At 59.5% G+C, this 114,636-nt stretch carries 109 protein-coding genes, 5 tRNA genes, 3 pseudogenes and 2 riboswitches (2 of these 119 running past the window's edge); of the genes and pseudogenes, 37 read left to right on the top strand and 80 right to left on the bottom strand.

Translation table 11 applies throughout. The features are described 5' to 3' along the window. On the top strand, positions 1-555 hold the 3' portion of the coding sequence (locus tag UM93_RS03690) for an ABC transporter permease (RefSeq protein ID WP_157874089.1). 201 nt of this gene lie to the left of the window's left edge; the window shows 555 of its 756 coding nt (coding positions 202-756); its start codon lies beyond the left edge, outside the window; it ends in the stop codon at positions 553-555. Positions 556-588: 33 nt separating this feature from the next. Beyond that, the gene (locus tag UM93_RS03685) at positions 589-1,560 is read left to right on the top strand and encodes an SDR family NAD(P)-dependent oxidoreductase (RefSeq protein WP_045073722.1); all 972 of its coding nucleotides are present in this window, start codon (positions 589-591) and stop codon (positions 1,558-1,560) included. A gap of 161 nt (positions 1,561-1,721) precedes the next feature. On the opposite strand, the gene polA is transcribed toward UM93_RS03685, so the two are convergent. The 3 genes from polA to UM93_RS03670 form a co-directional block, all read right to left on the bottom strand. Then, positions 1,722-4,466 (bottom strand): DNA polymerase I, encoded by a 2,745-nt coding sequence (polA, locus tag UM93_RS03680; protein ID WP_082057007.1) that lies wholly within the window; start codon positions 4,464-4,466, stop codon positions 1,722-1,724. A 99-nt stretch (positions 4,467-4,565) separates the two neighbouring features. Next, the gene (locus tag UM93_RS03675; RefSeq protein ID WP_045073721.1) at positions 4,566-4,796 is read right to left on the bottom strand and encodes a hypothetical protein; all 231 of its coding nucleotides are present in this window, start codon (positions 4,794-4,796) and stop codon (positions 4,566-4,568) included. After that, positions 4,793-5,980, bottom strand: a complete 1,188-nt coding sequence (locus UM93_RS03670; protein WP_045073720.1) for an inorganic phosphate transporter — start codon at positions 5,978-5,980, stop codon at positions 4,793-4,795. Before UM93_RS03670 ends, UM93_RS03675 begins: the two co-directional genes overlap by 4 nt. 184 nt (positions 5,981-6,164) lie before the next feature. Here UM93_RS03670 and UM93_RS03665 point away from each other — a divergent pair, with 184 nt between their 5' ends. Together UM93_RS03665 and UM93_RS03660 are read left to right on the top strand one after the other, a co-directional pair. Then, positions 6,165-6,617, top strand: a complete 453-nt coding sequence (locus tag UM93_RS03665) for a hotdog fold thioesterase (RefSeq protein ID WP_045073719.1) — start codon at positions 6,165-6,167, stop codon at positions 6,615-6,617. 38 nt (positions 6,618-6,655) lie between these two features. Further along, positions 6,656-7,198, top strand: a complete 543-nt coding sequence (locus UM93_RS03660; protein WP_045076818.1) for a P-loop NTPase family protein — start codon at positions 6,656-6,658, stop codon at positions 7,196-7,198. Here the strand turns inward: UM93_RS03660 and UM93_RS03655 are convergent. The 7 genes from UM93_RS03655 to UM93_RS03625 all read right to left on the bottom strand — a co-directional run bounded on the left by UM93_RS03655 (position 7,162) and on the right by UM93_RS03625 (position 13,938). Then, a complete protein-coding gene (locus tag UM93_RS03655) occupies positions 7,162-7,722 on the bottom strand; it encodes a dihydrofolate reductase family protein (protein WP_045073718.1) in 561 nt (186 codons plus the stop codon). The two genes, UM93_RS03660 and UM93_RS03655, sit on opposite strands and share 37 nt — an antisense overlap. Positions 7,723-7,731: 9 nt before the next feature. Beyond that, positions 7,732-9,240: a DHA2 family efflux MFS transporter permease subunit gene (locus tag UM93_RS03650; protein ID WP_045073717.1), complete on the bottom strand. Its 1,509-nt coding sequence runs from the start codon at positions 9,238-9,240 to the stop codon at positions 7,732-7,734. 20 nt (positions 9,241-9,260) lie between these two features. Continuing rightward, complete coding sequence (locus UM93_RS03645; RefSeq protein WP_045073715.1) at positions 9,261-9,875, bottom strand: PadR family transcriptional regulator; 615 nt, start codon at positions 9,873-9,875, stop codon at positions 9,261-9,263. A gap of 257 nt (positions 9,876-10,132) precedes the next feature. Continuing rightward, positions 10,133-11,470, bottom strand: coding sequence for a UDP-glucose dehydrogenase family protein (locus UM93_RS03640; protein WP_045073713.1), 1,338 nt, complete (start codon positions 11,468-11,470; stop codon positions 10,133-10,135). Continuing rightward, entirely contained in the window at positions 11,467-12,612 is a 1,146-nt protein-coding gene (locus UM93_RS03635) for a glycosyltransferase family 4 protein (RefSeq protein ID WP_045073710.1), read from the bottom strand. The genes UM93_RS03640 and UM93_RS03635 overlap by 4 nt, the downstream gene beginning before the upstream one ends. 103 nt (positions 12,613-12,715) lie before the next feature. Continuing rightward, positions 12,716-13,453: a hypothetical protein gene (locus tag UM93_RS17015; protein ID WP_157874088.1), complete on the bottom strand. Its 738-nt coding sequence runs from the start codon at positions 13,451-13,453 to the stop codon at positions 12,716-12,718. 335 nt (positions 13,454-13,788) lie between these two features. Further along, positions 13,789-13,938 (bottom strand): hypothetical protein, encoded by a 150-nt coding sequence (locus tag UM93_RS03625; protein ID WP_157874087.1) that lies wholly within the window; start codon positions 13,936-13,938, stop codon positions 13,789-13,791. Between the two features lie 161 nt (positions 13,939-14,099). On the opposite strand from UM93_RS03625, the gene UM93_RS03620 reads away from it, so the two are divergent. Further along, on the top strand, positions 14,100-14,963 hold the full coding sequence (locus tag UM93_RS03620; protein ID WP_045073707.1) for a hypothetical protein: 864 nt from the start codon (positions 14,100-14,102) through the stop codon (positions 14,961-14,963). Between the two features lie 12 nt (positions 14,964-14,975). Beyond that, a complete protein-coding gene (locus UM93_RS03615; protein ID WP_045073705.1) occupies positions 14,976-15,179 on the top strand; it encodes a hypothetical protein in 204 nt (67 codons plus the stop codon). Positions 15,180-15,440: 261 nt separating this feature from the next. On the opposite strand, the gene UM93_RS03610 is transcribed toward UM93_RS03615, so the two are convergent. Next, a tRNA-Leu gene (locus tag UM93_RS03610) sits at positions 15,441-15,522 on the bottom strand. Between the two features lie 53 nt (positions 15,523-15,575). Between UM93_RS03610 and UM93_RS03605 the strand changes: the two genes are divergently transcribed. Next, positions 15,576-16,250: an ANTAR domain-containing response regulator gene (locus UM93_RS03605; protein ID WP_422784947.1), complete on the top strand. Its 675-nt coding sequence runs from the start codon at positions 15,576-15,578 to the stop codon at positions 16,248-16,250. A 125-nt stretch (positions 16,251-16,375) separates the two neighbouring features. On the opposite strand, the gene pyk is transcribed toward UM93_RS03605, so the two are convergent. The 11 genes from pyk to hisI all read right to left on the bottom strand — a co-directional run bounded on the left by pyk (position 16,376) and on the right by hisI (position 31,320). Then, positions 16,376-17,851, bottom strand: a complete 1,476-nt coding sequence (pyk, locus tag UM93_RS03600; RefSeq protein ID WP_045073703.1) for a pyruvate kinase — start codon at positions 17,849-17,851, stop codon at positions 16,376-16,378. A gap of 77 nt (positions 17,852-17,928) precedes the next feature. Further along, positions 17,929-19,386: a glutamate synthase subunit beta gene (locus UM93_RS03595; protein ID WP_045073701.1), complete on the bottom strand. Its 1,458-nt coding sequence runs from the start codon at positions 19,384-19,386 to the stop codon at positions 17,929-17,931. Further along, a complete protein-coding gene (gene gltB, locus UM93_RS03590; protein ID WP_082057006.1) occupies positions 19,379-24,046 on the bottom strand; it encodes a glutamate synthase large subunit in 4,668 nt (1,555 codons plus the stop codon). The genes UM93_RS03595 and gltB overlap by 8 nt, the downstream gene beginning before the upstream one ends. A 130-nt stretch (positions 24,047-24,176) precedes the next feature. Next, positions 24,177-25,481 (bottom strand): prolipoprotein diacylglyceryl transferase, encoded by a 1,305-nt coding sequence (gene lgt, locus UM93_RS03585; RefSeq protein WP_052663593.1) that lies wholly within the window; start codon positions 25,479-25,481, stop codon positions 24,177-24,179. Continuing rightward, positions 25,478-26,338 (bottom strand): tryptophan synthase subunit alpha, encoded by an 861-nt coding sequence (gene trpA / locus UM93_RS03580; RefSeq protein WP_045073698.1) that lies wholly within the window; start codon positions 26,336-26,338, stop codon positions 25,478-25,480. Before trpA ends, lgt begins: the two co-directional genes overlap by 4 nt. After that, positions 26,335-27,588, bottom strand: a complete 1,254-nt coding sequence (gene trpB, locus UM93_RS03575) for a tryptophan synthase subunit beta (RefSeq protein ID WP_045073696.1) — start codon at positions 27,586-27,588, stop codon at positions 26,335-26,337. Before trpB ends, trpA begins: the two co-directional genes overlap by 4 nt. Positions 27,589-27,610: 22 nt before the next feature. Beyond that, complete coding sequence (gene trpC / locus UM93_RS03570) at positions 27,611-28,408, bottom strand: indole-3-glycerol phosphate synthase TrpC (RefSeq protein ID WP_045076814.1); 798 nt, start codon at positions 28,406-28,408, stop codon at positions 27,611-27,613. Between the two features lie 15 nt (positions 28,409-28,423). Then, positions 28,424-28,696: an HGxxPAAW family protein gene (locus UM93_RS03565; RefSeq protein ID WP_045073695.1), complete on the bottom strand. Its 273-nt coding sequence runs from the start codon at positions 28,694-28,696 to the stop codon at positions 28,424-28,426. Further along, entirely contained in the window at positions 28,693-29,343 is a 651-nt protein-coding gene (locus UM93_RS03560) for a Trp biosynthesis-associated membrane protein (RefSeq protein ID WP_045073693.1), read from the bottom strand. The genes UM93_RS03565 and UM93_RS03560 overlap by 4 nt, the downstream gene beginning before the upstream one ends. After that, positions 29,330-30,931, bottom strand: coding sequence for an anthranilate synthase component I (locus UM93_RS03555; protein WP_045073691.1), 1,602 nt, complete (start codon positions 30,929-30,931; stop codon positions 29,330-29,332). The genes UM93_RS03560 and UM93_RS03555 overlap by 14 nt, the downstream gene beginning before the upstream one ends. Then, positions 30,931-31,320: a phosphoribosyl-AMP cyclohydrolase gene (gene hisI / locus UM93_RS03550; RefSeq protein WP_045073689.1), complete on the bottom strand. Its 390-nt coding sequence runs from the start codon at positions 31,318-31,320 to the stop codon at positions 30,931-30,933. The genes UM93_RS03555 and hisI overlap by 1 nt, the downstream gene beginning before the upstream one ends. Positions 31,321-31,463: 143 nt before the next feature. On the opposite strand from hisI, the gene UM93_RS03545 reads away from it, so the two are divergent. Next, entirely contained in the window at positions 31,464-32,108 is a 645-nt protein-coding gene (locus UM93_RS03545; RefSeq protein ID WP_045073688.1) for a TIGR03085 family metal-binding protein, read from the top strand. Positions 32,109-32,178: 70 nt separating this feature from the next. Here UM93_RS03545 and hisF read toward each other — a convergent pair whose 3' ends face one another. The 16 genes from hisF to UM93_RS03465 all read right to left on the bottom strand — a co-directional run bounded on the left by hisF (position 32,179) and on the right by UM93_RS03465 (position 45,119). After that, entirely contained in the window at positions 32,179-32,958 is a 780-nt protein-coding gene (hisF, locus tag UM93_RS03540; RefSeq protein WP_045073686.1) for an imidazole glycerol phosphate synthase subunit HisF, read from the bottom strand. A gap of 12 nt (positions 32,959-32,970) precedes the next feature. Further along, a complete protein-coding gene (gene hisG / locus UM93_RS03535; protein WP_045073685.1) occupies positions 32,971-33,813 on the bottom strand; it encodes an ATP phosphoribosyltransferase in 843 nt (280 codons plus the stop codon). A 61-nt stretch (positions 33,814-33,874) separates the two neighbouring features. Next, the gene (locus UM93_RS03530) at positions 33,875-34,138 is read right to left on the bottom strand and encodes a phosphoribosyl-ATP diphosphatase (RefSeq protein ID WP_045073683.1); all 264 of its coding nucleotides are present in this window, start codon (positions 34,136-34,138) and stop codon (positions 33,875-33,877) included. A gap of 112 nt (positions 34,139-34,250) precedes the next feature. Continuing rightward, the gene (ribH, locus tag UM93_RS03525) at positions 34,251-34,712 is read right to left on the bottom strand and encodes a 6,7-dimethyl-8-ribityllumazine synthase (protein WP_045073682.1); all 462 of its coding nucleotides are present in this window, start codon (positions 34,710-34,712) and stop codon (positions 34,251-34,253) included. Further along, on the bottom strand, positions 34,709-35,365 hold the full coding sequence (locus UM93_RS03520; RefSeq protein WP_045073680.1) for a GTP cyclohydrolase II: 657 nt from the start codon (positions 35,363-35,365) through the stop codon (positions 34,709-34,711). Before UM93_RS03520 ends, ribH begins: the two co-directional genes overlap by 4 nt. After that, the gene (ribB, locus tag UM93_RS03515; protein ID WP_045073679.1) at positions 35,362-36,003 is read right to left on the bottom strand and encodes a 3,4-dihydroxy-2-butanone-4-phosphate synthase; all 642 of its coding nucleotides are present in this window, start codon (positions 36,001-36,003) and stop codon (positions 35,362-35,364) included. The genes UM93_RS03520 and ribB overlap by 4 nt, the downstream gene beginning before the upstream one ends. A gap of 2 nt (positions 36,004-36,005) precedes the next feature. Then, positions 36,006-36,731: a riboflavin synthase gene (locus tag UM93_RS03510; protein ID WP_045073677.1), complete on the bottom strand. Its 726-nt coding sequence runs from the start codon at positions 36,729-36,731 to the stop codon at positions 36,006-36,008. 1 nt (position 36,732) lies between these two features. After that, positions 36,733-37,782, bottom strand: coding sequence for a bifunctional diaminohydroxyphosphoribosylaminopyrimidine deaminase/5-amino-6-(5-phosphoribosylamino)uracil reductase RibD (ribD, locus tag UM93_RS03505; RefSeq protein WP_234399374.1), 1,050 nt, complete (start codon positions 37,780-37,782; stop codon positions 36,733-36,735). Further along, positions 37,779-38,495 (bottom strand): nicotinamide riboside transporter PnuC, encoded by a 717-nt coding sequence (gene pnuC, locus UM93_RS03500; protein WP_045073676.1) that lies wholly within the window; start codon positions 38,493-38,495, stop codon positions 37,779-37,781. The genes ribD and pnuC overlap by 4 nt, the downstream gene beginning before the upstream one ends. A 92-nt stretch (positions 38,496-38,587) precedes the next feature. Next, positions 38,588-38,735, bottom strand: a riboswitch (FMN riboswitch). 94 nt (positions 38,736-38,829) lie between these two features. Next, positions 38,830-39,513, bottom strand: a complete 684-nt coding sequence (rpe, locus tag UM93_RS03495; RefSeq protein ID WP_045073674.1) for a ribulose-phosphate 3-epimerase — start codon at positions 39,511-39,513, stop codon at positions 38,830-38,832. Positions 39,514-39,536: 23 nt separating this feature from the next. Next, on the bottom strand, positions 39,537-41,027 hold the full coding sequence (locus UM93_RS03490) for an RsmB/NOP family class I SAM-dependent RNA methyltransferase (protein ID WP_045073673.1): 1,491 nt from the start codon (positions 41,025-41,027) through the stop codon (positions 39,537-39,539). 31 nt (positions 41,028-41,058) lie between these two features. Continuing rightward, positions 41,059-41,982, bottom strand: coding sequence for a methionyl-tRNA formyltransferase (fmt, locus tag UM93_RS03485; protein WP_045073672.1), 924 nt, complete (start codon positions 41,980-41,982; stop codon positions 41,059-41,061). After that, positions 41,979-42,566, bottom strand: a complete 588-nt coding sequence (gene def, locus UM93_RS03480; RefSeq protein WP_045073671.1) for a peptide deformylase — start codon at positions 42,564-42,566, stop codon at positions 41,979-41,981. Before def ends, fmt begins: the two co-directional genes overlap by 4 nt. Positions 42,567-42,696: 130 nt before the next feature. Then, a complete protein-coding gene (locus UM93_RS03475) occupies positions 42,697-43,545 on the bottom strand; it encodes a PD-(D/E)XK nuclease family protein (RefSeq protein ID WP_045073669.1) in 849 nt (282 codons plus the stop codon). Next, on the bottom strand, positions 43,542-44,903 hold the full coding sequence (locus UM93_RS03470; protein WP_052663587.1) for a hypothetical protein: 1,362 nt from the start codon (positions 44,901-44,903) through the stop codon (positions 43,542-43,544). Before UM93_RS03470 ends, UM93_RS03475 begins: the two co-directional genes overlap by 4 nt. Before the next feature lie 141 nt (positions 44,904-45,044). After that, positions 45,045-45,119: transfer RNA gene (locus tag UM93_RS03465), tRNA-Val, on the bottom strand. A gap of 301 nt (positions 45,120-45,420) precedes the next feature. Here UM93_RS03465 and UM93_RS03460 point away from each other — a divergent pair. The 3 genes from UM93_RS03460 to UM93_RS03450 all read left to right on the top strand — a co-directional run bounded on the left by UM93_RS03460 (position 45,421) and on the right by UM93_RS03450 (position 45,720). Continuing rightward, a tRNA-Gly gene (locus UM93_RS03460) sits at positions 45,421-45,492 on the top strand. A 63-nt stretch (positions 45,493-45,555) separates the two neighbouring features. Further along, positions 45,556-45,626: transfer RNA gene (locus UM93_RS03455), tRNA-Cys, on the top strand. 19 nt (positions 45,627-45,645) lie between these two features. Next, a tRNA-Val gene (locus UM93_RS03450) sits at positions 45,646-45,720 on the top strand. 174 nt (positions 45,721-45,894) lie between these two features. Here UM93_RS03450 and UM93_RS03445 read toward each other — a convergent pair. Further along, positions 45,895-46,221 carry a DMT family transporter gene (locus UM93_RS03445; RefSeq protein ID WP_045073667.1) on the bottom strand — a complete coding sequence of 109 codons (327 nt, stop codon included), beginning with the start codon at positions 46,219-46,221 and terminating at the stop codon, positions 45,895-45,897. Between the two features lie 9 nt (positions 46,222-46,230). After that, positions 46,231-46,294: riboswitch (guanidine-III (ykkC-III) riboswitch) on the bottom strand. Positions 46,295-46,410: 116 nt separating this feature from the next. Here UM93_RS03445 and UM93_RS03440 point away from each other — a divergent pair. Both UM93_RS03440 and UM93_RS03435 read left to right on the top strand, forming a co-directional pair. Continuing rightward, a complete protein-coding gene (locus UM93_RS03440; protein ID WP_052663585.1) occupies positions 46,411-46,626 on the top strand; it encodes an antitoxin in 216 nt (71 codons plus the stop codon). Positions 46,627-46,795: 169 nt separating this feature from the next. Further along, positions 46,796-47,992, top strand: a complete 1,197-nt coding sequence (locus tag UM93_RS03435) for a benzoate/H(+) symporter BenE family transporter (protein WP_045073664.1) — start codon at positions 46,796-46,798, stop codon at positions 47,990-47,992. 120 nt (positions 47,993-48,112) lie between these two features. Here UM93_RS03435 and zapE read toward each other — a convergent pair whose 3' ends face one another. Then, positions 48,113-49,156, bottom strand: a complete 1,044-nt coding sequence (gene zapE / locus UM93_RS03430; protein ID WP_045073663.1) for a cell division protein ZapE — start codon at positions 49,154-49,156, stop codon at positions 48,113-48,115. A 198-nt stretch (positions 49,157-49,354) separates the two neighbouring features. Between zapE and UM93_RS03425 the strand changes: the two genes are divergently transcribed. From UM93_RS03425 to ybaK, 3 genes are all read left to right on the top strand, one after another. After that, positions 49,355-50,263 carry a sulfurtransferase gene (locus UM93_RS03425; RefSeq protein WP_045073662.1) on the top strand — a complete coding sequence of 303 codons (909 nt, stop codon included), beginning with the start codon at positions 49,355-49,357 and terminating at the stop codon, positions 50,261-50,263. Positions 50,264-50,408: 145 nt separating this feature from the next. Next, positions 50,409-50,834, top strand: a complete 426-nt coding sequence (locus tag UM93_RS03420) for a SufE family protein (RefSeq protein WP_045076809.1) — start codon at positions 50,409-50,411, stop codon at positions 50,832-50,834. 36 nt (positions 50,835-50,870) lie between these two features. Continuing rightward, complete coding sequence (gene ybaK, locus UM93_RS03415) at positions 50,871-51,389, top strand: Cys-tRNA(Pro) deacylase (protein WP_045073661.1); 519 nt, start codon at positions 50,871-50,873, stop codon at positions 51,387-51,389. Here ybaK and UM93_RS03410 read toward each other — a convergent pair. Next, a complete protein-coding gene (locus UM93_RS03410) occupies positions 51,386-52,636 on the bottom strand; it encodes an alpha/beta hydrolase family protein (protein ID WP_045073659.1) in 1,251 nt (416 codons plus the stop codon). The two genes, ybaK and UM93_RS03410, sit on opposite strands and share 4 nt — an antisense overlap. Before the next feature lie 126 nt (positions 52,637-52,762). On the opposite strand from UM93_RS03410, the gene UM93_RS03405 reads away from it, so the two are divergent. Beyond that, positions 52,763-53,254 carry a hypothetical protein gene (locus UM93_RS03405; RefSeq protein WP_045073657.1) on the top strand — a complete coding sequence of 164 codons (492 nt, stop codon included), beginning with the start codon at positions 52,763-52,765 and terminating at the stop codon, positions 53,252-53,254. A gap of 14 nt (positions 53,255-53,268) precedes the next feature. Further along, positions 53,269-53,715 (top strand): peptide-methionine (R)-S-oxide reductase MsrB, encoded by a 447-nt coding sequence (msrB, locus tag UM93_RS03400; protein ID WP_045073656.1) that lies wholly within the window; start codon positions 53,269-53,271, stop codon positions 53,713-53,715. 30 nt (positions 53,716-53,745) lie between these two features. Here the strand turns inward: msrB and UM93_RS03395 are convergent, their stop codons facing one another. Then, positions 53,746-54,297: a putative glycolipid-binding domain-containing protein gene (locus UM93_RS03395; RefSeq protein WP_052663582.1), complete on the bottom strand. Its 552-nt coding sequence runs from the start codon at positions 54,295-54,297 to the stop codon at positions 53,746-53,748. 255 nt (positions 54,298-54,552) lie between these two features. Here UM93_RS03395 and UM93_RS03390 point away from each other — a divergent pair, with 255 nt between their 5' ends. The 6 genes from UM93_RS03390 to UM93_RS03365 all read left to right on the top strand — a co-directional run bounded on the left by UM93_RS03390 (position 54,553) and on the right by UM93_RS03365 (position 62,449). After that, positions 54,553-55,977 (top strand): DUF6421 family protein, encoded by a 1,425-nt coding sequence (locus tag UM93_RS03390; protein ID WP_157874086.1) that lies wholly within the window; start codon positions 54,553-54,555, stop codon positions 55,975-55,977. After that, on the top strand, positions 55,974-56,696 hold the full coding sequence (locus UM93_RS03385) for an SDR family NAD(P)-dependent oxidoreductase (protein ID WP_045073655.1): 723 nt from the start codon (positions 55,974-55,976) through the stop codon (positions 56,694-56,696). The genes UM93_RS03390 and UM93_RS03385 overlap by 4 nt, the downstream gene beginning before the upstream one ends. Before the next feature lie 158 nt (positions 56,697-56,854). After that, positions 56,855-57,442: a DUF3000 domain-containing protein gene (locus UM93_RS03380; protein ID WP_045073654.1), complete on the top strand. Its 588-nt coding sequence runs from the start codon at positions 56,855-56,857 to the stop codon at positions 57,440-57,442. A 65-nt stretch (positions 57,443-57,507) separates the two neighbouring features. Next, complete coding sequence (locus UM93_RS03375; protein WP_045073653.1) at positions 57,508-58,815, top strand: HRDC domain-containing protein; 1,308 nt, start codon at positions 57,508-57,510, stop codon at positions 58,813-58,815. 146 nt (positions 58,816-58,961) lie between these two features. Further along, positions 58,962-60,293 (top strand): thiolase family protein, encoded by a 1,332-nt coding sequence (locus tag UM93_RS03370; RefSeq protein WP_199921805.1) that lies wholly within the window; start codon positions 58,962-58,964, stop codon positions 60,291-60,293. After that, the gene (locus UM93_RS03365; protein ID WP_045073650.1) at positions 60,290-62,449 is read left to right on the top strand and encodes a 3-hydroxyacyl-CoA dehydrogenase NAD-binding domain-containing protein; all 2,160 of its coding nucleotides are present in this window, start codon (positions 60,290-60,292) and stop codon (positions 62,447-62,449) included. The genes UM93_RS03370 and UM93_RS03365 overlap by 4 nt, the downstream gene beginning before the upstream one ends. A gap of 102 nt (positions 62,450-62,551) precedes the next feature. On the opposite strand, the gene UM93_RS03360 is transcribed toward UM93_RS03365, so the two are convergent. The 13 genes from UM93_RS03360 to UM93_RS17655 form a co-directional block, all read right to left on the bottom strand. After that, complete coding sequence (locus UM93_RS03360; protein ID WP_045073649.1) at positions 62,552-63,205, bottom strand: response regulator; 654 nt, start codon at positions 63,203-63,205, stop codon at positions 62,552-62,554. Continuing rightward, positions 63,195-64,886, bottom strand: a complete 1,692-nt coding sequence (locus UM93_RS03355) for a sensor histidine kinase (protein WP_045073648.1) — start codon at positions 64,884-64,886, stop codon at positions 63,195-63,197. The genes UM93_RS03360 and UM93_RS03355 overlap by 11 nt, the downstream gene beginning before the upstream one ends. 108 nt (positions 64,887-64,994) lie before the next feature. Continuing rightward, the gene (locus UM93_RS03350; RefSeq protein ID WP_045073647.1) at positions 64,995-65,972 is read right to left on the bottom strand and encodes an aldo/keto reductase; all 978 of its coding nucleotides are present in this window, start codon (positions 65,970-65,972) and stop codon (positions 64,995-64,997) included. A gap of 270 nt (positions 65,973-66,242) precedes the next feature. Further along, positions 66,243-66,836: a DUF402 domain-containing protein gene (locus UM93_RS03345; protein WP_052663580.1), complete on the bottom strand. Its 594-nt coding sequence runs from the start codon at positions 66,834-66,836 to the stop codon at positions 66,243-66,245. Positions 66,837-66,906: 70 nt separating this feature from the next. After that, positions 66,907-67,551, bottom strand: a complete 645-nt coding sequence (locus tag UM93_RS03340; RefSeq protein ID WP_234399373.1) for a DUF402 domain-containing protein — start codon at positions 67,549-67,551, stop codon at positions 66,907-66,909. Continuing rightward, entirely contained in the window at positions 67,548-69,533 is a 1,986-nt protein-coding gene (gene dxs, locus UM93_RS03335; RefSeq protein WP_045073644.1) for a 1-deoxy-D-xylulose-5-phosphate synthase, read from the bottom strand. Before dxs ends, UM93_RS03340 begins: the two co-directional genes overlap by 4 nt. 115 nt (positions 69,534-69,648) lie before the next feature. Continuing rightward, a complete protein-coding gene (locus UM93_RS03330; protein ID WP_045073642.1) occupies positions 69,649-69,939 on the bottom strand; it encodes a GyrI-like domain-containing protein in 291 nt (96 codons plus the stop codon). Positions 69,940-70,107: 168 nt separating this feature from the next. Continuing rightward, positions 70,108-72,978 carry an aconitate hydratase gene (locus tag UM93_RS03325; protein WP_045073641.1) on the bottom strand — a complete coding sequence of 957 codons (2,871 nt, stop codon included), beginning with the start codon at positions 72,976-72,978 and terminating at the stop codon, positions 70,108-70,110. Positions 72,979-73,064: 86 nt separating this feature from the next. After that, positions 73,065-75,584 (bottom strand): HAD-IC family P-type ATPase, encoded by a 2,520-nt coding sequence (locus UM93_RS03320; RefSeq protein ID WP_199921804.1) that lies wholly within the window; start codon positions 75,582-75,584, stop codon positions 73,065-73,067. Positions 75,585-75,682: 98 nt separating this feature from the next. Beyond that, a complete protein-coding gene (locus tag UM93_RS03315; protein WP_045073639.1) occupies positions 75,683-76,252 on the bottom strand; it encodes an NUDIX domain-containing protein in 570 nt (189 codons plus the stop codon). Further along, positions 76,252-76,698 (bottom strand): DUF3806 domain-containing protein, encoded by a 447-nt coding sequence (locus UM93_RS03310; protein WP_045073638.1) that lies wholly within the window; start codon positions 76,696-76,698, stop codon positions 76,252-76,254. The genes UM93_RS03315 and UM93_RS03310 overlap by 1 nt, the downstream gene beginning before the upstream one ends. A gap of 28 nt (positions 76,699-76,726) precedes the next feature. Beyond that, positions 76,727-77,575 (bottom strand): polysaccharide deacetylase family protein, encoded by an 849-nt coding sequence (locus UM93_RS03305; RefSeq protein ID WP_234399372.1) that lies wholly within the window; start codon positions 77,573-77,575, stop codon positions 76,727-76,729. A gap of 98 nt (positions 77,576-77,673) precedes the next feature. Continuing rightward, positions 77,674-78,387, bottom strand: a complete 714-nt coding sequence (locus UM93_RS17655; protein WP_162183374.1) for an IclR family transcriptional regulator — start codon at positions 78,385-78,387, stop codon at positions 77,674-77,676. A gap of 108 nt (positions 78,388-78,495) precedes the next feature. On the opposite strand from UM93_RS17655, the gene UM93_RS03295 reads away from it, so the two are divergent. Then, positions 78,496-79,926, top strand: coding sequence for a CoA transferase (locus UM93_RS03295; RefSeq protein ID WP_052663576.1), 1,431 nt, complete (start codon positions 78,496-78,498; stop codon positions 79,924-79,926). 69 nt (positions 79,927-79,995) lie between these two features. Here the strand turns inward: UM93_RS03295 and UM93_RS03290 are convergent, their stop codons facing one another. Continuing rightward, positions 79,996-80,601, bottom strand: coding sequence for a DUF998 domain-containing protein (locus tag UM93_RS03290; protein ID WP_045073637.1), 606 nt, complete (start codon positions 80,599-80,601; stop codon positions 79,996-79,998). Beyond that, positions 80,601-81,026 carry a MarR family winged helix-turn-helix transcriptional regulator gene (locus tag UM93_RS03285; protein ID WP_157874084.1) on the bottom strand — a complete coding sequence of 142 codons (426 nt, stop codon included), beginning with the start codon at positions 81,024-81,026 and terminating at the stop codon, positions 80,601-80,603. The genes UM93_RS03290 and UM93_RS03285 overlap by 1 nt, the downstream gene beginning before the upstream one ends. Before the next feature lie 82 nt (positions 81,027-81,108). Between UM93_RS03285 and UM93_RS03280 the strand changes: the two genes are divergently transcribed. The 3 genes from UM93_RS03280 to UM93_RS03270 all read left to right on the top strand — a co-directional run bounded on the left by UM93_RS03280 (position 81,109) and on the right by UM93_RS03270 (position 83,357). Beyond that, on the top strand, positions 81,109-81,762 hold the full coding sequence (locus tag UM93_RS03280) for a DJ-1/PfpI family protein (protein WP_045073634.1): 654 nt from the start codon (positions 81,109-81,111) through the stop codon (positions 81,760-81,762). Positions 81,763-82,105: 343 nt separating this feature from the next. Then, on the top strand, positions 82,106-82,804 hold the full coding sequence (locus tag UM93_RS18115; RefSeq protein ID WP_052663574.1) for an MOSC domain-containing protein: 699 nt from the start codon (positions 82,106-82,108) through the stop codon (positions 82,802-82,804). Positions 82,805-82,988: 184 nt separating this feature from the next. Continuing rightward, entirely contained in the window at positions 82,989-83,357 is a 369-nt protein-coding gene (locus tag UM93_RS03270; protein WP_045076794.1) for a VOC family protein, read from the top strand. A gap of 122 nt (positions 83,358-83,479) precedes the next feature. Here UM93_RS03270 and UM93_RS18170 read toward each other — a convergent pair. The 5 genes and pseudogenes from UM93_RS18170 to UM93_RS03255 form a co-directional block, all read right to left on the bottom strand. Next, positions 83,480-83,605 (bottom strand): annotated as a pseudogene (locus tag UM93_RS18170) (IS1595 family transposase); the annotation flags it as partial. Positions 83,606-83,636: 31 nt separating this feature from the next. After that, positions 83,637-84,035 (bottom strand): annotated as a pseudogene (locus UM93_RS18165) (IS1595 family transposase); the annotation flags it as partial. 12 nt (positions 84,036-84,047) lie between these two features. After that, positions 84,048-84,194, bottom strand: a pseudogene (locus UM93_RS18160) (transposase); the annotation flags it as partial. Positions 84,195-84,381: 187 nt separating this feature from the next. Next, the gene (locus UM93_RS03260) at positions 84,382-84,792 is read right to left on the bottom strand and encodes a YkvA family protein (protein WP_045073632.1); all 411 of its coding nucleotides are present in this window, start codon (positions 84,790-84,792) and stop codon (positions 84,382-84,384) included. Positions 84,793-84,808: 16 nt separating this feature from the next. Next, positions 84,809-85,771 carry an IS1595 family transposase gene (locus UM93_RS03255; protein WP_082057002.1) on the bottom strand — a complete coding sequence of 321 codons (963 nt, stop codon included), beginning with the start codon at positions 85,769-85,771 and terminating at the stop codon, positions 84,809-84,811. 102 nt (positions 85,772-85,873) lie between these two features. Between UM93_RS03255 and UM93_RS03250 the strand changes: the two genes are divergently transcribed. Next, on the top strand, positions 85,874-87,241 hold the full coding sequence (locus UM93_RS03250) for an HNH endonuclease signature motif containing protein (RefSeq protein ID WP_052663572.1): 1,368 nt from the start codon (positions 85,874-85,876) through the stop codon (positions 87,239-87,241). Between the two features lie 92 nt (positions 87,242-87,333). Here UM93_RS03250 and UM93_RS03245 read toward each other — a convergent pair whose 3' ends face one another. Both UM93_RS03245 and UM93_RS03240 read right to left on the bottom strand, forming a co-directional pair. Continuing rightward, entirely contained in the window at positions 87,334-88,644 is a 1,311-nt protein-coding gene (locus tag UM93_RS03245) for a class I SAM-dependent RNA methyltransferase (RefSeq protein ID WP_045073631.1), read from the bottom strand. Continuing rightward, the gene (locus UM93_RS03240; protein ID WP_045073630.1) at positions 88,645-90,621 is read right to left on the bottom strand and encodes an APC family permease; all 1,977 of its coding nucleotides are present in this window, start codon (positions 90,619-90,621) and stop codon (positions 88,645-88,647) included. Positions 90,622-90,730: 109 nt separating this feature from the next. Here UM93_RS03240 and UM93_RS03235 point away from each other — a divergent pair, with 109 nt between their 5' ends. Beyond that, complete coding sequence (locus UM93_RS03235) at positions 90,731-91,405, top strand: potassium channel family protein (protein WP_045073629.1); 675 nt, start codon at positions 90,731-90,733, stop codon at positions 91,403-91,405. Continuing rightward, positions 91,402-92,076, top strand: a complete 675-nt coding sequence (locus UM93_RS03230; RefSeq protein ID WP_045073628.1) for a potassium channel family protein — start codon at positions 91,402-91,404, stop codon at positions 92,074-92,076. The genes UM93_RS03235 and UM93_RS03230 overlap by 4 nt, the downstream gene beginning before the upstream one ends. Here UM93_RS03230 and UM93_RS03225 read toward each other — a convergent pair. Genes UM93_RS03225 through dut form a run of 4 tightly spaced genes read right to left on the bottom strand, consistent with a single transcriptional unit; the run spans position 92,036 to position 94,510 of the window. Then, positions 92,036-92,821, bottom strand: a complete 786-nt coding sequence (locus UM93_RS03225) for a DUF3159 domain-containing protein (RefSeq protein WP_045073627.1) — start codon at positions 92,819-92,821, stop codon at positions 92,036-92,038. The two genes, UM93_RS03230 and UM93_RS03225, sit on opposite strands and share 41 nt — an antisense overlap. Further along, positions 92,818-93,219, bottom strand: coding sequence for a single stranded DNA-binding domain-containing protein (locus UM93_RS03220; RefSeq protein ID WP_045073626.1), 402 nt, complete (start codon positions 93,217-93,219; stop codon positions 92,818-92,820). The genes UM93_RS03225 and UM93_RS03220 overlap by 4 nt, the downstream gene beginning before the upstream one ends. Further along, positions 93,212-94,021, bottom strand: a complete 810-nt coding sequence (locus tag UM93_RS03215; protein ID WP_045073625.1) for a DUF3710 domain-containing protein — start codon at positions 94,019-94,021, stop codon at positions 93,212-93,214. Before UM93_RS03215 ends, UM93_RS03220 begins: the two co-directional genes overlap by 8 nt. Before the next feature lie 3 nt (positions 94,022-94,024). Continuing rightward, positions 94,025-94,510: a dUTP diphosphatase gene (gene dut, locus UM93_RS03210; RefSeq protein WP_234399371.1), complete on the bottom strand. Its 486-nt coding sequence runs from the start codon at positions 94,508-94,510 to the stop codon at positions 94,025-94,027. A 162-nt stretch (positions 94,511-94,672) separates the two neighbouring features. On the opposite strand from dut, the gene UM93_RS03205 reads away from it, so the two are divergent. Next, positions 94,673-95,146 (top strand): DUF3093 domain-containing protein, encoded by a 474-nt coding sequence (locus UM93_RS03205; protein WP_045073622.1) that lies wholly within the window; start codon positions 94,673-94,675, stop codon positions 95,144-95,146. Between the two features lies 1 nt (position 95,147). Here the strand turns inward: UM93_RS03205 and UM93_RS03200 are convergent, their stop codons facing one another. After that, a complete protein-coding gene (locus UM93_RS03200; protein ID WP_045073621.1) occupies positions 95,148-95,447 on the bottom strand; it encodes a DUF4193 domain-containing protein in 300 nt (99 codons plus the stop codon). Positions 95,448-95,852: 405 nt separating this feature from the next. Between UM93_RS03200 and sepH the strand changes: the two genes are divergently transcribed. Then, positions 95,853-97,097, top strand: a complete 1,245-nt coding sequence (gene sepH / locus UM93_RS03195) for a septation protein SepH (protein ID WP_045073619.1) — start codon at positions 95,853-95,855, stop codon at positions 97,095-97,097. A gap of 48 nt (positions 97,098-97,145) precedes the next feature. Here sepH and UM93_RS03190 read toward each other — a convergent pair whose 3' ends face one another. From UM93_RS03190 to UM93_RS03175, 4 genes are read right to left on the bottom strand one after another with little or no spacing between them, the layout of a single operon-like run. Further along, complete coding sequence (locus UM93_RS03190) at positions 97,146-97,835, bottom strand: thymidine kinase (protein ID WP_045073617.1); 690 nt, start codon at positions 97,833-97,835, stop codon at positions 97,146-97,148. 9 nt (positions 97,836-97,844) lie between these two features. Further along, entirely contained in the window at positions 97,845-99,023 is a 1,179-nt protein-coding gene (locus UM93_RS03185) for an alkaline phosphatase family protein (protein WP_234399370.1), read from the bottom strand. Positions 99,024-99,027: 4 nt separating this feature from the next. Next, positions 99,028-99,714: a DUF5998 family protein gene (locus tag UM93_RS03180; RefSeq protein ID WP_045076789.1), complete on the bottom strand. Its 687-nt coding sequence runs from the start codon at positions 99,712-99,714 to the stop codon at positions 99,028-99,030. A 45-nt stretch (positions 99,715-99,759) separates the two neighbouring features. Beyond that, a complete protein-coding gene (locus UM93_RS03175; protein ID WP_045073614.1) occupies positions 99,760-102,384 on the bottom strand; it encodes a bifunctional acetate--CoA ligase family protein/GNAT family N-acetyltransferase in 2,625 nt (874 codons plus the stop codon). Positions 102,385-102,457: 73 nt separating this feature from the next. On the opposite strand from UM93_RS03175, the gene UM93_RS03170 reads away from it, so the two are divergent. After that, the gene (locus UM93_RS03170) at positions 102,458-105,058 is read left to right on the top strand and encodes a DNA gyrase/topoisomerase IV subunit A (protein WP_082057001.1); all 2,601 of its coding nucleotides are present in this window, start codon (positions 102,458-102,460) and stop codon (positions 105,056-105,058) included. Between the two features lie 39 nt (positions 105,059-105,097). On the opposite strand, the gene UM93_RS03165 is transcribed toward UM93_RS03170, so the two are convergent. Next, positions 105,098-105,970: a VanW family protein gene (locus UM93_RS03165; RefSeq protein WP_045073613.1), complete on the bottom strand. Its 873-nt coding sequence runs from the start codon at positions 105,968-105,970 to the stop codon at positions 105,098-105,100. Positions 105,971-106,076: 106 nt separating this feature from the next. Then, positions 106,077-106,397: a DMT family transporter gene (locus UM93_RS03160; protein WP_045073611.1), complete on the bottom strand. Its 321-nt coding sequence runs from the start codon at positions 106,395-106,397 to the stop codon at positions 106,077-106,079. A 43-nt stretch (positions 106,398-106,440) separates the two neighbouring features. Here UM93_RS03160 and UM93_RS03155 point away from each other — a divergent pair, with 43 nt between their 5' ends. Further along, positions 106,441-106,959, top strand: a complete 519-nt coding sequence (locus UM93_RS03155; protein WP_045073610.1) for a hypothetical protein — start codon at positions 106,441-106,443, stop codon at positions 106,957-106,959. On the opposite strand, the gene UM93_RS03150 is transcribed toward UM93_RS03155, so the two are convergent. The 5 genes from UM93_RS03150 to UM93_RS03135 all read right to left on the bottom strand — a co-directional run bounded on the left by UM93_RS03150 (position 106,960) and on the right by UM93_RS03135 (position 113,942). After that, positions 106,960-107,946 carry a GNAT family N-acetyltransferase gene (locus tag UM93_RS03150; RefSeq protein WP_045073608.1) on the bottom strand — a complete coding sequence of 329 codons (987 nt, stop codon included), beginning with the start codon at positions 107,944-107,946 and terminating at the stop codon, positions 106,960-106,962. 43 nt (positions 107,947-107,989) lie between these two features. Then, on the bottom strand, positions 107,990-109,624 hold the full coding sequence (cydC, locus tag UM93_RS17645; protein WP_052663570.1) for a thiol reductant ABC exporter subunit CydC: 1,635 nt from the start codon (positions 109,622-109,624) through the stop codon (positions 107,990-107,992). Beyond that, the gene (gene cydD, locus UM93_RS17640) at positions 109,621-111,297 is read right to left on the bottom strand and encodes a thiol reductant ABC exporter subunit CydD (protein ID WP_052663568.1); all 1,677 of its coding nucleotides are present in this window, start codon (positions 111,295-111,297) and stop codon (positions 109,621-109,623) included. Before cydD ends, cydC begins: the two co-directional genes overlap by 4 nt. Continuing rightward, positions 111,294-112,292 (bottom strand): cytochrome d ubiquinol oxidase subunit II, encoded by a 999-nt coding sequence (gene cydB / locus UM93_RS03140; RefSeq protein ID WP_045073607.1) that lies wholly within the window; start codon positions 112,290-112,292, stop codon positions 111,294-111,296. The genes cydD and cydB overlap by 4 nt, the downstream gene beginning before the upstream one ends. 78 nt (positions 112,293-112,370) lie before the next feature. Continuing rightward, complete coding sequence (locus UM93_RS03135; protein ID WP_045076786.1) at positions 112,371-113,942, bottom strand: cytochrome ubiquinol oxidase subunit I; 1,572 nt, start codon at positions 113,940-113,942, stop codon at positions 112,371-112,373. 134 nt (positions 113,943-114,076) lie between these two features. Between UM93_RS03135 and UM93_RS03130 the strand changes: the two genes are divergently transcribed. Next, entirely contained in the window at positions 114,077-114,448 is a 372-nt protein-coding gene (locus UM93_RS03130) for a BlaI/MecI/CopY family transcriptional regulator (protein ID WP_045073605.1), read from the top strand. 11 nt (positions 114,449-114,459) lie between these two features. Beyond that, positions 114,460-114,636, top strand: partial view of a M56 family metallopeptidase gene (locus UM93_RS03125; protein ID WP_045073604.1) — the 5' portion only. Its footprint extends 816 nt past the window's final position; 177 of the gene's 993 nt are visible here — the first part of the coding sequence; its start codon is at positions 114,460-114,462; its stop codon lies off the right edge, out of view.

Raw genomic sequence — 114,636 nt, 5'->3', positions numbered from 1 at the left:
CTGGCTTTTGTGCTGTTGATGTTCGTCACGGCGGTCTGGACCGCCGGTCGGCGGATCGCAGCGACCGGTCGCTGGTGGCTTGCCAGCCTACCCATTGCGGCCGGGGTGCTCCCCGTCACACTGTTGATGTTCGCCAGTGGTGTGCTGCCCTTCAATTCGCTGGCGGTCATTGCCGTGATTGGCCAGCAAATTGGTGGCGCAATGTCGACCACGACAGTTGCCGGTCGTCGAATTGAGGCCGAGCTGCAACTCCGCTCGGGTGAGGTGGAAGCCGCGGTCGCGCTCGGCTTCACCTGGTCGCAGGCGCGCAGGCTGATTGCCAAACCGGTCTCCGGCGAGGCGGTGCTGCCCAGCATTGATCAAGCCCGAACAGCTGGCACAGTGACCTTGCCTGGAGCTTTTGTCGGTTTGATTCTCGGCGGCGCCAGCCCGATCGCGGCGGGGCAGGTCCAGCTCCTGGTGCTTATTTCGCTTTTACTGGTGAACAGTTTGGCGGCTTGGATGTGTCTGTTGCTCGCCGAAACCTCTGGCTGGCGAAATCAGCCGCGACCTTGACCTGGAGCGCACTCCAGGACCTAGCCTGAAGGCATGACATCAAATTTGGAGAATCAACGGAAACTGAATTCGGGTTTCGGCGCTCACAGCACCGCTGACGAGGTCCTGCACGGCATTGACCTGAGTGGTCAGACCGCCCTGGTCACCGGCGGCTATTCCGGTCTGGGCTATGAAACCACCGCGGCGCTGAGCAAGGCTGGCGCCCATGTGGTGGTGCCGGCCCGGCGTCCGGAAGCCGCTGCCGAGGCTGTCAAGGACCTCGATAATGTCAGCGTTGGCAGCCTAGATCTCGCCGACCTGGAGAGCGTTAAGAAGTTTGCCGAGGACTTTCTCGATAGCGGCACCAAACTCGACTTGGTGATCAATAACGCGGGCATTATGGCCTGCCCGGAGACCAGAGTAGGACCAGGCTGGGAGGCTCAGTTCGCCACTAATCATCTGGGGCATTTCGCTTTGGTAAATCGGCTGCGCCCTGCCTTGGCCGCAAAGAGCCGAGTCGTGGCGCTGTCCTCTACCGGGCATTTCCGCTCGCCGATCCGCTGGGATGATGTGCAGTTCAGCAACGGTTATGACCGTTGGCAAGCCTATGGTCAGGCTAAGACCGCTAACGCCCTGTTCGCCCTGCACCTTGATTCACTAGGCGCAGAAAGCGGCCTACACGCTTTCTCCCTGCACCCGGGTGGGATCTTCACGCCCTTGCAACGTCATCTCTCGCAAGAAGATCAAATCGCGCTCGGCTGGCTGGCCGAGGACGGCACCCCGAGCCCCTTGGCGACTGCGCACTTCAAAACTCCGGCGCAAGGCGCGGCTACCACGGTCTGGGCGGCCACCTCGCCCCTGCTCGAAGGCCACGGCGGGGTGTACTGCCAAGACGCCGATGTCGCGGAGCCAGCCTCAGTAGACAACCCGGCAATTGGCGGAGTCAAGGCTTGGGCGGCTGACCGAGAGGAAGCCCGTAAGCTCTGGGATCTTTCCGCCGAACTCACCGGCGTGAACGCATTCTGAGCCCAACGTGTTGAGCCCTGCGTCCTGAGTTTTGCGTTCTGGATCCTTTTTCTGCGCAGTACAAAACGGTTAGCTAACGCTCTCCCGCACCCGCAAAAAGTGCTGCTGGTTGCAACCCGTGGGTCGCAGCCAGCAGCACTTTCGTCAAGTAACCATTTCGGTTAGTGACCGGCGTCGAACCAGCTCTCCCCGACACCGAGCTGAACGTCCAAGGGGACGGACAGCTCAGCCGCTCCGGCCATCTGCTCCGGCACCAAAACTTGTAGCTGTGCTAATTCTCCCGGAGCAACTTCAAGCACCAACTCATCGTGCACCTGCAGCAGCATCCGTGATTTCAGTCCGCTCTCAGCAATCGCCTTATCCACGCCCAGCATGGCTCGCTTAATGATGTCCGCGGCCGAGCCCTGAATCGGCGAATTGAGCGCCACCCGCTCGGCAATTTCACGCAGATGTCTATTGTCGCTGGTCAAATCCGGCAAGTATCGACGACGGCCTTCAATGGTTTCGGTGTAACCATCCACTCGGGCTTGTTCCACCACGCCACGCAAATAATCGCGCACCGCACCAAAACGGTCGAAGTAATCCTTCATCAGGGTGCGCGCCTCGTCGACCGAGATATTCAGCTGTTTGGACAGTCCGAAGGAACTCAGACCATAGGCCAGGCCGTAAGACATTGCCTTCACCTTAGAGCGCATTGCCGAGGTGACGTCTTGTGGTTCCACATTGAAAATATGCGAACCGACAAAGCGGTGCAGATCTTCGCCGTCCTTAAAAGCCTGGATGAGCGCCTGATCGCCGGAGAGATGGGCCATGATTCGCATTTCAATCTGCGAATAGTCAGCGGTCAGCAGGGTCTCATAACGCTGCCTAGCCTTGCCTTGGCCGACCACGAAGGCACTGCGAATTCGCCGACCTTCCTCACTGCGGATCGGGATGTTCTGCAGATTCGGGTTGTTTGAAGAGAGCCGCCCGGTAGCAGCGATGTTCTGCGCGTAAGTAGTGTGCACCCGAGCATCTGAACCGATTGACTTCAGCAGGCCCTCCACCGTCTGCCGAAGCTTGGTGGCATCACGATAGATCTGCAACTGCTGCAGGAAAGGGTGCGGGCTCTTCGCCATCAGATCGGTTAGCGCTTCGGCATCGGTGGAGAAACCGGTCTTAATCTTCTTGGTTTTCGGCATCTCGAGCTCTTCAAAGAGCACCGTCTGCAGTTGCTTGGGCGATCCCAAGTTCACCTCATGGCCGATCAGTTCATAAGCTTCGCTCTGCGCCGCCTCAATGGTGGTGGTGAAATCGGCCATCAAGGTATCCAGGATGCCCTTATCAATCGCCACCCCGGCCAACTCCATCTCGGCAAGGGTACGCTGCAAAGGCAATTCCAGGCTGCTGAGCAGCTTATCCGCCCCTCGCTCCACTAAAAGCGGTTCCAATTCAGCGCTGAGCCGCTCGGTAGCAAAGGCTCTGGCCACTGCCTCGGTAGCATCGGCGTCGCCCTCCAAGCCTAGGTCTAACTGACCGGACGGCTTGCCCTCGCCGACTCCCAGATGAGACTTCAGGTAGTAGAGGCTGAGATCAGCCAGTTCATAATTACGCCGTTCAGGCTGAATCAGATAGCTCGAAATCGAAGTGTCATCCACCACGCCCGCCAGCGCCAGGCCACGTCCGGAAAGCGCCTTATAGGCTGCCTTAGCGTCGTGCACCGCTTTGGGGTCGCTGCTCGAAAGCCAGTCGGCAAGAACCTTCTCGGCAGCAGCGTCCAGCCCCTCTAGCGGCACAAAGGCCGCTTTGTTTTCGGTGCTGAGTGCCAAAGCCCGCACATCGAGGCCAACCGGGTCGACGATCGGCAGCTGATCGCCCAATAATGCCAAACCGACCCGCTGCCCGACAGCGTCTTTCAGCCAAGCACTAAGTTCCGTTTCGCTGCCCAGCACCACGTGCACCGGAAGCTGATGCTCGGGATCCGGGCCGTCCTCGGCGTCCTCGCCGAACTGGTCAAAGAGCCGCTTCCGCAGTGTCTTGAATTGCAGCGCGTCGAAGAGTTCTTCTACTTTTTCCCGGTTCGGATGCTTCAGTTCCATCTGATCGAGAGTCACCGGCAACTCGAGATCGCGCAGCAAGTGATTTAGCCGACGATTACGCTTCACACTCTCGACGTGTTCGCGCAGCGCGTCGCCTACCTTGCCACCAATAGCATCGAGATTTTCCAGGATGCCTTCCAGCCCGCCGTACTGGTTAATCCATTTAGCGGCTGTTTTGGGGCCGACTCCCGGGACGCCCGGAAGATTGTCTGCTGTCTCCCCCACCAGGGCGGCCAGATCCGAGTATTGGGCGGGCGAGACAAAATACTTCTCCTGTACCGCTGCGGCATCCATTGGTGGGATATCTGAAATGCCTTTTTTGGGGTAGAGCACCAGGGTGTTGTCGGTGATCAGTTGGAAGGCGTCACGATCACCGGAAACCACCAGGGTCTGCCAGCCGGCCTGCTCTGATTGGGTGGCCAGGGTGGCGATAATGTCATCGGCTTCATAACCGTCGAGACTGATGGTTGGCACGTTCATCGCCTCCATCACCTTAATGATCAGGTCGACCTGGCCACCGAATTCCTCGGGTGTCTTATTCCGGCCGCCCTTGTACTCGCTGTACTCTTCGGAGCGAAAGGTCGGGGTGTCCAGGTCGAAAGCCACCACCACATGGCTTGGCTTCTGCTGCCGGATCATGGTCAGCAGCATTGAGGTGAAGCCGTGCACGGCGTTGGTATGCTGCCCGGTGTCAATCACAAAGGTCTCCGGCGGCAGTGCGTAAAAGGCACGGAAAGCCATCGAGTGACCGTCAATCACCAGCAGTTTCGGCGTCTCAGCGCTCAGGGTCGACGGATCTGGGGCAGCCAAAGAAGTTGTCTCACTCACAGGAGTAAGCCTATCCCGAGGCTCTGACTACGGGCACCCCAAACTGACAAACTGTCCGCGGCAGAACGTCCCTAGTGCACAGTCGTTTGAGAGGCTTAGCTACTTGCTGTGGAAAAACGGCACGATCAGGTAGATGCCGTAGAGCACCGATCCGGCGCAGAGCAGATAGCAAAGGTACTCGGCAATTTTGACGCGAACGCGATCTGCCCCGGTTCTATCCAAACTCGCAGCATGCAGCCGCACCGCAAAGGAAAACAGGGTAACCACGGCGAGTGCACCGACCAAGGTGGCGATCGCCACTACCACAAAGGCATTCCAGTTAATAGTCATTTTTTCCTCGCCATTCGGCTTCGTCGGCTCGGCCGTCTGACAATGTCTGCTGCCGCCTCGACCTCAGAGACACCAGCGATATCTCTTTCTTCGCTGCGTCGCGAAATAATAAAGATAGCCAAAATCCCGCCAAGACCAAGCACCGCGTCCAGAATCAGACCGAACAGGCCCAGTTGCGCAATGAAAGCGGCTATCGCCCCCACTATCGCGGCAGCAGGCAAGGTGAAAAGCCAACCAACAGCCATCTTGCCCGCCAGGCGCCAGCGCACCACAGCTCCAGGGCGGCCTAACCCAGAGCCAATCACTGCGCCCGAGGCAACCTGGGTGGTGGAGAGCGCGAAACCTAGATGTGAAGAGGCCAAAATAGCAGCTGCTGTGGAGGTCTCCGAAGCAAAGCCCTGGGCAGGCTTTACCTCGGTAAGCCCGGTTCCCAGCGTCTTAATAATCCGCCAACCACCGGAGTAAGTACCCAAGGCGATGGCCACCGCGCAGGCAGCGATAACCCAGAATTGCGGGCCAGTGCCAGCTGCCTGATAGCCGCCGGCAATCAGCACTAGGGTGATAACGCCCATCGTCTTTTGCGCGTCGTTTGTACCGTGCGCTAAGGCCACGAGCGAGGAAGAAAAGATCTGCGCGTAGCGGAAGCCACCTCGTCGATTCCGCAGGTTAGCGCCGTCGTCGGCCACTCGCTGGGTGATCGCGTAGGCGACCAAGGTGCAGACGAAAGCCACGAACCCGGCGACCAGAGGAGCTAATAAGGCCGGAATAATGACATTGCTGAGCAGCACCCCGTAATTGATGACGCCAAAGCCCGCGCCGACCACGGCGGCGCCAATCAGCCCGCCGAAGAGCGCATGCGAAGAACTAGAAGGGAGTCCCATCAGCCAGGTCAGCATGTTCCACAGCACCGCTCCCAGCAGACCCGCAAAGATAATGGTCGGGGTGATGTTAATGCCGCTCGGCCCCTCGTTGATGAGGTTTCCCGAAATGGTTTTGGCCACCTCGGTGGAGAGAAAAGCGCCTACCAGGTTGAGCAGCGCGGCGAGCCCGACGGCGACCTTAGGCTTAATCGCACCGGTGGCGATAGGCGTGGCCATCGCATTGGCGGTGTCGTGGAAACCATTGGTGAAGTCGAAGAACAGCGCCACCGCGATGACCAGGACAACTACCACCAACAAGTCCACAAGATTCCTCACCTAGCATGTGCAATTCACTGCTCAATATCGCCGGATCAATCGAAAAAACCAATTGTTGCAGCGCTACTCAGCACTCCCGGCCAGCCCAAAATATCGTCGATTACTCAGTTGGGGTTGGCTGGGATTTTTTAGTCCTTTTGTATCTTAGGGCAAGCCGTGCCAGCCTAATTCCATGACCGACTACACGCAAGAACTCATCGATGCAGGTATTCCTCCGATCATGCACCAAATGCTGAGCCGTCACGGCGTAGGCGCTTTGGTGGTCCGGATGGGAATTAAGTTCCTTGAACTCAGCCCCGAGCGCATGGTTGGCACCATGCCGGTAGAGGGCAACACCCAGGTGGCCGGCATTCTGCACGGTGGCGCACATTTAGTGCTGGCCGAGACCTTAGGGTCATTTGCGGCTGGCATCCATGCTGGAGTTGACGGCCAAGCCCTCGGTATTGAGATCGGTGCCAGCCACCACCGCTCGGTCGCCACCGGATTGGTCACCGGCACTTGCACGGCCATTCATCTGGGTCGGACGTTGACCACTCATGAAGTGGTGATGACCGATGAAGCGGGACGCAAGCTCTCCACCGCCCGGATCACCAATCTGATTCGGCGCAGCGGCTCGGCAGAGTGATCCCGCCAGCGGCGGACAGATCAGCCAAGATTAGCGAGTTGGCTGCCAGTCAGCGAATTCTGCTGTACGGGGTGACCGGTTCCGGAAAGTCCACGCTGGCGCGCAGATTAGCGCACATCACTGGGATTCCGGCCCATCTGGTTGACGAGGAAATTGGCTGGCTGCCGAACTGGCAGGAACGTCCGATAGCTGAGCAACGCGAGATCGCGGCCCGGCTAGCCGCCGAGGAGCGCTGGATCTTTGATTCGGCCTACGGCAAATTCCGTGATCTGGTGGTGCCAAGAGCTGAACTAATTATTGGCCTTGACTACTCCAGGCTGCGCACTTTGAGTCAGTTGATACGCCGCACCTGGCGACGGATAAGAAACCGCGAACTGGTCTGCAATGGCAATGTTGAAACGCTCGCCAAGGTGTTCTCAAGAGACTCCATTCTCGGCTGGCATGTCAAAAGCTTCAGCAGAAAACGCCGGACTATGCGCGATCTCGCAGCGCGGGCGGCACGAGATTCGACCGCGCCACGAGTGCTTTTGTTCCAGACTCCGGCTCAAACAACCGAATGGCTGGACTCCTTGAGCCGGTAACGCAGCTCAATAATGCCGCGTCCAAACTGGCGTTGCCCGAGCAGCTGTAATTCTGGGCTCGACTGACTCAGCGGCATGATGGGCCGCCCGGAACCTAGAAGCACTGGAACTATGGTGAGGATGAGTTCGTCGATCAGTCCGGCTCGCTGAAACTGCCCGGCCAGCTGGCCGCCGCCCAGTAGCCAGACATTGCGCTGCCCGGCTGCCGAACTCGCCTCGCGGGCGATCTCGCTGACCTCACCGCTGACAAAGCGAATGTCCTCCCCCTGGTAGCCCGGGAGTTCATGATTGCTGAAAACCCAGCACGGCAGTCCCGGGTAAGGCCAGCCTCCTGGCATCTCTTCAAGCACGAACCGATAGGTGTCGGCGCCCATCACGATGGCGCCGACACCCTGGTAGAACTCTTGATACGCCTCGCTTTGCCCTTCGAATCCCTCGAACTGTAATAACCAGTCCAGCCCGCCGTCGGATTCGGCGAGGAAGCCATCGATAGAACTAGCCAGATAGTACTGAGTTATTCCCATCCTCTGAGCTTAGGGTTGAGCACCGACAGTCTTAGCCGGCTCGTCCTGCTGCGGTGCTTGTCCCGGGAAGCTCCGAGCCTTCGGCTTAGCGAAGAAGAACGCTGCCACCAGAGCTACCAGAATGACGATGGCGGGCAAGTACAGTGACTGCCCCATCGCGCTGGCATAGCCGGCGTGCAGGAACTCAGGCAACGGACCGGAGTCACCCTTGGGCGCCGATCCACCACCCGGGATGGCTGGCAGATTGGCGGTCAGCCGTGAAGTCATCAGAGTGGCGATGGCCGCCGAGCCGAGTACCGCCCCGATCTGCCGAGTGGTGTTGTAGACGCCGGAACCCGCTCCGGCCTGCGCCGGATCTAGGTTCCGGGTTGCGGTCATTGAAACCGGTGCCCAAATCCCGGCATTGGCGAAGCCAAAGAGGGCAATTGGCATCAGCAACTGCCAGATCGGCACATCCGGGGTGAGCATCGAGCCAAGCCAAAACAAGGCGATCGACAGAATAGCGAAACCGGCGACAGCAAAGTAGCGGGGATTGACCTTGGGCAGCAATTTGCCCACCACGGGAGCCAGACCACCGGAGATCACTGCCATCGGAACCATCAGCAGAGCCGCTTCGGTGGGCGTCAACGATCTGACGTTCTGCGCGTACAACATCAACGGCAATACCATCGCGGTAATCGCGAAGCCCATCCCGGTAATGGCGATATTAGCGAGTGAGAAATTGCGGTCTTTGAAGAGTTTGAGCGGCAGCAGCGGCTCCGATTTATTGAAGTATTGCCAGGCCACAAAAATCGCCATCAACACCACGCCGAGGATAATGAGCGACCAGACGCTGATCGGACCGGCGATGGTCCCCCAGTTATAGCTCTCGCCCTCTTGCAAGCCGAAAACGATGCAGAACATACCTGCCGCGCTGAGCACCACTCCGAGCCAGTCAAAGCGGTGCGAGTGAGTCGGCAGCTTCGGCACCAGGCGGGCCGCCAGCACGAAACCAATCACGCCGACCGGAACGTTAATGAAGAAAATCCATTCCCAGCCCAGGGTATCCACCAACACGCCGCCCAGGATGGGACCGACCAGGGTGGCAACACCCGCAACCGAGCCCCAGAGTCCCATAGCGGCACCACGCCGTTCCGGCGGGAACACTCGGGTGATCACGGCCATGGTTTGCGGTGTCATCAAAGCGGCGCCCAGGCCCTGTACAACGCGGGCCACGATCAGGGTCTCCACGGTGCCGGAGAAGCCACACCAGGCGGAGGCTGCCGTGAAGACCACCAAGCCCACCAGATAGAGGTTCTTGGGTCCGAAACGATCACCGAGTCGGCCGGTAATCAGCAACGGCACAGCGTAAGCGAGCAAGTAGGCGCTGGTCACCCAGACCACTTGATTAATATCGGCTTTGAGGCCTTCCATAATGGCTGGAGTGGCTACCGAAACAATGGTGGAGTCCACCAGAATCATGAAGAAGCCAATCACCAGCGACCACAGCGCCGGCCAAGCTCTTGCGTGTTCGTTCATCAGAATTCCTTAGCTCAAAATTATTTATTGGGTTGGTGCTGCAAGCGAGGATGATTAGCCATCAGTCTGGAGTAGTCCGTCCAGGGCAGTTCATCGCTTTTTAGTTCGTCAATGGTGCGGCGCACCCAATTCAATTGGGCCTGCATCACTTCCAGGTCATAACCGATGTCCAGCCACAGCGCGCGCTGCAAGCCGAGTGAAACAAGGCCTGCGGAGTTCTCCTGGAGGTCCTCGATCTCCTCGACCAGGGCAGCAGCCCGCTCGGAGAGTAGCTCGACCACTTCCTCTTTTGAAAGGTTGTGGGCTTCCGCGACTCCGCGCCGAAAATCCGGGTACTCGTTTTTCACCTCGCGCAGCAGTCCACTGAGATGTTCCCGCAAGGCTTGATAGCCGTTCGACTCAATCGAATAGTTGGTACGTTCCGGCCGGTTGCCCTCTCGTTCAGTACCTTCTTGACTGATCAGCCCCTGAGTCAGCAATCGATCAACCGCGTGATAGAGCGAGCCGGGGCGGATTTTCATCAATCTGTCTTCGCGGCGCTCAATCAACGTCTGATACATCTCATAAGGGTGCATGCTGCGTTCGACCAGCAGCGCCAGCACGGCTGCGCCCAGCGGTGTTATTGCCTCGGCCATTGATTCCTCCTACCACGAACTTATTCAACCTTGATTAGAATACCTGAAATATTCCAGTTGGAATAGTCCAGAATGAATAAGTGATCAGAGTCACCACCCACCGCAGTTCAGGGTATGACGCAGCACCGACAGTTTGGGGGCAGAAGCAATTCGCGCACAGCTAGTACCAGACAAGTGGTACCAGAGAAGCAATGACAAGGCTTTCTACGCTGAGTTTCAGACTGCTCAGCTAGCTGACTAATTAGTCAGCCAGCTAGTTAGCTAATATCGGCTGTCAGTTGATCCGCGGACCCGACGCCAATGCCCCGGTAGCGCCAGCCAGCGGCACGCCAACTTGCCGCGTCGAGCGCATTCCGGCCATCCAGCAGCACCGGTCGGGCAACCAGGCTGGCCACCGCGGCTGGCTGCAATTGCCGGTACTCTTGCCATTCAGTCATCAGCACCACGAGTTCAGCGCCCTGCAGAGCGGCGTCTAGCTGGGTTTCAAATCGTAATTGCGGGTACTGCAGCCATGCTTGATTCACCGCTTGCGGATCGGTCACCACCACTTCTGCGCCCTGCTGGGCAAGCTGCAAAGCAACGTCGAGCGCCGGTGAGTCCCTAATGTCGTCGGTATTCGGTTTGAAGGCTGCTCCAAGTATTGCGATCTTCTTTCCGGCCAGCGTGCCACTGCAGAGTTGGCTTGCGGCTTCCGCGATCCGGTAGCGAGCATCGGCGTTAATGCCGTCGATCAAGGACATTAACTCCTCAAGCGGCTCGATGCCGTGCTTGGCGGCCTGCGCTCTGAAGGACCGAATGTCCTTGGGCAGGCAACCACCGCCAAATCCCGCTCCGGCGGCAAGGTACTTGGCACCGATACGTTCGTCTAGACCCAGCGCCCGAGCTAGTTCAGTGACATCCGCACCGGTAGCTTCGCAGAGTTCACCAACCGCATTGATGTAGGAGAGCTTGAGCGCCAAAAAGGCATTTGCCGCCACCTTGGTGAGCTCCGCGGTAGCCAAATCGGTGACCAGACGCGGCACTCCGGCGGCCAGGATCGGGGCATAAACTTGGTCGAGCAGATGCTGGCTGCGGCCAGCCCCAATACCCTTCGGGATCCCATAGACCAGCCGATCGGGTTGCAAGGAGTCGGCGACCGCACTGCCCTGCCGCAAAAATTCTGGGTTCCAGGCGAGCACCGCGCCGGTGCCCGCGATGGCCTCAGCAATAGCGGCGGCGGTGCCCACCGGGACGGTTGATTTGCCCACTACTAGGGTGCCGGGGCGCAAGTAGGGATGCAGACCTTCCACGACGGAAAGCAAGGAACTCAGGTCAGCCTCCTGAGTGGTCTTGGACTGTGGGGTGCCAACACAGATGAAATGCAGCTCAGCCTCGGCGAGAGCAGCAAAATCAGTGGAAAAACTCAGCCTGCCCTGTTCCAGCCCTGCTTTGAGCAGCGGCTCCAAGCCCGCTTCGAAGAAAGGAGCGAAACCACGGCTTAGATGCTCAATTTTCCGCTCATCGTGATCAACCCCGATCACCTGGTGGCCAAAACTGGCCAGGCTGGCGGCATGCACCGCACCTAGATAACCACAACCAATCACCGAGATTTTCATCGTGAGCCTTTCATCGAAGTGGTCGCCATTGCATGTTCGGCGATGGCGTCGTGGTAATGCTCAATCAGTCGTGCGCAAACCGCTTGCCAGGTTCGGCCCTGCACAGTGCGGAAGGCGGCTGTCGCAAAAGCCTCCCGCTTAGCGTCATCGCCGATCAGATCCAGCACGTAGCTACGAAATTGCGCCAATTCCCCAGGCGGGTAGAGCCAGCCAGTCTTTGAGGACTCAACTAAATCGAGTGGGCCGCCTCGTCCGGTGGCGACTACGGGCACCCCTGAAGCCATCGCCTCCTGGATGGTTTGACAGAAGGTCTCCAACTCCCCCGGGTGCACGAAAAGATCGAAGCTGGCGACCGCGACGGCAAGCTCTTCGCCATCCAGGAAACCGGTGAAGTATGCGTCCGGAAATCTATTGCGCAACTCTGCGCCGAGCGGCCCCTCACCCACGATGACCAGTTTGGTGCCCGGCAACTCGCTAATCGCTGCGAGGTCTTCAAGCTGCTTCTCCAAAGCGAGACGACCGACATAGCCAATGATTCGCTCGCCACCCGGCGCGACCTGCTGCCGAAATAATTGGCTCCGCTTGGCCGGATGGAATCGCACCGTGTCCACCCCGCGCGGCCAAAGCTGCACCCGAGGAATGCCGTGACTACGCAATTCGGTGACGGCGTGGCTGGAGGGCGCTAAGGTGCGGGTAGCCGCAAGGTGAATGTTTTCCACCCTTTCCCAAGCTTTGTTCTCCAGGAAGGGCACCCCGTACTTAGCGGCATAGCCAGGCACATCGGTTTGGTAAACCGCGACAATAGGCAGGCCGAGTTGCTGGGCAGCCTGCGCGGCTCGCCAACCCAGAATAAAAGGCGAGGCCAGATGCACCACATCTGGCTGAAATTCATTCAGCAAAACCCTGAGCCGGTTGACCCCGCCGACCGCGACTCGCAGATTCCGGTAGCCGGTAAGCGGTACGGCGGGCAGTCTGAGCACTCGGGCTCCAGCGACCTCGGTGGCTTCATGCTGCTTAGCGGAAGGGGCAATCACCAACACCTCATCGCCGCGTTCTGCCAGGTGGTGAAGAATTTTTAAGAGTGAGTGAGTAACGCCGTTCATCAACGGCAAAAAGGATTCAGCAATGATTGCGACCTTCACACCACCACTGTCACCAGGCCGGGAAGATTTCTGGCAACTTCGACACGGCGGCTAGGCGACCGGAAGTTGAAGATCAGGTGAACCCGGCTCCGACCGCTGATTGTCAGCGCACGTTCGACTTCGGAGGCTGAGCAAGGCGGTCATTCTCAGCGACAATCGAGCCTTGGAAATTCCGCATGGCACGATCTACGCCTATTCCACGATCAGCGGCGAGGGCGAGCGCGATGACGGCTGGAAAGCTGGCGTCATCCGCGGTTAACATCATGGTTCCCCAGGGCGCCCCGTATTCTTTCACGTAAAATCCTTTGGAATCTTCCTCGCGGTACCAGAAGTCGATTGTCTGAGCGTAATACTCGCCGTCGCTCCCCGTTGCTACGAAAAATTGGCCCGGGAACAGTCGCAGTATGGCTGATGCCGACTCAACGAATAAAGTGGCAATATCCACGCCGTCTTCGGCAGCAGAGCGAGATACCCTCCGGTACGAATGCTCCAGCAAGTTCCGGGTCGAATTTACCTTGCCAATGATCCGAGGAGCAACTATGCCCATGGCGACTATGGTCTGAACTTTTTTTGCTGTATTCCAGCGTAGAGATTGGTAACCAAACGTGAAGAGAATCTGATCCATCACGCAAGCAATCGCACGCTTGGCGTTAGTAAAGGCGTTTTGGTCGCTACCGGTCGTTTCATGCAGCAGATCTGTTTCGGCTTGCCGCAAAAAATCATGCGGAGCATTTTCAAAATGATGCACCCTCAGGCTGGAGCCACCCTCCGAGATAACATCCCAGTCCCCTTGATGGACACCAAATTTCAGACAGAGTTCTGTCAATTCAGTTTGAGCCACCTTGCCAGAATACTGAGCATCTAACAAATATCCATGACGATATCAACTTTCCCAGCGACAGCATCCACCCCCTGCTACATCAGACCGAGGGCTTCCTTCGCATCGAAACCAATTTTTTGAATTGATTCGAGCACCAACTAAATGCCTCCAGCAAACCACTAGTTCTATCTTTCTCTTGATTGGAAGTCTTTGCGGATAGCCTACGATGCCCCACCGGCTCAAGAGTCGACATTCTTCCGAATACCTCACGGCTAGCTTGCCTGCTGGCCGTGATTCATGGAAACCCTACGACCCGACCACCGAGTTTGCCTCGAACATCCTGAAGCTGCCTGTCATCATGCATTCAGCAGATTGAGCTGAGCCACAGCGAAGGTTACCCCTACCATCTGGCCCATGGCCTCGATCTCCCTCGCGAAAGCGTCTAAGTCCGCTTCGCCCTTCAACAGGTTGGCGAGTAGCTGGAGCAACAATTGCTGAGTCGACACGATACCCCTGCCACAAAGCATTTGTTGCATAGTTTCCTGAAGTGAGGCGCACTCAGTAATGATTTGTTATCGAAAGTCAAGTTAGGTAATGAAAATCAAGAAAATTGATAAATGAACCTAATCTGAACGAGTCAGATTATTCAACCAAACAGAGGATATCCGTGAGAGAAACATCGCGAAGAATCAGTATTGCTGCCTTAGCAACTATTGCAGTTATCGGCCTAGCCGCGTCTTCTGCCGCACCGGCCTCCGCAAACACTTATACCTGGTATAAAGGGGATACAACTCAAAATCAGGTCTACTCCGAATCATCGAATACCCGAAATCTGCTCCGTGGCGGCGTATCCGTCCAGCTCAATGGCGCCAATGGCAGTGGTTTCTTCCGAACCACTCTTTGGTTAGGCAGCGCCAGCAGCCAAGGTGGAGCGAGCGCTAATCTTAGCGGACCAAGAGGAATCAACCTTGCGAAGTTCCGATGGGAATACCCGGCTGCTCCGAACGCCAATGAACACATTGGCGTGACTTCAATACTACTGGACGTCCCTGGCGGCGGTGGCGGCATGAGCTTAGTCGCCGCAGACACGAATGACACCAACCCTAACGCCTCAAAGCCATCGCTAATTGGCCAATCGGAAGGCACAAAGTTCTGGGAAGTAACCTCAGCTGGCGGTGCAACAACCCTTACAGCAGAATCAGAGGACGGCTTCACGAGTTCATCAACCGCCAGCGCGGCTGAGTTCAACCAGCACGGGCTCACCGTTCGGCTAGACACTCCCAAGACACATGCGCAGGCGGTGCTAGTTCCGCAAGGTTTCGTCACACAAGACAGAACTCTAACCTCGCAGGGATTAACATCAAAACCTAACAACCTATACGTCGATCTTAAGGCTAAGAGTAGAGCAAAAACATCAGTCTTCGACGTGTTGGTCACGCGCACAAGTCAATCCAAAAGCTCAGCACCGTCCACGAACGATAAATTAGGTAGTTCCAAGCAAATAATTCTGTTCGGAACACCGGTGAAATAGATAGGACCACCCATGGCGGATCCCGATCGAAACAACGAGATTGGTCAAAAATACCAGAAACCAATCGATCAAATGCCGGCCACCTCGCAAAATATGATGGCTGGAATATACCGAGACGAGTTGCACAGCAAACCAGCAAAACGTACATGGCCATTCCTAATTTTTCCAGCCATCATTGTGCTTGTAGTCATCGGTATCTATCTGTTCAATAAATAGAGATCCCTAGATCAGGCGTCCCCCCGCCACATTGGCCAAGGCCAGTCGCAGTCTCCCGAGACAATTCAGGCGGCAGCCGGAATTCACACCGAAGTCAACGAAACGACGCTCTCAGACCGCGTCACTGACTTCGAAACAGCCAGGCACAAAAGTGTCGAGGTGGAACTCCTGTCCAATTCCAAGCATCTGGAAACCGTCAACGACAAAGCCGCAGGTCGGAAAGCTCATAATAGAGCTCCTGACCTGCGGCTTTTCCTACTGTGCCCGAGGTGGGACTCGAACCCACACACCTTTCGATACTGCATTTTGAGTGCAGCGCGTCTGCCAATTCCGCCACTCGGGCGAACACAGTACATGTGAAAGTCGTCTCAGACCGGGTCTGCGACGCAGCTTCGCATGCGAGAATCTACTCTACATGCCGATAGGCTATTTCATGAAAGTCAGTCCGCAGTTCAAGGAGCTCATGTGTCAGAAACCCCAGAATCATCAGCCGCTAGCGCTGTCGCCCGGCGCGTCGTAGTGGCTGAAGACGAAACCTTGATCCGTCTGGACATTATCGAAATCCTGCGCGGCGAGGGCTACGACGTGGTCGGTGAAGCCGATAACGGCGAGAAAGCCGTCGAGCTGGCCAGGGAACTGGACCCAGATCTAGTCCTGATGGACGTGAAGATGCCGGTGATGGATGGGATCAGCGCAGCAGAGAAAATCGTCAAGGAACGTATCGCCCCGGTCGTGTTACTCACGGCTTTCAGCCAGAAGGAGCTAGTTGAGCGGGCCCGGGATGCCGGCGCAATGGCCTATGTGGTGAAACCTTTCACCCCGGCCGACCTGATTCCAGCGATCGAGATCGCGCTCTCCCGGCACGAGGAGATCAAAGCGCTGGAGGCCGAAGTAACTGACCTCCAGGACCGTTTTGAGACCCGAAAATTGGTAGAGCGGGCAAAATCCCTGCTGACCACCAAAATGGGCCTCACAGAGCCAGAGGCGTTCCGCTGGATCCAGAAGACCTCGATGGATCGTCGACTCAGCATGAAAGAAGTCGCCGAGACCATCATTAGCCAGGTCAACTAAGAACGGATCAGCCGCACTAAGGCCCGTCCTTAAGCGAAAGAGCCAGCTTGCAACGCGGTCATCGCGTTGCAAGCTGGCTCTTTCACTGAGTTTCTAGGCTGCTGAATTTCTAGGCTGCTGAGTCTCTAGCTCTTGGTCGGCCAGGGTCCGACTTTCTCGCGGTTGCTCCGTCCGGTTGCCGAGAAATCAGCCAAATCCCCCACTTTGTGCACCTTGAGTGAGTTGGTAGAGCCAGCCTGTCCGGGAGGCGAACCAGCAGCGATCACCACCAGGTCATCCAGTTCGACCAGACCCTTCTCCAACAGAGTGTTGTCCACCTGCTCGGTCATCTCGTCGGTGTGCTGCACCATGGGCACCATAATTTGCTGAATACCCCAGGTCAGCGAGAGCTGGTTCCAGACCCGCTCGTCCGGGGTGAAAGCCACTACCGGTTTGATCGGCCGCAACCGAGAGAGTCGCCGCGCAGAGTCACCCGACTGGGTAAAGGCGCAGACGTACTTAGCGTTCAGCTGATCTGCAATCACCACCGCGGCGCGGGTAATCGCGCCGCCGCGAGTCTTCGGATCGGTGCCGAGCGCGGGCACCCGTTCCAGGCCGTGTTCCTCGGTGGATTCGATGATCCGAGCCATCGTGCGCACCGTCTCGATCGGATACTTGCCCACGCTGGTCTCGCCGGAGAGCATCACCGCGTCGGCGCCGTCAAGCACCGCATTGGCGCAGTCAGAAGCCTCGGCCCGGGTAGGTCGCGGATTCTCAATCATTGATTCCAGCACCTGAGTGGCCACAATCACCGGTTTGGCCCAGCGGCGGGCCAATTCGATGGCACGCTTCTGCACAATCGGCACCTCCTCGAGCGGCAATTCAACGCCGAGATCGCCACGGGCGACCATGATGGCGTCAAACGAATCAATAATCTCGGGCAAGTTTTGCACGGCTTGCGGCTTCTCAATCTTCGCAATAACCGGAACTCGGCGGCCTTCTTCGTCCATGATTTCGTGCACCCGACCAATATCAGCTGCGTCACGCACGAAGGACAGCGCCACCAGATCGACGCCGCGTCCCAGTGCCCAGCGCAGATCAGCCTCGTCCTTCTCGCTCAAAGCGGGCACGTTCACTGCCACACCGGGCAGATTAATGCCCTTGTTATTGGAGACCAGACCGCCCACCACGACCTCGGTGACCACTTTCACGTCGTCCACCGCAGTGGCCCGCAACGCGACCTTGCCGTCGTCGATGAGCAGCGAGTCCCCCACTTTAACATCTTCGGTGAGGCTCTTCAGCGTGGTCGAGCAAATCTCTTTGGTGCCGGGCACATCTTCGGTGGTGATGGTGAAAACATCACCGGGAGCCAGTGCGTAGGGGCCGTCAACAAAACGCCCAAGTCGAATCTTCGGCCCTTGCAGATCGGCCATGATCGCGACTGGCTTGGCCAGCTGCGCCGCCGCTTTACGAACATTTTCGTAGGTTTCATTGTGCACGGTGTAATCCCCGTGACTCATGTTCATTCGAGCCACATCAACACCGGCTTCAAGCACGGCCAGGGCCTGCTCAAAACCGGAGATTGCCGGCCCAAATGTTGCAACGATTTTTGCGCGTCTCATATACCTACCCTAGTCTGAGCCTTTTGGGCTCGCGTGTGCTGCGTCTTTCCTACGATGAATCTTGGATGAATCTTTAGTTATAGCGGCGCGATTGCGACGTCGCTCGGGGCCACTGGGGCCGGCAAAATGGTTGACCCGCTGAGGTATTTATCTACCGCAGCCGCAGCCGCCCGGCCCTCGGCAATGGCCCAGACAATGAGCGACTGGCCGCGGCCCGCATCACCGGCGACGAAGACGCCATCGGTACTGGTCATGTAATAGCCGTCCCGAACCACATTGCCCCGGCCATCGAGCTCGGCGTCGAGTTGTTCGCTCAGCGCCACAGTTTCCGGGCCGGTGAAGCCCAGCGAGAGGAAGACCAAATCGGCCGGAATTTCACGTTCGGTACCGGCCTTGGGCAGCCGCTTACCATCAACATACTCGGTTTCCGCGATCTTCAAAGCGGTCAGTACACCGTCCTTGCCGACGAACTCCACGGTGGAAGCTAAGTAGGTCCGCTCACCGCCCTCTTCATGGGCGCTGGCGACCTCGAAGAGAGTCGGGAACATCGGCCATGGCTGGTGCGCCGGACGCTCGGCCGGCGGCTGCATGCCAATAGCCAGCGTGGTCACCGAGGCCGCCTGCTGACGGTGCGCGGTGCCGAGGCAGTCAGCACCGGTATCCCCACCACCGAGGATGATGACGTGCTTGCCCCGGGCGTCAATCTGCTCTGCCACGGTGTCACCGGCCACTACTCGGTTGGCCTGCACGAGGTAGTCCATCGCGAAGTGCACCCCGGAGAGCTCCCGGCCCGGGATCGGCAAATCACGCGGCACGGTGGCTCCGGTGGCAATCAGCACGGTGTCGTAACGGCGACGCAACTGTTCCCAGGAGATGTCTTTACCAATTTCGACACCGGCCCGGAAACGAGTGCCTTCAGCGCGCATCTGCTCAAGCCTACGATCCAGGTGTTCCTTCTCCATCTTGAAGTCCGGAATACCGTAGCGCAGTAGCCCACCAATCCGGTCATCGCGCTCATAGACCGCGACGGTGTGCCCCACCCGGGTAAGCTGTTGCGCGGCAGCTAAGCCCGCTGGACCTGAGCCCACCACGGCCACGGTACGGCCGGTCAGCCGAGCTGGCGGCAACGGCTTTACCCAATCGTTGTCGAAGGCATCGTCAATGATCGACACTTCAACTTGCTTGATCGTGACGGCGGGCTGATTGATACCGAGCACGCAGGAGGACTCGCACGGTGCTGGGCAGAGCCGACCGGTGAACTCCGGGAAGTTATTAGTGGCGTGCAGTCGCTCGATGGCTTCTTCGCCCTTGTCACGGCGAACCAGATCGTTCCACTCCGGAATCAGATTGCCGAGTGGACAACCCTGATGGCAGAACGGCACCCCGCAGTCCATGCAGCGCCCGGCCTGAGATTTGAGTACACCCTTCTCTTGCGCTTCGTAGACTTCTTTCCAGTCCATAATGCGCACCGAGACGGGACGTCGCGGTTGCGTCTGCCGATTTCGAACCTCTAAAAATCCTCGGGGATTAGCCACCAGTCACCTCCAAAATCCGCTTCCAGACCACATCGCTATCCGGGTCGAGACCTTCGGTTGAAGCCTTCTTCCGGGTGTCCAGAACCGCCGCATAGTCCCGGGGCAGCACCTTGGTGAACCGCGCCGTGGTCAGTTCTGGTGAGTCTTCAAGATCGGCGAGTAGTCTGGCCGCCAAGGTTGAGCCGGTCTCCTCCTGATGTTTACGCAACAGTTCGGTGACGAATTCAAAGTCCTCTTGGTCGAGTTCGTGCAGCTGCAGTTCACCCGACTCAAGAGCTTGTTTATTAACCCTGCTATGCCGCAGATCTAAGACATAGGCGACCCCGCCGGACATACCCGCACCAAAGTTACGGCCGGTCCGGCCCAGAATCAATGCTCGCCCACCGGTCATGTACTCACAACCATGATCACCAATTCCCTCGGCCACCGCGGTGGCACCGGAATTGCGCACCAGGAAGCGTTCGCCGACCTGTCCGCGCAGGAAGATCTCGCCGCTAGTAGCTCCGTAGCCGATCACATTTCCGGCAATCACGTTTTCTTCGGCGACGAAGATATTGCTGCGTTCTGGCCGCACAATGATCCGGCCACCGGAAAGTCCCTTCCCCACGTAGTCGTTCGAATCGCCGAACAACCGCAAGGTAATTCCGGCGGGCAGGAAGGCACCCAAGGATTGACCAGCCTGGCCGGTCAGCGTGACGTCGATGGTGTCAGTGCCGAGCACCTCAATCCCGAACTTCTTGGTCACCTCATGCCCCAGCATGGTGCCCACCGAACGATCGGTATTGACCACCGGAACGCTGATCTTGACCGGGCTCCGATCTGCCAGAGCTTCCGCAGCCATGGTGATCAGCTGCTGATCGAAATGCTTGTCCAGTTCATGATGCTGCGGCACCAAATTACGTAGCGGCACATCCGCATCGAAACTCTGATTCTGCAAGATGGGTGCCAAATTCAGGCCATCGGCCTTCCAATGGTCAACCGCTTGCTGAGCGTTCAATGCGTCAACCTGACCAATCGCTTCCTGCAGGCTGCGGAAGCCCAGCTCGGCGAGAATCTCACGGACCTCCTGCGCCAGGAATTCGAAGAAATTGACCACGAACTCGGGCTTGCCAGTGAAGCGGGCACGCAACTCGGGGTTCTGGGTGGCCACCCCCACCGGACAGGTATCCAGATGACAAACCCGCATCATCACACAGCCGGAAACCACCAAGGGTGCGGTGGCAAAGCCATACTCCTCAGCCCCGAGCAACGCCGCAATCACTACATCGCGCCCGGTCTTGAGCTGGCCGTCGACCTGCACCACCACCCGGTCGCGCAAACCGTTCAGAATCAACGTCTGCTGAGTTTCGGCCAGGCCTAGTTCCCAGGGCGCACCGGCATGCTTGAGCGAATTGAGCGGGCTAGCGCCGGTGCCGCCGTCATGACCGGAGACCAGCACAACATCGGCCTTGGACTTAGTCACCCCAGCAGCTACGGTGCCAATGCCAACCTCGGAGACCAGCTTGACGTGCACCCGAGCCGAAGGATTGGCGCGCTTGAGGTCGTAGATGAGCTGCGCCAAATCCTCAATCGAGTAAATATCGTGGTGCGGTGGCGGCGAAATCAACCCGACGCCCGGAGTTGAATGCCGAGTCGAAGCGATCCACGGATACACCTTCTGGGCCATTAGCTGGCCGCCTTCGCCGGGTTTTGCCCCCTGTGCCATCTTGATCTGGATATCTTCGGCGTTGCTCAGGTAGAGCGAGGTAACGCCGAAACGTCCGGAAGCCACCTGCTTAATGGCCGAACGCCGACGCGGGTCGAGCAAACGATCGACGTCCTCGCCACCCTCACCGGTATTGGACTTGCCGCCCAACTGGTTCATCGCAATGGCCAGTGTCTCGTGAGCTTCCTGAGAGATCGAGCCGTAACTCATCGCCCCAGTGGAGAAGCGCTTGACGATTTCGGAGATCGGCTCAACTTCATCGATTGAAATGGCTGGCCGGACCCCAGTTTTGAAATTCAGCAGGCCCCGCAAGGTCATGAGGTTTGCGGACTGGTCGTCGACCGCCTTGGTGTAGTTCTTGAAGATGTCGTAGCGACGCTCACGGGTGGCATGCTGGAGCCTGAAAACAGTATCCGGATTGAAAAGGTGCGGTTCACCCTCCCGACGCCACTGATACTCGCCGCCACCGAGCAAAGGACGGTGTGCTTGTTCCACGCCATCTTCGGGGTAGGCCATGGCATGTCGTGCCGCCACCTCGGCGGCCAAAACTTCGAGCCCGATGCCACCTAGCTGGCTGCGGGTCCCGGAGAAAAATTCGTCGACTAATTCCTGCGAAAGGCCTAGTGCTTCGAAAGTCTGGGCACCACAGTATGAAGCCACGGTGGAGATACCCATTTTGGACATGATCTTGAGTACGCCTTTGCCCAGGCCCTTGATGAGGTTGTAAACACCTTGTTCTGGGGTGACGCCGACGATGTCGTCGCAACGAATCAGTTCCTCGACGCTTTCCATCGCCAAATAGGGGTTGACCGCGGCCGCTCCATAACCGATCAGCAAGGCGACGTGATGCACTTCCCGAACGTCACCGGCCTCAACTACTAACGCGGTCTTGGTCCGGGTGGCGCTACGCAAGAGATGATGATGCACCGCACTGATCAGCAGCAACGACGGAATCGGCGCCCACTGCGCATTGGATTCACGATCCGAAAGCACCAGGTACTGCACGCCCCGGTTAATCGCTCCCGAAACTTGTTCGCAGATCTCGGTCAGCCGAGCCCGCAATGCCGCCTCGCCACCAGCCACCCGGTAGAGGCCGCGAACCTTGATCGCTAAGCGATCGCCGTCGGCCGATTCGATATTGGCAATTTTTGCCAGCTCGTCATTATCGATCACCGGAAAGTCTAAGGACACCTGCGGTTGCCGCACCTCGGTGCTGGCCAGCAAGTTACCGTTCGGTCCGATTGAAGTGCGCAGCGAGGTGACGAGTTCTTCACGGATCGCATCCAGCGGGGGGTTGGTGACCTGCGCGAAGGATTGCACAAAGTAGTCAAAAAGCAGCCGGGGCCGATTGGAGAGCACCGCAATCGGTGTATCGGAACCCATCGCACCAAGCGGCTCGGCGCCGGTCCGCGCCATCGGGCCAAGCAGAATCCGGAGCTCTTCTTGGGTATAACCAAAAGTCCGCTGACGCAGGTTGACCGAAGCCGAGGTGTGCACCACGTGCTCACGCTCGGGCAAATCTTTCAGGCTGATCAGATTGTGTTCCAGCCATTCCGCCCACGGCTCGGCGGCGGCCAACTCGGCCTTGATCTCCTCGTCGGCAACGATCCGACCGGCATCGGTATCTACCAGGAACATTTTGCCCGGTGAGACTCGGCCCTTCTTGACCACCTTAGCGGGCTCGATATCAACCACGCCGACCTCGGAGGCGAAGACCACTAAGCCGTCCTCGGTGATCCAATATCGTCCCGGACGCAGGCCATTGCGGTCCAAAGTGGCACCGACCAGGGAACCATCGCTGAAGGATACTGCGGCTGGCCCGTCCCAGGGTTCCATTAACAATGAGTGGTACTCATAAAAGGCCCGGCGAGCCGGGTCCATGGTGGCATGGTTTTCCCAGGCCTCCGGAATCATCATCATAATGGCGTGAGTGATCGGCCTGCCGGAAAGCCAGAGCAACTCGGCTACTTCGTCGAAGGACGTCGAGTCTGAGGCGCCCGGCGTACAGATTGGAAACAATTCCTCCGGGTTATCCCCCAGTAGCGGGCTGGCCAGCGTTGACTGCCGGGCCCGCATCCAGTTTCGGTTCCCTTTCACGGTATTGATTTCGCCATTGTGAGCGATGGTCCGGAAGGGTTGCGCGAGCGGCCAGGATGGGAAGGTGTTGGTTGAGAAGCGGGAGTGCACAATGCCCAGTTTGGTTTTGAACCGAGCATCGGAAAGGTCCGGGTAGAACGGTTCCAACTGGGCGGTGGTGAGCATGCCCTTATAGACAATGGTGCGGCTCGAGAGCGAAGGGAAGTAGACACCCAGCTTGTTCTGCGCGCGTTTCCGGATCCGGTAAGCACGGGAGTCGAGCGTTATCGGCAGCTCAGCGCTGGCCACTCCGTGGCCTTCCGGTAAGGCCATAAAGAGCTGCATGAATCGCGGCATTGAGGCCCGGGCCATCGAGCCGATCAGCTCTTCCACCACCGGGACCTTACGCCAGCCCAATACTTGGAGTCCCTCTTCCGCGGCCAGTGACTCCAAGCCTTCGATGGCGACTCGAGCTTCACTTTCCTGCACCGGCAAGAAAGCGGTACCGACCACATAACTGCCGGTTTGCGGCAGCTCAAAATCGACAACGGCACGGAAGAATTCGTCCGGAATCTGCGTCAGCAGACCCGCCCCGTCACCAGTGCCTTCGTCTGCGCCCACCGCACCGCGATGTTCTAGGGCTCGTAATGCGGTCAGCGCGGCATCGACGATATCGTGTCCGGCGACACCGCGCAGCGTGGCGATGATGGCTAGACCGCAGGCGTCTTTCTCATCCTCTGGGTGATAGAGACCGTTCGCCGCGGGTAGGCTGGCGAATCGTTCGAAAGGTGACCGGACATCCGTAGCTTGAGGCGCTGAGCTCTGGACGTCAGTGTGCTGAGCCGCGAGCGAATCCGCTGCGGAAGAGTGGTGCGTCATAGCTGAGTCCTTCCCCGTCAGTATGCACACGACCGGTGTCGTGGCGAGGGGGACAACACTGGCCCCGGAGGGCGAGAATTCTCGCCCTGCATGAAGTTATCGTCGCGTGCCGTGGATGCGCCGCAGCGACTCAGGGCTTGTCGGTAGTTCCGCCCTGCGTCTCAGCCTCGGAATCGGTGCTGGTCTGCACCTCCGAAGAGTTATTGGGCAGATTATCATGGGCCGCCTCAATGGTCGCATCCTGAGATGATTTGTCCACATTCTGGACGGGCGGTGCGGCGTTCGACTGCTCTGCCTCCACCGGTTTAACTTCGGCTGGCTCAGCCTCGGTGGTCGTCACGGTTGCTGGATCTATCGAGGTTTTTACCGAACCGGCAGCGGCCGACTCAGTCGCTAGATTTGCCGACTCAGCCTGCGTTGCACTGCCGCCAGCGTCAATGGTTACGGCAGAGCCAGCGGCGCCGACAGAGCCAGCAGGCTCAGCTGCTGCTATTGGCTCGAGCGGTTCCTCAGCGGCTTGCTCACGCTCTGCTTCGCGCCCGGGCAGCATCACCGAGGCGGTGGCGTCGTTCTTACGTCCAACGAAGCTCAGCACCAGGAAGATCAGCAGCGAAACCAGGAAGACCAGGATCGAGGTCCAGACGTTCAATCTGGTGGTAATGCCGAAGAAGGTGATTTGCTCGGCATCGTCAATTCGGAGCGCCTCGATCCAGACCCGGCCGAGCGTGTAGTACATCGCGTAAAGCCAGAACAACCGGCCCCGGCGGAAGTGGAATTTGCGGTCCAGCAGCAGCAGGATCACTACCCCGACCAGGTTCCAGAGGCACTCATAGAGGAAGGTCGGGTGGAAAAGCGTGTCTGCCGCATAACCGGCCGGAAAGTTGGGGCTATTCGGATCTACCTGCAGGCCCCAGGGCAGCGTGGTGGGGCCGCCGAAGAGCTCCTGGTTGAAGTAGTTACCCCAGCGGCCAATTGCCTGGGCCAGCAAGAGCCCGGGCGCGGCTGCGTCAATGAGCGCGGTGACCTTGACCCCGGAGCGACGGCAGCCAATCCAAGCACCGACCACACCCAGTACCACGGCTCCCCAAATACCGAGGCCGCCTTCCCAGATCCGCAGGATCTTCCACGGATCACCGCCGCCACTGTAACCGGGGCCAAAATAAGCGTCCGGGGAGGAAAACACATGGTAGAGACGGCCGCCGATAATGCCGAAGGGAATGGCCCAGATGGCAATGTCCCAGAGCGAGCCCTCCGGCGGGTTACGCCGTTTCCAGCGAACGCTGGTCAGCCAGAGCGCGGCGATAATGCCGAGCAAGATGGCGAGCGCGTAAGCGTGAATGGTCAACGCCCCCCACGGCAAGGGAATAGAGAAACCGGACCAACTGGGGCTCGGAATGCTGGCCGGCATCGCGCTAGCCACCTGTAGGGTGCTCATGATCGCCCTTCTTCGTTCTCCCGGTGCGCTGACGCAGCAGTACCGGCACTCAACTCCTTGACCAGGGTTGCCACCGCCGGGACTCCACCGTCCCGGATCGCGGCAACTAAGGCAGTGCCTACAATAACCCCATCCGCATAGCGAGCGATCTCTTCGACGTGCCCGGCGTGGCTAACTCCGAGGCCCACACAAACCCGCTCCGCACCGGCTCGACGGGTGGCGGCCACTAATGCTTCGGCGCTGGAGGAAACATTCTGGCGTTCGCCGGTGACTCCCATAATTGACACCGCATAAACAAAACCACGGCTCGCGGCTACGGTTCTAGCGAGCCGCTCCGGAGTGGAGGAGGGCGCTACCAAGAACACCCGATCCAGACCGAATTCGTCCGAGGCGGTAAACCACTCTTCGGCTTCGTCGGGGATTAGGTCGGGGGTGATCAGGCCTGCTCCCCCAGCCGCGGCGAGCCGACGCGAGAACTCGCGCACCCCCATCTGCAGCACCGGGTTCCAGTAGGTCATCACCAGCACGGCAGCATCAGTCTCAGCAGTGATACCAGCCACCACGTCAAAGACCTGAGCGACCCGGAAACCATCTGCCAGGGCTGCCGTGGTGGCGGCCTGAATCACCGGCCCGTCCATCACCGGGTCAGAATAGGGAATACCGATTTCAATCAGATCAGCACCGTTGCGTGCCATCGCAATTCCGGCGTCAATGGTGGCCTGCACATCCGGGTAGCCGGCCGGCAGGTAGCCGATCAGGGCTTTCCGGCCTGCCGCCTTCGCCCTGTCGATTGCCGCCGCCGCTTTGCTGAGCGATTGTGCTGCCCCACTCGTGGTGGCTGAGGTGCTGACAGTCATTTCGCGACTCCTAAATCAAGTGTGCCGAGCTTGAACCATTCGGCAGCGGTGCCAACGTCCTTATCGCCGCGGCCAGAAAGATTCACCAAAACCACCAGTTCGCTGGGATCTGCTACCCCTTCGGCCAGCCGCTGACCGATTTTGATCGCTCCGGCCAACGCATGCGCGGACTCAATGGCCGGAATGATGCCTTCGGTGCGGCAAAGCAGCGAGAAGGCGTCCATCGCCTCGGTGTCGGTCACCGGTTCGTAACTGGCTCGACCAATCTCGGCCAGATAGGAATGCTCAGGCCCGACGCCGGGATAATCAAGACCAGCGGAGATTGAATGCGATTCAATGGTCTGGCCGTCCTCGTCCTGCATCAAGAAGGACCGTGCGCCGTGCAGCACGCCCGGACGGCCAAGCGTGATAGTTGCCGCATGTCGGCCAGTTTCCACGCCATCGCCACCAGGCTCGAAACCATAGAGCTTCACCGACTCGTCATCGAGGAAAGCATGGAAAATGCCAATGGCGTTAGAACCGCCGCCAACACAAGCACAAACCGCGTCCGGCAGCTTGCCGGTCTGCGCCAGAACCTGCTCACGGGCTTCCTCGCCGATCACTTCGTGGAAGAAACGCACCATCGCCGGGAACGGGTGGGCTCCGGCCGCTGTACCGAGCAGGTAATGGGTGTTATCGACGTTCGCGACCCAGTCTCGCAACGCTTCGTTAATGGCGTCTTTGAGGGTTTGGGAGCCATTGGTCACCGGGATCACGGTGGCACCGAGCAACTGCATGCGAGCCACGTTCAGAGATTGCCGACGGCAGTCCTCGGCTCCCATGTAAACCACGCATTCCATCCCGAGCAAGGCGGCCGCGGTGGCACTGGCGACTCCGTGCTGGCCGGCCCCGGTCTCGGCGATCAGCCGGGTCTTACCCATTCGCTGCGCGAGCAGGGCTTGGCCGAGCACATTATTGATCTTGTGCGAACCAGTGTGGTTGAGATCTTCGCGCTTCAAGAAAACCCGGACCCCACCAGCGTGCTCGGCGAAGCGGCGCGCCTCGGTGAGTAGCGAAGGCCGTCCGGAGTAGTCCTTGTTCAGCCTTGCTATCTCGGCAAGAAATTCGGGGTCGACCTTGGCTTTCTCAAAGGTGTCCTCGAGCTGGTCCAAAGCCGCAATCAAGGACTCGGGCATCCAGCGCCCGCCGAAGTCCCCGAAATACGGTCCGGTGGCATGCTTGAGCGAAGCAGGCGATGGGTTGCTGACCATGATGAGTCCTTCTAATAGTGTGTCAGTTGGCCTGGGCGGCGACCGCACGGAATTCTGCGATCCGCTCCGCCGGGGTTGAATCGCTGACCAGCGCTTCGCCGACCAGGATTGCGGTGGCACCTTCGGAAGCATAGCGGGCTACGTCGTTGGCGTCGCGCACGCCCGACTCAGCCACCACTACCAAGCCCGCCGGTAGTTCAGCGGCGAGCGGTGCGAAAACATCCCGATCGACGTCGAGGGTTTTCAAGTTACGGACATTCACGCCAATGATCCTGGCACCCACCGCGAGCGCGCGCGCCACTTCTTCAGCGGTGTGGGTTTCCACCAGGGCGTGCATGCCGAGTTCTTCGGTGAGTGCCAGGAAATCGGCAAGCTGTTGATCGCTGAGTGCCGCCACAATGAGCAGCACCAGATCAGCGCCGTGAGCTCTAGCTTCCCAAATTTGGTAAGCATCAACCGTGAAATCTTTGCGCAGCACCGGAATATCGATGGCGGCTCGCACCGCGTCCAGGTCCTCGAGTGTGCCGGAGAATCGACGCTCTTCGGTCAGCACGCTGACCACCGCAGCACCGCCTTCGGCATAGCGCCGAGCCAGCGCGGCCGGATCGGCAATGCTCGCCAGCTCGCCTTTAGAAGGGCTACGTCGTTTGACCTCGGCAATCACCGCGAGTCCTGGCTGCTGCAAAGCCGCTAAGGCATTGAGCGCCGCTGGCTGTTCGAGCACCGCAGTCTTGAGATCCGCTAAGGAAACACTGCGCTGGCGCTCCGCTAAGTCAGCCCTTACCCCTTGGATGATCTGGTCAAGAACCGTTCCGGACATCGCTGAATCAGGCACTTAGTGGCCCGAGTTCTTGACCCTAGAACCGCCAACTCCGAATCCCACCGCACGCAGTACCCAGCCCACGATCAGGCCGATAACCATCACGCCGAGACCGGCCACGAATAACACAGTATTAGCCAACACGAAGGCGATTGAGGAAAGCAAAGCACCCGCCAGCATAATGAAAACGCAGCTCCAGGCTGCCGGGCTATTACCGTGTCCGTCGGCTGCTTGCGGGGCCTGCGCCTGGCTTACAGCTGCTTCGCGATTGACGGTCTCCGGGCTCATGACTTCTCCTGATTGCTGTGGTCTGCTGAACTGTCTTCTATTGTGCCAGATGTTGGGTCCTCACCACGGCTCAGCCGATCCCAACTGTCGATATCGTCGACCGGTTCCGCGCTTTGACTAGCCGGTGTGGTGCGGTAGTTGTCGTACTTCTTGCTGCCCGGCCATTTCCTGCCCAGTACCAAGATGGCGAGCGCGCTGAAGATCAGCAGAACTCCGGCGACCAGGGCGATCCAGATCATTGCGGTCAGGGTGACGCTCAGGGAGATGCCGGTCAGCCCGATTTGGGCGCCCACCGGCCCGGCGGCTGCCGCCTGAGGGTTCAGCAGCACAGTGATCACCGCGATGTCGATCCCGATAGCAGCCAGCAGCACAACGCAGCCAGCCACGATTCGGATTACCCGACCAGAAATCGAAGCGGCCAGGGAACCGGCAATCGCGACCACGGCCAGAGCGGTGACAGCGGTCGCCGCCTTGGACCCCTGAATAGCGATATCTGCCGTCTTCACTGCCCCTTGGTCGGCAGTGCTGTACAGCCAGGTTTGAGTGGTGGTGCCGAAAATAATGATGCTCAAGAGCAGAGCGCTAAGGATCAGCACACTTTTCCGCCGAAAAGCTGGAACCTTGTTAGCTGGCTTAGGTTCCGTCATGCTGAGCCTCCGATGCTGAATCAGTGGTGCTCACGCTGCTCAGATGCTGAGCCAGATAGACCGCCCGTAGCGGCGCAGCCGCCTTATTGACCGATTCCTGCGCTTCGGCAACGTCATCCGAATCCGCCACAATTCCACCGCCGGCTTGCACATAGGCGGTATCCCCCCGAAGCAGCGCGGTACGAATACTGATTGCGGTGTCCATATTTCCGGCGAAATCCAGGTAACCAACCACTCCGCCATAGAGCCCGCGCCGGTGCGGTTCGAGTTCGTCGAGCAGTCGCATCGCCCGGGGTTTGGGTGCTCCAGAAAGAGTGCCCGCCGGGAATGTGGCGGCGAGCGTGTGATAGGCGGTCTTCCCCGGCGCCAGGGTGCCGACCACGGTGGAGACCAGGTGCATGATGTGACTGAACCGCTCCACCTCCATGAACTGAGTGACGTCTACGGTACCGGGCAGGCAGACCTTGGAAATGTCATTACGGGCCAGGTCCACCAGCATCAGGTGTTCGGCGCGTTCCTTCTGATCGGCGAGCAGGTCTTCAGCCAGTGCTTGGTCAGCCTCTACGGTCTTGCCCCGTGGCCGGGAGCCAGCAATCGGGTGCGTGATCACTTCGTCGCCGGTCACCGTAACGAGCGCCTCGGGCGAGGAACCGACAATCGAGTAGTTCTCGCCGTCCGGGTCCACGAAGCTGTAAAGATACATATAGGGGCTCGGGTTCGATGCGCGCAGCAAGCGATAGACGTCAAGCGGATCGGCGGCGTTATGCATTTCGAACCGCCGAGAAATCACCACCTGGAAGACCTCGCCGTCGACGATTGCTTCTTTACCGAGTTTGATTGCGCCGAGGTACTCGGCTTCATCCCAGCTTTCCCGTACCGCGGCACGGTAAGCGTCCGGCGCGGCCACTGCCTCCGCTTCGCTCAGCGCGCTCACCGACGGTTTCAAGGGGGCATTCATGGTCTGCAGCATGACCTGCACCCGTTCAACCGCGTCCTGCCAGGCTTCATCGACCCGTTCGTCGCTGCCATCGAAGTTAATCGCATTAGCGATCAAGAGCACGCTGCCATCGGTATTGTCGTGCACCGCCATATCGCTGACCAGGTTCATCGCCAGTTCAGGCAAGCCAAGGTCATCTTTCGGTGGATTTGGCAGCCGCTCCCAGTGCCTCACTGATTCCCAGCCCAGGAACCCCACCATGCCGGAACTGAACGGCGGCAAACCGGTGAACCGCTCGGTCTGCAACAACTCAACGGTTTTAGCCAGCGCTTCTACCGGGTTGCCGTCTTGCGGAACTCCACTCGGCGGCTCACCAATCCAGAAAGCTTGGCCAGCTTTACTGGTCAACGTGGCCCGGGAGCGCACCCCGATAAAGGAATGCTGCGACCAGACTCCGCCCGGCGCGGCAGACTCCATCAGAAAGGTACCCGGAGCGCCATCAGCCAGCGCCCGATACAGAGCAATGGGAGTATATGAATCCGCCAGCACCCGCAAGGTCACCGGAATGACCCGGTGATTGCGCGCTAGCTCGCGGAATTCCTCGAGGCTAGGGCTAATCTTGCCCAGCGCCACGGTGGATATTTCCTTCATTATTCACTTTCTTGGTCGAGCACGACGGCAGGGATCTGCCGACCATCAAAACAGCTGCGAGTTCCGGTGTGACAGGCCGGGCCGTGTTGATCGACGCGGATCAGCAGGGCATCACCATCACAGTCAAGTGCTACCGATTTCACCAATTGGATATTTCCGGACGTATCGCCTTTACGCCAGTACTCCTGCCTCGACCGGGAGTAGAAGGTGACCCGGCCGGTACTCAAGGTCCGTCGCAGTGCCTCATCGTCCATCCAGCCGAGCATTAGCACTTGCTGGCTGTCATATTGCTGCACCACGGCCGCAACTAGGCCTGCTGAATCACGTTTCAACCGCTCAGCTATCTCAGCGGGCAGCGATTGTTCATCGGGGTTTCTTAGGGTGGGCATCCTAACAAGTCTATGGCCTAGCTCTGGCGCTGAGGAATCCGCTCGACGGCGCAGGGTCGAGATCTCCACGGAGAGTCTGCAGATGAAGAATTTCGGCGGTTCGGAGCACTCCTTTAAGGCCAGAACATGCTAATTTCGAAGTGATGCATTTCGTAGATCCGTCCCGTGAAGTCCTGGCCGAAACATTGCTTGCAGCCGGCCCAGGTGCGGATACCCTATGCTCCGGTTGGCGCACTCAGGAACTCGCCGCGCATCTCTATCTGCGAGAGCGCAATGCCGGGGTCGGGCTGGGCCTTATCCTCCGAGCTTTCGCTCGCGCCTCGGATTCCACCACCCGCAAGGTAGCCGCAAAGGCTTCCACTCCGGAGAGCTATACGAAACTGGTGGAACAATTCCGTTCCGGCCCGCCTGCGCTTTCCCCGATGAGAATTAAGGCGGTCGACGAGAGTGCCAATCTGATCGAATACTTTGTGCACACCGAAGATGTCCGGCGCGCCTCTGACCGCTGGGCACCGCGCGCCCTGGATGAGGAATATTCGCAAGCTCTCTGGGATGAACTGATCAAACGAGCCGCACTGCTTTACCGCGGCGTCGATCTGGGTATTGTGCTGGTACAGCCCTCCGGGCCACGGCATGTGGCGAAGCGAGCGCCGGTGTCGGTCGCCATTGTGGGCGCCCCCGGCGAGTTATTAATGCACGCTTTCGGCCGGACAGACCATGCTTTGGTCACCTTTGAAGGGCAGCAAGACGCTGTGGCATTGCTCAAATCAGCGGAAATCGGGCTCTAGAAAACACAGTTGGCGCTCGCCCAGCAAGTGACTCTCCACCGGCTAGGTTATTTTCTAGCTAAGTTGCCTTCTAGCGAACCTCGTAGCCTGCCGCTCGGATGGCCGCCTTAACCTCGGAGATCGCGTTGACCGGGCCGAAGTGAAAGATTGACGCCGCCAGCACCGCATCCGCACCCGCAATCACCGCTGCGGGGAAATGCTCAGGCTTGCCTGCTCCGCCGGAGGCGATCAGCGGCACGGTCACTGCGGCCCGCACTGCCCGGATCATTTCCAGGTCGAAGCCGTCCTGGGTACCATCAGCGTCAATGGAATTGAGCAGGATCTCGCCCACTCCCCGATCCGCTGCCTGCTTTGCCCAGGCGACCGCGTCAATGCCGGTGCCGCGCCGCCCACCGTGCGTGGTGACCTCGAAGCCGGAGGGAATCTCGGCATTAGCGCCGCCTTCAATTCGCTTCGCGTCCAACGAGAGCACTAATACCTGCGAGCCGAAGTGCCGGGTGATCTCGTCAATCACTTCGGGTCTACTGACCGCCGCGGTGTTGATTGAGGCTTTATCGGCTCCGGTGCGTAGCAATCGGTCGACGTCGGCCACTTCACGTACCCCGCCGCCGACGGTCAGCGGGATAAAGACTTCCTCCGCGGTGCGGGCGACCACGTCGAAGGTGGTTTCGCGGTTCCCTGAGCTTGCGGTGACATCGAGGAAGGTCAGTTCATCGGCGCCAGCCAAATCGTAGCGATGCGCCAACTCAACCGGATCCCCCGCATCCCGCAAATCAGCGAAATTGACCCCCTTGACCACGCGTCCGGCGTCAACGTCCAGGCACGGAATGACTCTAATCGCCACGCTCATTGCTTCACGTCCTCAAATCCGGGCAGCGTGAATAGAGGTGACCAGGATCGCTCTTGCGCCCAGCTCGTAAAGCGCGTCCATCACTCGGTTGGTATCTTTCTTGAGCACCATGGAACGCACAGCCACCCACTCGGAGTTCTGCAGCGGGGAGACCGTGGGCGACTCCAAACCCGGGGTGAGTTTACCGGCCGCTTCGACCAGCTCGGCTCGAATGTCGTAGTCCATCAAGACATATTGCCGGGCCACTAGCACGCCTTGCAGACGGCGGATCAGCACATCGAGACCGGCCGGCTGTTGGCCAGCTCTGCCAATCAACACCGCTTCGGAACGCAGGATCGGGTCACCGAAAATTTCCATCCCGGCGGCACGCAAGGTATTGCCGGTCTCCACCACATCGGCAATCGCGTCGGCGACGCCTAGCCGCACGGAAGATTCGACCGCGCCGTCCAAGCGGACCACCTTGGCGTCAATTTCACGCTCTGCCAAGTAGCGGCGCAGCAGCCCGTCGTAGCTAGTAGCCAGCCGTTTACCATTCAAATCGGTTGCCGAGTTGAAGTCCCCGATTGGGCCGGCGAAACGAAAAGTAGAGGCTGCAAAGCCGAGCTGCAGTAGCTCATCAGCTTCGACATCGGCGTCAAGTAGTAAGTCGCGGCCGGTGATTCCGACGTCGAGCGTGCCTGCCCCGACGTAGACAGCGATATCGCGGGGGCGAAGGTAGAAGAATTCAATCTCGTTATCGGCATCCACCAGGACGAGTTCCCGGCTGTCTCGGCGTTGCCGGTAACCGGCTTCGGAGAGCATTACGGCTGCTGATTCGGACAGGGATCCCTTGTTTGGGACGGCTACACGGAGCATAAGAGGTCTTTCAGTTTGCTGGGTCAAAGGGCATTAGAGCCACCAGCTGAGCAGCTGGTGGCTATAGATGCTCGTAAACGTCCTGCAGGCTGAGCCCTTTAGCCACCATCAGAACCTGAACGTGGTACAACAACTGGGAAATTTCCTCGGCGGTTTCGCGATCACTCTGATACTCGGCGGCCATCCACACCTCGGCTGCTTCTTCCACAATTTTCTTGCCGATGCTGTGCACACCGGAGTCCAGTTCGGCGACCGTTTTGGACCCCTCGGGGCGTTGCACTGCCTTTTCGCCCAATTCGACGAAGAGGCTTTCGAAAGATTTCACAGCAACACTCTATCGTTTCTGCCGCTCAGCTTCGCCTCGAACGGTGATTCCCATCGGTTAGTAGCGTCACATTGCTGCTAACCGGACGCCCAATGCACTAGCTCGGCGGCGGTCAGCTGAGCAGCAGTGCGGTCTGCAGCGCAGCCTGAGTCGCTTCAAAGCCTTTGTCTTCGCTCGATCCGGGCAGACCGGCGCGGTCAATCGCCTGTTCCTCGTTGTCACAGGTCAGCACGCCGAAGCCGACCGGCACCCCGGTGCGTACGCTGACCTCGGTCAGCCCGAGGGTGGCAGCCTGGCAAACGTAATCGAAATGTGGTGTGCCGCCACGAATCACCACGCCCAGGGCAACCACGGCGTCGTAGTCCGCGGCTAGTCGAGCTGCAGCAACCGGCAGTTCAAAACTGCCCGGTACTCTCAACACCTTGGGATTGACGACCCCGGCAGCAGTTGCTGCGCGCAAGGCGCCCTTGAGCAGCCCATCCATCACTTCCTGATGCCAGGAAGCGGCCACAATGGCTAGGCAGAGCTTGCTAGCGTCCAGCTCAACATTCTGCGGTGCGCCTGCCCCGCTCATGCTAACTTTCCTTTGTTTGAGCTCTGGGAGCTGACGTCTAGGGTGAGCTGGTGATTCATTTTGTCTCGTTTGGTCTGCAAATAACGCAAGTTCTCAGCCCGCGAAGGCACTTCGGCATGCCGGGTTTCGGCCACGTCAATGCCCAGGGCGCGCAAGCGCTCGGCTTTCACCGGATTATTCGAAAGCAGGCTGATCTTTTCGAGGCCAAGAGCCTGCAGAATTGCTGCCGCAGCCCCGTAGGACCGCGCATCCACCGGCAGCCCCAATTGCTCATTAGCTTCCACCGTGTCCGCGCCGGCCTCCTGCAGCGCATAGGCGCGCAGCTTATTCGACAGTCCGATGCCACGGCCTTCCTGACCGCGCAGGTAAACCACCACCCCACCGTGCTGCTGTACTTGAGCCAGGGCGTAATCCAGCTGCTCGCCGCAATCACAACGATAAGAGCCGAAGACATCGCCGGTGAGGCACTCCGAATGAACCCGAACCAAGGGCAGGCTGCCCGCTGGCACCGGCACCGAAACAGAAAGATGTTCGATCCCGGAGAGAGTTTCGTGCCAGGCCTGAGTTTGGAAAATCCCGTGAGCGGTCGGTAGTTGCACCACCGGGCCGCCGGTTAATTCGACGACCGGGTCGGTGGGGATCGGGGTACTCATCGCGCCGCCTCCAAAGCTTGCTCCATCTCGTGTTTCTCCAGGTACTTCACCAGATCAGCGATTGACACCATCGGGCAACCATGGCTGGTAGCAAATACCCGCAATTCGTCCCGACGCATCATCTCACCATCATCTCGCACAACTTCGCTGATCACACCGACCGGTTCGCAGCCAGCCAAACGGGCCAGTTCAATCGCGGCTTCGGTGTGTCCCGGCCGTTGCCTAACTCCTCCTGCAACAGCCCGTAGCGGGAAAATATGCCCTGGTCGACTAAAATTTTCTGCCTGTTTAGTTGGATCGGCCAGGTATTTCGCTGTCACGGCACGATCGCTCGCGCTGATGCCGGTGCTGGTCACGCCACGGGCATCGCAACTGACAGTGTAAGCGGTGCCTTTGGCATCTTGATTGGATTGCGTCATAGCGGGTAACTCCAAGGCCTCGGCTCGCTCAGCGGTGAGCGGCACACAAATCACCCCTGAGCTGTAGCGGATCGTCCAACCCATCAGTTCTGGCGTGCTGTGCTGCGCGGCAAAAACAATATCGCCTTCATTTTCCCGGTCTTCATCATCAAGCACAATCACCGCCGCACCCCGTGCAATGGCGATCACTGCCTGCTCAATCGGGTCGAAAATACCCATCGTCACACCCCGGTATCCGCGCTGGTGGTCACTATTTCTTCAGTCCCCACGACGACTGCTGCGGGTCCGCCGAAAGCGAGCAGGCGTTCGGTGTATTTCGCTAAAACGTCAACCTCCAGATTGACCGCTTCGCCGATACTCTTGCTCCCCAGCCCGGTGTGTTCCAAGGTGGTGGGAATCAACCCCACTTCAAACCATTGCTCGTCTAATTGCGGGGCACTGACGGCGGTTACGGTGAGTGAGACGCCGTCGATGGCGATTGATCCCTTCTCCGCGATGTAGCGGGCCAGCGGGGTGGGCACGCTGAAGCGCAACCGTTGCCATTCCCCTTGGTCTTCGCGCTCCAGCAAGGCACCGACACCGTCGACGTGTCCCTGGACGACGTGCCCATCGAAGCGTTCCCCAGCCGCAACGCAACGCTCCAGGTTGACTTGATCACCGCTGCGCCGTAGACCAATAGTGCTGCGCAGCAGGGTCTCCCCCATCACATCTATGCTGATGACTCCGTTGGCCTCGGCCTGGTGGCTAGTTGCTGTGTCGCTCTGCGCCGATTGCGTCGAGGAGTCGATCGAGGTCGCGGTGAGGCAAACACCGTCGACCGCAATAGAACCACCCAGCGCTAGGCCAGCAGCTTGGCTGCCAATATCGAGAATCAACTTGGCCGAACCGTCGTCAGTCTTTTCCAAGGCCCGTACAGTACCGCGGGCGCTAACTATTCCGGTGAACATCTCAGTTAGTTCCTTCCGGTATCAGGGTGAAGGTGAGATCGCTGCCGTGTCGCAAAGCGGGGGCGGCGGCATCCCAGGAAAAATGGCGTGCCGCTGCGAGCGTGTGCACACCGATATCGCCGACACTGGGAATCCCAGCACCTAGCACGGTGGGCGCGATAGAAACCATCAGTTCGTCAATCAGGTCAGCGGCCAAGAAAGCAGCACTGACCTGGGCGCCGCCCTCCACCATCAGGTGCCGGATGCCGCGCTGCCATAGTTCGTGACCGGCGCGAGCCGGGTCGTGATACTCCAGTTGCAGCCAGTTCTCGTCCGCCCTCAAAGCCGCGTCTTCAGGAATAGCACGGTTGCCGAGCACCACCCGAAGCGGTTGGCTGGCAGCCAAGGTTCCGTCGGCTGAGCGTGCGGTGAGCCGCGGATTATCAGCGAACACCGTACCGGTGCCCACTAGCATGGCGTCGACGCGAGCCCGTAGAGCGTGATTAGCGGCAAGCGACTCTGGGCTGGAGATCCACTGGCTGGTACCGTCCGCAGCAGCAATCCTGCCATCAACTGTCTGAGCAATATGTACCGTGGTGTAGGGCCGTTGCTGCTGCACGGCGTTCAGCCAGCGGCGGTTCAGCTCGGCCCCTTCACTGCCCTTGACCTGGCCGACCACCTCGAGGCCCGCCTCAGCTAAGCGTTGAGCCCCACCGGCGGCGTGCTGATCAGGATCGTCCACCGCATAAACCACGCGCTTCATCCCGGCGTCAATAATGCTCTGACTACAGGCCGGCATCCTGCCCAGATGATTACAGGGCTCAAGGCTTACCACCATAGTGGCGCCTTTAGCCTGTTCCGGGGTGATCTTGGCCAGCGCATCTGCCTCGGCGTGCGGGGTGCCTGCGCCTCGGTGCCAACCGGTGGAGAGCAGCTCACCGCTTTCACTCAGGATGACCGCGCCAACCAGCGGATTGGCTCCCCTGACGCCTTTGAGCGCTGCATCAATGGCCATTTGCATGACGGCATCCCAATTCGATCTGTGCTGAGCCGCTGCCGATGAAGAACTCACTTTTTCACCGTTACCGTCGGATCGGGAAAGCCGGTTTCCACCGAAAGTTTCTGTCCAGCTTGGCGTTTCACCCGCCACCAGACAAAGAAACCGATCAGGGTGAAGATGCCGTAGAAGATGTACATCAAAGCGCTCGCATAGTAGCCAGCGCTGAACAGCAGCGGCACCCCGACAATGTCGACGGCGACCCAGATCAGCCAGAACTCGACCCAGCCCTTAGCCATCCCATAGGTTGCTAGCAGTGAGCCCATGAAAATCCAGGCGTCCGCCCAGACCGGCTCATAAGAACCGAGCAGCTTGAAAAGCGGGGTTAGCAGCGCGGTGCCGCCAAAGAGTGCTACCAGCAGGCCGATTCGGGCCGGCCAGGACGCCCAGTTAGGTTCGACGGCGGCTTGGTCGCCATCTACTGAGGCTTTTTGAGCTTGTCGCCAGCGATACCAGCCGTATATGGAGACCACGATGAACATAATCTGTCGGCTAGCTTGGCCGAGCAGGTTGACCGGGTTCGGAGCGCCGAAGACGGTGCCAAGAAACACCGTGAAGAGCAGGGCATTGCCGATAATACCGACCGGCCAGGCCCAGACTTTGCGGCGCATTCCGCCGAGGGCACTGAGTAAACCAAAGAGATTGCCAAGCACTTCTCGCCAGAGTAGGAATCCGCCACCGGCGAATTCGATCTTGGCGTCAAAGAGCCATCGCAGAATATCTGTCACGTGACAGTTACCCCTTTCCTTGAGCGCGATGGCTCCGGGGTAACGTCAGTAAAGCTCTTATGCTCGCCAAAAAAGCGGCACAATAGCCATACCTACGTGCTTCTCCCATCCAGACTTTAACTGTCGGTATCGGAATTTCACCGATTCAACCGTTTGTCCTGTGCAAACTTTCTGCACGGGACGCGCGGGTCGCGGACTATAACCGCCGGTTCGGACTTACACCGACCCCGGAGCACGTTGATAAAACGATTATGACATGTTGAACCGACATCCGCCGCAGCGTATTCCCGTAGCGTCACATTCCGCGTCGGAAGTCTCTTCCCCGGTCTGCCTGTTAGCCGACTTCCTCACCGAGACGAGGAGAGTGCGAGTTGCCCAGGTTACGCAGCTGCGTGATCGCCGTAGCGGGGTCGGGGGTGTTGTAAACCGCTGAACCAGCGACGAAAACGTCGGCACCGGCCTCGGCGGCACGTTGAATGGTGTCAGCGGAGATCCCGCCGTCGACCTGCAGACTCAGCTGCGCCCCGGAACCGTCAATGGCGGCCCGTGCCCGCCTGATTTTCGGCAGCATGACGTCCAAAAAAGCCTGGCCGCCGAAACCCGGTTCCACTGTCATCACCAGTAGCAAATCCAACTCGGCGAGCAGGTCGAGATACGGTCCGACCGGAGTCGCCGGGCGGAGCGCCATTCCCACCTTGGCTCCGCGCTGCCGAATTTCCCGCGCCAATCTGATCGGCGCGGCGGAGGCTTCAACGTGAAAAGTCACCGAAGCCGCCCCCAGCTCAGCGTATTCAGGTGCCCAGCGATCAACCTCGGAGATCATCAGATGCACATCGAGCGGCACCGGGCTGACCTGTTGAATCCGTGAAACAACCGGCAGTCCTAGGGTGAGATTCGGCACGAAGTGGTTATCCATCACATCGACGTGCACCGCATCAGCATTGCTGATCCGAGCTAGCTCGGTCTCAAGGTTGACGAAATCGGCGGAAAGAATACTCGGATGGATGGCACAGCTCATGGCATTTTCCTTCGGCTTTCAGTTCACTTTTTACGGATTAAGGCCAAGAACATGGCGTCGGTGTGGTGCAGATGCGGCCACAGCTGCGCGGTTTTTTCATGCCCGGCGGAAAGCGGCTCGAGCGCCACCGCATCCAGTGCTTCACCGGCGTCGAGCAACTCAATATCGCTGCGACCGCGCAGCACGTCGTCCACTACGGCATTGGTCTCCGCCGGGTGCGGTGAGCAGGTCACGTAGGCCAGCACTCCCCCGGGACGCAATGCCTTCAGCGCAGATGCCAGCAGCTCTCGCTGCAGCTGGCTGAGATCAGCGACCTCTGCCGGAGTGCGCCGCCAACGCGCCTCGGGGCGACGCCGCAGCGCGCCCAGGCCGCTACAGGGCGCATCAACCATAATCCGGTCATAGCGCTCCGGCTCCTGCGAACCAAAGTCACGGCCGTCTTCAATCATCACGTCCCAGTGCTCTTTGGGCACCGCACTAAGAGCTTTCCGAACCAATTCAGCTCGGTGTTCAAGTGGTTCGTTCGCCACTAGCTGCGCGCCTCGCTGCGCTGCCAAGGCAGCCAGCAACGCCGCTTTTCCACCCGGTCCGGCACAGAGATCAAGCCAGTGCTGATCGGGGCCAGCACCCAACGGCGCCGCGGCCAAGGCGCGCGCGACAAGTTGCGAGCCGACGTCCTGCACCCGCACCGAACCGTCCCTGACGCCACCGAGCCGCCCCGGGTCGCCGCCGGAAGAAAGCGCCGAATTAACCACCAGCGGTCCCGGCGTGAATTCGGCCTCGAAAGCTTCTGTTAGCGACCCTAGCCCGGGCAGAGCGACCAGGTTGACCACCGGAGCAGCATTATCGGCTGCCAGCAGCTCATCGATCTCCTGCACCGTCCGTCCATGCGCCACCAAAGCTTGGCGAAGCGCCCGAATGATCCATTCCGGATGCGCGAATTCAAGCGCAGCCAGCTTAATCGGATCGCTCACCCCGGCACTGAGCTCGATCAGCCACTCGGCGAGGTCCTTCGAACCGATCTTGCGTAGCACAGCATTGATAAAGGAGGCCGGGCCGGCACCAATCACCGCACGTGCCAGCCCCACCGTTTGATTGACAGCCGCATGCGGAGGCACCCGCATTGCCAATAATTGGTGCGCACCGAGTCGTAGCGCGTCCATAATCGCCTCTTCGACATCGGAAATTTCCCGATCCACGCAACGCGCAATAATCGCGTCGTAACTACCCCGAGCGCGCAGCGCACCGTAACTCAGCTCGGTAGCCAGGCCAGCGTCGCGCTTATCCAACCGGTACTGACGTATTTTGCTCGGAAGCACCAAATTCGCATAGGCGTTGTCTTTGGAGACCGCTCGGAGCACCTCAAAAGCGACTAAGCGAGCAGGATCTGCCTCACGCAGACGCTGCGCGGGACTCGACTCGGAGTACTTCCGAGCTTGCTGACCGCCCCGAGCGCGATTGGCACCGCGGTTGCGCTCCCGGCCACGGTCATTGCGTCGACCCTGGTCGCTCATCTTCCTAACTCGATTCCACTCGTCATGCACTTCATTCAAATCTCAGATCTTCAATGCTATTCAGACCCCGCAACCAATCGGCAGCGGACATCATCTTCTTTCCAGCGGGTTGTACCGTCTCAAGTTGCACGGCGTGTGAACCGGTGCCAACCAACGCTGATTTGCCACCAACTATTGACAGCTCACCGGGAGCCAAGGCACGTTGCTCGGGTCGCAGCGAGACCGGACCGAATTTGAAACGCTGCCCAGCTAAATTAGCCCATGCCCCGGGTTCCTGAGTCACCCCGCGAATTCGCCGCGAGATGGCAAGGGCTGGCTGGCTAAAATCGATGTGCCCATCAGCCAGCCCTAGTTTGGGTGCCAGCGATACCGGGCCTGACTGTGGTACCGCCACCGCAGTGCCAGACTCAATGGCACTCATCGTCTGAGTCAGCAGCATCGCGCCAGAGCGGGACAACCGCTCCAGCAAAACCGAGGAAGTATCTTCAGCCCTGATTTGCTCCACCACGGTGCCGTAGACCGGGCCAGTATCAAGGCCCGCTTCGAGCAGGAAGGTCGAAGCACCAGTGAGCTCATCGCCGTTGATCACGGCATGCTGCACCGGTGCCGCGCCTCGCCAAGCCGGTAAGAGCGAAAAATGCAGATTGACCCAGCCGTGGTGTGGGATGTCCAGTGCTGCCGGTGGAATCAGCGCACCATAGGCCACAATGGCTGCCGCCTCAGGCGCTAACTCGGCAATCTGAGTCTGTGCAGCGGCGTCGAGCCGCTGCGGCTTCAACACCGGCAGCCCCAGAGCGGCCGCGCGCTGGGCTACCGGAGAGGGAGTCAGCACTCGCTTGCGACCGACCGGGGCATCTGGCCTGGTCAGTACGCCGACAACGCCGAACCCAGCATTGAGCAAGGCTTCCAAAGCAGGCACCGCGACCTGCGGGGTACCAGCAAAAAGCAGCCTCATGCATGATCCTTGAGAACTGAGCGGCCGATGGCTGAGCCGCCGAAACTGGAACCAACAGTTTGGGAGCGCTTAGCGGTGGTCCGAGCGGTAATTTCCTCGTAATGTTCAGCCCGGATCGCCCGGAAAGCCGATTTACGATCCTCACCGGCGAGCCGATCGACATAAAGCTTGCCGTTCAGATGATCGGTTTCATGCTGCAGGCAACGCGCCAGCATACCTGCTGCCTCAATCACCAGTGGTTCGCCATTCAGGTCAACGCCAGTCACCCTGCTGAACTGCTTACGCGGGGTGACGAACCCGAGGCCAGGTACCGAAAGACAGCCTTCAGCCCCCGGTTCCTGATCGTCCTCCCCGTTGGTGATGATCGGGTTGATCATGTGCCCGGATTGATCACCCACTCGATAGGTGAAAATTTGCAAGCCTACGCCGATCTGCGGGGCCGCCAGGCCTGCCCCGTCAACGTCATCCATGGTCTCCATCATGTCGGCGATCAGCTTTGCCAGATCAGCCCCGAACTCGGTGACTGGCTCGGCAACAGTCCGCAGCACCGGGTCTCCGATCAGCCGGATATGAAGAATTGCCATGCAGTTGAACCCTGTCTTTTTCTCGGTCGGTCGTCCTGAACATTCTAGGCCAGAGAATTCTCAAACAGAGCGCCCAAGCGCTCAAGCGTCGGACAGCTGCTGACCTTCTACTGGCTCAGCGGAGGGTTGTTCAGGGCGTAGGCCGCGGCGGGGCTAGCGGCAGCAGCGGCTCGCCGGCTTGGGCAGCTGCCGTATTGCGTTCCCAGAGCCGATGCAACGCACAAAATTTGTACCATTGCTGTGGCAAAACCGAGGGATTGGCCCGCATCGGGCGCACACCGGTCTCACCGATGGCGACAGCTAACAGCAATGGCTCCTGGCCATATTTCCAGGCCTCCCACTGCCCAGCCCGAGCATCCAGCAAACTTTCTTCAGCTTTCATACCGGCCACCAACTGCATGACCACTTTAGGGTCGACGGCTTTCAGCTCACCATTGCGATCGGTGCCCTTGGTCTTGTAATCGATCAGGCAGAGCCGACCGGAGATCTCGGCCACCAGGTCCAAGGTTCCGGCGTAGCCAACGCTCTGGTTCCAGATCGTCACCTCCGGGGCCAGCGGTTGCACACGATATTCCTGCCACCAGGCGTCGAAGGCTTGCGCAAAACGCTGTTCCTGATGCTCGGCCAGTTCGGCCTGAGCGCGCTCCACCTCATGCTCACGGTCCAAAGCCCGCAGGGCAACTTGCTCGGCATAAAAATGCACCCGATCCCCGCGTGCAGCCGCCTCATTTCGATAATTCTCCGCCGCATTGGCAGCCTCGCGTACCAGCGGTCGCAACTTTTCCGATCGCCCCGCAGCCTCCACCAGGCCAGGATGGGCGGCCAGCTTCGAAGCAGCCATATACCCCGCCCAGCCGCTCAAATCCATTGCCTGCATGCCGATCACGGTGGTGATTGACGGCACCGAGGGCGTGTCGTTGAGCGAGCGGCCGTACATTCGGCCGAACTCGGTGGCATGAGCTAAGGCTGGCTGGGTCATGGTTCTACTATGTCATCCGCCGCTGACACCGCTGAGTCGGCATGCTTGGACTCAGCCTGGGCGCCGGCACTGGCCGGTGCAGCAGGCTGGGTTTGTGACGATACAGGCCCCATCGTGCTGTTTTCTTTTGTTGTTTCTTTTGTTGTTTCTTTTGTTGTTTCTTTCTGTGCTTCTTTCTGTGCTTCTTTCACCGCCCGGTCCTCAGCCAACCGCGCTTGATAACCCGCTTGTACGCTGAGTGCCTGCTGGGTCTGCAAAATCAGCGGATCGAAGAAAGCGTCCCGGTAGTCCTTGCTGGTGTTAATCGACACCACAAAATTCAGCGCCGCAATGGCACTCAAAAAAGCCGCCACTCTGACCGGCACCTCAGGGACCGGCAATGCGAAGCCAAAGATCTGCAAATTACTTGCTGCTCGGCCAGCCCACTGCACGGCGAGCTGCGGCGGAATGGAAAGGGCATTGAGCGCCATGATGAAAGCAAAAACCAATACCCCGAAAATCAGCACCTGGATGCATTGTGCGAGCACCATGATGAGGACCACATTGGCGCGCTCCGCACCTCCGAGCTGGCGCCAGCTTCCTTGACGCAGCAAGGACTGACGTTCCGGACCTAAAAGCTCTGCGTCCGGCACCTCCGGAGTCAGCATCTCAGGCATATCACGCAGCTCTTTACGCGTGCTGTAAATCACAAAAAGCATGCCAATGCCGAGCAGGAAAACGATCAGCCAGAAGACCTGGCCGCGTTGCAATGCAGCGGCGACCTGCCAGAACTCCTGGGCGTAAAACACCGAGATAACCACCAGGATCAGCAATGGCAAGGCAATTGCAGCGAGCAGCCAAATCGCTGAGAGTTGACGAATTGCCGCCCGCAGGCTCCACCCCAGGAGTGAGCCGATGCCAAGCCAGGTAAGCAGCAAGACCAGCAATAACGGCACCACATTCTCCAGCGCGCTTTGCCACCAATCAGCCGCCGAAGCTCCCAGCATCACCAGCTGATTGACCACTAAAAGTACAAAAATCGCGACGATAGCGGTGGTTCTGGCCAACAGGGTACGACCTCGTAGCAGTCGGTTGGCGATCAGTGCAACGATCAGAGGGACTAGGACGGTCAGGCCTAGCACACCAAGAAAAAGCACTTCTTCGACGTCGCTCAGCTCATCGGTGTCCTCGGTCATAAGGCTGAAATGCGAGGTAATGGCCCAGCCCAGGCCTAGTAGCGCGAAGAACAAAAGCGCCGGGGCGCAACGGGCGAGTAAGTGTTTGGAGCGATCCCGGGGTTTGACGAAATAGGGCAGGCCCTGCAGCCGGAACCACTCTTCGGTCTCGTAACGTTGCTTTTCCGGACTTCTCGCTGCCATGCAGCTAAGCATAGGACCTAGTCCAGCCACCTAACCGACCACCGAGTACGGAGATCTGCACATTTTCAGCGCCGCATAACGTGCAGATCTCCGAACTCGACAGATGAAAAAGGTGGCTCCGTGAATCACGGAGCCACCTGATGGTGGGCGATACTGGGTTCGAACCAGTGACCTCTTCGGTGTGAACGAAGCGCGCTACCACTGCGCCAATCGCCCGTGTGCTGCTCAGAAATATTATCGGAAAGTTCACCAAGGTGCCTAATCGGAACTAACTCCGGGCAGTTCTGACTAGGCATGAGGCGCAGTCGAAACCAGCACAAGGTTCTAGGCCAGTCGGAGCGAGGCGGTTATTAGCTCAGCAGCAACAACACCGGAACGCGCCGCAGAAACACGGTGATTTTGCGTTTCCCCGATCGTCGGATAGAGTTTTTACTCGCAGGAACACGAGGAAAGTTACTCCGAATCGGCCATCCAGTCGAAGCAAAGTAAGCTACTCAAGGGGAAACCCGTTCCTTCTGCGGATGTGGCTCAGTGGTAGAGCATCACCTTGCCAAGGTGAGGGTCGCGAGTTCGAATCTCGTCATCCGCTCGCAGGAAACTGTCAACTGTAGCCCGCTCGTCATAGCTGATGAGGCGGGCACCTTTGAAACCCGGTGGGGTGGCCGAGAGGCGAGGCAGCGGCCTGCAAAGCCGCGTACACGGGTTCGAATCCCGTTCCCACCTCTCAGTTTTGAGAGTTTTTGGGCGATTGGCGCAGCGGTAGCGCGCTTCCCTGACACGGAAGAGGTCACTGGTTCGATCCCAGTATCGCCCACCACAGTTTGGCCCCGTTGAAGAACGGGGCCATTCAGTTTTAACCACGCTCTAACCTCATGACGTACTCCCCTCGGCCATCGAGTGTGCAGTTCTACACCTCATGAGGGTCTCAAAAAATGTAAATCTGCACACTCGCCGGCGGTGAAAGAAAAGATCTTAACAGTTAGTGCAACTGTTAGTGCAGTAATTTGAGCCCGACGACGCAGCCAACAATGCCCAGCAGCAAGAGAACCTTAATCAAGGAAACGGATTCGGTGCCGGTCACCATGGCATAAGCCACGGTGAGTACCGCACCGATCCCCACCCAGACCGCGTAGGCCGTGCCAACCGGCAAGGTACGCATCGCCCAGGCCAGGCCGACCATACTCGCCACCACCGCGACGCCAAACACCACGCTGGGCCACAGTTTAGAAAAACCCTCAGATTTACCCAGTGCGGTAGCCCAAACGGCTTCCAAAATTCCCGAGAATACCAAAACAATCCAGGCAAGAGACGTTGCCATGTTGACCTCCACGCGCCGTCTTTTCGCTGGCCGGGTACGGCGCACCTCGTCCGGGGTGCCTTTGGCACTTTTAGTATTTCACCAATGGCTAAATAACTGATAGTTACTTTCTCTTGGCGTGCCAAAAATCTCGGTCTATTATTGAGCCGATGGGGGCAAGATGGCCCCGACTATCGAAGGGAGGTGCCCGTGTCTATTTTTGACGACATCAAGGGCAAGGCCGAGGATCTGATCGGCGACAATGCAGACAAGCTGAAAGACGGCATCGAGAAAGTCGGCGATTTCATCGACGACAAGACCGGTGACAAGTTCAAGGACCAGATCGATGGCGCCCAGAAGGCCGCTAGCGATTTTGTCGATAACGCGAACAAGGATGACGCTCCTGCAGCTGACCCTCAGGCCTAAGCGACCTTCGCTCAAGATCTAAGTCAAAGGGATCGCCTGCCCTGCCGCGAGGCAGCGCAGGCGATCTTTGGCGTTAATCTGGCGTTAAACCGGCGCTGCTCCCCGCCTCCAGTTAGCGTCTCCAGTTAGCCGTTTGCCCGCTCCTTCCAATTCCCCCAAGGATCGCAACGTGTCGTCGATAACTATCAGCCGCCCCGAAACCTCCCGGCCGATCATTGCTGGCGTGGTAACCGCCTTGGTCGGTTTCACCTCCTCGTTCGCTGTAGTGCTAGCTGGCCTGCGAGCGGTCGGTGCCTCAGACGCCCAAGCCGCTTCCGGGCTCCTCGCCCTCACCTTGACCTTCGGGCTGGGAATCCTGCTGCTGTCCTGGCGGACCAAGCTTCCGATCACGCTGGCCTGGTCGACTCCCGGGGCAGCTCTCTTGGTCAGCACCGGAGCGGTGGAGGGCGGTTGGCCGGCCGCGGTGGGGGCTTTCGTTATTGTCGGGGTGCTCATTGTGCTCACCGGGTTGATCCCGGCCTTGGGCCAACTGATCGGTAAAATTCCGGTCTCCCTGGCGCAGGCCATGCTGGCTGGGGTGTTGCTGTCATTATGTTTGGCGCCCTTCAAGGCATTGGGAACCACTCCGTTATTGGTACTACCGATCATTATTGCCTGGCTTATCATGATGAGATTTGCCGCCCGCTGGGCAGTGCCGGTGGCCTTGGCCCTCGCTCTCGCCGTAATCGGAATTTACCTCGTACTTTCCGGTACCACGCTCTCCGCTGCCCATTTGGTTCCCACCTTGGTGTGGACCACCCCGGGCTTTAGTTGGCAGGCAATAGCAGGTATTTCGCTGCCGCTTTTTATCGTCACGATGGCCTCGCAAAATGTGCCGGGCGTGGCGGTACTCAAGTCGTTTGGTTTCAGCACTCCGTGGCGCTCCTCGATGGTGGTCACCGGCATGGGCACCGCGCTCGGAGCCCCCTTCGGCGGACACGCCATTAATCTCGCCGCGTTGAGTGCAGCACTGGCCGCCGGCGAGGAAGCCGGTAGCGAACCACGACGCCGCTGGGTAGCCGCTTTCACCTCTGGTTGGGTCTATTTGCTGCTCGCCGCGCTCTCCGCCGCACTTGTCACTTTGGTCGCGGCGGCACCGGCGGGCCTGGTCGAGGCGGTCGCCGGGCTAGCATTGCTCTCCACCATGGCTAGTGCCATCTCCGCCGCCCTCGCGGAGGCCAAAGAACGCATCGGTGCCATCGTGACCTTCTTGATCGCTGCCTCAGGTCTGAGTTTCGCCGGCATCGGGGCCGCATTCTGGGCCCTGCTCGGCGGTCTAGTGGTGCGTTGGGCGCTCAGTGAGCGACGAGCGGCGAGCCGGCAGTAAGCACCGAGTAACCGGCACAATTAGCAGGCAAAGAAACTGCTTAAAAGGGCCGCAGCGAGGCAAGCCAGGCAGCTCGGGTCAGCTCACAGTTCAGCTCAGTTCAGGTGCGGTACGGTCGGGCTATTTCGGGCTTTCCTGCACCTGCGCCTCACGAGCCAGCGCAGTCAGTCGGGAAACCGCTCTGAAGTACTTCTTCAAATAGCCGCCCGCCATCATCTCGGCGCTGAATAGCTGGTCAAAGGGCACCCCGCTAGCCAGAATCGGCACGTCCTTGTCGTAGAGCCGGTCTGCCAACACCACAAATCTCAGCGCCACGCTCTGCTCGGTAATGGTGCGCACTCGGTGCCACACCACACCGTCGATTCCGGCCAAGAGTTGTCGATAACGGCTGGGGTGCACACCAGCCAGATGCTCAAGTAACTCCTCGAAATCATCGACAGCAATAGTCCCAGCGGTCGCGAATTCGACCTCTGCGGCGGCCTCCAGTTCTTCGTCGGGCAGCGGCTCCGGCGGTGTCGGCAAGCCGCGGTGCCGGTAATCCTCACCGTCAATCCGAATCACCTCGAACTGATCGGCCAGCACCTGGATCTCGCGCTGGAAATCCACCGCGGCGAATCGTCCTTCCCCGAGCGAGCCAGGCAGGGTGTTCGAGGTGGCAGCAAGTTTCACCCCGGCATCGGCCAGTTCTCGCATAAGCCGCGACATTAACACGGTGTCGCCTGGGTCATCGAGCTCGAATTCGTCAATGCAGACAAGCTTGTATTGTTTGAGCGCGTCAACAGTTTTACGGAATGAGAGCGCGCCGACCAGATTGGTGTACTCGACAAAAGTGCCGAAAGCCTTTGGCCCCGGCACCGCGTGCCAGAGCGAAGCGAGCAAGTGTGTCTTGCCGACGCCGAAACCGCCATCGAGGTAAATCCCGGCCCGGCTGTCGGTCTTCTTCGCAGCGAAAAGCTTACGCAGGCCACGAGCCTCGGGATGCCCCACCGAGCTAGCGAAGTGCTGCAGAGCTTTCACCGCGGCTGCCTGGGAAGGTTGCGCTGGATCGGGGCGATAACTGTCGAAAGAAACTTCACCAAATCTCGGTGAGGGGTAGAACCCTTTCAACAGCTCATCGACCGAGACCGAGGGCGTGCGCGCGGCGAGGTGTTCTACAGCGACCAAAATTCATCCATTCCAATCGGGCGGACGGCCCGGAGAGGCGTCTCAGCTGAGTGAAACGCGCGAGTATATGCACTGCAAGGATACCGCTCCGGTAACGCCGATATGTCGTTCTATGACTTCCGGAAGTATTTTGAGCAGCCCGTGGTTAGGCTTAAACGAAGCTTAAGTAGCGATAGATAGCATTCCGAGGAGTTCACGATGAGCATTGCCGCAGACAGCACCCAGAAGTTCACCGACTACGCCAATCCGGAGCGCTTGGTCTCTACCGATTGGCTTGCCGAAGCTATCGCCGCGGGCACGGTAGGCACCCCGGAACTCGCTGTCGTTGAATCGGACGAAGACATCCTGCTCTACGAAACCGGGCACGTGCCGGGCGCGGTCAAGATTGATTGGCATACCGATCTCAATGACGCCGATACCCGGGATTACATCGACGGTGAAGCCTTCGCTAAGCTGCTCGGCGCTAAGGGCATTAGCCGGGACACCACCGTGGTGATCTACGGTGATAAGTCGAACTGGTGGGCAGCTTATGCGCTCTGGGTTTTCACGCTTTTCGGGCATCAAGATGTGCGGCTACTCGACGGCGGACGGGATAAGTGGATTGCCGAAGGACGGCCGCTGAGCACCGAAACGCCGACGCCCGCAGCCGCCGAATACCCGTCCGTGCAGCGTGAGGACGCACCAATCCGGGCCTTTAAGGATGAGGTTCTGCAGCACCTTGGCAATGGCCCGTTAATTGACGTCCGCTCCCCCGAGGAATACACCGGTGCACGCACCTCAATGCCGGCTTATCCCGAGGAGGGCGCGCTGCGTGGCGGTCACATCCCGACGGCTGCCTCGGTGCCGTGGGCGAAGGCGGCGGCCGAAGACGGCACCTTCCGCACCCGGGCGGAGTTGGAGGCGATTTATCTTGACGGTGCTGGACTGCGCGCCGGTGACGATGTGGTTGCCTACTGCCGAATCGGCGAGCGCTCCAGCCACACCTGGTTCGTGCTCAAGCACCTGCTGGGATTCGACAAGGTCCGCAATTATGACGGTTCCTGGACCGAATGGGGCAACGCGGTTCGGGTGCCGATTGCTAAGGGCGAAGCTCCCGGCACACTCTGAGTGCCATCGCCTGAGGCACCGAAGCAGGAAAAAGTTCAGGCTAAGACGACGCGGCTGGCGGGCCAGGCCACGAGTGGTGGACTGCAAGCTGCCGCCGGAAAGACGTATTCTGGATATTGTGACTAATTCCCTCGACTCTGCTTCGATGCCTGCCGAGCTACTTGAGATTATTGATGATTTTCAGGCCCTCGAGGAACCTGAGCGGCTCCAGTTGCTTCTAGAGTTCTCACGGAGCCTGCCCGCGCTGCCAGATCGCTTTGCGGAACATCCCGAGTTACTTGAGCAAGTGGTGGAGTGTCAATCCCCGCTGTTCCTGACCCTTGAGGTAGCAGACGATAGGGTGCAACTCTTCTTCTCCGCTCCCCCGGAGGCGCCTACTACCCGAGGCTTTGCCAGCGTGCTGCACGAAGGCTTGAATGGGCATTCCGTGCGCGAAATTTTGGCGGTGCCCGACGATATGCCTGAACAACTGGGGCTAACCCATGCGCTGACCCCGCTTCGGTTGCGAGGGATGACCGCAATGCTGGGGCGGATTAAGCGTCAGGTGCGCGCCCAGCTGCCCAACGATTAGTGGCGCCGCTCAGCCTCAAGCGATGAGCCTAACTCAATGAGCCAGCGCACTAGCAGTGGACGCTCGAAAGGTGGTACTCCGGCGACCTCGCTGCTCGATACTGCCGGGGTCCGCTACACGTTGCACAGCTACCAGCACGATGCCAAGATTCCTTCCTTCGGCACTGAAGCCAGCAGCAAACTAGGTGTTCCGGCAGAACGGGTGTTCAAAACCCTGATGGCCGCGGTGACCGGCAGCAACGGAACTTTCTTGGTGGCCGCTATGGTCCCGGTCAGCGAAAGCCTGGACCTCAAGCTGCTGGCCGCTGCGATGGCGGCCAAAAAAGCCGAACTGGCGGATCCGCAGCTGGCACAGCGTCGCACCGGCTATGTGCTGGGTGGCATCTCGCCGCTAGGCAGTAAGCTCGCCAACCCAGTGGTCCTTGATGAGTCAGCCTTGAATCTGGCGACCTTGTACTTCTCGGCGGGACGGCGTGGCCTAGAGATTGAACTTGCGCCAGCCCTTTTGGTCGAACTCTGCCAGGCCACCGTGGCACCAATAGGCCGTAAAAGCTAAGCGTCCCGGAATTCCTCGGGCACGGTATCCCTGGGCAGATCGTAGCGACCTAAGCGCGGAGCCAGCCAAGACCTGACAACCGAATCCCAACGCTGCGGATCGACATTCCACTCGCGGGTGTGCGCAGCGGTGTCAAATTCCACAAAACTGACAATCTCAGGATTGCGCCGCGCGAGTTCCTTCGACGGACCATACGGCACAAAGTCATCGTCTTTACTGTGCATGATCAGGGTGGGGGTTCGCAGTTCAATGGCGCGGCTCACCCAGTCCATGCTTTTTAGGTTCACCGGTGCTGCCAAACCGGTGATTCGCCGACCGAGTGGATGACTCAGCATGAGCTGACCGTATTTGCCAATAGCTGCCGGGATCCGGTTCAGCGTGGCTTGATGCGCCAAAACATCGATCCAATTGATCACCGGACCGTCCAGCACCAGCGCGGTGACCTCCTGGCGGCGGTGACTCAAGTCGACGGTTTGCAACGCTACTGCGCCGCCCATTGAGTAGCCAAAAAGCACCACGTCCTTCGCACCGTGGTCGAGTGCGTAGTCGATTGCGGCCTCCACGTCCCGCCATTCGGTCACGCCAAGGCCGTAGCGACCGTCCTCCGCGGCTGGCGCATCGCCGTCATTACGATAAGAAATCAGCAGACTGGTCAGTCCGAGCGCGCGTGCGGTGCGCACCGCACGTAATCCTTCGGTGCGACGGGCACCCCGGCCGTGGACCATAATCGCCCAGCTGGAGAGCCTTTGCTCGGTTGGTTTAATCAGCCAGGCCGGTGCCGGACCTACCGGCAAATCGATCCATACCTCTTCCGCCGCCACCCCGATCTCAGCTGGCGATTGGAAAACCGCGCCGCTCCAGCGTCCCCGGACCGCGTGCTGCAAATCCCCCGCAACCACTTCCTCGACCAGTCGGGAGACCGTACCTTCGCGGGGCACATAGGACCGGATCGCGCCAATCCGAGCATTTCCGCGCTCACCGTCAAAGCTCAATCCGTAAACCCCATCAACGATGGTTTCCTGGTTGGCAGGCAGCACGATCTGTAATTCCTCACCGACCCGAAGCACCGCCAAGATCTCAAGATCCTCTGGCTGCTCCTTCTCCGGGGTGACTACTCTACGGGCGAAATAACCAGCCAGCGCTGAGCTTCCCGCGGCCAGCACGGAGACCACACCAGCTCCGGCCGCTGCGCCAAACAGCAACCATTTCAACCAGCCAGTGTGCTTCTTCGCGCTTAGGTCAGCCATGACTCCATTGTGGCGGAGCGCCCGCCCCGCGTCGAGTTAGACGCGGGGCCCTGGGGAGATACCGCGTATCGCCCCTCCCACGCCTCGCTAGCTCGACGCGGGGCCCTGGGGAGATACGCTTAGCTCATGACCGATACCATCATCATTCTGACCGAGGCTCCTTTGGGCGAGGTCGACGTGGAAAACATCACTGGCCTGTTCGCCGACTCCGAGCAACCCGAACTTATCGTGTTGGTGCCGGATGACGTGCGGCGGAACCTGCTCGTCGATGTCATCGATCAGCTGAGCCTGCTTGATCTCCCGGCGGCGCTCAAGGAGTTCGGTGGCCGGGAAAGCAAGGAAGAAGCTAAGCAGCGTGCCGAAAGCACCCTGCAGACCTCGCTGGCCGCGCTACAAGCCACCGGTGCGACGGTCAGCGGCAAGGTTTTCGAAGGCGATGCGGTCGCCGGACTAGTCGCTGAGGTCGAGGAACGCTCCGCCCGTCAAGCCGTGGTTGTCACCGAGCCGCATGCTTTGGAGGATACCTTCCACACCGACTGGGCGACGCGTGCGCAGGACAAGCTGGGGTTGCCGGTATTGCATCTGTACTCGGGGTCGGGATTTATTGGCGACTCCTAAACGTTGCTACAGATATGAGTGAATCTGCCGGAAACACCAGTTTTTTCCAGAACTCCTATACCCCTGCGGTGGTGAAGACGGAGCAAGAGTGGCGCGCGGAACTGAGTCCCGAGGAATATCGGGTACTCCGCCAGGCGGGCACCGAGCGGGCTTTTATCGGAGAGTACACCGATACGCATACCGCCGGGGTGTATCAGTGCCGTGCCTGTGGGGCTGAGCTTTTCCGCAGCAATGAGAAATTTGATTCGCATTGTGGCTGGCCTTCCTTCTTCGCCCCATTGGCTGAGGAGCGGGTGCGTTACATCCATGACCGAAGCCTGGGCATGGAGCGAGTAGAAGTGCGCTGCGCCAATTGTGATTCACATCTGGGTCACGTCTTTGAGGGCGAGGGGTATGGGACTCCGACCGATAAGCGATATTGCATTAACTCAATCTCAATGACGTTGGTGCCCAGCGAATAGTTTGGAATGCTGGCGGCTGTTCAGCCACTATTAGCCAATATGTCGTCGGCTGAACAGCCCGGGATACTCGGTGACCAGAGCCATCTCATCGACCGAAATCTCTGCCTGAAAATCGCTGTCCAACGATTCATAACGATAGCGAGTCTCGGCAAGTCGGGTGTATCGCTGTGGGTCAGCTTGCAAGGTAAGTTCTGGGACGGAGATATAGGCAGTGACAATCTCAAAACTTTCGCCAATCTCGGGTCGTAACCGTCTGATCGGCAAGGTGTTACTGAAGGGTGTGGCACTCAAGTCCACATCAATGGCACCGCTGAGTTCCACCAGTTCGACATTGTCTTGGTCCCTCCAGCAACCCATTCCGTCAGCTCGAAGTAGCAAACTCCGACCGCTGAGCCGCTCAAGGGCGAAAACTTTCCTGGTCCGCCATTGAGCATCAAATTCCACTGTGTATTCAAGCTGAAAAGGTGCACCTTTGGGTCCTTGTACCCGCCCCGAAGCCACTCCGCCCTGATGACTCAGCAGTAATTCAAGGTCTTCCAGCCCGGTTCCGCTCGCATCTTGCCAGCTCACTGAGTTCCTCATTTCTCGATTCTGACTGAACTGGTGATCATCCGGCTAGGGGCCCATCGTGGTTCCACCGGTGATCGCTGAAGCCAAGATCCGTAACGGAATCCGCATTGCCTCCAGAATGTCCGGCAAGCGAAGCTCATCCTGGCTGAGAGAAACACCACACCGAGCGCCAGATCTTCTAATCAATTCATAAATATTGCATAAGGTTTCCTGTCTTTTGAGTTAAGATTTCATCAAGAAGATAAAGACTCTGGAAGGACTTTCGCCATGACGCAGACCTTGCCTGCCGCACCATTAGCCAGCGCCGACACCGATCTTGAAGCCATCGCCGCGGGCCAGCCCTGGCAAGCTTTGAAGGCTGCCGCGACCGAACTCCAGGACCTGCAGATTAAGGACGGTTCGGTTCCCGAAGCCGAGGACAAGTCTCGGGCCAGCAAACTCGTCGAAACGCTGGTCAGTTCGATCAACGAACTCGCTCCGAACTTCCCGCACGACGCCGAATACCTCTCGCTGCTGGTGAAGGACTTCGAGCGCTGGGCTGCGGAAGGCTTCGGCATCCCCGACTTCCTCGATTCCCTGCTCGCCTTCCAACCACAGGAAAACCGCATTGACGGCCTCGGCCACCTGGTGGTTTTCCCGATGTACACCCAGAACGGCTCAACCAACCGGTTCGTCGAGGCCGTACTGGTCAAAGTGATCTGGCCCGAATTCATCGGCGAACTCGAAGCCGGGGCTTATTCGAATAAGCTCTTCGTGCCGATTTCCTTCGTTGACTTCACCCCCGGCTACGACACCAACTCCGCCGTGCTGTTCCCGGAGAGCGTCGGCGTCCGGGAAACCCCAAAGTTCACCTGGGGCGCGATTTTCCAGGACCGTGAGGCAGCTCGATTCCGCCGGGTGCTGAGCGCGGCCGCCGAGATCACCTCGCTAGAACTCCCGGCCGATGCTGCTGAGTTGCTTGACGATCAGAAACTCACCCAGGAAACCTTCGTGATGTGGGATCTGATTCATGACCGTACTCACATGCGCGGCGACCTGCCTTTTGACCCCTTCATGATCAAGCAGCGGATGCCGTTCTTCCTGTACTCGCTTGAAGAACTTCGCTGCGATCTGACCGCTTTCAGCGAATCGGTCAAAATCGAGAAGGACCCGGAGGCCTCCGAAGAAGCCCGTAAATACGCCAAACTGGTGCAGTACGCAGTGATCTTCGACCGGATCTTCCGCTTCGCGATCACCGGTAGCCGGGTGCGTAACTATGACGGCCTCGGTGGTCAGCTGCTGTTCGCCTGGATGCACCAGCACCACGTGCTTCACTGGACCGACACCAAACTGACAATTGACTGGGACGAAGTGGCCGACGTCGTGGTCTCCCTCGGCGAAAAGATCCACGACCTGTACTGGCGCTCCATCGACCGGCCCAAGACCGCTCACTGGCTGGCAGCCTACGAGCTGGTTTCCAACACTGTCACCCCGAACCCGGCTTCGGTCTGGGCCAAGGGGCCGGACGCTTTGCCGCTGAATGAACCGCCGCGGGCGCTGACCGATCAGGTCCTTGATGACGAATTCCCGCTTTCCATGTTCTATGAGGCGCTGGAGAAGAAAATGCGCAGCGTGATCGAGTCGACCACCGGTATTACCGGAAAAGACGCGGTGAGCGAATCTGACAGGGTTCCTGCTAGAACTGAAGCATGAAAACAATTTTGATTGCCGGCGGCTCTTCAGCCGCCGGCATTGCCACGGCGCGCGCCTTAGTCGGGGCCGGCTATCGGGTTGTCACAGTTGGTTCATCGGCTGCGCGAATTGAAAGTGCAGCTAAGGCCAGCGGCGCATCCCCGCTCAGCGCCGACTTGGCGGAGCCTGCAGCGGTCGCGGAGCTGCACCAAAAAATACTCAGCGACTATGGTCCGATCCATGGCTTGATCCATTTGGTGGGCGGCTGGCGCGGTGGCGGCGGGCTGGCCGAGCAGAACGACGCGGACTGGGGATTCCTCAGCCATAACGTGATTGAGACGCTTCGAATCACCAGCCGGGAATTCGCGCCGGATCTGGAGCAGACGGCCGGCTTGCTAGCCATCGTCTCCTCTACTTCGGTGGCCAAGCCGACCGCGGGCAATGCTAACTATGTGGCAGCTAAAGCTGCTGCTGAAGCCTGGACTCTTGCCATTGCTCAAGGCTTCGGCAAAGCGGCCGAAGCGGAACAGTTGGGGGAAGCTGCTACTACCGCGGGTCAGGCCGCTGCGGTGATCCTTCGGGTCAAATCCCTGCTCACCGATGAGATGCGAGCAGCCCAACCGGAGCGACGATTCCCGGGCTATACCCACGTGGATGAACTGGCAGCGCGGATCAGGACGCTGTTTGAGCAGCCCGCCGAGCAGTTGAATGCCAGCGTTATCGATCTCACCGCCGACTAAAAGTTGGCTGGAAACAAACCCCGAAGGCCAAGATGGGCTGGGATGCTGTGCGCCGCATAGCATCCCAGCCTCGGCCGGTCTCTGCTAACGCCCCGGCATGGCAGGCTAAAACGGCGCGCCTACGCTATTCTGTCGGCGCTCGGGCATAGTCTTCCAGGGTGAGCGCGCTTGCAAAGGTCCCCTCTGACTTCCTAACTGCCCTCGGCACCCTTCGCCAGGCCCAGTGTCGTAGCGAATTACGACTCGAAGAGATCCCAGCCCCCTCCCGGCTAGCCCCTTATGCGGTGGCCTTGGGAGCCGAGGTCTTCGAACCCGCTGCCGTGGAGGCAAGCACCGCCGAACTTGCCACCGGACGTTTCATTCTGCTGCACGATCCCGAGGGCTCTGCGCTCTGGGACGGCACCTTCCGAGTGGTTACCTACATTCGCGCGCAACTTGAGGCAGATATCGGCACCGACGCGATGCTCGGCTCGGTCGCTTGGACCTGGCTGGTCGAAGCATTGGAAAGCCACGGTGCGCGGTATCGCGCAGCCGGAGGTACTGCAACCCGAATTCTCTCCGAGAGCTATGGCTCCTTGGCTGGTCGTCCTGATTCGATTGACATTGAGCTCAGGGCTTCCTGGACGCCGGAAGATGAAAAGATGAAAGATCACCTTGAAGCTTGGTCAGATATGGTGTGCACCTTTGCCGGGCTACCACCGCTGCCCGAAGGGGTCAGCGCGTTACCTCATCGGCGGCGCAGTTGAGTCCAGCTGACCAGCAGGACTCCCCGACGAAGCGCAGCCGGGATAGATCTCAGCGAACAGCTAGGGTGAAGCCCGAAGCTATCCCCGCGAGTCCAGAAAGCGCCGAAATCGCTGACCTTGATCTGAGCGAGATACCCGAAGTCATTGAACTAGACACCCCCCGCGACGGGGTGCCTTTAGTGATCAATACCGCTGAAGGGCTATCCCGGGCCGCTAAAGCCCTGGCGGCTGGCACTGGACCAGCGGGTGTTGATGCCGAGCGGGCTTCTGGATTCCGTTACGGCCAGCGCGCCTTCTTGGTGCAGATTCGGCGGGAAGGCGCTGGCACTTGGCTGATTGATCCGGAACCTTTCGAGGATCTCAAAATCATCGATGAAGCCCTCCGTGGCGTGGAATGGATCCTTCATGCGGCCAGCCAAGATCTGCCCTGCCTCTACGACCTAGGGATGTGGCCTGACTCGCTCTTTGATACCGAGTTAGCTGCTCGGATCGCGGGGCTACCCAAGGTAGGCCTAGCCGCAGTGGTCGAACAATTGCTGGGTTTTGGACTAGCCAAAGAACATTCGGCCGCCGACTGGTCGACTCGCCCGCTGCCAGAGCCCTGGTTGCGCTACGCCGCACTCGACGTCGAGGTGCTGGCCGAATTGCGCGAGGAACTCGTCGAGTTATTGACCGCTGATGGCAAGCTCGAATGGGTCAATGAGGAATTCCATGCCATTCTGCAGGTCGGACCGCCAGCGCCTCGCGTTGATCCGTGGCGGCGCACCTCCGGGGTGCATCAGCTCCGGGACCGGCGTCAGCTCGCCGCGGTTCGCCAGCTCTGGCAGGAAAGAGACGCCCTGGCCCAGAACCGTGATGTCGCCCCGGGCCGATTGCTGCCTGATTCGGCCATCGTGGTTGCCGCTAAAGCGATGCCGAATACGATTCCTCAGCTGCTTGCGGTGCCCGGCTTTAATGGCCGCGCAGTGCACCGGGAGGCACCTCGCTGGATGCGCGCCATTAATGAGGCAAAGGCTCTCAAAGAATTACCGCCATTGCATCTGCCCAGCAATGCGCCGCCCCCGCCGCGTGCCTGGACGGATAAGGATCCTGCTGCGGCTGCCAGATTGGCGACCGCCCGTCCCCGGCTGGCTGCGCTCGCCAAGGATCTCAAGCTGCCAGTAGAGAACCTGCTCACCCCGGACTTCTTACGCAGATTATGTTGGCGCCCACCTGAGCTATTTGAGTTGGAGTCAATCGCTGCCGCACTTGCCGATTTGGGCGCCCGGGGCTGGCAGATCAAGCTGACTGCCCCGCTTCTAGTAGAGGCCTTCAACCACCCAGATCCGCTGCCAAACAAGGACGCCACGGCCGAAGGTTCAGCGAGTAACTAGCCGCTATGCAGGGCTGTCTTGACTAGGCAGCAAGGTGCGAAACAATTTCTTCAGCTTTTAATTCCGCAGGGGTTTGAAACTATATGTTACTCATGAGTAGCATATAGCTATTGGTGCAGTTTTATGCTGCGCTAGGCCTTGGCACAATGCCGATAAAAGGAGCTAAAGTGAGCCCAAATGCACGGCAAGTCCGTGAAGTAGTTTTTGTTGATGGCGTCAGAACCCCTTTTGGAAAAGCCGGAGAAAAAGGCATCTACGCCTCAACTCGGGCCGATGACCTGGTGGTCAAGTGCATCCGGGAATTGATGCGACGCAACCCCTCGCTACCCGCCGAGCGCATCGACGACGTAGCTATCGCCGCCACCACCCAGACCGGTGACCAAGGGCTGACCATTGGGCGCACCGCTGCGCTGCTGGCTGGTTTACCCCGCTCGGTCCCCGGTTTTGCAATTGACCGGATGTGTGCCGGCGCGATGACGGCGGTCACCACCACCGCCTCTGGCATTGGCTTCGGTGCCTACGACGTGGTGATCGCTGGCGGGGTGGAACATATGGGCCACCACCCGATGGGTTCCGGTACCGACCCCAACCCGCGCTTCATGTCGGAACGGCTGGTCGACCCGGCAGCACTGAACATGGGCAATACGGCGGAGAACCTGCACGACCGATTCCCCAAAATCACCAAAGAACGCACCGACCGTTACGCGGTGAATTCGCAGAACAAACTGGCCGCCGCCTACGACAAAGGCCAGATTCAACCCGATCTGGTGCCGGTGGCTTCCTTCAAAGCTGAGCCGAAGAACGCCGAGGGCGTCAGCACCGGAAATAGCTGGAACCTGAACACCGTCGACGAGCCGCCTCGACCCGGCACCACGATGGAAGACCTAGCCGGCCTGCGCACTCCATTCCGGCCGCACGGTCGAGTCACTGCCGGTAACGCAGCGGGTCTGAACGATGGCGCCACTGCTGCCATCCTGGCTTCCTCCGAGGCCGCCGAAGAACTCGGACTCCCCGTCAAGATGAAGCTGGTCAGTTATGGCTTCGCCGGGGTTGAGCCCGAGGTGATGGGCATCGGCCCGGTTCCGGCCACCGAAAAGGCGCTCAAAAACGCTGGCCTGAGCATTGAAGATATCGGCCTGTTTGAGATCAATGAAGCCTTCGCCGTTCAGGTGCTCTCCTTCCTGGACTACTTCGGCATTGCCGACGACGACCCGCGAGTTAACCGCTATGGCGGTGCGATCGCCGTTGGGCACCCGCTTGCTTCCTCCGGCGTCCGGCTGATGAACCAGCTGGCTCGCCAATTCGAAGAGGACCACTCGGTGCAGTACGGCATCACCACAATGTGCATTGGCTTGGGCATGGGCGCCACGGTGATCTGGGAGAACCCGCATTTTGACGGCTCCCAGTCTACCGATTTATCGTCCGCTCAAGACGCCGCCACCGAAGCCAGCACCCACCAACAGGAGGCGACAGCATGAGCGCGAAAGATTTCTCCCAGCTAACCGAGTTGTTCCCCGACGAGATAGTCACCCACTCCTACCTGAAGGACCTGGAACTCGCTGACTCCCAGGGCAAGAAGATCGGCACCTTCGCGCTGATCACCTTGGACAACGGGCTCGACCATAAACGGCCGACCACACTCGGGCCGAACACCCTGGTGGAACTCGGCACCCTGCTCGAAGAGCAGCGTGAGCGGGCCGCCCGCGGCGAGATCATCGGCGTCGGCGTGACCGGGAAGCCCTACTTCCTGGTGGCCGGTGCAGACTTGTCCGCGGTAAAAGGCCTCAAGGCACGCGAAAACGGCGTCTGGATGGCCCAGCTCGGCCATGACGTCTACCGCACCTTGAACAACCTCGGCGTACCCAGCTTTGTCTTCATTAACGGCCTCGCTCTTGGCGGCGGTCTGGAAATCGCGCTGAACGCCAACTACCGTACCGTCTCGACGGCTGCCGGCGCGCTAGCACTGCCAGAGGCCTTCCTCGGTCTGGTTCCAGGCTGGGGTGGCGTCTACTTACTGCCGCGCTTGATCGGCCCGGAGAACGCCGTCAAGGTGATGGTGGAGAACGCACTGAATAACAACCGCACCACCTCCGGACCGGCGGCCTTCAAGCTCGGCATTGCCGATGCTTTGTTCGAGCCCGCTGATTTCCTCGAACAGTCAATCGCCTGGGCAGCCAAGGTGCTCTCGGGTGAAATCACGGTGGAACGCCCGAACGCGGTCTCCGATCCACTCACCGAGGAGCAGTCAGCTGCTTGGGATCAAGCGGTGGCCACCGCTAAGGGAATCGTCAAGGCGAAGACCTCCAATGCCGCACCGGCCCCGCTGCGCGTGGTCGAGCTATTGGAAAAGGGTAAAACCTGGAGCAAAGAGGAATCGGCCGCCGCTGAAATTGAGGCGCTCGGCGATTTGATGCAGACGGATGAGTTCCACGCCACCGTCTACGCTTTCCTGGATCTGGTGCAGAAGCGGGCTAAGCGCCCGGCCGGTGCACCGGATAAGTCGCTGGCCAAGCCGGTGACCAAGGTTGGCGTGGTCGGTGCCGGGCTGATGGCTAGCCAGCTTTCGTTGGTCTTTGCCCGTCAACTCAAGGTGCCGGTAGTGATGACCGATATTGACCAGGCCCGGGTGGATAAGGGCGTCGGCTATGTGCACGCCGAAGTCGATAAGTTGTTAGCTAAGAAGCGGATCTCCCCGGACGCTGCGAACCGCACCAAAGCCTTAGTGACCGGCTCAGTCTCCAAAGAGGCATTCGCCGATGCTGACTTCGTGATCGAGGCAGTTTTTGAAGAGTTGCAGGTCAAAAAGGACGTCTTTGCCGAACTCGAAGAGATCGTCTCCGAGGACTGCATTCTGGCGACCAATACCTCTTCGCTCTCGGTCACCGAAATGGCCAAGGATCTCAAACACCCCGAGCGGCTGGTTGGCTTCCACTTCTTCAACCCGGTCGCGGTCATGCCGCTGCTGGAGATCGTGCGGGCGCCCAAAACCTCCGACGCCGTACTTGCCACCGCCTTTGAGACCGCTAAAGCGCTGCGCAAAAACGCTGTGCTGGTCAAGGATGCCGCAGCTTTCGTGGTCAACCGGGTGCTCTTGCGGCTGATGGGGGTGGTGGCTGAAGCGTTCGATCAGGGCACCGATGCGCGCACCGCCGATACCGCGCTCAAGCCAATGGGCTTGCCAATGACGCCGTTCACCCTGCTGGCCATGGTCGGCGTGCCGGTGGCGCTACACGTTTCCGAATCACTGCATGCTGCCTTCGGCGACCGCTTCTGGGTGTCTCAAAATCAGCAGCGGCTGATTGACGCCGGGAAGAAGGGCATCTGGGAGATTGGCGAGGACGGCAAGCCGTTCGTGCCACAGGACACTCTCGATCTCCTAGAGTTCGGTGATAGTCCGATCAGCGGTGAAGAACTACTCGTTCGCACCCAGGATGCGCTGGCCGAGGAAATCGGTCTGATGCTGGACGAAGGTGTGGTTGCCGGTCCCGAGGATATCGACCTCTGCATGATTCTGGGTGCCGGCTGGCCGATGTTCTTGGGCGGCATTACGCCGTACCTTGACCGAGTCGGCGCTTCCGAGCGGGTCAATGGCAAGCGATTCCACGCCCCAGGCCAGGCTTCTAGGCCGGTCTAGCCCCTCTTTTACCCACTGTCGAGTGTCGAGATCTGGGGCTTAAAACCTCGGAATAACCCCATTATCTCGACACTCGACGTGGTATTTGGAGCCAGTTTGGGGTCAGGAAGAGTAGTGATGTTCCGGTCGCCCAGTGGCACCGTAGCGTAGCGAAACGCTTGCTGCGCCTTCCTCGACTAACACCGAAAGATAGCGTTGTGCGGTGGCCCGGGAGATACCGATCTCCTGGGCCACTTCCAGTGCGGTGCGGTGTTCGCCACCGGCCCGCTGCAAGGCACTTCTGATTTCCTGTTCGGTCACCGAACGGGTTTTCTTGGCGGCCTCGGCACCGGAGAGCTGACGCAATGCGCGTTCCACCAGTTCTTGGTCGAGAGAACTGCTGGAAGCGAGCAGCTTTCGGTAACGCGCGTAATAACGTAACTTCGCGGTCAATAACTCCGGCTCAAAAGGCTTGATCAGGTAGCCCAGGGCGCCACGACGTCGGGCGCGTTGCACCGACTCGGCGTCCCCCGCCGCGCTGAGCACCATGGCATCCAGGTCGAGCTCGGTCAGCAAATCCAATCCATTGCGGTCCGGTAAGAAAATGTCGATAAGCACCAGATCCGGCCGCAGCGTGGAGATCGCTCGGAGCGCCGACTCGGCACTGCCCACCGGCTCTAGGGCGATAAAACCCGGCACCGTGTTGACGTAATCTCGGTGCAGTCGCGCCACGTGGAAGTCGTCGTCGACCACTAGCACTCGGAAATCAGTCGTCACCTTCAGCGCCCTCCGTTCGCTCCAATACCTTTTTTAACCTAGCCATGAAGACCGCCCCAGGGCCACCCAGCGTACCCGATTCGAGCAGCACTAGGTCGCCGCCGTCGATCCTGGCCAGTTGCCGCGCCAGTCCCAGGCCAATCCCCTCGCCACGGCCAGTGGAGCTAGCCTGCCGGTTCGAGGTGGTAAAGCCTTCGGCGAAAATCTCCGCTTGGTCAGCTTGCCGCACGCCGTCGCCGGAATCCGCGACGGTGACCACCAGCGCGGCTCGATCGCTCAGCAGCTCAACCTCCACCCAGCGTTCGCTATTGCTGCCGTGCACCGCTGCGGTGATCGCGTTATCTACCAGATTCCCAAGCACCGCGGTGGCATTCTGAGCGTCCCGAACCGGGTACTGCACCAACGTACCGCTGCCGACTCGCAGCGCAACTCCGCGTTCAGCGGCCTGGGTACTCTTTGCCCCGAGGAACGCAGCCAAATAGGTATCGGTAACCAGTTCCGAGTTCTCCAGCGGATAATTCAGCGGCCCGGTTGCCAGGCTTTCACGTAGATAATCGAGGGCGGCGTCGGTCTGATTGAGCTGCACCAAGCCGGTCACCACGTGCAGCCGATTGGCGAATTCGTGGCGTTGCGCTCGAAGTGCCGAGGAAAGGGTGGAAACTGCCTCCAGCTGCCGACTGAGGGCTTGCACGGAGCGCCGATCACGAACCATCAGCACCCAACCCAGATCATGATTCCCGCGCACCACTTTAAGTGCGTTCACCAACAGTACGAGTTCATTGAAGACAACTTGCACGCTCTGATCGGAATCTTGCTCCAACAGTTCAGTCACGCCCTCGGGCAGCGTTAGCTCCTCCAAGAGCCTACCGATTGGATCGTCCAGGCTTAAGAGCTCGCGGGCTTTGTCATTGCAGACGGTGATTCGGTGGTCCGCATCCAGACCTAGCACGCCCTCGTCGACGCCATGCAGCACGCTCTCCTGGTTTTGCGCCAGAGTGCTGATTTCCTCCAACTCCAGGCCGCGGGTGCGACGCCGCAGGTTACGCAGTGAGGCACCGGTGGCCAGTACGCCGAGCAAGAGGGACAGAGCGCCGACGCCGAGGATCGGCAGCACCGATTCACCAATTTCGTCGATCACTTCCTGGGTGGAGTAGCCAACACTTACCTCGCCGACGATGCCACCGTCAACGCCCCGTAATGGCACCTTAGCGCGCACCGAGGAGCCCAGAGAGCCGTTCTCGGTCTCAATGATTTCTTGCCCGCTGAGCGGCCCCTCAGGGCTGGTGGTGACGTGTTTGCCGAGTTCGGCTTCCTCCGGATGCGCCCACCGTAGCCCGTTCCGGTCTGCGACCACGACAAAGAGCGCGCCGGTTCGTTCACGCGCTGCTTCGGCGATCTTCTGAACGATGCCACCCTGCAGCACGGGTTGTGCCGGGATCACTCCCTTGGCTTGGCTGAGCGCAGTCCGAATCGAGCTGTCTTCGGAAATCGACTGGGCCACCGCGAGCGCCTTAGCACCGATCTCGGCGCTAAGCCGCTGGTAGCTGAGCCAGCCAGAGACTCCGCTGGCGAGTAGCACCACGGACAGCACCACCAAGATCTGTTGCCAAAGCAAACGGGTCGAAAACGCGGTGCGCGGCTGCCGACGTCGATCATTCGATGCCCCGCTCCGTTTTTCCACTTCCGTCCTCCGAGGCCTCTCCGCGCTACTCCCCCGTCGAGTGTCGAGATCTGGGGCTTAAAACGTCGATTTTACCCCGGTATCTCGACACTCGATCACTGGGATGGTTTAGAAGAGCGCTACCTTCGGAGTGCGCGGGAAGATCTCATCAAGTTCGGCCAAGTCCTCGGGGCTGAAGATATGCGAAGCGGCTTCGGCATTGGCCTGAATCTGCTCGGGCTTGGTGGCCCCGGCAATCACGCTGCCGACGGCGGGCTGGGCTGCCAGCCAGGAGAAGGCCACCTGCAGTTCGCTCAGACCACGATCCTTGGCGAAACTGCTGAAAGCGCCGAGCTGTGCCCAATCCACTTTGTCCAGCAAATTTGTACGCGAGTGTGTGAGCCGACTGCCCTCAGGAGCCTTGCCATCTGCGTATTTGCCGGTCAGCAGGCCGTTAGCCAAGGGGAAGTACGGCAGCACGCCGACGCCGAAAGTCTCGGCCGCCGGGATCACCTCCAGCTCAGCGCGGCGATCCAGCAAGTTGTAGTGGTTTTGCGCGGAGATAAACGGGGCGAAGCCACCGATCTGCGCCTCGTAAGCGGCCTCGGCAATCTGCCAGCCGGTGCGATTGGAGTGGCCCAGGTAGCGGACCTTGCCGGAGCGCACCAGCTCGTCCAGCGCGGCGAGGGTTTCCTCGATCGGAGTGACCCCGTCCGGGGTGTGGTACTGATAGAGGTCAATCCACTCGGTATTGAGCCGACGCAGCGAAGCCTCGACGGCCTTGACAATGTAGCGCCGCGAACCACGGGCACCCCAATCAACGCCGTTGGCACCTTTCAGGTCCATGCCGAATTTGGTGGCGATAATGACGTCGTCACGCTTGCCCTCGAGAGCTTTGCCGAGCCGTTCCTCGCTCAGCCCGGGGGTGGCACCATAAACATCGGCGACGTCAAAAAGCGTCACACCGGCGTCGATCGCGGCGTGGATGACGGCGTCGGTACCCTGCTGAGATTCGGTCGGAGTCCCCGGCCTACCCAAGTTATTGCAGCCTAAACCGACGGTAGAAACAACAAGTCCAGAATTGCCCAAACGGCGAAAATCAGTCATATTTCCAAGCCTATCCCGCGAGGGCCCCGCCCCGAACTGGTGAGGGGTGGGAGCGGGGTAGGCGCTATCCCCTTGGCCTTCCCAAAGCTCGTTCCTCGCTTCGGGTCCCTCGGCCAGTGGGCCCACCGCGAGGGCCCCGCCCCGAACCCGCCTCCCGCTATCGGTTCTTCAATTAGCAGCCCCCACCGAATCGGGGCTTCCAGTGGGGAGGGATGGTTTGCCCCACCGAAGGACTCTATTCAGTACGGCTGCTCAGTTGTGGTGCTGCTCTTACTCGGCCGTATCCCACTCGGCGGCTTCGTCTCGCGCTTTCGCTAGCCAGCGTCCGGCCCTGCCGTCGAAAGCTCCCTCGGCAGCCAAAACCTGCGTCAGTATCCGATCGGCAGCCGTCTCCATTTCGGTGACCAGCTCAGCGGGGTAGCCGAATTCGACTCGGTGCTCCGCGAACTCATCCTGATCTTTGATAGCCGTACGAGGCCCATCGGTCTCTTCAAAACTGATTACATCGAGATCCATGTCGATGGCGTGTAACTCCCAGCCGAACCAGCAAAGTTTCCACGAAAGATTGGTAGCCACGTCGACATAGATGCTGAACTTGCCAATCATAGTTTCCGGTCGGAGCGTCGCCACATGATCTACGGAACTAGGGACAGCGATGATCTCATCGGCATCTGTAAACGCCGCTCCGTCCGGCCGCGAGATAAAGCTTCCCTTGGGTCGGAACAGCCAAGCACCCAGTTCATCTACACCGAGAAATCTCAGCGGCTCTACCCAATGCGGAAAATCGTTGTATTTGCGATAACGAAGCACCACCAGCGTGCCGGGTTCGATTTGAGTGAAATCAGGAAATTGATCAGCAGCCATTACCTCAGCCTAAGCGACAGGCGGCGGGCGCTCGCGATGGCATGCTTCGTCTTGAGATCGAACTGTCCGGCTACCCCGGCTTCGAACTGCAATCAGCCGTCGAAGCCGCCCGTTCAAACCACACGGCCTCTCGGCCATCGAAAGGTGCTTGACCGGCCAGCACCTCGGCGTAAATCCGATCACACTCAGCTTGGATACCAGTGATCATCTCCGCTGGGTAGCCGTACCGGACTTGATGCTCAGCGAATTCGTCTTCGTCATCCACCCAGGTGCGGCCCCGCGCGGTCACTACATCCAGATCCATATCGATCAGCGTGAGTTCCCAGCCGTTGTCCCGGTCGAGCGCTCCCCAGGCAATATCGGTGACCAGGTCGACGTAAAGTGTGCAGCCATTGGGATGCGCGGCGTCATAAAAAGTGGCCACCCACTCCCCCGAGTACGGCACCAAAAGTGCTGCCTGCGAAGCGGCGATGAACCCCGAACCGGGCTTTGAGACAAAGGACCCAGCGGGCTGGTGGATCCAGTGCCCGAACTCATCGGAACCCAGATAACGTCCCGGTACCACCCAGTGCGGCGAGCCGTCCCATTTGCGGTTGCGAGCCACCACTAAATCGCCTGGGACCGGGCTGAAAACCTGCTGGCCACGGACGTCGCTCTCATCGGGCATCGCAGTGGCACTGCCTCCCGCAGCCCCAGCCTGTGCTTTTTCTGTCATGACTTGGGCAGCTGGCCGGTATGCGTCTGGTCGCTAACCCCATCGGCACTCGGCAGCGGCCTAGCGAACGGCACCTTCGTGCCCAGCACTTGACCAACGACGTCGTGCGCTACTTGCCGGGCGGTCAGCCCGACTCGCTCCAGCACCTCACCGCGGCTACCGTGCGCCAGGAACTCCACCGGCAAACCAACCTCGTTGAGCGCGGTGTCCACACCTGCGGCCCGCATTTCCTGCCGGATTCGAGAGCCCACTCCGCCGGCTCGTACGCCGTCCTCAATTACGATCACAATTCGGTGCTGAGCGGCCAAGTCAATAATCGACGTCGGTACCGGCAGCACCCAGCGCGGGTCGACCACTGTGGAGGAAATGCCCTGCGCACCGATCAAATTGGAAACCTGCAAGGCGAGTTCACTCATTGCGCCCACCGAGACGATTAGTACGTCGTTCTCGGTCGAGCCAGAGGGCCGCCGCGCCAGCACGTCGACGCCGTCCTCGAGACGCTCAATCGCCTCAACCTCGGCTCCCACGTTCCCCCTCGAGTAACGCAGGACCGACGGCGCGTCTGAAATCTGCACAGCCTCACGTAATTCCTCGCGCAGCCGAGTGGCATCACGCGGGGCGGCCAAGTGCAGCCCGGGGATGATCTGCAGCATCGACAGATCCCACATGCCGTGATGGCTCGGCCCGTCAGGACCGGTCACCCCGGCCCGGTCCAACACCACGGTGACCCCGGCCTTGTGCAGGGCGACATCCATTAGCAACTGGTCAAAGGCTCGGTTCAAGAAGGTTGCGTAGAGTGCCACCACGGGGTGGAGTCCACCGTAGGCCATCCCGGCGGCGCTGGTTAGCGCGTGCTGCTCGGCAATGCCGACGTCGAAAACTCGTTCCGGGTGACGTTCGGCAAAAATGTTCAGTCCGACCGGGATCAGCATTGCCCCGGTAATGCCCACCAAATCTTTTCGCTCATCGGCGATGTCGGCGATCTCCTCGGCGAACACCGAGGTCCAGGACTTGGCGCTCTCCGCGCCGAGCGGTAAACCGGTCTCCGGGTTGATCACGCCGACCGCGTGGAACTGATCCTCTTCGTGAGCGCGCGCGGGCGCATAACCGCGGCCCTTATCGGTCATCGCGTGCACGATCACCGGCCCGGCATAGTTCTTGGCGGTCAGCAGCGCTGACTCCATTGCCTTCTGGTCGTGGCCGTCCACCGGGCCAATGTATTTCAGGCCGAGATCGTCAAAGAGCCCCTGAGGTGCCCACCAATCTTTAATGCCCTTTTTCGCGGCGTGCAGAGATTTATACATGAATTGGCCCAAGACGCCGCCGTGCTGCAGTTTCTGCTTGGTCCAGTCCAGGGTTTCTTCATAAGCCTTATGGGTGCGCACCGAATCAATGGCGGGGCGCAGCGAGCGAAGATAATCGGCGAAGCCGCCAACCGTCGGAGCATAGGAGCGGCCGTTGTCATTGACCACAATCACCACACGGCGGTGCTTATCAGCGGCAATATTATTGAGTGCCTCCCAAGTCATTCCGCCGGTCAGCGCGCCGTCACCGACCACCGCCACCACGTAGCGATCACCTTCGCCGTTCAGCTGCCGGGCGCGGGAAATACCGTCCGCCCAGGAGAGCGAGGAAGAAGCGTGCGAGGATTCCACGATGTCGTGAATCGACTCGGCACGCTCGGGGTAACCGGACAAACCGCCCTGCTGGCGTAGCGTGGAAAAGTCCTGCCGACCGGTGACAAGTTTGTGCACATACGATTGATGGCCGGTATCAAAAACAATAGAGTCCCTCGGCGAGTCGAAGATTCGATGGATCGCCAGGGTCAGTTCGACGACCCCGAGATTGGGGCCAAGATGACCGCCGGTCTGGGCGACATTGCTGATTAAGAAATCTCTGATCTCCTGCGCGAGCTGAGTCATCTGCTCATCGCTAAGCCGAGCTAGATCAGCCGGATGCTGGATAGTCTCCAGAAGTCCCATTGATCCTCACTTTCTATCCCTCTGCAGCTTCGATTCTACTGCTAGTTCGTCGCCGAGCCGACAAAGGACTGCCGTATGGTGTTCAAGCCGCAGCCCTTTGCCGACTACTTTATGGCTAAGCGTAGGGCCAGGAAATAGTCATTCTGGCCGGTTCTTCCGCCCAGGGCAAGGCGTGCCAGGTCTCCCGCGGCCGGCCCACCCGTTGTTTGCCTTCGTTCTCAATCCACTCACACACTTGGTCATAGGCGGCCAGGATCGCTGGATAAGAAGTCTCCGCGCCGCTGACCTCTACCGAGGCGAAACTTTCGCCGGCCAAAGCGTAGGCCCTAACCTCTGGATCGTGGGGGGCAATGTGGCCGCTGACGAGTTGGGCCGGCAGTTCCTGGATCGGTAAGCAAACTTCCAAGGGTCCGTCCGATTCCTCGCTGAGTTCGTGGTTTTCTCTCGGATTCGCTAGTAATTACTGACGAATTTGTGACTAAACCGCGAACTCGCGCGAGGGAATCGCTGGGGGAACGCGAAAGGGCTCCGCCACCGTCACTGTGGACGGCGGGCGGAGCCCTTCGGTAAAGCCCTACGCGGAGATCTGCCGCAGCACGTACTGCAGGATGCCGCCGTTACGGTAGTAATCGGCTTCACCTGGGGTGTCGATGCGGACCACAGCGTCGAAGGACTTGGTGCTGCCGTCTTCCTTGGTCGCGGTGACCTTGAGCGTCTTCGGAGTGGTTCCCTCGTTCAGAGCGGTAACGCCCTCAACCGAGAAGGACTCGGTGCCGTCCAAGCCCAGGGTGGCAGCGTTCTCGCCTTCCGGGAACTGCAGCGGCAGCACGCCCATGCCGATCAGGTTCGAGCGGTGAATACGCTCGTAGCTTTCGGCGATAACTGCTTTGACGCCGAGCAGCGCGGTGCCCTTGGCTGCCCAGTCACGCGAGGAGCCCGAACCGTATTCCTTACCGGCCAGCACCACCAGCGGGGTGCCAGCGGCCAGGTAGTTCACCGAGGCGTCGTAGATGGTCGACTGCGGACCGCCGTCGAGGGTAAAGTCGCGGGTGAAGCCACCCTCAACGCCATTGCCCTCGTTAGCATCGGCGAGCAGCTGGTTCCGCAAACGGATGTTCGCGAAGGTGCCGCGGATCATCACTTCGTGGTTGCCACGCCGCGAGCCGTAGGAGTTGAAGTCCTTGCGGTCCACGCCATGCTCCAGCAGGTACTTACCGGCCGGGCTGTCCGACTTGAAGGAACCGGCCGGAGAAATGTGGTCGGTGGTGACCGAATCGCCCAGTTTGGCCAGCACCCGGGCACCGGTAATGTCCGAAACCGGTTCCGGCTGCGCCTTCATGCCCTCGAAGTACGGTGGCTTCCGCACGTAGGTGGAATCCTCCGCCCAAGCAAAGGTGTCGCCCTCAGGAGTCGAGAGCGCCTTCCAGCGATCGTCGCCCTCAAACACTGAAGCGTAGCTGGAGATGAACATGTCCTGATCAACCGAGGAGTCGATCACCGACTGAACTTCGGTCGGCGTCGGCCAGATGTCCTTGAGGAAGATTTCCTTACCGGAGTCATCGGTGCCGAGCGGATCGGTATCGAAGTCAAAGTCCATCGAACCGGCCAAGGCATAAGCGATGACCAGCGGCGGCGAAGCCAAGTAGTTCATCTTCACGTCGGGCTGGATGCGGCCTTCGAAGTTACGGTTACCGGAAAGCACCGCGGTGACAGCCAAGTCGTTTGACTGAATGGCCTCGGAAATCTCCGGTTCCAAGGGTCCGGAGTTACCGATGCAAGTGGCGCAGCCATAACCCACCAGGTAGAAGCCGAGCTTCTCGAGGTATGGGGTCAGTCCCGACTTGTCGTAGTAGTCGGTGACCACCTTGGAACCCGGAGCCAGCGAGGTCTTCACCCACGGCTTCGAGGTCAGGCCTTTATCGACGGCATTGCGCGCCAGCAGCGCTGCCGCCAACATCACCGAGGGATTCGAGGTATTGGTGCAGGAGGTGATCGAGGAGATGGTCACCGCGCCGTGGTCGAGTTCGAACTGACGACCGTCGGAAAGCGTCACCGGGGCGGGCTTCGAGGGACGGCCGAAAGCGCCATTCGCTGCGGAGAGAGTTTCCTTATTCATCGGCCGAGCACTGTCATGCACGTGGCTGTTCGCGTCGGCGGCGAAGGACGGCGAATCGGAAGCCGGGAAGCTCTCCTCCAGTGCCTCGTCAACGCTGCCATCATCGGCAACCGGCTTGACGTAGTTGTGCAGATCCTTGCGGAACTGCTCCTTGGCGTCGCTGAGTTGAATGCGGTCCTGCGGGCGCTTCGGTCCGGAGATCGAGGGCACCACGGTGGAAAGATCCAGTTCCAAGTACTCGGAGAACTTCGGCTCGTGCGAAGGATCGTGCCAGAGGCCCTGTTCCTTGCTGTAAGCCTCCACCAGCGCCAAGCTCTCCTCGGAGCGACCGGTCAAGCGCAGGTAGTCAAGGGTGACCTGATCAATCGGGAACATTGCCGCGGTGGAACCGAATTCCGGGCTCATATTGCCGATGGTGGCCCGGTTTGCCAACGGCACAGCGGCCACGCCGTCGCCGTAGAATTCCACGAACTTGCCGACCACACCGTGCTTACGCAGCATCTCGGTAATGGTCAGTACGACGTCGGTAGCGGTCGCGCCGGCGGGGATGCCACCGGTCAGCTTGAAGCCGACAACGCGCGGGATCAACATCGACACTGGCTGGCCGAGCATCGCTGCCTCGGCTTCAATGCCGCCGACGCCCCAGCCCAGCACGCCCAGGCCGTTGACCATGGTGGTGTGGGAGTCGGTGCCAACGCAGGTGTCCGGGTAAGCGCGCAGCTTGCCATCTACCTCGCGAGTCATGACGGTGCGAGCCAGGTATTCAATGTTCACCTGGTGCACGATGCCGGTTCCCGGCGGGACGACCTTGAAGTCGTCAAAAGCGGTCTGGCCCCAACGCAGGAACTGGTAGCGCTCGCCGTTACGCTGGTATTCGATCTCCATATTGCGCTCTAGCGCGCCAGCGTTGCCAAAGACGTCGATCTGCACCGAGTGGTCGATCACCAGTTCGGCGGGTGCTAGGGGGTTGACCCGGGTCGGGTCACCACCGAGCTCCTTGACGGCTTCACGCATGGTGGCCAAGTCGACCACGCAGGGCACGCCGGTGAAGTCCTGCATAATCACCCGGGCCGGGGTGAATTGAATTTCGGTGTTGGGCTGGGCACTGGGATCCCAATTAGCCAATGCGCGGACGTGATCCGCGGTGATGTTCGCACCATCTTCGGTGCGCAACAGGTTTTCCAGCAATACCTTCAGGCTGAAGGGCAGGCTTTTCGCTCCTTCAACGGCATTCAAACGAAAAATCTCATATTCGGTCCCGGCGACATCTAGAACGCCCTTGGATCCGAAGCTGTCTGTATTACCTGTATTCCCCGCTGTAGAAGTCACTACAGTCTCCTCTCGCCTCGCTTTTATCTTTGTCTCGAGGGGGTCCAGTTGCCAGTTAGGCGCTCCTAACTAAGCGCCGCGCGCAACTACTCCCTTTCCGAGACGGCACCACGGCGTTTGAGGATTCGGTAGAGAATTTCAACCGCCGCACAGCCTAGAACAACTATTCCAATGGTACCCGCCAGTAAGGTGCCAGTCGGCACCTGTAGCGCGAAGAAGTCGCGGGCAAAAGGCACCGCGAGCACCAACACCAAACCGAGGAGCATGGCCGCGACCACCGCAGCCCGCCAACGGTCGAATGGCCGGGCCAAGGTGCCGAGCACCCAAAGCGCGATCAGCAATACCGCTGCCGTAGTGGCCGTACGGCTTGCCTCGATCTGCGCATCTGCGCTCAGCGCGGGGTCTGGGAACGCCCGGGAGAAGCTGTAAATCGCCACAATACAGGCGGCGATAATCGCTCCGGTGGGTACCGAGAAAAGCAGCACTCGGCGCAGGAAACCGGGCTGGTAACGCCGCTTATTCGGCAAAAGCGCGAGGAAGAAGGCCGGAATACCAATGGTGAGCGAAGAAATGATCGATAGCTGGCGAGGAAGGAAGGGGTATTGCCAGAGCACTATGCCAATGAACAGCGAGATGATGATCGCGTACGCAGTCTTGGTCAGGAACAGATTAGCCACCCGCTCCACGTTGGCAATCACCCGACGGCCTTCGGCCACCACGCCAGGCATCCGGGAGAACTGCCCATCGAGCAATACCAGTCTGGCCACCGCCTTGGTCGCTGCAGCACCTGAGCCCATCGCAATACCAATATCAGCATTCTTCAAGGCGAGCGCGTCGTTCACCCCGTCACCGGTCATCGCCACCACGTGACCGCGTTTTTGCAGTGCGAGCACAATCGCTTTCTTCTGTTCCGGGGTGACCCGACCCAGCACTTGCTCCCGTTCGAGTACCTCGCCCAGCTCGTCGATGTCCTCCGGTAGTTGCCGGGCATCGTAGCCTTGGCCGACGTTCTCGAAGCCGACTTCGCGGGCCACCGCTGCCACGGTGCGTGGGTTGTCGCCGGAGATCACCCGAAGGCTAACCTCTTGCTCGCGGAAGTAGGCAAGCGTTTCGGAAGCATCAGGGCGGACCTTCTCACGGAAGGTCAGAATCGCTACCGCTTGCAGGTCTGCGGGTAATTCTTCAGCGCTTAGGGGCTGTGCACTGTGCGCCAGAATCAGGGCTCGCAGGCCCTGCTCTGCCAGTTCACCCGCTTGGGCTAGCGTGGCTTGGTGGCTTTCGACGTCGTGGTTCAGCACCATCTCCGGCGCGCCGAAAACCCAGCTCCCTTGGGGCTGCTCGGCGCCTTCGGTCGCGGCAAAACTTAAGGCGCTCCATTTGCGCGCACTATTGAATGGCACCTTGAGGTCCGGTTGCACGGTGGCAGCGGTGTATTGCGGGCGCAAGCAGGCGGCGGTGGCGTTGGCGTTCTCGTCAGCACCGATCCAGCCGAGGACCTGCCGCCAGCCGGCCTGCTCGTTGAGCAGATACTCGGCATCAAAAATAATCTCGCCCTCGGTGAGCGTGCCGGTCTTGTCCAGGCAGACAATGTCCACCCTAGCTAGGCCTTCGACTGCCGGGAGCTCTTGCACCAGCACTTGGCGGCGGGCCAGCGTGACGGCGGCCAGGCCAAAGGAAATGCTGGTCAGCAATACCAGACCTTCCGGGATCATCGCCACAATGGAGGCGACCGCCGAGACAACTGCTTCTTTCCAGGCCCCGCTTTCAAAGGCGTGCGCCCAGCCACCCTTGGCTTGCATCTGACCGTTGATCACCAGCAGCACTAACGGAACGAGCGCCCAGGTGATGTAGAGCACGATCTTATTAATAGAGTTCCGAATCTCGGAATTGACCATCGAGAAACGCTTAGCCTCGGCGGTCAGCTTCGAGGCGAAAGATTCTACGCCAATGCGTTGCACCCGGGCTGTGCCGGAGCCGGAAACCACCGCCGAGCCGGAGAGCACCTCGTCGCCGGGCTGCTTATCGATCGGGTCGGATTCACCGGTCAGCAGTGATTCGTCGACTTCCAAGCCCTCAACGCTGAGCACTTCGGCATCGGCCGGAATTTGATCGCCGGTGCGTAGCACCAGCACGTCCTGATAGACCACCTCAGCGACGGCGACTTCCCTGGGGCTGCTCTGGCCGTCCGTGCCCTGCCGGAGCACCCGGGCGTGCGGCGCGTTCAGCACCGCCAAGCGGTCTAGGGTGCGCTTGGCGCGATATTCCTGAATCACCCCGATCGCCGCATTGGCAATCACAATGACGCCGAACAGCGCGTCTTTCCATTCGCCGACCAGCAGCACCACAATGAAGCAAGCACCGAGCACAATGTTGAAAAGCGTGACCAGATTAGCCCGCAAAATCTGCGCGATACTCCGACTGGATTCATTCGGAACCGCATTATCCAGCCCCAGCGAAAGACGCCGGGCTACTTGGGCTTCGGTCAGCCCACTGGTGATCAGATCATCGCCAGATTCTGAAAGCTGTCGTTTGGCGTCGGAGATCGCCACGAGCCGGGCGGTGTTCTTCGTTTCGGCGCGGCTCGGCATCGTCTTTTGGCTGCTCATGATGGAAATAACTCTATGCGAGCCGGGCGGAGCCGACATCAGTCCCAGGAGGGATGTTTAGTGACTTCAACTGAGACGTGGGAGTGAACTCGAGTGAGTCACCACGACCGCACCACGGGCATCAATCCGGTTGCCGCTGCCATGGTGCGCGCCACCAATAATGACGGATCAATAATCTTTCGCTGGAAAATCAGTAAATCAAGCTCCTCGAGCGTCATCCTGGCCAATCGAACCTGCTCGATCGGATCATTCTGCGCTTGCCCCTGGGAGACCGAAGTACTGAAAAAGAGATGGGTTGGCCAAGCAGCCCGCGCTGGATTGGAGAAAAACACATGTAAAGGTCGCAGATTTTCGGGAATCAGGCCAAGCTCTTCCTCCACCTCTCGACGCGCGGCCTCCACTGGTTCCTCCCCCAGTTCACCGCCGCCTCCCGGAAGGTCGTAGATCCACTGGTCAATGGGATACCGATATTGCCGGCTCAGGAAAACCTGCTCACCGTCGTAGATCAGCGTAGCGACGGCAAACGGCACGCTGCTATCCACCTCGTAGCTGGTGCTGCTGCCATCCGGCAGCAGCACGGTATGCCCGGTCAAAGTCATCCAGCCACGGTAAAGCTCCTGCTGTCCGGTAGTGTGCCAGCGAGGTTCGACTTCCACGTCATCTCGCACTACTGTCCTGCTTGCCCGGTATCGGCATCTGCCCTGTGAGCAGCGTCGAGGATGCCCTGCATGGCGGCACCAAACAACTCGTACACATCCCCCATGCTCTGTTGCTCAACTCTTTTGGCAATGATCGTGAGTGGAAAGCTGAGCACCGTGCTACCGGGCACTCGGACCGCCGGATCCGTGCCATATTCATCGCTAACCTGTACCCACTCAAGCTCAAGTTCCTGCGCCAGAGCATCCCCAAAGACAGCCCCCATGGCGTGAAGCTCCCAGGTGTTCTCCGGCCCGACCCAGCCATTGTTCAACATTGCCGCCAACACTTGGAGCTTGACGCCCGAAGAAGCGAACTCGGCGCGACTCTCCTCAGGGAGGTGCCCGGCAATCCACCCCCGCATCGAATCGAGGTATTGGCTGGTCTCGGCGCTGAGTGGTGCGATTTGTTGGGTCATAGCAAAGAGATTACTCGATCGGTTTCACTCAGACGCCGAGGAAATCATCGAGCCGCTGCACCTTGAGGCCGGCCTCAAGCCTAGCCTGATGAAAGGCCTTGAGGTCAGCTTCGAATTCGGGCCGGAAGTGCATCAAGACAATATCTCCGGGACGCAGTTTTGCGCCGACTTGATACTGCATCTGACCGCCGCTAACCAAGGCCTCCCAGTCAATAATGGCTTTAAGGCCAGCTTGGCCCGCGGCTCGTCGCGTCGCCTTCGAATAGCGCCCGCCGGGAGGTCGGAAAAGCGTGGGAGCCCGGCCAAAAGCCTCTTGTGCGTAATCTTGCATGACCTTGATTTCGGCATACTGATAGGCGAAGGGTTTGGCCCACATGGTGGTGTCGTGGCTCACCGTATGGTTTTGGATTCGATTGCCTAAGGCCTGAAAGCCCCGAAAATACTCCGGGTCGTTCTGAATGGTGTTCTTAGTCAGAAACATCGTCACCGGATAGCCATAGTGTTGCAGCGCCGCGAGCGCTTCAGCTCGCTTGGTCACGCCGTCATCAATACTGAGAAAAACCACCGGTTGCTTTGTTGGTACCCGGGTAAGCACCGGAACCAGGCCTCGTTTAGCGGCTGGTAGCTGGAAATCGGGCTCAGCTGCCGCTGGACCGGTCGGGCTACTGGTGGCACTCTTTGTCGGGCTGGCTGTCGTGCTGGTTGTCGTAGTGGAAGGATCAGGGCTCGTTCGGCGAGCCGAAGGTGTCGAGCTCCCCGGCTCGTCGTTCCCTGGCACTCCCGCGCAGCCGGCCAATCCCACCCCACCAAGTCCCAAGCCGCTAAGACCAATGAGGGTGAGGGCATCTCTGCGGCCAACAAGATCTGATTTGCTCATCTCCACCAAACTACGAAGTGAGGCTAAGAATCTGCTGTAGAACGTGCCACAGCTGAGCACCAGCGAGTGAAGTTTCAGCACGATACTTATTGCTGCATCTACTGCCGCAAATGGTCTTGGACTAGCGCCACAACTTCCCGCACGCGCTGTCTCCCGCCAGTCGAGCCGCGTGGCATGAACAGCACGACGGCGGAATTCACCACGCCGTCTAAGGCGGCCGGGACGGGTACCGCCAAAGCGCTGAGACCGGGGATCAAACCGGTCTCGTGGAAGAGATAGCCATTCCGGCGGATCGTGCTGGCTTTTGCGCGGAACTCTTTCTGCTGCTCGGCGGAGGCCGCGCCGTGAAGCATGCGTCGGCGAACCTCGGCTGGCATATTCGCCAAAATTACTCGGCCCGCTGCGGTCTGCAGCACCGGTCTGGGCAAATGCAGATCGGCAATCCGGCTTAGTCGTCCCGGTCCGCGGACCCCCACTTGATCCACATAGAGCAGCACCGGGCCAGCAATTTCCGCCAGTGCCACCGCCCAGGCCGATTCACGGGCTATCGCCAGCAACGTTGGGTGACTCACCGCCGGCACTGTCGTGCTCTCAGCGAGGGTCTGCAACATCGAAACACGAGAGCCGAAGGAATATCGATGTGCCGATATCTGTAGGAAGCCCGTGGAGAGCAAATCTCCGAGCAGGTCGAAGGCTGTGCTTCGCGGTAGCTCGAGCGCCGAGGAGATTTGGTCAAGGGTCAGCGGCATCTTCGAACGTGCCAGAAGGTCGAGGATGCGGTCTGCTCGGGCTATTGCGCGCTGGCTCATCATTTCCTGACTATACGAATATTCGGATCGATAGAACGAGTTGCTGGACTCAGCGGTTGACTGTGCAGAGCCAGGTTCCGCTGGTAATGCTGAGAGAATTGAGAGCACAGGATGAGTAATTTCGAAGTGAGCGCGCTCAGTCAGGTACTGGCAGCGCTCGATTTCACCGAGTCCGACGCCGCGGGTGAGATCCGCATTATTGGTTCCGATCCGGTGGCGCCTTCCGTACATCGATTAGGCGATGCAAGTGCTGCAGCGCTGGCGGCGCTGGGGGCCGAACTAGCCGTGTTTTGGCGGCAACGCGGCGGTGCGCCACAGCACATCGAGGTGCGCGTCGAAGAGGCTATCAGGCAACTTTCCGCACCATTTTTCACCACTGTCAATGGGGTCAGTGTGCTCGAACTTGCCGAAGACCCCAAGCTTTTCAGCAACACCGCGTTCTATCGGGCCCGCGAGAATCGTTTCATCCATCTGGTGCTTAGCTACCCTCATCTTCGGGACGTGGTCTGCTCGGCGCTGGATTGCGCGCCGACTCACTCCGCAATAGCGCAGGCCGTCAGCGAACGCGATGCCTTCGAATTAGAGGAGGAGATATCCCGACTCGGCGGCGCGGCCGCCGTGGTGCGCAGCCAGCGGGAATGGCAGGACCACCCCCAAGGCCGCTACCTGTTGGATACTCCGCTTGTCACGGTCCAGAAGGTCGCAGATGCTCCGCGCCCTGGTCCGCGACAGTCCGGCCAGCAGCCTTCGGCGCCGCTGAGTGGGGTGAGGGTGCTCGACAACACCCATGTGATTGCGGGGCCAATTGCCAGCCGGATCATGGCTGAGCACGGCGCCGAGGTCCTCCACCTTTCCAAGCCCTCTCGCCCGGATCCCAATGCGATGATCATTGATACCGGTTTGGGGAAACGCTCGGCGTTCTGCGATCTTACCGATCCAGCCGATGTCGAGAAGTTCTGGGCAACGCTGGCGGATGCTGACCTCTTCGTGAATAGCTACCTGGGCCTTGAAGGTAAAGGTTTCGGCGTCGAACAGCTGATCGCGCGACGGCCTGGGCTGATCGTGCTCAACGTCCGCAGCTGGGGCATAGCTGGGGACTGGGCGCAACGGCGTGGATTCGATCAGCCGGTCTGCGCTGCCACCGGAATCGCAACCGAGGAGGGGAGCTCACAGGCACCGCAGTTACCGCCAACCCATCTGCTCAATGACTATCTCGCTGCCTTGCTAGGTGCCGCTGGTGCAGTTGAAGCGTTACGCCGACGCGAACGAGACGGCGGAAGCTACACCGTGCAGGTGGATCTGGCTCGGATGAGCATGTGGGTCCAAAGCTTGGGACTTTTCGAGCCTGAATTAGTTCAGGACCTGCCACGGCCGTCCTTGACCGGTCCGGTGCCAGGACTACAGAAGATTGCTGGCAGTTGGGGCAGTGTGAGTTACCTGCCCAGCCAAATTCGGTATTCAAACTATCGACCTGAATTCAGCACCGCAGGCGAACCGCTGGGCGCCTCCGAACTTGCTTGGGCAGCGGAACCCCAGGAATAACCAGATTGAAGATCTGCGGTTGCCCTCGTTCGTGGACGAACTTGAGACCAGCTGTGAGCTGAGCCTCAGTTACGTTCGAAAGAACGTCAGGGCGATACTGAGCAGGAGATAAAACACCGTGATTGAGAACAGAAATATCCGCTCAAGACCGCCGAAGTAAGGCCGCAGCAGCGGCAGCACCAGGCCCGCGCAGAGTGCGATCAGCCCGACTAAGGCCAGCCAGCTCAGCGCAGTGAGGCTTCCCGACAGCCAGTCGGGAGCGAAACCGGCTGACCAGCGCGCGGTATCGCCGGTCAGCGAGTAGGCCAAGGCAAAGGTCGCAATGGCCACCGCATAGTGGATCACGCCGCGGATCGAGCGTTTCTCGCCTTCAAGGTCGGTCGGCACGAAGACCACCGCAACGGAGAGCACCGCTAAGGCGACGAGCTGAAAAACAGCAGCGCCCCGATAAGACCACTCCCCTGGCCAGCTGGCAATAGCGACCGCCAACGCACACCAGGCCAAGGTGTTCGAGAACGAGGCTAGCGCCGCGAGTCTCTTGGTTGGCCCCACCGCATAATCGCTGAAAGCGTGTTTGATCGGATGATAGCCACTAGGAACCAGGTGCAGGGCGACCATGAGCACCAGTCGCACCGCAAAAAATAAGCTAGCCAGTATCGGCCAGATGATTGCCATCACTTCTCCCCTATGGGTTTCTTGAGTTCGTTGAGAATGCTTTGAAGCTGACCGGCTAGCAGATCGGGGTTGAGACCGGTCCGACGGACCAGATCGTCGAAATCATTACCCAGCCGGTCGCGCGCCTCGCTAAAGAGGCGTTCGCCCTCGGAACTGAGTTGCCAATTGATTGAGCGCCCTGAGCCTTGCGGTGAAGCGTCGTAGATCAACTCTCTTGCCGCGAGCGGCTTGAGCGCCTGACTAACGGCAGGTTCGCTAATGCCGAGCGGTGCGGCCAGCTGCCGCGAGGTGATGCCCGGGTGTTCAGCAATCACGGTCATCGCGACAAAACGACGAAGAGTAAGCCCTAACGGCGACAGGCGCGCATCCGCATCCCTGTCCATATGCATCACAATGTCGTGCAAAAGATGTCCAAGATCAGCCATGAGCATTAATTTAAGCTACTTAAATTAAGTTGTCAAACTTACCCGAAGTGCCGACCTTGTGCCGATGGCTAATACTTAGATTATGAGCACCCCAGTCAGCCCCGCTCAGCGCGTCGGCATTGTCGTCTTTGACCAGGTCGAAGTACTTGATTGCTGCGGACCATTCGAGGTTTTCTCGGTCGCCAATCGAGTCAGCCACGGCAGAGGGAAGTCGGAGCCCTTCAAGGTTTCAATGATTGCCAAAGAACTAGAGGTCAGCGCTAGGGGCGGGCTCGTACTCCGGAGCCATTCGACCTTTGCAGAGGGCACAGAGTTCGACGTGTTATTAGTGGCTGGCGGGGTGACCGACGACGCTGAGAGGGACGATGAAACGATCAACTGGCTGCAACATGCCGCGAATCGAACGCCACTGCTAGCCTCGGTCTGCACTGGCGCGTTCCTGCTGGCAACCGCCGGAATACTAACCACCCAACGAGTAACTACCCATTGGGAAGATCAGGCCGAACTGCAACGTCGCTGGCCCTCACTGCAGGTTGAGGCAAATCATCGCTGGGTACGCGACGGGAACATCTTCACCTCCGGCGGCATCTCTGCCGGGATTGACCTGGCCTTGCACCTCGTCGAGGTATGCGGCGGCGCCGATCTCGCCTTAGCCACCGCGAGGCAAATGGAGTATGACTGGCGCCGCGCATCCGGAGTCGCTACCGCGGGCGAAGTTCGCTCAGCGTGTATTTGAGCCGGGGTCGATAACTAAGAATGACGGGACCCAGGAGCTTAGGCGCCTGGCTAAGCTTGGCTATCGGAATGAGTCCTGCACTCACCTTGGATCGAACACGCTGGCCCATGTTGATCTTCCGGCAGTGCAGATGATTGCTTCTGTGCTCGAGCGCGGGATGCTTGGCACTATGCCAACAGACGGGGCCTACTGTTCTACCGGCTACCCCATCAGGCAGTTCATACTAGTCCGCCCTGGTAGCACTGGTTGGTTCGGAAAATGGCCACTACTTCTCCTGAGCTGACTCAGGTGCTGACACTGGCTGTAAGTTGCCCCTGCTTTAGGCCGTGGCTACAGTTCGGACATGGACATGAAGGTAGTAATGCTTCGACGTTACCCGGTCAAAGCGATGGGCGGGGAGGCCCTAGAGTCTGTCGAGTTGGACAGTCGAGGAGTGAGTGGGGACCGGTGGTATGCCGTCGAAGACGACGAGGGCCACTTCGCGTCTGGGAAGAACACGCGCCGCTTTCGCCGACATGATCAAGTTTTCAGATACCGGGCAAAAACCACGGCACCCGGCATCATAGTCGTCAATAACGTGACAGGTAGATCGTGGACCGTTGGCGATCCCGCGCTAGATCGGGATCTCAGCCATGAGATGGGCGCCGCTATGCGGGTGACCCCTGAATCCCAAGTCCCCCATCAGGACATGGGTGCAGTGTCGCTGATCAGTACCGCTACTCTAGATTGGTGCGCAGATCGCTGGGGTATCAATTCCGATCCGCGCCGCCTTCGAGTGAACATAGTATTCTCGTCCGATCAACCCTTCGTCGAGGAATCTTGGGTTGGTCAAACAGTCGCAATCGGCAGCGTAAGTCTGCGGATAGTCGAGCGAACACCTCGTTGCCGAATGATCGACATCGATCAGGACGGAGCTGTAGCATCTGGGCGGTGGCTCAAACCACTCGCCTCAGAGCGAGAAATGTTCCTCGCGATGTATGCAGAAGTCACCAATCCCGGCCTCGTAAGCATGGGCGACAGGCTGAGCGTGGATGCAGGCTAGGGGCGAGTGTCGTCAGCGAAGTTGGTGTGTTCAAAATCCAAATACCCTCAGGCCAACGTGACCAAGCAAACTTAAAACAGTTAGCTTAACTCACTCAAGCAGATAATCAGTATCTATATATTGGGTATCTGCTTGAGTGATGTAACACGGAATAATGGATCTGAGTCGGCTGTTATTGGTTGACGTGAGTGAATCTGATTCGAATATTGTGGAAGTCGTCGCACGTGTCTATGTTGAGGACTTGAATGCAGCTTTGCCTCTATATCAGCAGCTTTCTGGCGGAGGGGATCCTCACCGTTTTGGATTCCGTGATATTCAGTTAGCTAAGATCGGTTCGTTTCTCCTCATCCAGGGCGCCGATGAGGAAGTAAGGTCCCACACTGCAACGATTGCCGTTCGTGACATCTCTCTCGTCGAAGCGGCGATTTCTGAGGCTGGCGGTGCGCTACTTGAGGGGCCAACCCCCGGACCTAACGGGCCACGTCTTATTGCACGTCACCCCGATGGCAACATCATCGAGTACATTCAACGGAGCAACTTAGAGCGCTCTTAGTCCAGATATTTTGCGTTCTCAGAGCTGACTAGGCCCTTCAAAGGGTGTGGGCTGGTGCGTACTGTTTGGTGTATCAGCCGGTAAAGCAGCAGCCTGCGGCTGTTCGAGGTGCGGCGGTTGAATCAGAAGGTGAACTCGTCGAGGTAGTAGGCGAAGTGATCGCTAGAGGCTCCGTAGTGCATGGTGCCGATCATCCAACGTTTGAGTTGGGAAGCGACCATGTGCACTGCAGGCAGATCGACATGTGCCGGGGCGTTGGAGCCTAGCTGAGTATTGAACTTATGCCGGTAGCCAAGGTGGGCTAGTCTCCTGGGCTCCGGTTTTGATCACCGAAACCGGTTCAACCACTCGTTGAGTGAATTTCACCAAGGGTAATGATTCTGGCGGTGGGGGTTCCATCCTGATCCGACCAATCCGGTTCCTTCCCAGGTTTTCGGTGGCGATCATTACCGGTATTTTCTCGGTGGAGCGTCCCGTTTTACCACAGCTAATACCCCCGATATGCGACTCGTCGACCTCGACCGTGCCGCTGAGCAGCTCCCGCTCTGGTATGACCATGGCCAGACGGAGTTTATGCATCCATGCCCACGCCGTCTCGTACGACTTCAAACCAAACACTCGCTGTAATCTTAGCGCTGAGACGCCGTTCTTCTGCGCGGTGACGAACCACACTGCAGCGAACCACGTCCGTTACGGCGTCCTCGTCCGATCAAACAAAGTACCTGATGTGACTGACGTCCGTTTCCCGCAATTGCGGCACATCCACAAACCCTTGCCGGTGGCCCATGAATCCTGGCCAGCACACCGCGGACAAAGGAAACCAGCAGGCCACCTGAGCGCTGCTAGATATTAAAAACACGCCTCATCCGCGCCAAACCAATCCTGAAACTGACCGAAATCCGCCGGATAATCAACGCCAGCCACCACAACACGCTCAGCATCGCCCATAACAACTAGACGACTTCACTAAAGCAGACACCTAATACATATATACTGGGTATCTGCTTGAGTGAAGTTGGTGTTTTTAGTGGATGCCGGCCAGTCGTTCGATAACGGTGAGGCCGGGTTGCGTGCCGGGCCAGTGGCGGCGTAGCAGTTCGGGGCCTGCGGAGCGAATGACTGAGCGGAGAGTAATGGCTACGATGATGATGTCATCAGCGTGGCCGATCACGGGGAGGAAGTCCGGGACCAGGTCGATCGGCGAGATGAGATAGATCAGCAAGAGGGTTAACTTCACTCTTACTGCGGTATTGACTGTTTTATCTGCTGTGATTCTTCTGATAGCTCGGAGCAGGTCGGGTAAAAGCCTGAGCGCGTCTTTGAACCCGATGGTTTCGGGGTGGCGGCGTGCGTAAATCCAGACGGCTAAGAGTAAGACGAGATAGATCACCGCGAGGCTGATCACTATGCCTAGAACAATCTCCCACCAATCCATCAGGATCTTCCTTTTCTTATTTCAGGTATTTGTTGTTCTCGGAGCTAACCAACTCGTTGAGAGGTCTCGGTTCTGTGCGCACGGCTTGATGGAGAAGACGGTAGAAAAGCAGTCCGCGACTGTTTGCCGCGCGACGATTGAAGCGGAACGTGAACTCGTCAAGATAGTAGCCGAAATGATCGGATGACGCTCCATAGTGCATGGTACCTAGCATCCAGCGTTTGAGTTGCGAAGCGACCATATGAACCGCGGGCAGATCAATATGGGCTGGGGTGCTCGAGCCTAGCTGAGTGTAGAACTTGTGCTGAAACCCCAGGTTTCCCAATCGCCGGAGTTCTTGGGCTCCGTCAGTTTTGATCACTGACCCAGCCACTATGACTCTTTGAGCGAATTTCACCAACGGTAGCGATTCTGGCGTTGTTGGTTCCATCCTGATCCGCCCGATACGGTTACGACCCAGGTTCTCAGCGGCGCTCATCACCGGCACTTTGTCGGTAGATCGCCCGGTTTTACCACGGCTAATGCCCCCGATATAAGATTCATCAACCTCCACTGTGCCGCCAAGGAGCTCTCGCTCTGGCATGACCATCGCCCTACGGAGTTTGTGCATCCACGCCCACGCGGTTTCGTAGGAACGCAGCCCCAGAACGCGTTGCAATCCGAGAGCCGAGACTCCGTTCTTCTGAGCCGTGACAAACCAAACCGCAGCGAACCACGTCCGTAACGGTGTTCTCGTCCGATCAAATAATGTTCCAGACGTGACCGATGTCCGTCTCCCACAATTCCGACACATCCACAAACCACTAGCGGTCGCCCACGCGTCCAGACCAGCACACCGAGGGCAAGCAAAGCCATCAGGCCACCGCAGGTGAGCTAAATACTCAAAACACGCCTCATCAGTGCTGAACCAGTCCTGAAACTGCCCAAAATCAGCCGGATAATCAACACCAGCCACCACGTCATCACCAGCGGAACCCATAAAGTCGAGCTTACTTCACTAAAGCAGATATCCAATACATATATTCTATTATTTATCGATATAACCCTTCTCTTCGAAACTATTTTCTAGTATAATTTTCATATGGAAGCGCTACTAATACCCGAGACGACTCAGGTCGAATTGGAGCGCATCCACCAATTGCTCAGCAATTGGATCTCCGGTGAAACATTTCGTCTTTCACAATTATCCGAAGCGGAAACTTTGAAAACCGCGACGATGGTTGAGCAAATCCATCACCTCACCGAATATGCTCAGCTTTTGGTTGCCCAGGCCGTCGAACAGAATCTCAATATCGAAGCCAAAAGCAAACCAGGCGAGCTCTTGCAGGCTCGGCTACAGATCACCCGGGCCGAAGCGCGTCGGCGGATCGAACTTGCCGCGCAATTACTCCCCAGCCGGTCATTGACCGCCGCTCCCCTCGATCCACCCTTCAATAATCTTGCCGAACTAGTGCGGACTGGCACCGTTGATTCCCGCACCGCTGGCGTCGCGGTCAAAGCCTTAGAAGAGGCAAGCGTGAAAACCTCTGCAAACCTCACCGCTGCTGTTCGGGCGGGTGAAGATGCCACTGCCGCCAATCTGCACCGCACGGAGCTACTGGCTGATATGGAGAAAAGCCTCGTCCGCACCATGCGAGATCATGACATCGATTTCCTGCGCACCATTATTCGGCGCTGGGATACCGTCATCGATCAAGACGGCACGCTTCCAGACGAGGCCGAGTTGCGGCATCGGCAAGGAATCTTCAAGGATCGTGAACATCGGGGGCTGACCCTCTTCAAGATTTTTGCCGACCAGTCTCAGACCGAGACGTTACTCACCGTGCTGAACGCTGGCAGCAACCCTCGCGTCAACCGATCCGCGGAGGCAATCGATTCTCGCAGTCGGGCTCAACGCGAACTAGATGCCTTAGTCAGCGCCCTCGGTGCCGCACTCAGCACCAGCCAGCTCCCCGCGACCGGCGGCCAGCGACCTCAGGTCCACGTCACCATCGGTTACCAAGAGTTGCTCGGCCAGCTCAAGCACAGTGGCACGGCAAAACAGCAGTTCACGGGCCCGGTGCCGCCGCAGACTATTCGCCGAATTGCCTGCGATGCCGAGGTCATCCCGGTGCTGCTGGGCGGTCACGGTGAAGTCCTCGACCTCGGTCGCAAACGTCGGCTATTCAGCCCCGGGCAGCGCGCGGCTCTGCTAAGCCGGGACGGTGGTTGCAGCTTCCCTGAATGCACCATCCCGGCCGGCTGGTGCGAGGCTCATCATGTGAATTGGTGGAGTCGTGGCGGCGAAAGCGCGGTCAGCAATGGAGCGTTACTCTGCAACAGGCATCATCATCTGATCCACCAAGAGGAATGGAAACTGCAGATAACGGCAGGTATTCCAGAGTTCCTGCCACCACCCTGGATCGACCCGGAACAGAAACCACGACGGAATCTTTACTTTCGGGTCTAGGTAACGATCTCTGCTGTAAAAAACCCTGGGCAGGCCTTCTGCTCTGGCTTGAGTAGCTCGCCCCTGCTCAAGATCCAATCCTTAGCCGGATGCTACGTCCCCGGCACCAGCAACGCCACGGTTTCTAGGTGATGCGTATGCGGGTACAAATCGAAGGCCCGCAACTCAGCCAGCTGCCAGCCCGCGGCAGCAAAGTAGCCGACATCCCGAGCGAACGACGCCGGATCGCAGGACACATAAGCCACCGCGCGCGGCCCGCTGGCGACGATTTGCCGCACCACATTCTTACCCGCCCCGGCCCGTGGTGGGTCGAGCACCACCGCGTCGAGCTGACTACCCGCTGAACCGGAACGCGCCGCGGCAGCCAGTACCCGCTCCACCCGGCCGGGCCGCACCAGCACCTGCGGCTCACCATCGAAGTTTCGGACCGCGTCCTTTGAGGTCACCGGGGAGCCCTCCACCGAGAGTACCTCACCGGTAACCCCGACGGCGTCGGCAAGCAGCCCGCTAAACAAGCCAGCGCCAGCATACAAATCCGCTACCCGCGCACCCGGCCGCAAAAACCCTTCGAGCATCCCTCGCACCGCGCCACCCAAGGTCTCAGGCGCCTTCCGGTGAATCTGCCAGAAGCCATCCCCGCTGACCCTGAATTCGCGCCCCAACGCTTCTTCCCGCAGCCAAGGACGTCCGCGCAAGGCGGAGACTCGCGAGCGCTCCGGATCCCAATGCGCCGCGGAAACCTCCTCAGGGAGCTCCACAGCAACCCGATTCGCTGCCGCCTTGGCGCCGGCCAGCAACACCAACGGGCCATCACCGGAGGTCGGTGCGGCCACTTCCACTCGCTCCAGGCCACTAAAATCAAGGTCCCAAAAGGATAGCTCCCGGATGCCGGACACTGCGAGCGGCATGTCTTGCACAGCTACTACCTGGTGCGAACGGTGCGCATGCATGCCGAGTCGACCATCAGGGGTAACCGCGAAACCAGTTCGACTGCGCCAGGCCAAGCCGTCGGCGCTCTCTCCCGGCACCTCTTCCACCTCGGTAACCCGCTCCAAACCGGCCAAACGCTGCAACTGTTCAGTCAGCACCAGCTGCTTCAACTCACGTTGAAAACTGCGATCAATATGGCCAAATTCGGCCCCGCCGACGGGCAAAACACCATCAGAATAGGCCTTCAGCGAATCTGCCACGGGCCAGAAGTGCTCACGCCGGGCCGCCGCCGACTCCAGCACCTCAACCACATCGCCGCGCCAGAACCGGTCCCCCTCGGCCGCTTCGCGCAACGCCACCCGCACCCGCTCACCGGGTAGCGCGTGCCTGACAAAAATGACCCGACCCTGATCCCGCGCGACAAAATGCCCGCCGTGCGCGACCGCACCGACGGTAACTTCGGCTAGCTCCATCTAGAGCAGCTCCTGCGAACGACGCGCAGCCTCGGAAGAGGCAAGTTGCCACGGCACACTGGCCACCATCACACCTGGTTCGAAATGCAAACGAGTCTTGATCCGCAGCGCTGTTTGGTTATGTACTAGCTGCTCCCACCACTTACCCACCACATATTCGGGGATGTAGACCACCACCAGATCGCGTGGTGAGTCACGGCGAATGTTCTTCACGTACTCCATGATCGGCGTCACGGTTTCCCGATAAGGGCTGGCCAGCACCGTCAATGGCACCGGAATCTCCAGCTTCTCCCAGGTTTCTACCGTCTTCTCGGTTTCCTCGGAGTCAATATCGACCGTGATGGCGTCCAATTGAGACGGCCTAGAGGCCCGAGCGAAGGCCAACGCTCGCAGCACTGGTTTACGCACATGTGATACCAGCAATACCGCATGCACCCTGGTCGGCAGGGCGCGCGGCGAGGCATCCTCGTCCACCGCAAGCTCGCGGGCCACATTGTTATAGTGCCTTTGGATGCTGCCCATCACCAGGAAAAGCACCGCCATCGCCAGCAAGGCAATCCAGGCGCCCTGTTCGAACTTGGTAATCAGCACAATCACCAAAACGGTCAAGGTCATCAGGAAACCGATGGTGTTAATGGTCCGTGACTTAATGATGCGCAGTTTGGCTGGCCGGTCTTTGACCAGCTTGAGCGCTCTCCCCCAGTGTCTGATCATGCCGAGCTGACTCGCGGTGAAGGAAATAAACACCCCGACGATATAGAGCTGGATCAACTTGGTGACATCGGCATTGAAGGCGATGATCAAGATGATTGCCCCAACGGCCAGCGCCAGCACACCATTGCTGTAGGCCAGCCGGTCGCCACGGGTGCGTAACTGCCGCGGCAGATAACCGTCCTGGGCCAGAATTGAGGCCAGCACTGGGAAGCCGTTGAACGCGGTATTTGAGGCGAAGACCAAGATCACACCGGTGGCAGCGACAATGATAAAGAACGGAATCGAGCCCGCTCCGAAGATGGTTTGGGCGATCTGGCTGATCGCCGGATTCTGCACATAACCTTCGGGCAGCGGTTGGCCATTGACCAAGAACTCCTTGGCGGGATCTTGCACAATATGCACGCCGGTGGCGTTCGCCAGGTACAAAATACCGGCCAGCATGGCTGCCGCAATGGCCCCGAGCAGCAGCAAGGTGGTGGCAGCATTCTTGGATTTCGGTTTACGGAAGTTCGGCACACCATTGCTAATCGCCTCAACACCGGTCAGCGCGGCCGCGCCGGAGGAGAACGCCCGGAGTAGCAGAAACGCTCCGGCCAGCCCAACAATGCCCTGTTCGTACTCTGGCACCGGGACAATCTCGAAGGCCGCACTGGGCGCCCGAGCAAGATTACCGGTAATCGCCTGAAAAATGCCGACCGCCGTCATCCCCAGGATGCAGACCATGAAGATATACGTCGGCACCGCAAAAACGCTACCTGCTTCTTTAATGCCACGCAGGTTGACCAAAGCCAGCACCACTACGCCGATCACCGCTATCCAAGCCTGGGTGCCATGTAACCCGGGAATCGCCGAGGTGAGGTAATTAGCTGCCGAGGACATCGACACTGCCACCGTGAGCACATAGTCCACCAGCAACGCCGAAGCCACCGTCAAGCCAGCCGATTTGCCCAGATTGGTGTTTGCGATCTCGTAATCACCGCCACCGGAAGGATAAGCATGCACATTCTGCCGGTAGGAAGCGACCACGGTGATCAGCACAATCATCACCGCCAGGCCGACCAGCGGCGAAATAGTCACCGCTGCTGCTCCCGCCAAAGCCAGCGTCAGCAAGATTTCATCGGGCGCGTAAGCCACCGAAGAAAGCGCATCCGAGGCAAAGATCGGCAGCGCAATTCGCTTCGGCAAAAGGGTGTGAGCGAGCCGGTCATTACGGAACGGCCTGCCCACCACAACCCGTTTCAGGGCGTTGAGAAAGGTCAGCACGTCATTACTCTACATATCTATGCCTACAATTGGCTGCGATGCCTCTCGTGCGTTCTCACTCGCCCGGGTCTCATCGAGCAATTGACCGAACCGAGAAAGAAGAGATCCAGTGGCACATTACGTGATCATGGGCTGTGGCCGGGTTGGCGCCACACTGGCTCACACGCTGGAAGACTCCGGCCACACTGTCGCCATCATCGACCAAGATGACCGGGCGTTCAGGCGGCTGCGGAAGAACTTCAGCGGCCGTAAGGTCACCGGAATCGGCTTCGACCGGGAGACCCTCAAACAAGCCGATATCGAGCAGGCTTACGCCTTCGCGGCGGTCTCCAGCGGCGATAACTCCAATGTATTGGCCACCCGCGTCGCGCGGGAGACCTTTCACGTGGAGCATGTAGTGGCAAGAATCTACGATCCGGGTCGCGCCGAAATTTACCAGCGGCTCGGGATCCCCACGGTCGCAGCGGTGCGCTGGAGCGCCGATCAGGTATTACGCCGCATTCTGCCCGAGCAGAGCATCGCCGGTGATTTCCGGGAAGCCTCGGGGCGTCTGATTCTGAGCGAAGTCTCCCTTCATGACGGCTGGATCGGCCGCAGTCTGGAAGACCTGGAAAAGCTCAGCGGCGTCCGCGTGGCCTACCTGACCCGCTTCGGTGAGGGCATTCTGCCCAATCACGAGACCAGCTATCAGCAGGGCGACACCGTGCATGTCATGCTCGACGTTGCACGGCGTGCCGAAATTGAACACGTCCTGGGTACCGCCCCGGCGAAGGAGTCAGAGTGAAAGTCGTGATTGCCGGTGCGGGCAGCGTCGGTTCTTCCATTGCCCGCGAGTTACTTTCCCACGGGCACGATATTTTGCTGATCGATCCCAAGCCCGAGGTGATCGGTCGCAGCGGGCTGCGCGGCGCTCGGTGGCTAGTAGGCGATGCTTGCGAGATCAGCACGCTACGTGAGGCGAAACTCGACGAGGCGGACGTAGTGGTTTCCGCTTCGGGTGATGACAAGGTGAATCTGGTCGTCTCGCTACTGGCGAAAACCGAGTTCGGCGTCGGGCGCACTGTCGGCCGGGTGAACAACCCTAAAAACGACTGGATGTTCGACGACTCCTGGGGCGTCGACGTCGCGGTGAACACGCCACGGCTGATGACCGCACTAGTTGAAGAGGCAGTGGAAATCGGCGATCTGGTCCGACTGCTTACTCTGCAAACCGGGGTCTCGTCGCTGGTGGAGTTCACCATGCCCCAAGATTCCCCGCTCCTCGGTTCCACGGTTGGCTCCATCGAATGGCCTGCCGACTCCACCCTGGTCGCCATTCTGCGGGACGAAGCACCCATCACGCCAAGCCTCGATGACGTGATTGACGGCGGCGATGAATTATTCTTCATCACTACCATTGCCGCCGAGGACGAGCTCAGGTCGCTGTTGGCTCCGCAGCGGGGTCAGCAGGACTAGGTTCAGCCGCAGCGGGCCGGGAGACCATCCAGGCTAGCCAGAGCGCCAGCGCATAGAGCGGAACCCCCATGGCTAACCGGGTGGCGCCGAGTGCCGCCAAGTTCTCGGCCAAGTAGAGCGGCACCTGGACTGCCAAACGAAGCACAAAAAGTGCCAGCACGATCCATCCCGCCAACATATAAGCTCGACGCCGCTCCGGCTTGGCACGCCAGCTCAGGTTTTCGCCGCGGATGAAGCCAAACAGTAGGCCGGTAATCGGCCAACGTAAAATGAGTGAAAGTCCCACTACGGCGATGCTGACAATGTTGATCAGGAAACCCGGCACATAGTAATCAAGGGCATTGCCGGTGCTGCGAGCGAAAAAGGCACAAATTGCAATGCCTACCAAACCGGAAAAAGCTTGCACAACGCTGCCCTTTTGCAGCAATCTGAGTGCGGTGAAAACTACTCCGACCACGATGGCGGCGATAATCGACACCGTGAGCTGCTGCCAAATCATGAAGCTCACCAGGAACACCAGCCCAGGCAAAAGCGTCTCCGCTAGTCCGCGCCAACCACCGACGGCTTTCATCAGGTCGATGTGCCCGTGCTCGTTTCGGGTCAAGCCGGAATTAGCCGCGTAGCTCTCTGCCAACTGGGCAAAGCTGAGTTCTTTGGCCTGCTCGGCAGGCTGCTCAGTTTGCGCAGCTTGCCCGGTTCTCTCCGGCTGCTCAGGTCGTTCCGGAGTGGGCTGCGTTTCGGTCACGAGGAATACTCCTGAAATTCTGGTTTGCCGATGATCTCATAGCGAGGATTGAAAATAGTGGGTAGACCATCGCGGAAAGCGACCATGCCCTCAAAACGCACCTCGGTGCCGGCGTCGATGCCCGGCACATGCCGCTGGCCGAGCCAGACCAATCGAAGCCGGCTCCGCTCCCGAGCAGGCTTCTGGCCTGCCGCTTTCTGAGATTTCTGCTCAAGCGCTCGTTCAGCACGCTGTCCTGGCGCATACTTATCGACATCGGTGACGATGGCAGAGAACTCGGGCGACTCATTGACCGGGCGAATCGTGATCGAGGCAATGTAGCCACGTGCCAGCGCCCGGCCCCGTTCCGGCAACTGGCTAATCGTGCTCAGCTCGGTTTTAGCCGCTGGATTACCCAATCTCGGTGATCTCCGGACCACGCTCGGGGGCCGACAACCCTGGCGCAGGCTTAGCCGGGCCGTTGCCAGGTTCTGCCACCGCATCCTTCGGCAGCACTAACGGCAGCAGATCCCGAGGCGGCATCGGAGAGTCGCCACGAACCACAATAACGCTGCGGAACAGCGCTTCTAGATCGCTCGCTGCCTCAATTTCCAACGCCGCTGGGCCGCCCAGCACACCACGCAGGAACCAGCGCGGACCATCGACGCCAATGAATCTAGCGACCCGATAGCCCTTACTGCCATCAGCGGCCTCAGCAGGGAGCTTTGCCAGCACCTCGGGTCCAAACGTGCCGTCGAGTTCCTCGACATTGCCGCCCTGCGATTCCACCGAGTCGCCAATCTGCTCCCGGATCTCTGGCCAAAGCTGTTCCGAACGCGGCGCCGCAAAGCCCTGCAGCTGAAGTGAAGAACCATCCAAATCGAGGGTCACCGCAATCACTCGCTGAGTGCTTTCCTCAACCTCTAGGCGCAATTGGAGCCCAGGGTGGGACTTTATCAGCAAGGCACCGAGGTTCAGATAGCCTTCTGGTTCTTCGACTTCGTCTTCGTCAAAAGGTCCGTGTGCTTGACGATCATAAATTTCGTCGAGGGGATCCACCACGCGTTCCGCTGACTGCTCAACCTCTGACTGCTCAGCACCTGCTTCGTCCTCTGCGGACTCGGCGGCATCTTCTGCTGTTTGATTCTCAGCATTCGCTGTGAGTTCGTCAGTATCGGAACTGGACTGAGATTTTGATCGCTTACCGCGCCCGAAAACCATGGCTTACTCCTTGCCGGAAGGCTGGTTGTCTACAGTGGGGGTGAATCCGCCGGTGGAACCAAATCCCCCAGCACCACGTACCGATTCCGGCAGTTCATCAACCGGGATGAATTGCGCATATTCGACACGTTGGATCACCATTTGTGCAATTCTATCGCCCCGGGAAAGGCTAATCGGCTGCTGTGAATCAGTATTGAGCAGCGTGACCGCAATCTCGCCGCGATAGCCGGCGTCGACGGTGCCCGGTGCGTTCACAATGGTCAAGCCGTGCTTGGTGGCCAGCCCGGATCGCGGGTGGATCAAGGCGACAAAGCCCTCAGGCAAGGCGATAGCTACTCCGGTGGGCACCAGCACCCGCTCGCCGGGTGCAATCTCGACATCGATGCGAGCCCTCAGATCCGCACCGGCATCTCCGGGATGCGCGTAGCTAGGCGGCTCAAGCCCCGGATCGAGTATTTTCAATTGCACCGGGAGCGTTCCCTGGGACACCGTGACCTCCATATATTAACTGAGCTGAGATATCTGTCTCGCCAAATACTCTAGCCTGCAAAGCTATTACCGGCCTCCGACTGCTACCATTCCACCGGGCCGCCCAGCCGAACCCGGCAGCACAAATTCGCAGCACGGTAGAAAAAGTGACAAGCTGACTCTATGCCGCAGACTCCCGCTGAATCGATGACGCCAAGCTACACCGAAAAACTCTGGCCCTCACCCTGGCTTTGGCTGATTGCGCTGGGGATTTCAGCGGCCGGTATTCTCATCCTGGCCCCGATCAGCCTGCTCGCCGGATATATCGCCGCCATCGTACTTTTTCTACTGCAAGCGGCCTTCCTGATCAGTAGCACACCACGGATCGAGGTCACTGCACAGACCGTGACAGTTGGCAGGGCCAGCATTGAACGCAAATTCATCGGCGAAGCGACCGCCTATCGCGGCGATGCAGCCTTTGCTCAGCGGGGGCCCCAGTTAAACGGCTTGGCATTCCTGTGCCTACGCGGCTGGATTTCGCCGGTAGTAAAAATAATCATCACCGATGAATCCGATCCCACACCTTATTGGTTAACCTCGACGAGGCGACCAGAACAGCTTGTCGCTGCCCTAGCCGCCTCGGAAAGTGTGGAGTGATTTAGCCTTCGCAATCCTTGCAATAAAGCAGGCCGTTTTTCTCCCGTGCAATCTGTGAACGATGCCGTACCAGGAAGCAGGAAGAACAGGTGAATTCATCGGCTTGTGCGGGCAGTACCCGGACAAGCAACTCCTCACCAGACAGATCCGCACCCGGTAGCTCGTAACTATCCGCCGCTTCGGCCTCGTCCTCATCAACAACCGCCGACTGTTTGTCGGTACGGCGGGACTTCAATTCCTCAATTGAATCCTCGCTGAGGTCGTCTTCGGTCTTCCGCGGCGCATCGTAATCAGTCGCCATAATTCTATGCTCACGCTCCGGTCTTGATACTTAGTTGATGCTCAGTGATACGCATTCCTACTCAGGCCCCCTTGGTGCCTCACAGTTCAAACGTCATGAGCTGCGATTTTGTGCCCGGTACCGGGTGATTTTTGCGCAAATTCTTCACAAATGCCAATTTAAGCGCCATAATCCCCCGTGACTTTCCTCACAACCCAGCATGCGCTGGGAGAAATCACAGCAAAATCAATGATTTTAGCCCCCGCTGCTGTCCCCACAGCATTGTCCGCCACCAAGAGGACTAAGCCACCATACAACATCCGCCACGCCCGCGCCGGTCGTGGTAATCCGGGACTTTCGGTGGCAGAGTTTTCCTTGAGCTGGTGCGTGGATTCCAGTAGCAAATATTAAGCGGGTGAGACGGGCATGCAGGATCTGCGATTGGTGGGAGTTCATGACGACGGGGAGCATTTATTGCTCAGCGGCGCAGGCGGCGAAATTTACCGGCTGCGGATTGATGAAGCCCTGCGCGTTGCCTCGTCCCGCACAACACGTGGAGCGATAACGATGAATGAAGACACCAGCGCCACTCGCCTCTCCCCCAAAGAGATCCAGCAACGGATTAGAGGCGGCGCCAGCGCTCAAGAAATCTCTGACGCTTCCGGCGCCCCGCTCGAACACATTCAACGCTACGAAGGTCCCGTACTGGCTGAGCGTGAATATGTCGCTCAGCAGGCTCGACAGGTGCAGGTAGCCGATGCCATCCCAGGGCACGACGGTTGCCGTTCGGCCTTTGGCGACGAACCGGCCAGCTTGGCGGAGATGGTCTCGCATCGTTTAACCGCGCTCGGCATCGATCCCGCCACCGCGAGCTGGGATGCTTGGCGTCGCGCCGATGGCAGCTGGACCGTGAGCGCAGATTTCGAGGCGAGTTCGGCTGAAGCCACCGGAATTGGCGAGCCTGCCCCGGCGCAATGGATTTACCAGCCCTCCCGCAAAAGTCTCCAGAACGCGAACCGCTGGGCGCAGGTGTTGAGCGAAATCGCCCCGCTGGATTCACCGCTACCAGCCCGTCGGCTGTCGGCCGTAGCCGACCGTCCTTTCGATATCGAAACTGATAACTCGGAAGAACCTCATGAAGCAGGGCCTGAGGTGGCAGAGGAAGTGAGCGGTGCGGGCGATGACTCGGAGTCCTTGCTCGATCTGTTGCGCTCCAGAAGAGGCCAACGGCTCGGAGTGGTGGAAGAGGATGATGATGCGCTGGCTTTGCTGCTCAGTGAAGGAGTACCTGCAGCACACCCCCGTGCCACCGAATCTGCTGAGGCTACAGAGCCGGACGAAACAGCCGAATTGAAGGAGGGTGCGGATGAGCCCAGTCAACCCTCGTTCTTCCCGCCGCTCAGCTTGGCACCAGCACCGGCAGAAACCGATTCAGAGAGCAGCGATGATCCGCTTGGCCTCTTTGGTCCGGTGAGCAGCAACACGCGAGAAATCCGGCTACCCGCCGACGCCGCTCAGCGCAGCCAGGCCCCGAAGGCCAAGGAACAGCCCGAGGAACAGGTCGAGGAAACTGAGCAGGAACCAGCCGAACGTCGGCAACCGGTGAAACCAAAACGTTCCAGCGTGCCGAGCTGGGACGAGATTGTGTTCGGCACCAAATCCGATAACTAGCTAGTGAGTAGCTGAGGCGCTGCGGTTTCTGCCCGCAAATTACCGTACTCAGGGCTTCGGCGGAACGGCGCAGACTTCAAGGTCAGAGACGTCAAAGGGTAAAAGCTGGTCTTTTTCGGCAAGCTGATTCGCGCTGTGCGCGGTGACCCGGCGCATATAGTGCCGTCGACAGAGCGTCTCATAGCCAACACTGTCTTCGGGCGCCGCATTGGCCACATCGCCAACCACCACCTGGTCACCCTCAACCACCATGACGCCGTCGACGGTTCGAGCATTATGGGTGGCTCGCCGGCCGCACCAGCACAACGCCTCAACCTGCAAAACATGCACCCGATCAGCCAATTCGATCAAGCGCTGCGAACCGGGGAAGAGCCGGGTCCGGAAATCGGCGGTGATGCCGAAGGCAAAAACATCAATCTCCATCTCATCTACCAACCGAGCCAACTGCTCAATCTGGACTGGCTGGTAGAACTGCGCCTCATCACATATCAAATAATCCAGGGCCGCACCGTGAGTGCGTCGCAACACCACCTGCTCCCAGAAGTCGGTCTCGGGCTCGACTTCGATAGCACCAGTTTGCAGGCCGAGCCGGGAGGAGATGGTGGAATCCCCGGCCCGGTCATTGCAGCTGAATAGCAGGCCAGCCCGGCCGCGAGCACTGTGGTTATGGTTCAGTTGCAGGGCCAGCGTTGACTTACCGCAATCCATCGTGCCGGAGTAGAAAACCAGCTCAGCCATCGGTATACCTCACCTAACGTTCTTCGTGGTCTTACCGGCCACCGGGATCTGCAATAACGGAACCTCACGCTCCGCCTTCGTGAAGGAGCCGTGCTGCCCCACCACCTCAAGCGCGGTCGGACGAGTCCTTCTGGTGTCGTAAAAGGCCACCGGTTCAAGGGCGGCAATAAGTAAGTCACCGATCCGGGGGGCGATCTCGGCACGCACTTGGCCAAAGTAACCGGCGGCTATCGCCTCGTCGCGGCTAAAGATCGCAGCTCGGTTACCCCAGCGTTGCACCCAGGCAGCCCTGAGTGCTTCACGGTCTGCACCGGGTTCCAGGTAGAGCTGAACCAGGCGCGGCTCCCCCCCGGTGTGACGTACTCCGTCGATGAGTTCCGGACTTGCCGAATAGTCGATCCGTGCAGATTCCGGTACGTCAATCATGCCGTGATCGGCGGTCAGCACTAACTGGGTACCGGCAGGAAGTTGTTGATGCAGCCGACGCATCGCCGCGTCCAGCTCGGCGAGTTCGAACTCCCATTGCGCCGAGTTAACGCCGTAGCGGTGCCCCGCCTTGTCTAGCTCCGACCAGTAGAAGTACAGCAGCGCACGTTTCTGATTGGCCAGCAAATCTGCGGCAGCTGTGGTCCGAGCGTGCACCGAGGCAGCGGGAATGAATTGGCTGCCCCGAAGCGCCGCCTGGGTCATCGCTGAGTTGGCGAATTTCGGCAAGCTAATGGTCGCCACCGGCAGCAAGTCCGAGATCTTTTCAAATACCGTTGGCTGATCTTGCCAGCGCAGTGGATCGACTTTAGCGTCCCAGCCGCCCAGCAGATTGACGATCTTGTCCTGTTCTGGATCAAGCACGTCATAGCCAACCATGCCATGCTGGCCGGGGGCCAGACCGGTACCCAAACTGCTCAGCGAACTCGCTGTGGTCGAGGGGAAAGCTGAGTTAATGATCCGATGGCTAGCGCCGCCACTGATCACCGAGCGCAGGAACGGGGCATGTGCCAGATTGCGCTTCAGCAACGCGGCCCCGAGCCCATCAACTAGCACCACGACGATCCGGTTCCCGGCTGGCAGTCTGAGGGTGTTTTCAAAGCCGGGCACGCCCAACGCCGCAGCGGCGCTGCTTAGCACCCGGCTAATTGATCCGCTACTGCCGCTCTCGCCGTACCCCGGCCACTTCGGTAACTCTGTCACTGCTCTAACGATGCTGACTACGGCCGAAGCGGCTGCCACGCCCGGTGGTCTCGCTCCGGGACGGACTGAGCTCTGCGCTCGAACCGGCGGCCAAGGCGCGGGAGTTCGCCGAGCGCAGAGCGCGGGCAAAGATCTTGGCGTCCTGCACAGCGATCAACCCGTCGGCTTCCGCACTGATTCGCAGCGCAATGTCTTCGTGGGTGATAGTTCCGGTATAGCCGTGATCGGCTTCGCACTGGGGGTCACCGCAGGCTGCCGGGCCAATATCGAGCCGCTGGCCACCGGACCAGCCAATCGAAAGTGTCAGCTCTCGGACTGGATCTGACGGTTTGTAATCCTGGGGTTGGGTGTAAAGATAATTCAGCACCACCGAACGGATTTGCCGGACCGGCACGGTTTCGGTGGAAATCTGGGCCACCACATGCTCGCCCTGTTCATCGAGTTGCTGATCGTCAACATGGGCGATGATCAGCAATTCCTCGGTAAGCGCTAGAACGGTGATGTGCCGGTGCACCTCGGTCTGATCGAAATGCGTTTCGAGATGGGCAAGATGAGCTATACAAGGACTTCCATCAAGTGCTTCCTCAATCACATCACCGACCAGCAAGGGGTAGAAACCAGCGCGTTGTAAGGCTTGTTCCAGCGTTTGGCCTTGCTCGATGTGCGAGCCGCCAGCTCGGAAAGCATTCATTCCTGTTATTTTTCCAGAAAGCTGCGCCGCTGCCTAACCCACGGTTCAAGCCATTGCACGGCGAGCGCTATCGGTGCGCTGGGCAGCATTTCCGAGTTGTATGGTCGCCGAGAGAACCGTGCATGCTCGCGTTCCAGCCAGCACCGGATTGAAAGATACCGAAGCTATTTCTGGATGTTCATCCTTGAGCACAGCGAGCCGGGCCACCAAGTCTTCCAAGGCCTCGATGTTCACCGCTGGCAGTCCCTGATAGCCAAAGAGCTTAGCGGCAGCCCGCGGCGCACGGACCAACTCGGAAATATCGGTACTAGATAGTGGCGGCACTCGGTGCGCCCAATCGTCCAGCAGATTCACCGCATCCCCGGAAACCCCGAAGGACACCACCGGCCCCAGCAAGGGGTCCTCAATCGCCCTGAGCGTGCAAGCCTGGCCGAGAGGCGCCATCCTCTGTACCTCCAGCAGGGCGGTTTCCCCTCCGCCATGTGATTCACGCATATGACTGATTTCTCGTCTCAGCGTTTCAGCATCGCCGATATTGAGCCGTACCCCGCCCAGGTCAATGCGCTGCCGCAGCGCCGGGTCAAAACTTTTCACGGCAACCGGCCAGCCGAGCCGTTCGGCGGCCGTCACAGCCTCCTGCTCGCTGCTAAAAGTCACCGATTCCAACACCTCAATGCCGTAGTAGCTCAGCAGTTTCAAGGTTTGCTCGGCGTTAAGGGTCAGCAGTTCAGCGCCGTGCACCTCGGTGAGGAGCTGGTCGAGAAAAGCGCGTGCACCCTCCGGGTCAATGCCCTCAGGTTGGTCAAAGGAGCCCTGGTCGCGATGCAGCCATTCCGCGTACCGCACTACCGCCGCGAGCGCGGTAATCGCACCGCCCGGGCTGGAAAAACACGGCAGCTCACCGTGCTCGGTGCGAATCACCCCCTCAACGCTGACCGCAGGGTCCAAAATGCCGCTGAACGCGGCGATCACCGGTTTAGCGGTTTGTTGCGCGCACTCTGCCAGCACCTCGGCAATGGCGTTGACGCCGAGTTCTTCCAGATCAAGACCTCGGGCCGGCATCAGAGTCGCCATCACCGAGTCGACATCCGGTCGGTGCAGGGTGCTTAGTAGGCGTTCCTTGAGATTTTTCAGCGCCTCCGCCGATTCCTGCTGATGTGCCAGGTCGGCCACCGTCTCCACCACCACCAGGCCGGACTCCTCAGCGGCATCGGCCACCACCCGTGCCAAGGCGAGCGAATTACTGAACACGCTCAGCCCTCGACCGGCTGGCAGCGCCTGGCTGACCGCTATTTGCGCAATATTTGCCAACTCGTCGATGTTCTTCACCCGAATAGTGCCCGCCTGCCGCAACATGGCATCAAGCGCCCCGGCCGGTGCTTGGGTGGTGCGCACCGCGTGCCCCGGCGGCAGACGCAGACCCAAGGTGTCGGATTTCGCCAAAATCACCGGTTTATTGCGGGCCAGCCTGCGAGCCAAGCGGGAGAATTTTCTCGGGTTGCCAATCGACTCGAAGTACATCGCACAGACTGCGGTCTCCGGATCGTCTTCCCAGTACTGCAGCAGGTCATTGCCCGAGACATCCGCCCGGCTGCCCGCTGAGACGATCGTTGAGACTCCCAAACCGCGACGCGCAATCGAAGTGTAAAGCGAGACCCCGATTGCCGCTGACTGGCTGAACAAACCCAACTTTCCGGAACGCGGCAGGCCGGTGGCAAGCGAGGCGTTCAACGGCAGCTTCGTGTTAACCACGCCAAGTGAGGCCGGACCGATCAACCGCATGCCGTGTTCCCTGGCCTGCCGGACCAAGTCCCGTTGCAGTGCCAGGCCGGTATCGCCGTCGTCGGCAAAGCCACTGGTCAGCACCACCACGCCTTTAACCCCGGCCTGCCCGCAACGGTTAATCACCGCGGAGACCTCAGCCTTGGGCACTGCGATGACTGCCAGGTCCACTGGCTCGCCAAGTCCTTCGCTGATCGTCCCGGGATAGCCGCCTGCGCGCAGGTGCTGCAGCATTTCCTTGGCCAACCGTCCCTTTCCGATCACCGCCACCGAAGACGGCGAAAGCAAGCCTTCAATGCTGCGTGCCTCGGCGCGGTGTTCTCGGGAGGCCATCACCTCGCGGGAGCGTTCGGTGGGGTCAATATCGAAGCTCAAGCTCACCACACCGTCATCGAAGTGCCTGCTCACCTCGTAGCCGGCCTCAGCGAACACGGTGAGCATCTTCCGATTTTCCGGCAATACCTCCGCGGTGAATCTGCTGATGCCGTTTTCCCGAGCCGCAGCGGCAAGGTGCTCCAGCAGGATCGACCCCAGGCCACGGCCCTGGTGGGCGTCAGCAATATTAAAAGCGACCTCGGCCAGTTGAGGATCGGCGAGCCGGTCGTAGCGCGCAATGCCGATGATCGCCCCGGCGACAGTGATCACGAAGGCGACTCGATCGCGGTAATCTACCTGGGTGAAGCGGCGCAGTTCTTTTTCGGTCAATGAGGACCGGTAGGTGAAGAATCTCAAGTAAATGGACTGCTCAGACTGCCCCTGATGGAAGGATTGCACTGCGTCCGCATCGCTGGCCGCAATGGGGCGTAAATGTGCAGTAGCACCATCCCGCAGCACGACATCGGCTTCCCAATGGTGTGGATATCCGTCTTCCCCGGGCTGAATCACCATAGACTCAACAATACTGATACCTCATCGTGATGGCTTTCAGCTTTGGCACCAGTACTTTAAGGACAACGCAGCAATGGCTAGGCGCACGCCACCGGACGATCCCTTCGTCGAGAACATCATTGATATCGATGTATCACGGGAGATGGAGGGCTCTTTCCTCGAATATGCCTACTCGGTGATCTATTCGCGGGCACTCCCCGATGCCCGCGATGGTCTCAAACCCGTGCAACGTCGCATCCTCTACATGATGAGCGAGATGGGGCTTCGTCCGGACCGCGGCCACGTCAAGAGCGCCCGGGTAGTGGGCGAGGTAATGGGCAAGCTGCACCCGCACGGTGATGCCGCGATCTATGACGCCATGGTACGAATGGCTCAGGACTTCTCGCTCCGGCTGCCGCTGATCGATGGGCACGGCAACTTCGGCTCGCTCGACGACGGTCCAGCCGCTCCGCGTTACACCGAGGCCCGGCTGGCGGCGGCGGCGTTGACGCTGACCGACCACCTCGACGAGGACGTTGTCGACTTCGTGCCCAACTACGATAATCAACTCACCCAGCCCGAGGTGCTGCCCGCAGCTTTCCCTAATCTTCTGGTCAATGGCGCTACCGGCATTGCGGTCGGCATGGCCACCAATATGGCACCGCATAACCTCGGTGAGGTTATTGCCGCCGCCCAGCATTTAATTGCCGAGCCGGAGGCTACTCTCGATGATCTAATGCGCTTTGTGCCCGGGCCCGACTTACCCACCGGCGGGCGCATTGTCGGGCTGAGCGGCATCAGGGAGGCGTATGAGACCGGGCGAGGTTCCTTCAAAACCCGCGCCAAGGTGGAGGTGGAGCAGCTCACTGCCCGCCGCACCGGGCTGGTGGTGACCGAGCTTCCTTACACGGTCGGGCCGGAAAAAGTGATCGAAAAGATCAAGGACGCCGTCAATAACAAGAAACTGCAGGGCATCTCCGATATTGTCGACCTCACCGACCGCAACCATGGGCTGCGCCTGGTGATCGAACTCAAGAATGGTTTCAACCCGCAGGCGGTTTTGCAGCAGCTCTATAAGTTCTCGCCGATGGAGGACTCTTTCGGCATTAATAACGTCACCTTGGTTGACGGTCAGCCACAGACTTTGGGGCTGCTGGAGTTACTCCGGGTCTATGTAGCGCACCGCATTGATGTGGTGCGTCGCCGGACGGCATTCCGGCTGGGCAAAAAGAAAGATCGGCTGCACCTGGTTGAGGGGCTTTTGATTGCCATCGTCGATATCGACGAGGTGATCCAAATCATCCGTTCCTCGGACGACGCCGCAGCGGCCCGTGAGCGACTGATCGCAATCTACGATCTGAGTGATATTCAGGCGCGTTACATCCTGGATCTGCAGTTGCGTCAACTGACCAAGTTCTCCCGCCTGGAACTGGAAAAAGAGCAGGAAGAATTGCATCAGGCCATCGCCGAGCTGGAGCGTATCCTCGGCTCCGAACAGGTGCTGCGTGAGCTGGTTTCCAGCGAACTGGGCGAGATAGCGGCAAAATACGCCACGCCGCGGCGCACTGTTTTGCTGGAATCCGAGGCGATTTCCGCCAGCACTGCCAACGCGATGAAGGCGATGACGACACCAAGCGGCAAAGCTGCGCCGCTGGCTCTGGAAGTGGCTGATGATCCGTGTTGGGTATTGCTAAGCAGCTCCGGTCAGATCGCCCGCACCACCGGCCGCGAACCTTTGCAAGATAACGGCACCCGAAACAAGCATGACGTGTTCCGCGCGGTGATCGCGACCACGGCGCGTGGTGAAGTCGGCGCGGTCACCTCCGCTGGTCGGATGTTGCGACTACAGGTGGTGGATATGCCAGCCCTGGCACCCGCCGCCGGGCTGCCGAACCTCGCCGGTGGCGTTCCCGCAAAGGAATTCATCACATTGCTCAAGGGCGAAACCTTGGTCACCTTTGTACCGATTGACCAGATCATCGCTCTAGGTACCGCACAGGGAGTGGTCAAGCGAGTCACCCCGGAATACCCGCTGAACCGCGAAGATTGGGAGATCATCTCGCTGAAGGACCGCGACCGAGTGATCGGCGCCGCCCCGGCGAAGGACGACGATGATTTGGTCTTCCTGACCGCTACTGCCCAGCTCCTGCGTTTTGCCGGTAATGCGGTTCGTCCGCAAGGCCGCACAGCGGCGGGGATGGCTGGCATTAAGCTCGGCGCCGGCGACTCGGTGATCAGTTTCACCGTGGTTCCAGCCGGGGATCCCTCCGCCGTGGTGGTCACCGTAGCCAGTGCGAGCGGGGCGCTTCCCGGCACCTCATCGGGGTCAGCCAAAGTCAGCGATTTCACTGAGTACCCGGTCAAGGGTCGGGCCACCGGCGGCGTCCGGGCGCATCGATTCCTCAAGGGCGAAGACGTGTTGCTGCTGGGCTGGGCGGGTCATGGACCAGCAAAAGCCGCCTCCGCCGCTGGAGTCGCCCGCTCACTGCCGGTGGAACACGGTCGGCGCGACGGCTCCGGCATCCCGCTGACCCAGTCGATTGACGCCATCGGGCCCTCGCTCTCCAGCTTCGAGCCGAGCGAGCCAAACCCTACCGGTGCCGACCCCGCTCCGAGCGAGCCAACCCCGGCACCGGCACCGGCACCGGCCAACACTCCCCCGACCGAAGACGATAGCCAACCCACCCTGCTCTAGCGCGAGTTCGCGGTTTAGTCTCGAATTCGCTAAGTATTACTAACGAATTCGAGACTCTTCCACGAACTCGAGATTGGCGTACGGGCGCTCGTCCAAGATCGGGGAATTGATCAACGCAGGGTCGTAGCAGACCACGGCGTCGTTCTCTAACAGCAGTTCGTCCAACACCTGGTTCCCGGTGCGCCGGTCTGTGGCGGTCCGGGTCACTTTATTGTGCCGGTACACCTTGCCCGCTGATCGATAAAAATAGGCGTCCTTTTCCCGTACGTGGTATTTCAATGGCAGAGCTGAGTCGGCCCGCAATTCGCCGCGGAGGTACTCTTCCGTGACCGAGATCAGCAGTTGAAAACTTTGCTCGGTATCATTGCGGAATCTGTAGTCAAGATAGTTCTGCACAATTGACGTGCCGGTGCCAAAAGGAATCTGACGGTTGAAATCCGGAAAAAGGTCGAATTCACCATGATGGTGATGCTCCACAATGGTCAACGGGCTGTGCAAAACCATCCAATGAATCAGATTAGTGAACTGACACATGCCACCGCCGACACCAGATTCCGCACGGCCAGCGCTAATCACCACACCGTCGCGGTAGCCTTTAGAACGGGAAATGGTACCCAATAGTCGCCAAAAAGAGAATGTTTCACCGGGACGAATCACTACCCGGTCAACTTTCGGAGCGGCAATTCCCAAGCTCACCGCCTTGTTGTCCTGCAATTCCGTGGCGGTATTCCCGAGGGTTCGGCGAATCAATGAGTTATGCCGATAGATGAGTACCGGCAACTCCTGGGAATGGTCCTGGCGAGCGAAACTAGCTCTGTGCACCCAGTTATGAACTCTTCGAATGAAACGCATTTTTTGTACCGAAATGGCATACGTCACTGGGTGCAATTCGGAAAAAAGTCGACGGGACACTGAAATTCCTTGCAGTTGAGAGGGAGTCGTCGAGCCAATTTTCCCACCCGAAGTGCAATTTCAACGCCCTTTTGATGAGAAATTTCCTTGGAAGTGACTGGAAGTTTTAGTGTCCTCCCTCGAGGTTCAGCGCCACGACTCCGGCCACGATCAGGGTGATACCGATGATTTTGGTCAGCGACAGCGGCTCCTTGAAAAACCAAAAACCAATCACCGCGATCACCGCTGTGCCAACGCCCGACCAGATCGCATAGGCGGTACTCACTGGCACGTTCTTCAACGCCAGGCTCAGCGCATAAAACGACACACCATAGCCGAGCACCACGCCGACCGAGGGCCACAGTCTGGAAAAGCCGTCGGAGACTTTGAGTAGTGAGGTGGCTACGATTTCGCTGGCGATCGCTAAGCCGAGGAAAAGATAAGGCATGGCAGGCTCCTGCTGAGAGTCGGTCTGTGCCTAGACTACCCTCATGACGATCACCCCTGATGAGAAGGATTGGACCTGGGTTTTGCAGCGCCCCTGCCCGGAGTGTGGCTTCGAAGCAGGCAGCGTCACCCCCGCCACCACGGCGAGCAGTCTGCCTGAGCTATTGCCCCGCTGGCGTGCCGTCTTGCGCCGCCCTGAGGTTGCCGAACGTCGCGATCCGCAGCGCTGGTCGGATTTGGAATACGGCTGCCATGTGCGGGACGTCTTCAGCATTTTTGATCAGCGCCTCAACTTAATGTTGCGCCACGATGACCCGCTCTTTGAGAACTGGGATCAGGACCAAACCGCAGCCGACTCACACTACGCGCAACAAGATCCCGAGCAGGTCAGCGCCGAGCTACTGAGTGCAGGTCGGGAGATAGCCGCGGGCTTCGCGGCGATACGTCCCGAGCAGTGGCAGCGCACCGGCCGTCGCAGCAATGGCTCAGTCTTCACCATTGAGACGCTTTCCGGATACTTCTTACACGATGTGGTGCATCATTTGCACGACGTCAACGGCTAGCTAAAGCTCTTTGTCGTAGGCCATTGAACGGTTGTGCGGCTGGTAGCCAAGCCGCTCGTACAGTCCGTAGGCGCCAGTAGGGTTCTCGGTATCGACATCGAGAGCGGCCCAATCCATCCCCGAAGCGCTGAAGCGTTGCATCGCCTCGGCCAATAAGACTGCGGCAATTCTGCGGCCCCGGTAGGCCCGGCGCACGCCCAATAGCTCGGTGTACCCCTCGTTCCGACCGTGCGTCTGCAACACTTCAGGATCGTAATTGGCGATTTGATAGCCAGCGATTTCCCCGTTGGCGGTGTCAATAACCACTGTGCTCCAATCCGCCCGCATATGCGGGTGGTCGATCAGAAAACCCCAGGACTCCTGGTCTCGAGGCTCAGAACCCCAGTGATCAGCAAAAGCTTCATTATGTGCCAGCCGAACCTGCTCGGACAGCTCCGAGCTGAAGGTCTTGAGTTCCAGGCCTTCGTCGAGCGGAATCTCTGGGATCGGGTCGGCGAGCGGCCGCCGCATCTCAGCAAAATAACGCACTACCGAGTAACCGGCGGAGTCGCAGAGCGCCAGCTCGGCAAGATTGCTCTGATCGGCAAACTTCCTGACCACCACCGGGCTTTGGCCATCGCTCTCAAACCGACGGGCTGCCTGTGCCTGCTGCCAACCGAGCAGCGCACTGCCGATCCCACGACGTTGCCACAACGGATCGACTCCGCCGAAGAGATAAGCTTTCTCACCCTCAGGGTTTTTCGAGACCCGGGCAAAAGCTCGGGCGACGCCTTGCTGGTCAAAGCCAATCACGGTATCGAAACGTGGGTCGTTCTTAGTGGAATTCAGGGCGTTCTGCAGGTCCTCCCGCTGTTCGTGCCAGACCGGTTTCTCGGCTTCGAAGATCCGCAGGACCAACGCATACCACTCATCGAGATCCTCGACGGTGATCGGCCGGAAGGTCAGTTCGAAAGGGTTTTGTGCCAGCAGGTGCAAGGGATCGCTCATCCTTTTAGCCTATCGGCTCGACCGCGAACCCGAACAGCCCCGCCTAGCTCATCGCGCCTTCACGAAGCACCCTGGTACCGCTGAGCTGGGCGGTCTGACTGCCGTCAAACTCAAGGAGTAACTGAGCCGCGGCCCGGTCCTGCTCACGGTGTGAAATCAGCAATACTGTCTGCCCGGTCAAGCCGGTCCGCAAATCTGCCATTAACTCCTCCGCACCGGCAACGTCCAAATGCGCGGCAGGTTCATCGAGCAAGACGATCTCGGCCTCAGTGAGTAATGCACGGGCCACCGCCAAGCGTTGCTGCTGTCCGCCGGAGAGCTGGCTACCAGCGGACCCAATTCGGGTGTCCAGCCCCAATGGCAACTCCGCGAGTAGGGGTCCAAGGCCGACACGTTCGAGGGCTGCCAGCATCTGCTCTTCACTGGGCGGCTGCTGGCGTTCCCGGGCCAGCGCCAGATTGCCTCGCACGGTGGAGTCGAAAAGGTGCGCCTGCTGCGGACACCAAGCGATTCTGCCGTTTACCGCACAACTACCGGAAAGTGGTTCAAGGTAGCCCAGCAAGACCGCCAATAAGGTAGATTTACCCGTTCCGCTCGGCCCGCTCACGGTAAGCCAGTCCCCCACCGGGAGCTCAAAGGAGAGCTTTTCAATGAGCGCCTTCTCCGTCCAGCCGAAGCTTAGGTCATTGGCTTGAACTGCCACACCGGCGGGCGCCGTGGGCAGCTTAGCCAGAGCGGATTGCTGGGTCTCAGTTCGGAATTCACCGAGTGCTTTGAGCAACGCCGGAAGCCCGATCGCTGATTGGCTGAGCGGCGCAAAAACGTCAATCAGACCTAATTGCAGCAAAACCAAGGCCAGCAGCGCCTCGGCAGGCACTTGCCCTTGGCCGACGGCCGGTGCGCCGATCATCAGGATGCCCAAGGCGCCCAGGCCGGCCACGGCGGTGAGCAGCGCAATCCCGCTGCCTTGCGCCCAGACACTCCTGGAGGCATGCTTTGTTGCCGCCCGATCATAGCGTTCAAGTTCGTCCAGCGGTGCTGCTTCCACTCGGTTGACCCGAAGCTCGGCGGAGGCCGCGAGCAGCACGGTAAGTCGGCTGAGCATCGTCTCGCGCTGCCTCAGCTCGGTGCTACTGGCACGACGGTCGGCGAGCAAGGCGACGCCGGGTGCCACCAACACCGCGATTAGCAAGACGATAAGTTGCCAGAGCCAGGCCTGCGGCAGGATCAGCACCGTGGTGAGCAGCACACCCGCGCTGGTCAAGATCGCACTAAGTGGCGGCAGCACGACTCTGGGCAGCAGATCGCGTAGCGAGTCGACCTTGCCCACCAAGGAAGAAAGCACTTGGTCACCCCGCTGCAACTCGCGACGTCGTGGCAGGCTGAGCGTCAGCGCGTCCCACAGCCGTAGCCGCAGTCGGTTAGCCGCATCGAAAGCGGCATGGTGTGAGGCCAAACGCTCCAGGTATCGACTGATGGCACGTAGCAGACCGAAAAATCGAACGCCCACCATGGCGACTAGAAGATAGAGCACTGGTGGATGCTGGCTGGCTCGGACAATCAACCAGCCCGAAAGCGCGGTCAGCGCGAGGGCGCCCGCGCTGGCCAGGCTGCCGAAAAGCACAGAGCGCAAAAACGCCGGGCGCCACGGTCGAAGTACTGAAAACAGTAGTCTCATCGTCGCTCCGCCAAGCGCACTTGCTGGTCAGCCCAGCCGAGCAATACGGGGTCATGACTGACCAGCAGCACCGTGGCGCGGTCCCGTAGCCCGATCAAGGCTTCTTCAATTAGTCGCGCCGACTTTTGGTCAACATGGGCGGTCGGTTCATCCGCCAGCACCAGTTCGGCCCCCTGCTCAACTCTGGCCAGCACCCGGGCCAGCGCGAGTCGACGGAACTGTCCCGGGCTCAGGGTCGCCGGATGCTGAGCTGAGCTGCCGCTGAGACCGACCCGCTCTAGTAAGCCGGTGATATCTCTAGCACCCCAGAGCTGCAGCTCGGCGGCGACCGTTGACTCTGTGCTGCGCGCTTGCTGCGGCAGCCAAGCCAACCGTTCCGGGTCGACGCCGGTGACGCTGCCACTGAGCAATAGCTGCTCAGGTTCCTCGACTTCCTCGACTTCCTCGGCCTCGGCGCGCTCCGTGGCCGCCGTCAGCTGACCGGCCAGCACGTTGAGTACAGTGGATTTGCCGCAGCCGCTCGGCCCCGAAATCGCACACACTGAGTGTCTTTTTACCTCGAAGCTGAGGCCGGAAATCGTCGCCTCTCGCCGTCCCGGGAATTGAACGCTCAGATCCTTGACGCGCACTGGACGCTGCTCCCGAGGCTCGCCGTGTGCTGGCGATTCGGCGCTGCCAGGTTCTTCGAGCAGGCTTCGCCGAGGAGGTTCGTCCAGTACCAGCTGGGCCCGACGCATCGCCTCACGCCCGTCGTCGCTGGCGTGAAAAGCGCTGCCCACCTCGCGCAATGGCAAATAACAATCAGCCACCAAGATCAGCACCAGAAGTCCCGTTTCCAAGCCCAACTGTCCGTAAACCAGACGCACCCCAACGAAAACTGCCACCACGGCTACCGAAAGGGTGGCAATCAGTTCGAGGGCGAGCGCGGAGAGGAAAGCGGTGCGTAGCGTCCGCATTGTGCCGCTACGATACTGCTCCCCCAGTTCCTTCAGGGCCGCCCGCTGCGCTGCCGAACGTCCTAAGCCGACCAGCACCGGTAACCCCCGGGCCAGTTCCACCAGGTGTTGGGAAAGCCGCAAGAGCGCGCCTGCGGACTCGGCAACTTTGTCCTGAGTGTGCCAACCGATCAAGGCCATGAAGAGTGGAATCAACGGCACGGTCAAGACAATGATCAGCGCACTGACCCAGTCGGCGCTCAGAATCCGAATGCCAATAATCAGTGGCACCGTCACGGCACTGACCAACGCCGGCAAGAACTGTGTGTAGTAGCCATCGAGCGCGTCCAAGCCGCGCGTGGCCAACACCGGCGAGCTACCCTGCGCCCCGCCGTGGTGCATCCAGCGCTGCACCAGCTCGGCCCGGAGGGCCTCTTTCGCGCCCAGCGCGGCCCGCTGCGCCAGCACTTGAATTCCCCAGACCACGAGTGCACGCAACAGCGCTGCGAGCGCGGCCAGCGCAATCCAGCCAGTCGGTAGTTGGCCGTTAAAAACTGCTACCGAGGCTCGGGCCAGGCCATCCGCGAAAATCACCATAGCGGTGGCCTTCAACGCGCCTAGCAAACCCAACAGGTAGAGCTTGGGCAGCGTTCCGGCGGGCAGCGCAATACCCATCGGGTTCCGGACCGCTCGCCGTTGCGGGCTCACTTTCGATTTCATCTTGGCTTGCCCGCTCATGCCGGAATGCTTGCCGGGCTAATCCGTTTCCGGAACACCCAGTAGGTCCAGCCCTGATAAGCCAACACCAGCGGTACGCCAAAGCAAGCGATCACGCTCATCAAGCCAAGGGTGTAGGCCGAGGATGAGGCATTCTGAATGGTCAGGTCAAAGCTCGCCGAAAGACTCGATGGCAGCACCCTGGGGTACAAATTGTAGAAAATGCTCCCCACCACAGCGAGCAGGAAAACCCCCAGCGAAATAAATGACCAGCCTTCACGCCCTCGCCGAGCGGCAAGCACGGCGGCCACCGCAGTCAGCACGGCCACCGCGATAGCCAACCAGCCAATCAGCTTCGCGCCGCCCACCCCGACCAGCACCGCCCAGAGCAACAGCGGTAGCAGGGCAACCGGGGCCCAGCGGGCGAAGAGGCGACGAGCTCTGGCACGCAATAAACCGTCCGTTTTGAGGGCTAAGAAGGCCAAGGCTTGAATCAAGCAGAACAACACCACAGCGGCTCCACCGAGCAGGGTGTAACCGTTGAACCAGGCGAAAGCGCCGCCGACCCGATCCCCGTTGGCGTTCAGCGGTAGACCGGTGCTCGTGAGCACCAAAGCGGTGCCGACGCCGAAAGCCGAGATCAAGGAACCGCCGAAAATCGCCCAGTCCCAGCCACTCCGCCAACGCTCAGAGTTCACCTTGCCACGGTATTCGAAGCCCACCGCCCGGAAGATCAGGCCCAACAGCACCAGGATCATCGGCAGGTAAAGCGCCGAGAGCAAGGCGGCATACCAGCGCGGGAAGGCGGCGAACATCGCACCGACCGCGGTAATCAGCCAGACCTCATTGCCGTCCCACACCGGGCCGACCGTGTTCAGCAAGACTCGACGCTCACGGTTTTCCCGGGCGAAGAGCTTCATCAGCATCCCGACGCCGAGGTCGAAGCCTTCCAGGAAAAGGTACCCGGCCCAGAGCACGGCGATCAGGATGAACCAAATGGTGGGTAGCGTCTCCATGACTACTCGTCCTCTCCGTTGTGCTGTGAGATCCTGCGCTGTGTGATCCTGTGCTGCGTGGTCTTCTGCTGGGTGGTCTTAGTAAGCAAAGGCGAGTACATCGTCGTCGTCCTTCTGCGATTGATCCGAATCCTTTTTCTCGATCAGCTCGGGCATGGCCGAGGGCACTCCGCCGCGGATGTACTTCACTAAGAGGGCGACTTCGACGACTAGCAGCACCCCATAAACAGCGGTGAAAGCCACTAGCGAGAAGATCAGTTCCGCCGCGCTTACTCCCGGTGAAACGGCGGCGGCGGTGAACATAAAGACCGGATCAATGCCATCCATTTGTGGATTCGGGGCCACCACAAAAGGTTGACGACCAAGTTCGGTAAAGATCCAACCAGCCGAGTTGGCCCCGAAGGGAGCCAAGATTCCGAGCACCGCAAGTCGCATCAACCACTTCGATGAAGGCACCGTGCCTTTTCGAGCGATGATCAGGGCGACGAAGGCGGCAAAAGCTGCCAACCCACCAAAGCCAATCATCATCCGGAATCCCCAGTAGGTCACCGCCATCACCGGGACGTACTGAATCGGCTGCCCGGCCCGGTCGCCGTAGATTGGATTATTTGGCAGTGTGCTGCCGTATTTCGCCTGATACTCAGGGATCAGCGAACTAACACCCTTGACCTCGGTGTTGAAGTCTCCGTGTGCCAGGAAGGAGAGCAAGCCGGGCACTTCGATCACGGCCACCACATCATTACAGTTGCTACTGCCGACGTCGCCAAAGGAGAGCACCGAGAAACTGGTACCGTTCTGGCAGGCTGCCTCTGCTGCGGCCATTTTCATGGGTTGTTGTTCGAACATCAGCTTGCCCTGTAAATCACCGCTAATGGCGGTACCAGCAAAGGCGACCATCGCCACCACCGCGCCGATCCGCAGCCCGCGTAGCCAGACCTTATGGTCGGTCTTGTCCCGCCCCGGGTGCTCCGGCGACTCCCCTACGATGACGCGTTTCTTCTCATCGACGGTATCGATGCCCAGCTGGCGGCGCTTCCAGAGGTGGTACCAGGAAATGCCAAGCAGGAAGCCACCGGCGACGGCGAGAGCGCCGAAAATGGTGTGCGGAAAGGCAACTAAAGCGGTGTTATTGGTAAAAACGGCCCAGGCGTCGACCATCTGCGGCCTGCCATTGATCACCTCAACGCCGACCGGGTGCTGCATCCACGAATTGGCCACCAAGATGAAATAGGCGCTCACCACTGAGCCAAGCACTGCGATCCAGAGACAAGCGAGATGGATCTTCGCCGGTAGCTTCTTCCAGCCAAAGATCCACAGCCCCAGGAAGGTCGATTCCAGAAAAAATGCGAGTAGTGCTTCCATCGCGAGTGGTGCGCCGAAAACGTCTCCGACAAAACGGCTGTATTCGCTCCAGGCCAGGCCGAATTGGAATTCTTGGACAATGCCGGTGGCCACGCCCAGGATGAAGTTGATCAGAAAAAGCTTGCCCCAGAACTTGGTCATCCGTAGATATTCGGCCTTGCCAGTGCGCAGCCAGCAGGTTTGTAATACCGCCACTAGTAGGCCAAGACCGATGGTGAGTGGCACCATCAGGAAGTGGTAAACAGTGGTGATACCGAATTGCCAGCGGGCGATGTCGAGGGCTTCCATCATGCTCCCTTTTCTACGTCGTGTAGAACTCTTCTTCTACACAGTGTAGAACGTTTTCTACGGATTGTAGAAACTGGCCTTTAGAGGCTATCCTTGAAGTTCTAGAAAACTTTCTGCTGGATAAAAGGACTGGTATGGCAACGCTTGGTGACCTGGAGCGCTCAGTGATGGATCTGCTCTGGCAACAGCCAGCCCCGTTGACTGCCAATGAACTGCGCGATCTGCTCACTCAATCCACCGCCTCGCATGGCAAAGAACTTGCGGTCACCACCGTGCTGACCGTGCTCTCACGGCTGGAGAAAAAGGGTCTAGTGGAGCGTGAACGCGACATCCGCCCGCACCGCTACCGCTCGGTCACCAGCAGAGAAGAACATACCGCCGAGCTAATGCATGAGGTACTAGGTTCAGCTCCGGATCGGGAAGCTGTTTTAGCTCGCTTCATCGGCTCAGTTTCGGCAGACGAAGCCGAGGCGCTGCGCAAGCTTTTAGGCCACACTCAGGACTAGACTGCTAGTTCATGGGCACCGACCCGCTCACCATTACCGCCTGGGCACTAGCCGCACTCGCCGTCATCCTTGCTTGGCCTGCCCCAATACTGCTCTCTCGGGCCCGCTGGCCGCGCCGCTCCCCAGCCACCGCGATGATTCTTTGGCAAGCAATCGGCTTGGCCGGCGGCCTGTCGATGATCGGCGCC

It is taken from the genome of Psychromicrobium lacuslunae (genome assembly GCF_000950575.1).
Taxonomy (GTDB): domain Bacteria; phylum Actinomycetota; class Actinomycetes; order Actinomycetales; family Micrococcaceae; genus Renibacterium; species Renibacterium lacuslunae.
The sequence above is the reverse complement of the archived record's forward strand: the minus strand, read 5'-3'. Positions and strand labels throughout refer to the sequence as shown.

Bases quoted from the DNA above. Each gene is read 5' to 3' on its own strand.
- UM93_RS03685 (WP_045073722.1), top strand. From the start codon at position 589: ATGACATCAAATTTGGAGAATCAACGGAAACTGAATTCGGGTTTCGGC.
- UM93_RS03675 (WP_045073721.1), bottom strand. From the start codon at position 4,796: ATGACTATTAACTGGAATGCCTTTGTGGTAGTGGCGATCGCCACCTTG.
- UM93_RS03665 (WP_045073719.1), top strand. From the start codon at position 6,165: ATGACCGACTACACGCAAGAACTCATCGATGCAGGTATTCCTCCGATC.
- UM93_RS03655 (WP_045073718.1), bottom strand. From the start codon at position 7,722: ATGGGAATAACTCAGTACTATCTGGCTAGTTCTATCGATGGCTTCCTC.
- UM93_RS03650 (WP_045073717.1), bottom strand. From the start codon at position 9,240: ATGAACGAACACGCAAGAGCTTGGCCGGCGCTGTGGTCGCTGGTGATT.
- UM93_RS03645 (WP_045073715.1), bottom strand. From the start codon at position 9,875: ATGGCCGAGGCAATAACACCGCTGGGCGCAGCCGTGCTGGCGCTGCTG.
- UM93_RS03640 (WP_045073713.1), bottom strand. From the start codon at position 11,470: ATGAAAATCTCGGTGATTGGTTGTGGTTATCTAGGTGCGGTGCATGCC.
- UM93_RS03615 (WP_045073705.1), top strand. From the start codon at position 14,976: ATGGCGGATCCCGATCGAAACAACGAGATTGGTCAAAAATACCAGAAA.
- UM93_RS03605 (WP_422784947.1), top strand. From the start codon at position 15,576: ATGCGAGAATCTACTCTACATGCCGATAGGCTATTTCATGAAAGTCAG.
- pyk (WP_045073703.1), bottom strand. From the start codon at position 17,851: ATGAGACGCGCAAAAATCGTTGCAACATTTGGGCCGGCAATCTCCGGT.
- gltB (WP_082057006.1), bottom strand. From the start codon at position 24,046: ATGACGCACCACTCTTCCGCAGCGGATTCGCTCGCGGCTCAGCACACT.
- lgt (WP_052663593.1), bottom strand. From the start codon at position 25,481: ATGAGCACCCTACAGGTGGCTAGCGCGATGCCGGCCAGCATTCCGAGC.
- trpA (WP_045073698.1), bottom strand. From the start codon at position 26,338: ATGACTGTCAGCACCTCAGCCACCACGAGTGGGGCAGCACAATCGCTC.
- trpB (WP_045073696.1), bottom strand. From the start codon at position 27,588: ATGGTCAGCAACCCATCGCCTGCTTCGCTCAAGCATGCCACCGGACCG.
- trpC (WP_045076814.1), bottom strand. From the start codon at position 28,408: ATGTCCGGAACGGTTCTTGACCAGATCATCCAAGGGGTAAGGGCTGAC.
- UM93_RS03565 (WP_045073695.1), bottom strand. From the start codon at position 28,696: ATGAGCCCGGAGACCGTCAATCGCGAAGCAGCTGTAAGCCAGGCGCAG.
- UM93_RS03560 (WP_045073693.1), bottom strand. From the start codon at position 29,343: ATGACGGAACCTAAGCCAGCTAACAAGGTTCCAGCTTTTCGGCGGAAA.
- UM93_RS03555 (WP_045073691.1), bottom strand. From the start codon at position 30,931: ATGAAGGAAATATCCACCGTGGCGCTGGGCAAGATTAGCCCTAGCCTC.
- hisI (WP_045073689.1), bottom strand. From the start codon at position 31,320: ATGCCCACCCTAAGAAACCCCGATGAACAATCGCTGCCCGCTGAGATA.
- UM93_RS03545 (WP_045073688.1), top strand. From the start codon at position 31,464: ATGCATTTCGTAGATCCGTCCCGTGAAGTCCTGGCCGAAACATTGCTT.
- hisF (WP_045073686.1), bottom strand. From the start codon at position 32,958: ATGAGCGTGGCGATTAGAGTCATTCCGTGCCTGGACGTTGACGCCGGA.
- hisG (WP_045073685.1), bottom strand. From the start codon at position 33,813: ATGCTCCGTGTAGCCGTCCCAAACAAGGGATCCCTGTCCGAATCAGCA.
- ribH (WP_045073682.1), bottom strand. From the start codon at position 34,712: ATGAGCGGGGCAGGCGCACCGCAGAATGTTGAGCTGGACGCTAGCAAG.
- UM93_RS03520 (WP_045073680.1), bottom strand. From the start codon at position 35,365: ATGAGTACCCCGATCCCCACCGACCCGGTCGTCGAATTAACCGGCGGC.
- ribB (WP_045073679.1), bottom strand. From the start codon at position 36,003: ATGGGTATTTTCGACCCGATTGAGCAGGCAGTGATCGCCATTGCACGG.
- UM93_RS03510 (WP_045073677.1), bottom strand. From the start codon at position 36,731: ATGTTCACCGGAATAGTTAGCGCCCGCGGTACTGTACGGGCCTTGGAA.
- rpe (WP_045073674.1), bottom strand. From the start codon at position 39,513: ATGAGCTGTGCCATCCATCCGAGTATTCTTTCCGCCGATTTCGTCAAC.
- UM93_RS03490 (WP_045073673.1), bottom strand. From the start codon at position 41,027: ATGAGCGACCAGGGTCGACGCAATGACCGTGGCCGGGAGCGCAACCGC.
- fmt (WP_045073672.1), bottom strand. From the start codon at position 41,982: ATGAGGCTGCTTTTTGCTGGTACCCCGCAGGTCGCGGTGCCTGCTTTG.
- def (WP_045073671.1), bottom strand. From the start codon at position 42,566: ATGGCAATTCTTCATATCCGGCTGATCGGAGACCCGGTGCTGCGGACT.
- UM93_RS03475 (WP_045073669.1), bottom strand. From the start codon at position 43,545: ATGACCCAGCCAGCCTTAGCTCATGCCACCGAGTTCGGCCGAATGTAC.
- UM93_RS03470 (WP_052663587.1), bottom strand. From the start codon at position 44,903: ATGGCAGCGAGAAGTCCGGAAAAGCAACGTTACGAGACCGAAGAGTGG.
- UM93_RS03445 (WP_045073667.1), bottom strand. From the start codon at position 46,221: ATGGCAACGTCTCTTGCCTGGATTGTTTTGGTATTCTCGGGAATTTTG.
- UM93_RS03425 (WP_045073662.1), top strand. From the start codon at position 49,355: ATGAGCATTGCCGCAGACAGCACCCAGAAGTTCACCGACTACGCCAAT.
- UM93_RS03420 (WP_045076809.1), top strand. From the start codon at position 50,409: ATGCCTGCCGAGCTACTTGAGATTATTGATGATTTTCAGGCCCTCGAG.
- ybaK (WP_045073661.1), top strand. From the start codon at position 50,871: ATGAGCCAGCGCACTAGCAGTGGACGCTCGAAAGGTGGTACTCCGGCG.
- UM93_RS03410 (WP_045073659.1), bottom strand. From the start codon at position 52,636: ATGGCTGACCTAAGCGCGAAGAAGCACACTGGCTGGTTGAAATGGTTG.
- UM93_RS03405 (WP_045073657.1), top strand. From the start codon at position 52,763: ATGACCGATACCATCATCATTCTGACCGAGGCTCCTTTGGGCGAGGTC.
- msrB (WP_045073656.1), top strand. From the start codon at position 53,269: ATGAGTGAATCTGCCGGAAACACCAGTTTTTTCCAGAACTCCTATACC.
- UM93_RS03395 (WP_052663582.1), bottom strand. From the start codon at position 54,297: ATGAGGAACTCAGTGAGCTGGCAAGATGCGAGCGGAACCGGGCTGGAA.
- UM93_RS03390 (WP_157874086.1), top strand. From the start codon at position 54,553: ATGACGCAGACCTTGCCTGCCGCACCATTAGCCAGCGCCGACACCGAT.
- UM93_RS03385 (WP_045073655.1), top strand. From the start codon at position 55,974: ATGAAAACAATTTTGATTGCCGGCGGCTCTTCAGCCGCCGGCATTGCC.
- UM93_RS03370 (WP_199921805.1), top strand. From the start codon at position 58,962: ATGCCGATAAAAGGAGCTAAAGTGAGCCCAAATGCACGGCAAGTCCGT.
- UM93_RS03365 (WP_045073650.1), top strand. From the start codon at position 60,290: ATGAGCGCGAAAGATTTCTCCCAGCTAACCGAGTTGTTCCCCGACGAG.
- UM93_RS03350 (WP_045073647.1), bottom strand. From the start codon at position 65,972: ATGACTGATTTTCGCCGTTTGGGCAATTCTGGACTTGTTGTTTCTACC.
- UM93_RS03345 (WP_052663580.1), bottom strand. From the start codon at position 66,836: ATGGCTGCTGATCAATTTCCTGATTTCACTCAAATCGAACCCGGCACG.
- UM93_RS03340 (WP_234399373.1), bottom strand. From the start codon at position 67,551: ATGACAGAAAAAGCACAGGCTGGGGCTGCGGGAGGCAGTGCCACTGCG.
- dxs (WP_045073644.1), bottom strand. From the start codon at position 69,533: ATGGGACTTCTGGAGACTATCCAGCATCCGGCTGATCTAGCTCGGCTT.
- UM93_RS03320 (WP_199921804.1), bottom strand. From the start codon at position 75,584: ATGAGCAGCCAAAAGACGATGCCGAGCCGCGCCGAAACGAAGAACACC.
- UM93_RS03310 (WP_045073638.1), bottom strand. From the start codon at position 76,698: ATGACCCAACAAATCGCACCACTCAGCGCCGAGACCAGCCAATACCTC.
- UM93_RS03305 (WP_234399372.1), bottom strand. From the start codon at position 77,575: ATGAGCAAATCAGATCTTGTTGGCCGCAGAGATGCCCTCACCCTCATT.
- UM93_RS17655 (WP_162183374.1), bottom strand. From the start codon at position 78,387: ATGATGAGCCAGCGCGCAATAGCCCGAGCAGACCGCATCCTCGACCTT.
- UM93_RS03295 (WP_052663576.1), top strand. From the start codon at position 78,496: ATGAGTAATTTCGAAGTGAGCGCGCTCAGTCAGGTACTGGCAGCGCTC.
- UM93_RS03290 (WP_045073637.1), bottom strand. From the start codon at position 80,601: ATGGCAATCATCTGGCCGATACTGGCTAGCTTATTTTTTGCGGTGCGA.
- UM93_RS03285 (WP_157874084.1), bottom strand. From the start codon at position 81,026: ATGGCTGATCTTGGACATCTTTTGCACGACATTGTGATGCATATGGAC.
- UM93_RS03280 (WP_045073634.1), top strand. From the start codon at position 81,109: ATGAGCACCCCAGTCAGCCCCGCTCAGCGCGTCGGCATTGTCGTCTTT.
- UM93_RS18115 (WP_052663574.1), top strand. From the start codon at position 82,106: ATGGACATGAAGGTAGTAATGCTTCGACGTTACCCGGTCAAAGCGATG.
- UM93_RS03260 (WP_045073632.1), bottom strand. From the start codon at position 84,792: ATGGATTGGTGGGAGATTGTTCTAGGCATAGTGATCAGCCTCGCGGTG.
- UM93_RS03255 (WP_082057002.1), bottom strand. From the start codon at position 85,771: ATGGGTTCCGCTGGTGATGACGTGGTGGCTGGTGTTGATTATCCGGCT.
- UM93_RS03250 (WP_052663572.1), top strand. From the start codon at position 85,874: ATGGAAGCGCTACTAATACCCGAGACGACTCAGGTCGAATTGGAGCGC.
- UM93_RS03245 (WP_045073631.1), bottom strand. From the start codon at position 88,644: ATGGAGCTAGCCGAAGTTACCGTCGGTGCGGTCGCGCACGGCGGGCAT.
- UM93_RS03215 (WP_045073625.1), bottom strand. From the start codon at position 94,021: ATGGTTTTCGGGCGCGGTAAGCGATCAAAATCTCAGTCCAGTTCCGAT.
- UM93_RS03205 (WP_045073622.1), top strand. From the start codon at position 94,673: ATGCCGCAGACTCCCGCTGAATCGATGACGCCAAGCTACACCGAAAAA.
- UM93_RS03200 (WP_045073621.1), bottom strand. From the start codon at position 95,447: ATGGCGACTGATTACGATGCGCCGCGGAAGACCGAAGACGACCTCAGC.
- sepH (WP_045073619.1), top strand. From the start codon at position 95,853: ATGCAGGATCTGCGATTGGTGGGAGTTCATGACGACGGGGAGCATTTA.
- UM93_RS03190 (WP_045073617.1), bottom strand. From the start codon at position 97,835: ATGGCTGAGCTGGTTTTCTACTCCGGCACGATGGATTGCGGTAAGTCA.
- UM93_RS03180 (WP_045076789.1), bottom strand. From the start codon at position 99,714: ATGAATGCTTTCCGAGCTGGCGGCTCGCACATCGAGCAAGGCCAAACG.
- UM93_RS03175 (WP_045073614.1), bottom strand. From the start codon at position 102,384: ATGGTGATTCAGCCCGGGGAAGACGGATATCCACACCATTGGGAAGCC.
- UM93_RS03170 (WP_082057001.1), top strand. From the start codon at position 102,458: ATGGCTAGGCGCACGCCACCGGACGATCCCTTCGTCGAGAACATCATT.
- UM93_RS03160 (WP_045073611.1), bottom strand. From the start codon at position 106,397: ATGCCTTATCTTTTCCTCGGCTTAGCGATCGCCAGCGAAATCGTAGCC.
- UM93_RS03155 (WP_045073610.1), top strand. From the start codon at position 106,441: ATGACGATCACCCCTGATGAGAAGGATTGGACCTGGGTTTTGCAGCGC.
- UM93_RS03150 (WP_045073608.1), bottom strand. From the start codon at position 107,946: ATGAGCGATCCCTTGCACCTGCTGGCACAAAACCCTTTCGAACTGACC.
- cydC (WP_052663570.1), bottom strand. From the start codon at position 109,624: ATGAGACTACTGTTTTCAGTACTTCGACCGTGGCGCCCGGCGTTTTTG.
- cydD (WP_052663568.1), bottom strand. From the start codon at position 111,297: ATGAGCGGGCAAGCCAAGATGAAATCGAAAGTGAGCCCGCAACGGCGA.
- cydB (WP_045073607.1), bottom strand. From the start codon at position 112,292: ATGGAGACGCTACCCACCATTTGGTTCATCCTGATCGCCGTGCTCTGG.
- UM93_RS03135 (WP_045076786.1), bottom strand. From the start codon at position 113,942: ATGGAAGCCCTCGACATCGCCCGCTGGCAATTCGGTATCACCACTGTT.
- UM93_RS03130 (WP_045073605.1), top strand. From the start codon at position 114,077: ATGGCAACGCTTGGTGACCTGGAGCGCTCAGTGATGGATCTGCTCTGG.